This is a genomic window from Pseudomonas sp. W4I3 (assembly GCF_030816195.1).
GTDB lineage: Bacteria > Pseudomonadota > Gammaproteobacteria > Pseudomonadales > Pseudomonadaceae > Aquipseudomonas.
Window position 1 is genome coordinate 2,988,421 of sequence record NZ_JAUSXS010000001.1, and the last position, 115,343, is coordinate 3,103,763.

Genomic DNA, 115,343 nt, shown 5'->3' on the forward strand with positions numbered 1-115,343 from the left:
AACTTGATTGGCAGGCCCGCGAAGACGTTGCCCAGGCCCTCGACGGCCTGGCCGAGTCGTCACGGGCCCAGGGCTTTGTGCTGGAGCAGGCACCGCTGTTGAGCTTGACCGTGGTGCGCACCGGTGCGTCGAGCTATCACTTGATCTATACCAATCACCACATCCTGATGGACGGCTGGAGCGGTTCGCAGCTGTTCGGCGAGGTTCTGCAGCACTACGCGGGTGAGCCGTTGCCAGCGCCGACCGGGCGATATCGCGATTACATCGCCTGGCTGCAAGCTCAGGACAAGGCGGTCAGCCAGGCGTTCTGGAAAGACCAGTTGATCGGCTTGCAGGAGCCCACGCGCTTGGCCCGTAGCACGCAAGCCCAGCAGGACATGAGCCTGGCGGTCAATGGTGAACATCGCCTGAGCCTTGACGCAGCGCAAACCGGACGTCTCAAAACGTTCGCCCAGCGCAACAAGGTGACCCTCAATACCTTGGTGCAGGGCGCCTGGCTGTTGCTGCTGGCGCACCATACCGGGCAACCGACCGTAGCCTTCGGCGCGACGGTAGCAGGGCGTCCGGCGCAATTGCGCGGGATTGAGCAGCAGGTCGGTCTGTTCATCAACACCTTGCCGGTGGTGGCGACCCCGGATGCGCAGATGCCGGTCAGCCAGTGGTTACAGCAGATCCAGCAGCAGAACGTGAGCTTGCGCGAGCAGGAACACACACCGTTGTTCGAGATCCAGCGTTGGGCCGGCTTGGGCGGCGAGGCGCTGTTCGACAGCATCCTGGTGTTCGAAAATTACCCGGTGTCCGAGGCCTTGGAGCAGGGCGCCCCATCCGGGCTGCGCTTTGGCACGGTGCGCAGCCTGGAGCAGACGCACTACCCATTGACCGTGTTGTTGGCGATTGGCGACAACCTGGGCCTGGAGTTCAACTACGACCGCCAGGCCTTCAGCGCGGCCCACATCCAGCGCCTGGCCGAGCACTTCCAGCAACTGCTGATGGCATTGGCAGATGATGCCTCCCGGCGTCTCGGCGCTTTGCCGTCCATGGCCGCCGCCGAGCGCGAAACGGTGGTGCGGGCATGGAACGCTACGGCTGCGGCATATCCGCTGGATCAAGCGGTGCATCAGCTGATCGAGGCACAGGTGGAGCGCACGCCGCAGGCTGCGGCGCTGGTGTTTGCCGGGCAGACCTTGAGCTATGCCCAATTGAACGCCCGGGCCAACCGTCTCGCCCATCGCCTGATGGCCGCCGGTGTTGGCCCGGATGTACTGGTTGGGCTGGCGCTGGAGCGCTCGACCGAAATGGTCGTCGGTCTGCTGGCGGTGCTCAAGGCGGGCGGTGCCTATGTACCGCTGGACCCGGAATACCCGCGTGAGCGGCTGGCCTACATGCTGCAGGACAGCGGTGTGCAACTGCTGTTGACCCAGGCCCACTTGCAGGCACAACTGCCGCTGCCGGCAGGGGTGCAAAGCCTGGTGCTGGAGAGCGGCGATGCCTGGCTGGACGCTTTCAGCGACGGCAACCCGAACATCGCAATACACGGCGAAAACCTTGCCTATGTGATCTATACCTCCGGCTCTACCGGTCAGCCCAAGGGCGCTGGCAACCGCCATCTCGCGCTGACCAATCGGCTGTGCTGGATGCAGCAGGCGTATGGCCTCGGTGTTCATGACAGTGTGCTGCAGAAAACCCCGTTCAGCTTCGACGTGTCGGTGTGGGAGTTCTTCTGGCCGCTGATGACCGGCGCACGGCTGGTGGTGGCCGCACCGGGAGACCATCGTGACCCGGCCAGGCTGGTGAGCCTGATCAATACGCAGCACATCACCACGTTGCACTTCGTGCCGTCGATGCTGCAAGCCTTCCTGCAGGACGCGGACGTCGCCTCGTGCCACAGCCTGCAACACATTGTGTGCAGTGGCGAAGCGCTGCCCGCAGACGCCCAGCAGCAGGTCTTCGCCAAGTTGCCCCGCGCCGGTTTGTACAACCTGTATGGCCCGACCGAAGCGGCCATCGACGTGACCCACTGGAGCTGTGTCGAGGAAGGTCGCGACGCCGTACCGATTGGCCGGCCGATCGCCAACCTGGCGTGCTACGTGCTGGACGACAACCTGGAACCGGCACCCGTCGGTGTGTTGGGCGAGTTGTACCTGGGCGGTGCTGGCCTGGCGCGAGGGTATCACCGTCGCCCGGCGCTGACCGCCGAACGCTTCGTGATCGATCCGTTTGGCAGCGGCGCGCGCTTGTATCGCACCGGCGACCTGGCGCGCTACCGCGACGATGGCGTGATTGAATACGCCGGGCGCATCGACCATCAGGTAAAACTGCGGGGGCTGCGCATCGAACTGGGTGAAATCGAAGCGCGCCTGCTGGCGCTCGACAACGTCCGCGAAGCCGCGGTGCTGGCCGTCGACGGCACCCACTTGGTCGGTTACCTGGTGCTGCAAGCCGCCCACGGGGATTGGAAGGAACAGGTGGTTGCGCATCTGGCCGAGCAACTGCCGGACTACATGGTCCCGGCGCAGTGGGTCGTGCTGGCGCAGATGCCGCTGAGCCCGAACGGCAAGCTGGATCGCAAGGCATTGCCCAAGCCTGAGGCCCACAGCACCGAGCAGTACCAGGCGCCGCGTAGCGAGATCGAGCAGCAGGTCGCGGCGGTCTGGCGCGAGGTGCTGGATGTGGAGCGTGTGGGATTGCACGACAACTTCTTCGAACTGGGTGGCCATTCGTTGCGGGTACTGATGCTCAAGGAGCGTATCCGCAAGGTCAGCGGTGTGAATGTGTCGGTCAGCCAGTTGATGCTTAACCCGACCGTGGCGGGTCAGGTCAAGTGCTTGCAGGGGGATAGCCGAGCTTCGTTGATCGTCAAGCTCAACCAGCAGACGCAAGGCACGCCGTTGTTCATGTTCCACCCAAGCTTTGGGTCGGTGCATTGTTACACCGCGATTGCCTTGGCACTGCGCGAACAGCGCCCGGTATTCGGGGTGATGTGCCGTGCGTTGGCCGAAGAAGGCGCTGCGGTGCCGCAATGGCAAGTGATGGTCGAGGATTACACCGCACAACTGCTGATGGCCCAGCCCGAGGGCGCGTTCCGCCTGGCGGGTTGGTCATTGGGTGGCAACCTGGCGATGGAAGTGGCGCACGGCCTGGAGCAAGCGGGGCGTGCAGTGGAGTTTGTGGGGTGGATTGATGCCGCACCGCCGCAATGGGTCAAACCCTATTGGGATGCGGTGGATCCTGGGGATGGCCGCGAGGCTTCGGCCAACGAGCGCCGCGCTGCGCTGTTGGGCGTGATGTTCCCGCCGTTCGCCGAGGCGATACAGCTTGCCTGGGCCCAATGCCAACGCGACACCGAGGATGAAGCGCAACAATGGCAAGGCTTCGTGACCTGGGCTGAGCAGGCCTTGGGTGACACCTTTACCGCGATCAAGGAGCAATTGCTGCACGGTAACGACGCGCAGATCTCATGGGACGTCGATCGCGCGCTGAGCGAACGAATGGTGGCGGCCGACTTCAAACCGATCAAGGCGCCAGTCAGTTGCTGGTGGGCGTCCATGAGTCGGGCAGGGCGCTTAAAGGACCTGATCGAGCAGCAGATGGCGAGCGTGATCAGCCAGGGCCGCATCGAGCGCTCGGTGATGATCGAGACTGACCATGACGGCATTGTGGACAGCGCTGTGTTCATCAGCAGCTTGGTGGAGGCGATGGGGTAACCCATATCAAAAGTGAGAGGGGGCTTGCCCCCGATTGCGGTGTCACAGTCAACAGATGTACTGACTGACACACCGCCATCGGGGGCAAGCCCCCTCCCACATTTGGATCCCCATTACTTCATCGATTGGGGCGCTTATCGCAGTGCGATCAGAAGTCCCAGCGGGTGCTGACCATCACGTTGCGTGGCTCGCCGTAAGCGGCCGAGTTATAGAAACCGACGTTGGTGTAGTAGGACTTGTCGAAGATGTTGTTGAAATTGACCGTCGCCGACAGGTTCTTGGTGACCTGGTAACGGGTCATCAAGTCCACCAGCCAGTAGGATTCCTGGGTGATGTCCTGGTTGGTTTGGAGTGGCTGGTTCCAGATCTCGTTCCAACCCTTGGTCTGCCAACGTACGCCGCCGCCGACGGTGAACTTGTCCAGGTCACCCTTGAGCTTGTAGGTGGTGTTCAGGTTGACCTGATGTTCGGGCTCGAAGGTGGAAATTTTCTTGTCGTTATCATCACGCACGATTTTATGGGTGTAACCACCTTGCACTTGCCAGCCTGGGCTCAACTCACCGGAGATTTCCGCTTCGTAGCCCTTGGTCACGGCCTTGGAACCCTTGAACGCATAGTTTTGCGGGGTCGGCGTCTGGTTGTTGTACGCATCGTCCGAGATCGCACGGTTGGTCTCGTGCACCTCAAAGTAAGCGATGCTGGTGTTCAGGCGGCCGCCGAAGAACTCGCCCTTGAGGCCCAACTCGTAGTTTTGCCCTTCGTCCGGTTCCAGCAGTTTTTCGTTGCGGTCTTTATAGGTACTTTCCTGTGGCTGGAAAATATCGGTGTAGCTGGCATAGGCCGAGAAGTTTTCGTTGAGGTCGTAGATCACCCCGGCGTAGGGGATGAACCGGCCGGTTTCCTTATAGGAAGGGTTGTTGCCTGTAACGTGATAGTTGGCCACGCGCCCGCCGAGGATCACGTTGAGGTCATCCATCACGTTCAAGCGCGTGGTCACGTAGTAGCCTGTCTGGCGGATGGTGTCATCGATGTACTGCTGGGCCGGGCCGTAGATAGGCTTGGCGAGGTGGCCATTCCAGTTATAGAAATCGACTTTGTTGCCCCCTGGCCATTCCGGTGACCAGTAACCCTTGCCCTGCCAGCGCGAGGTACCGATCGAACCGCCCACCACCAGCTCGTGTTCGCGGCCGAACAGGCTGAAAGGCCCGGTGGCGTAGAGGTCGGCGGAGGTGCTTTTGGTTTCGCCGGTGTACTTCTGCCCATTGATTTCGGCGGTGCCGTCGGCGGCCGGCTGGACGAACTGAATCGAACCAAGGTCGGCGTGGTAGCCGTTGATCTTGTGGTCAAGCTGGAACTTGGTCACCCAGCCATCACCCAGGTCATGTTCGAGCATGGCGAACGCGGTACGGGTGTTCTGCTCCCAGGAGCTCCAGGTGGTGCCGTTGTTGTACGAGCGCGGCATTTTGTTGATGCTGCCGTTGGAGTTGACCAGCGGGAAGGAACCCGACCAGCTCGAACCCTGTGGAATGTTGTCCTGGTAGTCGAAGCCCACGGTCAGCATAGTGTCCGGGGACAGGTCGAACTCGGTAATGCCGTAGTAGGTTTCGGTCTTGCGCGAGTAATGGTCCATGAAGGACTTCTTGTCCTGGTACGCAGCGACCGCGCGCCCACGGATATTGCCGCTGTCGGTCAAGGGCCCGCTGACATCCACTTCGCTGCGGTAGTTGTCCCAGGAACCGGCGCCCAGTTGCACATGGCCTTTGAAGTCCGAGGTCGGCTTCTTGCGGATCAGGTTGATGGTCGCGCCCAGGGAGCCCGCCCCATTGAGCAGGCCGGTAGCGCCCTTGAGGACTTCGACACGGTCGTAGATCGCCATGTCGCTTAAGGTGTTGCCCGCCGAATAGCCGACGTTACGCACGGTGGACGGAATACCGTCGTACTGGAAGCTGTTGACCGAAAAACCACGGGAATAGTAGTTGGTACGGTCGCTGTCATAGGCCGACACCGTGATACCCGGCGTGTGGCGCATCACGTCATCCATGTTGTTGAGGCCGAAGTCCTCGATGTGCTGGCGGGTGACTACTGTGATCGACTGTGGGGTCTGCCGTGGCGTCAGGGTCAGGCGCGTGGCCGTGGCGATGGTGCCTGGGGTGTAGGAGCCCGAGCCTTCAGTCACGTTGCCCAGGTAGTTGGCGGTGACCTCGGTCGGACTCAGCTCCAGCCCGCCACCGGTACTGGCGGCTGCCACGGTAAGGGTATTGCCGTTGAGGCTGTAGGTGGTCTGGCTGCCGTTGAGCAATGCATCGATGGCCTGCTGCGGCTGCATCTTGCCGTTGACGGCGCGACTGTTCTTGCCCTGCACATCGCCCGGGCTGTACAGCACTTGCACGTTGGTCTGGCGACCAAATTCCTGCAGCGCGCTCCCCAGCGGCTGTGCAGGAATGTTCAACTCGATCTCCTGGGCTTGCACGTAGCCTGCAATCGGCAGCGACACTGCCAGCGCCAGGGCACTCGGAAGAAGGTTCATGTTCAGGGCCCTGCGCATGGATAACGCTTTGCTCAGGGGGCTGAGACCGAGTCGTGCTGGCATGGATGATTTCTCTTCTAGGTTTTAAGTGGGCAGCTTCAGTATCTATTGAGGGTAATTCTCATTACCACTAGTGAGACGTTCTTACCTTCAAAAACCGGAAAATAGAATTCACGCGTACTCCATTTCGTGCACCACCTGACCTGCGCGCAGCCGCACCAGTTGGTCGGCGATGTCGAAATAACGGTCGTCGTGGCTGATCACGATGATGGTCTTGCCCAGGCGCTTGAGGTCCGGCAGCAGCTCGGTGTAGAAAATCCGGCGGAAGGCCGGGTCCTGGTCGGCGGCCCATTCGTCGAACACCAGCACCGGGCGTTCTTCCAGCCAGGCATTGACCAGTGCCAGGCGCTTGCGCTGGCCGGTGGAGAGGTCGGTGGTGCTGAACACACCGTCCTTGACGCTGACCTTGTGCGCGATTTCCAGGCGTTCCAGGTACTGGGTGGCGCTGTCCAGGGACTGGGCGGCGCTGCCTTGCACCAGGTCGTCGAACAGGTAGTAGTCGGAAAACACCGTGGTGAACAGCTGGCGATAATCGTCGCGCTCAGGGTCGGTGACCGCTTCGCCGTTCAGGCGAATCTCGCCGGCCTGGGGCGAGTACAGGCCCAGCAGCAGTTTGATCAGGGTGGTCTTGCCGCTGCCGTTCTCCCCGACGATGAACACAATGTCGCCTTGCTTGATGCTCAGGTTGATCGGCCCCAGGTGGAACGGCTCGCTGCCCTCGACCGCGGGCGGGCTGTAGCTCACGCCGCGCAGTTCGAGGCTTGTGACCACAGGTTTCGGCGCTTCGCTGTCGTCCATCAACAGGTGCGGTTCGGGCGATGAGAAGCGCTCCGACAGCTCGCTGATGCGGCCAAAGGCAATCTTGGCCTTGCCCACCACCGGCAGGTAACCCAGCAGGTGCTCCAACGGGCCTTTCATGTACAGCAGCACCAGCACGAAGCCAGTGATCACGGTGGGGTCCGGGTTGGGGTTGTATGCCTGCATCGCCAGGGCCAGGCCAATGACCACAAAGAACAGCATCGAGCCAAACGTCTTGGCGAGGATGTAGATGTTGACCGAGCGCACCTGGATATCGCTGATGCGGTCGGCGGTTTCCTGGATGCGATGGGTGTTCATGCGAAACCGTCGCGGCCGGTGCATGCGCAGCTCCTTGGCGCCCGACGCGATCGCGTTGTAGTAACGCTGCAACTCATCCTCATGGCTGCGCGCCAGGTCGAAGCCCTGGATGCCTTTGCCGCCTGCGATGAATTGCACGGCGCTGCCGATGATGATCGCCACCACCATCATCAGGAACATCGGTACCGACAGGTAGGCCAGGTAGCCCAGGCAACCGAGGGTGACCGTGGCCGCGATGGCCAGGGGGGTGAACGCGAAGGAAAAGTCGCTGATGGTGTCGACGTCGTGGGTCAGCACCGGGATCAGGCGGTGGGAGCGATACCGCTCGATCTGCCCGATGGGCGCCGACAGCACCTTCTCGCCCAGATCCTTGCGCAGCGCGGCGATGATCCGTTGCCCGACGTAGTTGGTGCCGATGTCGGAAATGATCGAACTGACCAGCGCCACCACGCACAACGCGGCAAAGGTCAGGACCACGCCCTGGGTCATGCCGCTGGCCGAATGCAGTGCGTTGTTGATCGTGGCCAGCAGCAGGGTAATGGCCAGGCCGCCCACCATGCCGAGGGCGACGGAGACCGTCACAATGGTGCGAAAGGGCCGGAGCAGGGCAAGCAAGCCTTTGAAGGCGCCGCGTTTGGGGTCGGTCATAAATACATCCCGGAGAGTGAAAAGAGGGGCTGGGCACGCAGACCCTTACCCATGACAAACGAAGCATCGGCGCGACTATTTAGCGCGGTGCGCCCGGCGGTGCCGGCGCGGGATAAATCGCGCGTAGGTTGGTTCGTTCTTGTTGTGTAGGCGCACGGGTATTCACGCCGTGCGTATTCCTTCTGCGAGAGCGAACCAATGACGAAAAAGAACCTGGTGTATGTGTGGTCCCTGAGAAATGCCGCCGCCGACAAGGCCGGGCAGCCGGTGGCCTACAAGGACCATGAGCGCTACATGAAGTCGGTGCTGGAGTTTCTGGTGGGCTCGCTCAACGACACTGCGCTGGGCGATGCCTACAACCTGGTCGGGGTGGTGTATGACGACGATGAGCAAAACCCGCGGGATCAGGCGCTAGTCGCCGATTACGGTTTCGCTTACGTGCCTGGCCGCCAATGGCTGTACCCGGCGGACCTGCGCGTACAGGGCACGCTGGTCAATGACCTGTTGCTGAGCGTGCCATCGACCTATCGTCGCCTGCCACGGGGCAGCGCCGAACATGTCGCCGGCAAACAGGATTTCGAACGCCGCCTGCACGACACCCTGGTCGAGCTCAAAGCTGACATCGTGGTGCTCGATGGCTTGTTGGTGATCCTCGATGAACTGGTGCGCCCAGGCGCGCCGTTTGCGCGGCGCATCATGAACATCCATCCGGGTATCACCCGCATCGAATCGCCTTACGAACGCCGCGGCGCCTATGCCACCTGGAATGCGCTCTACGGTGCACGTGGGCAGACGGTGGTGGACTGGGCGACCAAGGCCACCACGCCGTCGGAGCCGCTGTACCTCACCGGCGCGTCGTTTCACTACGTGGACAACGGTATCGATTCCGGCGAAGTGTTCCACGACGTGTTGAAGACCGAGATTTCACCGCAGGACACGATCCTCGAACTGCGCTGGAACAACTTCAACAACAGCCTGTTCCCGGCGTTGCATGAAGGCCTGGAACTGTTGGCCCAAAAAGGCTGAATGCAGTTCCAATGTGGGAGGGGCAAGCCCCCTCCCACATTGGATTTGTGTGTGGCTTAGAGATCGCGCACTACCCGAAAGCCAATCCAGTCACCCCGCGTCTGCGGGTAGATGTTGTTGCGGTTGCCTGAACGGGAAAACACCGGTGCCTCGCCCCAGTCATTGCCGCGAATCTGGTAGGCCTCACAGTTGGGCTCCACCCAGGCGCTGCCGTCGGTCGGCGCGCCGATGTAGTTCGCGTGCTCGCAATCGGCAACCCGCTCGTACACGTTGCCATGCATGTCATACAGGCCAAAGGCGTTCGGCGGGTAGCTGCCCACCGGCGACGAATAGCTGTAGCCGTCCGCCGGGCCGTAGGTGTTGGCGTGTTCGGCAATGCTGTAGCCCTTGCCTTCGTCGAACGGGAAGGGGAATGGCCCGTTGGTGCCGGCGCGGGCCGCGTATTCACGTTGGGCCTCGCTGACCATGTGGTAGTTCTGCCCGGTCTTCTTCGACAGCCAGCTCACGTAGCGCTTGATGTCGTCCATGTCCATGCACACGGCTGGCTGGCGTGGCCCCTGGGGGTAGCGTGGCTTGCTGGCGATGCATTCGCGGCCGGGGCGGTCATCGCCGTTGGCGATGGTGACGCCGGTCTGGCGCACGTAGCTGTCCCACTCGCCGGCAGTGATGTGGAAACGGCTCATGGCGAAGGGCTTGGCGAAGGTCACTTCATGCATCGGGCCTTCGTCGGGCTCGCGGCCCACTTCGTCTTCCGGAGTGCCCATGGTGAAGGTGCCAGCGGGCAGCACCACCATTTCCGGGCAGTCCTTGCAGTCCTTGAAGACTTTGCCCGGTTGCGCTGCCGCCGCCTGGGCCAGGCCGGGGAGCAGGGCGCTGCACAGCGCGGTCAGCGCCAGGGCGGGCAGGGGTGTGAGTCGAAATGGCGTCATGTGAGCGTCTCGTTCAAAGAAAAAAGGGTTCACAACCGCGGGCTCAGCAGTGCCATGAAACGCTGGATTTCATCCGAGTTGTTGAGCAGGCCGGGGGAGGTACGGATCACCGGGCCGACATCGCGGTCCACCGCGTCGATCACCACACGGTTTTTCAGCAGGTGCGCCGCGACTGCGTCGCTGTCCTGGCCCTTGACCCGAAAGAAGGTAAAGCCCGCCGACAGTTCAGGGCTGCGCGGGGTGACCAGTTCTATCTGCGGATGCGCCAGCAATTGCTCTTTAAGTTCGCTATTGAGTGCATGGATACGCGCTTGCACCGGGGCCTTGCCCAATTGCAGGTGCAACTTGAACGCTTCGTCGGCGGCCCAGCGATGCTCGAAGGCGTGGTAGCCGCCGGGCGTCATGGTGGTGGCGAAATTCGTGTCTTCGGAGAAGGTCGGCACCATCGGCGTGACGTACTTGTTTTCGGCATCGCGTGCGCACACCAGGCCGGTACCGCGCGGCCCGAACATCCACTTGTGGGTGCCAGCAATGAAGAAGTCGCAGTGCATGTCCGTAAAGTCGAGGTTTTCCACGCCGAAGCCATGCACACCATCGACCACGTAGAGGATGCGGTCGTTGTCGTCGCGATGGCGGTTGTGTTCATCGACCAGTCGGCCTATTTCGCCGATGGGCAATTTGACGCCACTGCCCGACTGCACCCAGGTCATGCCCAGCACCCGTGTGTGGGGGCGGATATTGCGCTGGATGTTGCCGATAATTTCATCGGCCGACACGCGGCTGGCGCTCTCGAACAGGCGGATGCGGCGCACCTGGGTGCCTTCCCTGCGCACGCGAAAATCCAGCACGTTCTGCGTCGCGTAATGTTCGTGCTCGGTGGTGAGGATTTCCTGGTCGGCGCGCACCTTGATCCCACCGTAGATCATCGCCAGCCCCTCGGAGGTGCTGCCGGTCAGGGCGATCTGTGGCGGCGTGGCGTTCAGGTAGCGCCCGGCCCACTCGCGCACCTGGCCTTCACGTTTCCAGGTTTCCTGCAGGTCCCAGTCCATCGCCAGGCCGGGGTTGCGGTCGATCTGCGCGCGGTAGCGCTCAATGGCCTCGCGCACCGGCCTTGGGTGCGAGGCCACCAGGAAGTTGGAAAAATGCAGGTAATCCGGGTCCTGGTTGAACAGCTGTTTCAACCCTGCCCATGGGTCGTTCGGGGTGGCCGCCGACAATTGCGGTATCAGCGCGGCGCCCAGCGGCAGGCTGGCGGCGAAGACCCCGGCCTGCTTGAGGAATGTGCGGCGGTCGCTCATGGGTTTACTTCATGGTTGGCCAAGGGTCTGGCGGCTTTCTGCACCTGGTCCCACACCCGCATGAAGTTACCGCCCCACAGCTTGGCGATATCGGCTTCGGAGTAGCCGCGCTGAATCAGTTCGGCGGTGACATTGCGCACCTCGCTGACGTTCTCCCAACCCTGGAGACCGCCGCCGTCATTGAAGTCCGAGGCGATGCCGACGTGGTCGATGCCGATCTTGCGCACGGTGTAGTCGATGGCATCGCCCCAGTCCTTGAGGGTCGCCTTGGGTTCTTCTTCGAGAATCGCGTACAGCTCACTGGCGTACTGGCCGAAGCGTTGTTCGGACCACGCGGCAATGATCGCGTCGCCCGGCATCAAGGCCATCGCCAGGTTCGGCAGTGGCGGCAAGTCGAAGCGCGCGCGCAGGGCGTTGAGCTTGTCCTGGGTCGGCTGGCTCAGCGGGCGCAGGTAGGCAGGGAAGCCCACCACTTGCACCACGCCGCCACTGCGTTTGATCAGTTGCAGCTCCTTGTCACTGAGGTTGCGCGGGATGTCCACCGACGCCCGTGGTGCCGAGTGGGAGGCCACCATGGGCGTGCGGCTCAATTGCGCGACCTGTTCCAGCGCCTTGGTCGACATCTGCGACACGTCGATGATCACCCCGAGGTCGTTGAGGCGCGCCACCGCTTGCTGGCCAATGGGCGACAGGCCCTCGAGGGCATCGGTGGTGTCATTGAAGAACGGCAGCGGGCGCGATGAATCCGCCCAGGCGTTGTTGCCGATGTAGCTGAAGCCGAACATGCGCATGCCGCGTGCCGCCCACAGGTCCAGCTGATTCAGGTCGTCGCCCAGCGGGTAGGCGTTGAGCATGCTGATGAAAATCGCGAACTTGCCTTCGCCGTGGAGGCGGCGCATGTCGTCCGGGGTATAGGCGATGCCCACCTGGTTGGGAAAGTCGCGGACCATGCCGGAGATGATTGTGTAGCGCACCTCTTGCTCGTGGCGGGCCTCTTCGACGAAACCGTCGGTGGGTTTGTGCGGGGCGTTGGGGCCGTTCCAGATTTCCGGCCAGCCGAAGATAGTCAAGGCCGCGGCGGACAGGCGGCCACGCGACGCTTTGGCCAGGTCGAACTGGCCGCTGCCATCCTTGTCGGCTTCATTGCCGGCGGTGCCGAAATCCATGGGCACGGTGATATGGCTGTCGAACGACAACAGGCGGTCCTGCATGTCATTGGCTTGCTTGATCACCTCCAGCGGGTAGCCGGCGTTACCCTTAAACCAGTGATCCCAAACCAGAAAACCGGCCCCGGCAGCGACGGCCAGAGCCAGCGGCAGGCCAAGATACAGCGCCTTTTTCGAACGTGGTTTTGTCATTGCCATCTCAGTCAGTTGAGGCCCTTGCTATCAGGGAAGAACGAGCGATGGCCGGGGAAATTTAGCGGGCGGTGCAGGGCGGTTAAATTTCACCAGGCCGCAAACGTTCTAGCTCTGATTAAGCCGTTTCCTAAGGTAGACAATGACGATCTCTCGACGTGGGTTCATCGCAGGCCTGGCGCTGACCGGCGCGGCGGTGCCTGCGGCCTTTTATGCCCATCGCGAGCTGACACGGGAAGAGGAATTCCCGATCACCCCCGGCGAAGCCACGGTCGACCTGGCCGACACCCAGGGCCAGCACCTGGCCAATACCTTGCGCGGCGTGTGGAGCCTGCGCCTGGAAGGCCGCGATGCCGGCCTCAAGGGCCTGCCGTTGGAAGGTCTTGAGTTGCTGCTGGATATTGCCCCCCGGGGCCGTGGCCTGCGCGGTTACCTGGACACCGCCGAGAACCTGCGCGCCGACGGCGAGCCGCGCTACCGCGTATTGGGCGACTTGCTGACGGGCGAGGGCGCCTTGCTTTACTGGCGGCTGATCGACCGCGATTCGGCGGCGGGCATTGCGGCCTATGAATTCAAGATGAGCCTGGATGAAGTCTGGGCCGACTTCGGTAATGCCGGCAGCGCCACCCTCAGCGGGCAGATCCTCGATCTTGCGCGGCCCTTGGCATTGACCGAGCGCGACAACCGTTTTATCGCGCACAAACAGCTGTTCCCCGAAGCCCGCCAGCGTATCGGCCTTAACCCGACCCTGCTGGCGTGGCTGATTGCCCCCGAACACCGGCTGTTTCACCAACTGTGGCACGCCACGCGTGACCAATGGCACAAACTGTCCGAGGAAAAACGCAAGGCCCTGCGCGGGATTGGCTGGCAACCCGGGCCGCGTGGCCAGGAGCGTGATGCGCGGGGCAAGCGCAAGGACCGCAACGGCTCAGGCATCGACTTCTTCTTCATGCACCGTCATATGCTTGGCACTGCCCGTTCCCTGCAGGACTTGCCGTCATGGCCGCATTTCCCCGAGCCGCAACCGGCGCTGGAGCGCGATCGCCTGGGCTTTGTGCGTTACTTCGACAACCACGACGGCTTTGCGCTGCCGCCGTGCTGGTCGGCCCCGGATGACGCCGACTACACCCAGTGGGTCAGCGACATCAAGGCCGCCGAGACCTACCACAGCAATTTCCAGGTGTGGGAATCCCAGTACCGCGACCCACGCTACCTGGCGCGATTGACGCTGGGCCAGTTGGGCTCGGAGATGGAGCTGGGCCTGCACGACTGGCTGCACATGCGCTGGGCCTCTGTGCCGCGCGACCCGTCCAACGGCGCACCGGTGCCGTTTGCCCGCGACCCTGCGGATTTTGCGGCGCGCTGGTACGCACCGGAGAACGACTTTCTCGGCGATCCATTTTCATCCCATGTCAATCCGGTGTTCTGGCACTTTCATGGCTGGATCGATGACCGTATCGAAGACTGGTTTCGCGCCCACGAACGGTTCAATCCCGGCGAGGTGACCCGGCTCGAGGTCAACGGCGTGCCCTGGTTCGCGCCGGGGCGCTGGGTGGAAATCGGCGATCCCTGGCTGGGCCCGGACACCCACGGCTGCAGCACCACGCCGGGATTGCAGCAGGGACGCTCGATGGAAATGGACCCGGAAATCATGAAGCTCGCCCTGCGCATCACTTTCAACGACGATGAAGAACGGCTCAAAGGCCTGTTCAAGCGCGTGCCGCAACGACCCTGGTATGCGCGGCACCTCAAGGTCAACCGCAACGCGTAAGGATCGGCGCATTACCTGTGGCGAGGGAGCTTGCTCCCGCGAAGGCCTCCCAATCGACACAGAAGATGGGGGCAGCTTCAGGACTGCTGCGCAGCCCAGCGGGAGCAAGCTCCCTCGCCACAAAGTGAACGCTTTCACGCCTGTTCGTCGTCCCGCAACTGCCCACTCATCGCATCGCAACTGCGCGTCCAGTCGCTCATCCATTGCGGCATCGGTGGCGAAGTCTCATCCAGGCCCAGTGCTCGTACAAATTCCGCCGGGGGCAGGGTGCCCTTGGCGGAGCGAAACAGCCCGCGTATCACCACCACGCCGATAACCCGGCCATTGCTGACAAACCGGTGCTCCATCAGGCTCCACTTGTGGTCCCAGCCGAGCATGCGGGTGTGCACTTCGAATACTTCAAATAGCTTCAGTTCGCGGCGAAACTTGCCCCAGGTATCGCCCACGATCGGCACGGCTTTGTGGCGCAAGGCCACGCGAAACGCGCCCGTGCGCAGGACGAAATCCATGCGGGCCACGTCCGCCAGGGAAAAATACCGGCCATTGGTGACATGCCGGTTGAGGTCCAGGTCCAGCGGCCACACGCGCATGCGCACCACCGTGGTGGCCAAGCCATGGGCCGGTGTGCGCCAGGGGCGACGCAACAGCATACGTAACAGTCGAAACCATAAATTCATAGGGGTGCCACGCAGTTGATCGATGGCGGCACTGTACGGACGTGGAATCGGCTAAGGTAGGTGCGCAAATGACTTATTTCATGCGAAAAGCGCAAACAGGTTTCTTCAATGCACATTACCTTGCTTCTGGCTGACCAATGCTCCGCGGCCAACGCCACCCTGGCCATGGAAACGCTCAGCGCAGCCAACCTGTTCGCCGACAAGCCGCCTTTCGAAGTGGTGCTGGCTTCCCTGGACGGTCAGGCGGTGACGTCCTGGGGCGGGCAACGCCTGCAGGTACAGTGTTCCCTGGCCCAGGTCGTGCGCACCGACCTGGTGCTGATCCCCGGTTTCCTGTTTACCTTGAAACAAGCCCTGCCGACGTTTGCCGCTTACGGGCCGTGGCTGCGCAAGCAACACGGGCAGGGCGCGGTGCTGGCCTCGATGTGCACGGCGGCCTTCTTGCTGGCCGAGTCGGGTCTGTTGCACGGTGCGCGCGCCACCACCCATTGGGCATTTGCCGCGTTGTTCCGACGCCGCTATGCCCAGGTCAGTCTGGATGACGCACAGATTCTCTGCGAAGAAAACCGCTTGATCACCTGCGGCGGCGCGACGGCGGCGATGGACCTGATGCTGCACCTGATCCGCCGTTTCGGCTCACCGGAGCTGGCGCATACCTGCAGCAAATACTTGCTGATTGATAACGTGCGCACCGAGCAATCGGTGTATGCCCTGTGGTCGCTGCCCAAGAGTCACGGCGACGTCGAAATACTGCGGGTGCAGCATTGGCTGGAACAGCACTTCGCCCAGCCGCTGTTGATCGATGACGTGGCGCAGCGCTTCGGCTTTGGCGTGCGCAATTTCAAGCGCAGGTTCAAGGAAGCCACCGGCTATACGCCCATCGGCTACCTGCAAACCCTGCGCCTGGAGCGGGCCAAGCAGATGCTTGAATCGACCCGCATGACCCTCGACAGCATCACCTACGCCGTCGGCTATGAAGACAGCAACTCGTTTCGGCGCCTGTTCCAACAACGCGTGGGCATATTGCCCGCGGCGTATCGAAAGCGATTTCTCGGGGCGCAGCCTTGAACGAGGTAAATCGAAGACGAAAAAAAACCGGCTGATCAGGCCGGTTTGGGGTGCCCCTTCAACAGCAGGGGTTATACGTGGTTGCTCAGCAGACGATCCGAACCGCCTTCAGCCAGACCACGTTCCTGCAGGCGATCTGCACCGCCTTCGGCCAGGCCACGTTCCTGCAAGCGATCTGCACCGCCTTCAGCCAGGCCACGTTCCTGCAAGCGATCTGCACCGCCTTCAGCCAGGCCACGTTCCTGCAAGCGATCTGCACCGCCTTCAGCCAGGCCACGTTCCTGCAGGCGATCTGCACCGCCTTCAGCCAGGCCACGTTCCTGCAGACGGTCCGCACCGCCTTCGGCAATACGGGTTTCAATCAGGCGATCCGCGCCGCCTTCAGCGACTACCGGGTGAGCGAAAGCGTTTGCAGCAAGTACCGAGAAAGCGAGGCTAAGCAAGAGTTGGCGTTTCATGAGAGTGTGCTCCGAGTGTTTTAGTTGGGTGCCGTTTGGCATGGGTTTGATGTTACGCGCCGCATTTTTTAAGAGAACTTCATTGCGCTGATGGTGACTATCGATGCCAGCGATGATCCTGTGCGGACCCTCACTGCGAGCGTCATGGCATCTGCGGCAGGTCATTGGGGCGCAGGTCAAATACCAGCACCTCGGCGTCTTCGCCCTGGCTCAGGCGGATCTGGCGCTCGTCCCGCACCCGCACACCGTCGCCTTCCTGCAAACGCTGGCCATTGAGTTCGACGCTGCCACGCGCCACATGGACGTAGGCGTAGCGATCCGCCGGCAGGTCCAGTTGCGCGCTTTCGTCGGCGTTGAACAGCCCGGCATACACCCGCGCATCCTGGCGAACATTCAACGAACCGTCGGCACCGTCCGGCGAGATGATCAATTGCAGGCGCCCGCGTTTTTGCGCCTCGCTGAAGTGCTCCTGCTGATAGCGCGGCTTGGCCCCGGCTTCGTTGGGCACGATCCAGATCTGCAGGAAGTGCACGCCCAGACGCTGGCTGTGGTTGAACTCGCTATGGGCCACGCCGCTGCCGGCGCTCATCAGTTGCACATCGCCGGGGCGGATCACCGAGCCGGTGCCCAGGGTGTCCTTGTGTTCCAGGGCGCCTTCGAGCACATAGGAGAAAATCTCCATGTCGCGGTGCGGGTGCTGGCCGAAGCCTTTGCCGGCGGCGACGCGGTCATCGTTGATCACCAGCAGGTCGGAAAAACCCTGCTCCTTGGGGTTCCAGTAGTTGGCGAAGGAGAAGGTGTGGAATGACTTCAACCAACCGTGATTGGCGGCGCCGCGTTCGGAAGCTTTGCGAAGGGTCAGCATGGTCCAGTCCTCAAGTGAGCGCCGGCTGCGACATGCAGGGCGCTTGCGTTGAGAAGAAGGTTAATGGTTAGCCGTGAATTCATTAAGAAGATCAAATCTGAATAACTGTCGCCCGTAGGTTGACAGTAAAAGGCATGCCATAATGCCCGACGCATTCCTTCCCGATGGACGTTTCCCGCCTATGAAAACCGTGGCCATGGCGCTGTTTCCGGACTTCCTGCTGCTCGACATGGCCGGGCCGCTTGAAGTGTTTTCCATTGCCAACCGCTACCTCCCGGCGGCCGACCACTACCGCATCCTGACCATCGGCACTGAGCCGGGGCCGTTGCGTGCATCCAATGGCGTGATGGTCCAGACCGACCTGCTGCTGGACCAGGCGCACACGGCCTACGACCTGCTGCTGGTTCCGGGCGGGCCGGGTGCCTATAACGAATGCCATCCCGCGCTGTTGCCGTGGCTCAAGGCGACGGCGCCACTGGCCCGGCGTTTCGGTTCGATCTGCACCGGCGCTTTTGTGCTCGGGCATGCCGGTTTGCTGGACGGACATCGCGTGACCACCCATTGGCACTACACCGAACGTCTGATCAAGGCGTTCCCCAACGCCAGCGTCGAGACCGATCGCATCTACTTGCAGGACCGGCGCCTGATCACCTCGGGTGGCGTCACAGCCGGTATCGACCTGGCCCTGTCGGTGGTCGCCCAGGATCATGGCAAGCAAGTGGCGGTGGACGTGGCCAAGGTGCTGCTGGTGGTGATGAAACGTCAGGGTGGCCAGGCCCAGTTCAGCCCGATGACCGCCGCCGTGGCGCCCCAGGAAACGGCGATCACGCGGGTGCAGCACCAGGTGCTGGCCCATCTGGATCAACCCTTCACCATCGAATCCATGGCCGAGTTGGCCGGCATGAGTGCGCGCCACTTTGCGCGACTGTTCGCCAAGGAGGTGCAGATGACGCCGATGGCGTTCCTGCAAGGCGCGCGCATCGACCGTGCCCGGCAATTGCTGGAAACCACCGACCTGCCGCTCAAGACCGTGGCCTTCCACGCAGGCTTTGGCAGCGTGCGGCATATGCGCTTTCTGTTCAGTGAAAAACTCGGCCTGAACCCTACCCAATACCGACAACAGTTCAGTTAACGACAGAATGTCCGTCTGAGGCACCCGATTGTCCGTATCGCTCCCTGTGCCGGTATTGTCCTGTCATTGCGAGCTGGCAAGATAACGTCGAGCCCACGGAAAAGGAGCGCAGGCACTCAAGCACGGGTGTTTCAGCGCGGTTACGGACATGAATGATTCTGCGGCGGTGAGCTTTGGCCCCTACACTTTCCATCGGCACCAGCGCCTGGTCAGCAAATCAGGCTGGCCGGTGCCGCTGGGTGGGCGCGCGCTGGATATCCTCGCGGTGCTGCTGGAAGCGCCGGGGCAATTCATCAGCAAGTCGACCTTGATCGAGCGGATCTGGCCCAACAGCGTCGTCGAAGACAATAACCTGCGCGTGCACATTGCCGCGTTGCGGCGCGCCCTGGACGGGCAACGCTTGATCCTCAATCACCCGCAGCGTGGGTACTGCTTCGCCGTGCCCGAGCAAGGCGCGCTGGCAACGCGGCTGCCCGCGCACAACCTGGCTGCGCGGCTCAGCCCGGTGCTCGGTCGTGAAGAACTGATTGGCATGCTGATGCGGCGCATGGCTGGGCAACGGCTGCTGACCCTTACCGGCGTGGCCGGCATCGGCAAAAGTACCCTTGCCCTTGCGCTCGCCGAGCGCCTGTTGCCGCGCTATCGCGACGGCGTGTGGTGGGTCGACATGACCAGCCTGCGAAGTTTGAGCGACCTGCTCGGTCAGCTGGCCACGCTGTTGCAACTGGACCCCGTCGACAGCCTCGATGCGCTATGCCGCACGTTGGCCTCGCGCCAGTTGCTGCTGGTACTCGACGGGGCCGATCTGCTGCTCGGCGCCTGTCGCAAACTGCTGCGCGCCCTGCGTGAACGAGCGCCCGAGATCAGCGTGCTGATCAGCAGTCGCGAAGCCTTGCTGGCCCCTGGCGAATGGCTGGTACGCGTGCCGCGACTGGGGGTGCCGTCACCGTCGGTGTTGGCCGATGTCGAGCAGGCCATGGCCTGTCCCGCGGTCCAGCTGTTCGTCACACGGGTGCGCGCCAGCCAGCAAGGGTTTGCGTTGCGGCCCCAGGACCTGACGGCGTTGCGTGAAATCTGTCGGCGCCTGGACGGTATCCCCCTGGCCCTCGAACTGGCCGCCGCCCAGGTCGACGCGCTGGGCATCGGCGGCGTGCACCGGCAACTGCGCACCGGCTTGCAAGGGTTGACCCGCGGCCGCCGTACGGCAGTGGAACGCCACCGTTCATTGATCGCCGCTCTGGATTGGAGCTACACACGCCTGAGCCTGCCGGAGTGCTGGCTGTTCTTGCAGTTGAGCTTGTTCAAAACGGCGGTGACGATGCCCACCTTGAGCGAAATGGTCGCCGGTACCGAGCTGGAACACGCCGACCTGTCTTACCTGCTGGCGCGCCTGGTCAACACCTCGCTGCTGGCCGTCGAGCCCGGCCTGGGCCCGGTGCGCTACCGCCTGCTCAATTGCGTGCGCAGCTACGCCCTGGCGCAATTGCGCGACCCGCTTCAAGTAGAGCGTCTGCAGCAGGGCTACGAGCATTGCCTGGAGGGATTTTCAGGCCGGCCGTTTGTCCTGCAACTCGTCGAGCAGGCGGCGTGCGCGCAATAGATCGTGGGTGGCGAAACCTTCGGTGAACTGACCGTAGACTGTATCGAGCAACTCCCTGGCCGCCTGCGGGCGCCCGCGCTGCTGCCATAATTGCGCGAGGTCCACCGCACAGCGCAGCGCCCAGGCCAGCGCACCTTGCTGGTGCGCCAGGTCCAGGGCTTCGAGCAGCAGCGTTTCGGCAGCGGTTGCATCACCCGAGCGCAGCGCCTGCCCAGCGTACAGCCGCAGTATTTCGGGTGCGCACCACCCAGCCGCGCCACTGCGTGCCCGTTCCACACTCGCCTCACCGACCGGGCTCATGCCGAAGGTGAACAACGTATCTTCAATCAGCCCAAGGCCCTGTAAATCCCCGCTTCCCAGGATCCCGGCGTAATGCCCGGCCCAGGTCTGGAACAGTTGCACCGAATGCTTGTGCGACTGCTCCAGCAGCAGGCATTGCATGGCCTGTGCGTCGTCTTCGGCGCCGTTGTAGCGGGCGATCACCACACCGGCCAGGGCCAGGGTGTAGCAGATTGAGGTGCCGTGGTTGATCTGCAGCGCCAGTTCCAGCGCCTGGCTGGCGGTGCGCCAGGCGCGTTCGGCAAAGCCCTGCAACCAGAGGATGCGCGCCAGTACGGTCAGCGAGGCGACGCTCTGGTCGTATTGCACGCCGACACCATGGGCGAAGCGGTTGACGTGGCCGCTGTGGCTCATGCGCTGCAGCACCTGCTCGGCCTGCTGTCGGGCCAGCGCCTGATTGCCGGTGTAATGCTGGGCCAGGGCGCGCAAGCGTTGGGTACTCAGGTCCAGCAATGGCTCGGTGCGCGGGTCGAGGCGATCGAACTGCAGGCTCTGTTCCAGCGCTTGGCCATAGCGCCCGGCACACAGGTTCACCGCCATATGCCCGGAGATCGCGCGCAACTGGCCGGCCAAGTCCTGGCGCTCTTCGGCCAGGCGGGCGGCACCGACAAACGCGGCGATGGTCTGGGGCGCAGGGCCCACGGCGTGGTAGGAGAGGCTGCCCAACGCCAGTTGCAGTTGCAGGGTCAATTGGGTGCATGGCGCTTCGACCTGATCGATCAGCGCCAACGCCTGGTCCACATAACCGCCGTGCTCGCGCAGCAACGACAGTTCTTGCCACAGTGGCATTGCGCTGACCGTCAAGCGGATCGCCAGCAAGTGCCCCGCGTCGTCGGCAAAGCCCCAGTCGAGGGCGGCGCGTACATCTTCGCGCAGCGGTGCGTAGCGCTCGATCCAGGGCAGCGTGGCGATCAGTTCCCAATCGTCCTGGGCCTGTTCCATCAAGGCCAGGCAGCGTGCCGCGTGGCGCTCGCGCGTGGCTTGCAGCTCGCCCGCAAGGCTGAGCTTTTCCAGGGCATAGGTGCGGGTGATGTCGTGCAGGCGATAGACCATCTCGTCATCGCTGGCGTCCACATTCAGCAGCGACTTGGCCACCAGTTGCGTGATCGAGCCGAGCACTTCGGCCGGGGCGATGTGCTCACCGGCGATCACCGCCGCCGCGCTGACCAGGCTGAAGCCGCCACGAAACACCGCCAGCCGGCGCAGGCAGATCTTTTCGCATTCGGTGAGCAGGTCAAAGCTCCAGTCCAGCGTGGCCCGCAGGGTTTGCTGGCGGGGCAGGGCGCTGCGCCGACCGCGGGTCAGCAGGCGGAAGTTATCTTCCATTTGCACCAGCAGTCCCGGCAGGCCAAAGCGCTCGATCTGCGCGGCCACCAGCTCGATTGCCAGCGGAATGCCGTCCAGGCGCTGGCAGATGTCGATCGCCAGCGGCAGTTCGGCGTCGCTGAGGGCAAAGCTGTCCTGGTGGGACATGGCCCGCTCGATCAGCAGTTGCATGGCCGGGTAGCCCAGGGCCTGGGCGCGGTTGCCGGTGGCGGGCGGGCAGGTCAAGGGCTCCAGGCGTTGCACCGACTCACCTTCGGCGCGCAAGGCTTCGCGGCTGGTGGTGAGGATGTGCAGCTGCGGTGCATGGCGCAGCAGGGTTTCGCTGATCAGGGCGATGTCGTCGAGCAGGTGCTCGCAGTTGTCGATCACCAGCAGCATCTGGCGTGCCTGCAGGCTGCGGGCAAAGCTGGCCAGCGGCGCGTTTTCGCCGGGGGTCATGCCAAGCAGGGCGGCGAGGTTGGGCAGGATCATCGAGGCGGCACTGAGCGGCGCCAGGTCCAGCAGGTGGATACCGTCGCGGTAGTGCCCGATCAGCAACTCCGCCACGCGCAGGGCAACGGTGGTCTTGCCGATGCCACCGGCACCGGTCAGGGTGATGAAGCGTTGCTGCGGCAGTTGCTGCACCAGCGCGTCGATCAGCGCCTGGCGACCGATCATTCGCGTGCGCCGCAGTGGCAGGTTATGGCTCGGCCGTTGTGGAGCGCCGTCGGTGGGTAGCGTCATCGGTTCGATGCTCAGTGGCGCGACAAAACTGTAGCCGCGCTGGGCGACCGTGACGATATAGCGCTGCCCGGCCTGGCCGTCGCCCAGGGCCTTGCGCAACGCGGCCATGTGCACCCGCAAGTTGCCGTCTTCCACCACGCTTTTGGGCCACACCCGCGCGATCAGTTCCTGCTTGCTCACTACGTTGCCGGCGTGCTCGAGCAGGATCAGCAGAATATCCACCGCGCGCCGTCCCAGGCGCAGCGGGCGACCGGCTTCCAGCACCAGGCGCTCGCGCGGATGGATGCGGTAGGGGCCGAAGTGCACGGCCTGGTCGCTCAAATCATTCATGGCTGCGCAGGTTCAGGAATAAGGGTGTGCCAGCATATTCCAGGTGCGTCCAGACCACTAGGCTGCGATCACCTCAGGTTTGGCGCGCGAGTGGTGGTTTCGCCAGGTCATCGGGTTCACGCCCTCGCTGCGGGTAAACATATGGCAGAAGTGCGCCTGGTCGCAAAAGCCGCACTCCAGGCTGATCTGCGTGAGGCTCAGGGACGAGCTGGTGATCAGTTCCTTGGCGCGCAGGATGCGCTGCTGGCGAATCCATTCCTGAGGCGAAGCTCCGGTGGAACATTTGAACGCCCGGGAAAAATGGCTGCGCGACAGGGCGCAGGCCTGGGCCAGGTCGGCGATGCTCAGGCTTTCGCCGAGGTTGGCCAGGATCAATTGCTTGGCGATACGCTCGCGCCGAGGGCATAGGCCTCCGGTGGCGGATAAACGAGGGGCATATTGCGCGAGTCGGGCCATGACAAATATCCGCAGTCGATGGGAGCGTTCCCGGTGAATGGATGCAGTGTAGACGTCGCTTATCTTGTTGCCGGACCGTCTGGCTGACGAGTTAATCGTTGTTAATTTCGCCAGGTGCGGGCGCGGAAAAGACAGCACAGGTATGCAATTCCCTGCGTTGCGGGCATGCTTCCCTGACCCCCTGCATACCGTTTGGATACCGCCATGAACCGCAACGACCTGCGCCGCGTCGACATGAACCTGCTGGTGATTTTCGAAGCCCTGATGTTCGAGAAAAACCTGACCCGGGTCGCCGAGAAGCTTTTCATGGGCCAGCCGGCGGTGAGTGCGGCACTGGGCCGCCTGCGCGACCTGTTCGACGACCCGTTGCTGCTGCGCAACGGTCGCGGCATGGAACCCACGCCACGCGCGCTGGCGATACTCAAGGAGCTGCAACCGGCCATGGACACCATTTCAGGCGCCGTCAGCCGCGCCAAGGATTTCGACCCCTCCACCAGTTGCGCGGTGTTTCGCATCGGCCTGTCCGACGATGCGGAGTTCGGCCTGTTCCCGCCGTTGCTCAGCCGCCTGCGCGAAGAGGCGCCCGGCATTATCGTGGTGGTGCGCCGGGCCAACTTCCTGTTGATGTCGTCGCTGCTGGCCAGTGGCGAAATCTCGGTGGGGGTGAGTTACACCACTGAACTGCCGGCCAATGCCAAGCGTAAGAAGCTGCGCGATATTCCGTGCAAGGTACTGCGCGGTGATGATGGCGAGGAGCCACTGACGCTGGACGATTATTGCGCCAGGCCCCACGCGATGGTGTCGTTCTCCGGCGACTTGAGCGGCAACATTGACCTGGATCTGGCACGCATCGGCCGCTCGCGGCGGGTGGTGCTGGCGGTGCCGCAGTTCAGCGGCTTGCGAGCCCTGTTGGCGGGCACGCAGATCATCGCAACCGTGCCCGATTACGCCGCGTGCGCATTGACCGAGGGCACCCGCCTGCGCGCCGAAGACCCACCGTTTGCGATCGATGCGGCAGAGCTGTCGATGGTGTGGAGCGGGGTGCATGACAACGACCCGGCGGAGCGCTGGTTGCGGGGGCGGATTGCGGAGCATATGGCGGCGAACTGACTGCCAGGTCCAAATGGGGGAGGGCGCTTGTTGTAGGAGCGAGCTTGCTCGCGAAGAACTCAGGGCCCCCCGCGTTTATCCAGAATGAACACGTTGCCTGGGCGTTTTTCGCGAGCAAGCTCGCTCCTACATAAAAGCCAAACAGCACATACATCCAATTCGGCCCAGCCCCAACCCGCCAAACTCCTCCTATCGTTCAATGCCCCGGGGGAGACACCCAACATGGACCCAACAGCCAATACCAGCCCGGACGAAGTCGTCACCCTGGTCGTCAAACACCGGGTCAAGCCCGGCCATGAAACCGAGTACGAAGCCTGGCTACGGCGCATCGTGCGCATCGCCGGCGAACGCCCCGGCCACCTTGGCGTCGACGTGGTGCGCAGCCAGCAGGGCGGCATGGCGCTGTTCACCTGCGTCCTGCGCTACCGCTCCACCGAAGCCCTGGAGTTGTGGCTCGAATCGCCGCAACGCCAGGCCTTGATCGACGAAGCCGCGCCGATGCTGGCCGACGGCGACCAGACGGAAATCGGCGCCGCCAATGAATTCTGGTTCGCGCCCCAGGCCGACGGCGCCGCCAAGCCACCGCGCTGGAAGCAGGCGGTGGTCAGCCTGTTCGTGATCCTGCCGCAAACCTTGCTCCTGCCATTTATCTGGGGGCCGATCCTGCGGTTGCACCCGTTTCTGTCCAACTACGTGGTCTCCACCTTCCTGGTCACTTTGACCATCGTGCTGCTGGTGGTGTACGTGCTGATGCCGGCCGCCACCCGCCTGTTCGCTCCCTGGCTTGAAGCCTCTGTAAAGGAAACCCTATGAACGCCGACCTGATTTTGTTCAATGGCCAGTTCCACACCGTGGACCGGGAAAACCCACGCGCCAGCGCCGTTGCCATTCGTGACGGGCGCTTCGTCGCGGTAGGCACTGATGGCGAAGCCATGGCCCTGCGCGGCAGCGGCACCCGGGTCATCGACCTCAAGGGCCGGACCGTGATCCCCGGCCTCAACGACTCGCACCTGCACCTGATCCGCGGCGGGCTGAACTACAACCTCGAATTGCGCTGGGAAGGCGTGCCGTCCCTGGCCGATGCCTTGCGCATGCTCAAGGACCAGGCCGACCGCACCCCCACGCCACAATGGGTGCGCGTGGTGGGCGGCTGGAACGAATTCCAGTTTGCCGAAAAACGCATGCCGACCCTGGAAGAACTCAACCAGGCCGCCCCTGATACGCCGGTGTTCGTGCTGCACCTGTATGACCGCGCCTTGCTCAACCGTGCGGCGTTGCGCGTGGCCGGCTACACCAAGGACACGCCCAACCCGCCAGGTGGCGAGATCGTGCGCGACAGCAACGGCAACCCCACCGGCATGCTGGTGGCGCGGCCGAACGCGATGATCTTGTATTCGACCCTGGCCAAAGGTCCGAAACTGCCGCTGGAATACCAGGTCAACTCCACCCGCCAGTTCATGCGTGAACTCAATCGCCTGGGCCTGACCAGCGCCATCGATGCCGGCGGCGGTTTCCAGAACTATCCCGACGACTACGCGGTGATCGAGCAGTTGGCCAAGGATGAACAGTTGACGGTGCGCATCGCCTACAACCTGTTCACCCAGAAGCCCAAGGAAGAGCTCAGCGACTTCAAGAACTGGACCGGCAGCGTCACCCTGCATCAGGGCGATGACTACCTGCGCCACAACGGCGCCGGCGAGATGCTGGTGTTTTCGGCCGCCGACTTCGAAGACTTCCTCGAGCCGCGTCCCGACCTGCCGCTGACCATGGAACAGGAGCTGGAGCCGGTGGTACGCCACCTGGTGGAGCAGCGCTGGCCGTTCCGCCTGCACGCCACCTATGACGAGTCGATCTCGCGCATGCTGGATGTGTTCGAGAAGGTCAACCGCGACATCCCGTTCAACGGCCTGCCGTGGTTCTTCGACCATGCCGAAACCATCACCCCGAAAAACATCGAACGCGTGCGCGCCCTCGGCGGCGGCATTGCGATCCAGGACCGCATGGCGTTCCAGGGCGAATATTTTGTCGAGCGCTATGGTGCCAAGGCCGCTGAAGCCACGCCGCCGATCAAGCGCATGCTCGCCGAAGGCGTACCGGTCGGCGCGGGCACCGACGCCACGCGGGTCTCGAGCTACAACCCGTGGACGTCGCTGTACTGGATGGTCAGCGGCCGCACCGTGGGTGGCCTGGAACTGCACGCCGAGGGCCTGCCGCGCCTGACTGCGCTGGAACTGTTCACCCATGGCAGCGCCTGGTTCTCGTCCGAACAGGGCAAGAAGGGCCAGATCAAGGTCGGCCAGTTGGCGGACGTCGCGGCACTCTCGGCGGACTTTTTCAGTGTCGATGAAGAAGCCATCAAGTGGATCGAGTCGGTGCTCACCGTGGTCGGCGGCAAGGTGGTCTACGGCGCCGGCGATTTCGAAGATTTCGCACCGCCGCGTGTGCCGGTACTGCCGGACTGGTCGCCGGTGGTCAAGGTGCCGGGGCACTGGCGTCCGAACTCGCCCCTGCAAGCCCAGGTTCACCAGTGCAGCGGCCCGTGCGGCGTGCACTCCCACAGCCATGAGAAAGCGCGTCTTTCCAGCGTTCCGGTCAGCGACTTCCAGGGCTTCTGGGGTGCGTTTGGCTGCTCGTGCTTTGCCTTCTGATTCAACACCCACCAAGGAGTTAACCCATGACTTACAAGCGCTTGAACAAAGACGACGCCGTCGTACTGATGGTCGATCACCAGACCGGCCTGATCTCGTTGGTGCAGGATTTCTCCCCGAACGAATTCAAGAACAACGTGCTGGCCCTGGCCGACGTGGCCAAGTTCTTCAACCTGCCAACCATCCTCACCACCAGTTTTGAGGCCGGCCCCAACGGCCCGCTGGTTCCGGAACTCAAGGCCCTGTTCCCGGACGCGCCGTACATTGCCCGCCCTGGCCAGATCAACGCCTGGGACAACGAAGACTTCGTCAAGGCCGTCAAGGCGACCGGTCGCAAGCAGATCATCATTGCCGGTGTGGTGACGGATGTGTGCGTTGCCTTCCCAACCCTGTGCGCCCTGGCCGAAGGCTTCGAGGTGTTCGTGGTCACCGACGCCTCCGGTACCTTCAACGAAACCGTACAGCAAGCCGCGTGGGCGCGTATGACCGCCGCGGGCGCGCAACTGGTGAACTGGTTCTCGGTGGCCTGCGAGCTGCAGGTGGACTGGCGCAACGACATGGAAGGCCTGGCCAACCTGTTGTCGCCGCGCATCCCCAACTACCGCAACCTGATGAACAGCTACTCGGCGTTCACCGCCAAGTAACTCGTCTTCAAACCTGTCGGTAATTCCTGTGGGAGGGGGCTTGCCCCCGATAGCGGTGTATCAGTCAGCTTATTCAGAACTGACCCACCGCTATCGGGAGCAAGCCCCCTCCCACATTTGCCTGTGTTCACATTGGGTTTGTGGTGTTGCGACTATCCAGTTATAAAACAACCTAATGTCCACCGAGAAGCGACAATGAACCCCTTCGAAGACATGCGCCTGTTCTGCCAGGTCATGGAATCCGGCAGTTTCACCGCCGCCGCCGAGCAACTGGGCCTGTCCAAGCAGTTCGTCAGCCGCCGCCTGATCCAGCTGGAAGAGCGCCTCGGCGTGCGCCTGCTCAACCGCTCCACGCGGCGCCTGGATGTCACGCCGCTGGGCCAGAGCTACTACGAATCGGCCTTGCGCCTGCTCGGTGATGTCGAGCAAGTGGAGCAGGGCATCGCCGGGCAGAACAGCGAACCACGCGGCACCATTCGCCTCAGCGCGCCGTTGTCGTTTGCCATGGCGCATCTGGGCTGCCTGTTGCCGCTGTTCCTGCAGCGCTACCCCGAGGTGGCGGTGGAAGTCGACCTCAGCGACCGTCCGGTGGACCTGATCGGCGAAGGCTATGACCTGGTGCTGCGGATCGGCACCCTGGAAGATTCCACCCTGATCGCACGGCGCATCGCCAGCATCCCAAGGGTGTACTGCGCCAGCCCCGACTACCTGGCGCTGCGCGGCACCCCGCAAAAACCCGACGACCTCGCCGAGCACGATTGCCTGCCCTACGGCCATGGCCGTCACGTGCAATGGCGCTTCAAAGGCAAGCTGCAAGCGCTGAACGTGAGCGGGCGCATGCGCGTCAATAACGGCGACCTGCTGCGTGACACCGCGATTGCCGGCCTGGGCGTGACCTACTTGCCGACTTTTATCGTCGGCGACGCCTTGAAGGACGGCCGCCTAGTCAGCGTACTCGACGAATTCGCCCCCGAAGCCCTGACGCTCTCGGCGGTGTACCCCCAACACCGGCAGAGTTCGCGTCCGGTGCAGGCGCTGGTCGAGTTCCTGCGCGAACGCCTCGCTAGCGGCTGCTGAACAACTGCCGGATCAGGCTGGGCGTGCTGCCGGTCCAACGCTTGAACGCGCGCCGAAAGTTCGCGGCGTCGTTGAAGTTCAGGTAAGCGGCCACTTCGTCGTTACTGAACCCCTTGACCTGGTACAGGTGCAGCGCCATGTGCTTGCGCACCCGGTCCACCTGTTGCTGAAAACCGGTGTCATGCTTGTGCAGCTTGCGCTTGAGGGTCGCCGGGCTCATGGCGAAGGCCTGCGCGGCCTGTTCCAGGCTCGGTGGCTGGCGTACGTGTTCGCGCAGGTAGTCGTAGAGACCGTCGAGAAAGCTGGCGGCGAAGCCCAACTGGTCGATCTGTTCCCGGGCTTGCTGGCGTGCCACTTGCCCTGCCGTGGCCGAGGCGCCAGGCCAGGCGCGGGTGAGGTACTCACGGGGGAGGCACATCATGTCCAGCGGGCGTTCGAAGCGTGTTTGCTCGCCCAGGTGCACCCAGTACTGCTCGACATAACGCGGCTCGGCATGACTGAAACTGCACGCCCAGGGCAGGCGCTCGCCGCTGAGCCATTGGCTCATGGCAACCAGCGAGGTCATGCTCGCTTCCAGTAGAAAGCGCCAATGCTCGCCGGCACCGCAACTGTCGCGCCAGTACAGGTAGGCGTGATGTTCATCCAACTCCAGGTGCAGCGTAACCAGCGGGCTGAGCAGTACTTGTTGCTGGATAAGGACCTCCAGCGCCTGATGCAGATTCTGCGCATGCCCCAGGGCATGGCTGGCCGCGCCGTAGTAGCCGGGCAGCAGGCGTTGACCAAACAGGAAGCTGCTGTCGTCGGCGTCCAGCAGCTTGCGGCTGTTGCCGATCAAACCGAGGAACTGCTGCGGGCTCAAGCGTGCGTTGCCGGCCAGGATGTCTTCGTGAAACAGCCCGGTGCCGCGCAGCAGGCGATGGCTGTCGATGTCCCGGGACAAGGCCAGGTCGATCAGCGTGGCGGGTTGGTAATGGCCAGGAATGAAGCGGCTGTCGTTTTCATACCCGTTGGCTTTCACGGCCATCTCAGGCGCTTTTCGCAAGGGGTTGCTTGGCCCGCGCCAGCGCCAGGTTCAGGCGCTTGAGCAGGTCCTGAGGCGCCTCGTCCAGGGCCATTACCACCGCCGTAGTTGCCGCCAGTTGCAGGCGCTCGCCCTGCAGCCGGGTTTTGTGCGCCAGGCTCTGCACCGCCTGCTGCAACTCCAGCGCCAGCCCTTGAGCCTGGCGTTCGCCCGTGGTGGGCAGCAGCACCACAAAACGGTCACCGGCCAGGCGGCACAACAGGTCCTGGCGGCGCAGGTTGAGCAACAGCACATGGCTGACCGCCTGCAGCACCGCATCGCCCTCGGCATGCCCGTAGGCCTGGTTGATGGCGGCGAAGTTGTCCAGGTCCAGGGCCAGCAGTGACAGCGGTTGTTGCTGATCGCGGCTGTCGCAAAGGCTGTCGGCCAGTTGGCGTTTGAGGTAGTCGGCACCGGCCAGGGGCGTGAGTTTGTCGAACAGCCGATGCTCGCGGAACAGGCGCTCGCGCTTTTCCATCTGCGCGCTGATCGCCAGTTGCTCGCGGTGCCAGTGGTAGATGCCGATCGTCAGCAGGATCATGCCCACCGGCATCGGCCCCGACTCCAGCCAGTGGTCCCAGGTGATGCTGTCGGGCAGGCGGATGAACTCGTCGAGGCTGTCGATCCACCAGGAAAAGAAAATGCACGACAGGCCCAGTGCCAGGTAATGGGTGACCCGCCCGGCGGGTCGACTTTTCAGCACCAGGCCCAGCCAGATCAACGCAAGCAGCGCCGATCCGCCTTCGCCAACGATGTCCAGCCACTCCCACTCACTGACGCTTTTGAGCTCACCGCAGGCCAGGTGCAGGATCAGCCCGAGGTTGGCGGCGACCAGCAGCACGGCCAGTTTCCAGCGATGGGGTTTGAGCACGGAAAACATGGCTGCGCGTCCTTGGATGATTCAATCGTGGGCGCCAGCACAGCAGATGAATATGACGGCTGCGTGACAGCGGGAGAGGGTCGGATCAGCTCATGGCTGCGGGCGATAAATATCAAAATGTGGAGGGGGCCAGCCCCCGATAGCGGTCTATCAGTCAGCTTATTTGTAGCTGACCCACCGCTATCGGGAGCGAGCCCCCTCCCACATGAGACCTGCTGAGGTCATATCAGCTCATTCCACGCCCAGAAGTCTGCGAAAAGCCCAGGTTATGGGCTTCTCGACTCAACCCTGTCACAGAACCGTCATCCCCCATCCCTAGCTTGCCCTCCCAGTTGCCGGGCCTCTTGCCTGGCGCCAACGGATTTGGGGAGGGTTTCATGTACAAGCGCACCGGGCTCGTCAGCTTCACGCTTAGCGCCTTGGCCCTGGCGGTCGTCTGCGAACGGCTCAACGCCGCCGAAGCGGCGACCACCGAGCATGTCGAAGTGGTCGGGCAGGCCGCCGCCATCGGCAGCGCCCTCAAGGAGCAGCGCAGCTCCGACAGCATCAAGAGCGTGGTGCATGCCGACGGCGTGGCGCAGTTGCCCGATGAAAACGTCGCCGAGGCGGTGCAGCGCCTGCCGGGGATCAGCGTCGAGCGTGACCAGGGCGAAGGCCGCTTTGTCAGCGTGCGCGGCCTGGGCCCGGACCTCAACAGCGTGACCATCAACGGCACCCTGGTGCCCTCGCCCGAGAGCGAACGCCGCGCCGTGGCCCTCGACGTACTGCCTTCGGAACTGGTGCAGTCGTTGTCGGTGATCAAGACGCTCACCCCGGACATGGACGCCAACTCCCTCGGCGGCACCGTCGACGTTAAAAGCCTGTCGGCGTTCGACCACAAGGGCCTGTTCTATACCGGCAGCACCGAGGCCAGCTACGACAAAAACACCCGCCAGACCAGCCCGAAATTTTCCGGCGCCGCCAGCAACCGTTTCAGCCTGGGCGACGGTATCGACAACTTCGGCGTGGCCGCGGCCCTCAGTTGGCAGAAGCGTGATTTTGGCTCGGACAACGTCGAAACCGGCGGCGCCTGGGATTTCAACAACGGCGCCCGGCTCAACGAGTTCGAACAGCGCGACTACGACATCAGCCGCGAACGCGCCGGTGGCGGCCTGAACTTCGACTACAAGCCCGATGACCTCAGCAGCTACTACCTGCGCACCCTCTACAGCCGTTACAAGGACACCGAAACCCGCAACGCCGCCAGCCTTGAATTCGCCGACCCCCAGGCACCCGGCGAGTTAGGCGAGGCCGAGGGTAAGCGCAAGCTCAAGAACCGCGAGGAAACCCAGCAAATCCAGTCCTACGTATTCGGCGGCGAACGCATGCTTGGCCTCTGGACCTTGAGCGGCCAGGCCGGCTACAGCCGCTCCAGCGAAGACAGCCCGGCGCATATCGCCGGCGCCACCTTCGACGGCGGGGATTTCGCCGACAGCGGCTTCTACGACACGGCCAAGCCACGCCCGATCATCGGCAACGGTTTCTACGACGCCAGCAACTTCACCCTCGACAAAGTCGACTGGGAGAAACAGCACACCCAGGACACCGAGAAAAACCTGCGCCTGGACCTGGCCCGCGACTACGACCTGGGTGGCTACGCGTCCCAGTTCAAGTTCGGCGGCAAGGTCAGCCGACGCCACAAGGACAACGACCTGGAAGCCTGGGCCTACAAGGACCTGGATGAGCAGGGCTTCACTGACGAACAGCTCAACCTCACCCAGTTTCAGAAAGGCAACCTCGACTACCGCCTTGGCCGCTTCGGGCCGGGCATCAGCGCGGGCAATATTCGCCAACTGATCGGTGGCCTCAACCGCGACAACTTCTATGACCCGACCGAATCCCGGGTCAACGACTTCACCATTCGCGAAGACATCAACGCCGGCTACCTGATGAACACCGTCGATATCGACGACTGGCGCTTCATCGCCGGGATGCGCTACGAAGGCACCGAGTTCGAAGCCAAGGGCACCGGCGCCACGGACGGCCAGTTCAGCGCCACCGAGACCAAGCGTCGTTATCACCACTGGCTGCCGGGCGTGCATGCGCGTTACCAGATCGACAAGAACACCCAGGTGCGCGCCGCCTGGACCAAATCCGTGGTGCGTCCGACCTTCGGCCAATTGGCCCCCGGTTTTGTGATCGACGACGACGAAGCCACCTTCGGCAACCCGGACCTCAAGCCCCTGGAGTCGAGCAACCTGGACCTGGGCATCGAACACTTCATGGGCCGTGCCGGCACCGTGTCGGCGTTCGTGTTCTACAAGGACATCCAGAACTTCGTCTACAGCACCGACGTCGCCGGCACCGGCGCGTGGGCCAACTTCGCCGAGGCGCACACCTTCGCCAACGGCGACAGCGCCAAGCTGTATGGCCTGGAACTGGCCTATTCGCAAAAGTTCGACTGGCTGCCTGCGCCGTGGAACGGCCTGCTGATCGGCGCCAACAGCACCTTCAGCCGCTCAAGCGCGGATATCGAGGGCTTTGACGGCGCCAGCGGTCGTAACCGCAAGCGCAACATCAGCCTGCCCAACCAGTCGGACACCGTCGGCAACCTGATGCTGGGCTGGGAAGACGACAAGCTGAGCCTGCGCCTTTCGGCCAACTACAAGTCGGCCTACCTGTACGAGCTGGCCTCGATCAACGACAAGGCCCATGACCTGCACGTGGATGCCCAGACCTTCGTCGATTTCAGTGCGCGCTATTCGCTGACAAAGAACCTGCAAGTCAGTTTCGAGGCGCAGAACCTGACTGACGAGTCGTACTTCGTCTACACCGGCCACCGCAGCTACAACGGCCAGTACGAAGAGTACGGGCCCACCTACAAGCTGGGCCTGACCTTTACCCATTTTTGAATTCAACCCATTCCCAATGTGGGAGGGGGCTTGCCCCCGATAGCAGCGGGTCAGGCAAAGCTGCATCAACTGACACACCGTCATCGGGGGCGAGCCCCCTCCCACATTGGATCTTCACCGTATTCGAAGGATTTGCTTGTTCATGAGAATTTCCAGGCTGTACCTGCTGATCGCGCTGGTCACCAGCGCTAATGTGTTCGCCATTGACCTGCCGCTGACCCCTTGGGCGCCGGGCCTGAAAGCCGAAACCGTGGTCTTCCTGCCCAACGCCACTGAACGCCTCGCCGCGAGCACCCGCGATGGTCTGTTACTGCTTGACGAACACGGCGTCGAACTGGCCCGATTCAAGGGTGATTTCAGCAGCCTCGACACCCGCACCGTTGGCACTCAAACGCTGGTCGCCAGCCTCGACAACGACCGCCAGCAGGTGGCGCTGATCAACCTCGATGTCGCCCGCAAGACCTGGGGCACGTCGCTGTACTTGCCTGCCCGCGATTACCCGGTAAACGGTGTGTGCCTGTACCGCGATTCGGCGGCCAACCTGTTTGTGTTCTTGGTGGGCGAGGAGGGCAAGGGCGAGCAGTGGCTGGTGGGCAACGGCGCAACGCTGTTGGCCCAGGCGCAGCGGGTACGCGGCCTGCCGCTGCCGCCTTCGGCGCAGTTCTGCCAGGTGGACGATGCGGCCGAGCGCCTGGTGGTCAACGAAGAGAACGTTGGTTGGTGGGCCTACCCGGCGCACCCGGAAGCCGAGGTGAAACGCACACCCGTGGCGCTGTTCGACAGCCCCAAGCGCGAAGCCGGCGCCATGGCGCTGGTGCCGGGCGGGATGCTGGCGCTGGACCCGAAAACCGCAAAGGTGCATGTGTTCCAGCAAACCGGCGAGCGCTGGGCCGAGCAATCGAGCCTGACCTTGCCGGGTCTCAAGGAACCGGAGCAACTGTCGATCAATGGGCGGCAGCTGTTGGTACGCGATGACGACAGCGGCCAGCTCTATCAGGGCCAACTCGACTGGCAGGCCACGCCGGTGCCAACGGCCCCGGTGCTGCCCCAGGTCGCCGCGCTGCGCCAGACCGACCCGGTAAGCCGCCAGGGCGATGCGGCGGATGACCCCGCGATCTGGATTCATCCGCACACCCCGGCGAAAAGCCGGGTGCTGGGCACCAACAAGAAACAGGGCCTGCTGGCCTACGACCTCGACGGCAAGCTGCTGCAGGAGCTGGCCGTAGGGCGCCTGAACAACGTCGACATACGCCCCAACTTCAGGCTAGGAACGCAGACCGTCGACCTCGCCGTCGCCAGCAATCGCGATCGCAACAGCCTGAGCCTGTTCAGCATCGACCGCCAGAGCGGCGAGCTGCAGGAAGCCGGAGAAGTGCCGACGCCGCTCAAGGAAATCTACGGTATCTGCCTGTTCCAGCCCGCCAGCGGCGAAATCTATGCAATCGCCAATGGCAAGGACGGCACCTTCCTGCAATACCGCTTGAGTGCGCCAGATGGGCGTGTGCAGGGCGAGTTGGTGCGCCAGTTCAAGGTCGACAGCCAGCCGGAAGGCTGCGTGGCCGACGACCAACGCCAGCGCCTGTTTCTGGGAGAGGAAGACGTCGGCGTGTGGGCGGTGGATGCCCGCGCCGACCAACCGGCCACGCTGACCAGCGTGATCAAGGTGGGTGCCCAGTTGCATGCCGACGTTGAGGGCCTGGCGCTGTACCAGAGTCCGGCGCGGGATTACCTGGTGGTCTCAAGCCAGGGCAATGACAGCTACCTGGTGCTGGACGCCGAACCGCCGTTCGCCATGCGCGGCGCGTTTCGCGTCGGCTTGAACGCCGCTGCCGGCATCGATGGCGCCTCGGAAACCGATGGCCTCGAAGTCACCGCCATCAACCTCGGAGGGCCGTGGAGCCAGGGCATGCTGGTGGTGCAGGACGGGCGCAAGCGCATGCCCGAGCAAACCCAGAACTTCAAGTTCGTGCCCTGGGCCGAGGTGACCCGCGCCTTGGAATTGCCCTGAACGGTCATCACCCGGTCATCCGTTTTTAATCGAATAGGAGCTTCACCATGCACGCGACGATGGAACATATGACGATCTGGAGTTTGATCAGCGACGCCAGCCTGTTGGTCAAGGCGGTGATGGTCACGTTGTTGCTGGCCTCGTTGACCAGTTGGTACCTGATCATCCGGCGCGGCAGCGTGCTGCGGCGCCTGGAGCGACAGCTGCACGACTTCCTGGCGCGCTTTCGCGTTGCCACGGATTTGCAACCCTTGTACCGCCAGGCCGTGCAGGCGGGCGAGGGCGGTGTGGCGCCGATCTTTATTGCCGGCCTGCAGGAATACCAGCACCTGCACAACCATGACCCCGCCGTGCTCGAAGGCGTGGAGCGCGCCTTGCAGGTGGCGATCACCGAGCAGGAAATGGAGCTGGAAAAGGGCCTGCAATTTCTCGCGACGGTGGGCTCGGTCAGCCCCTATATCGGTCTGTTCGGCACGGTGTGGGGCATCATGAATTCCTTCCTCGGCTTGTCCCAGGTGCAGCAGGCCACGCTGTCGACGGTCGCGCCGGGCATCGCCGAAGCCTTGATTGCCACGGCCATCGGCCTGTTTGCGGCGATCCCGGCGGTGATTGCCTACAACCGCTTCGCCGTGCGCAGCCAGACCCTGCTCACCCGCTACTACGCCTTCGGCAACGAATTGCAAGTGCGCCTGCACCGCGCCCTGCGGGGTACCCCGATCAACCTGGCCGTGGCCGCCTGAAAGGAGCAAACCCATGCTGATCAGGCCGCAACGCAAGCACGGGCCCAAGGCCGAAATGAACGTGGTGCCTTACATCGACGTGATGCTGGTGCTGTTGGTGATCTTCATGGTCACCGCACCCATGCTCACCCAGGGCGTGAAGATCGAACTGCCCAAAGTCGCCGCCGAGGCGTTGGCTAGTGACACCCGCCAGCAGATCCTCACCTTGTCGGTGAAGGCGGACGGCGGCTACTACTGGAACCTGGGCGGCGAACTCGACACCCGCAACCAGACCGACAGCGCGGTGAGCCTGGAGGAAATGGGCGCCAAGGTCACGCAAGTGGTGGCGGCGCGCAGCGACACCCAGGTGTATATCCGCGCTGACGACAACGCCGGGTACGGCCGCGTAGTAGCGGCCATGGCGGTGCTGCAAAAGGGCGGGGTCAGCAACCTGGGGCTGGTGACCGAGGCCCCGCAATGACCGCGATGATCATGCACGGCCCGGCACGGGCACCAGACAGCGACGCGATGTGGCGCAACGGCCTGGCCGCCAGCCTGGCCGTGGCGCTGCATGTGGCGGTGGTGGCGGCCTTGATGCTGGGCTGGTCCACCGAAAAACCGCAGGTGGACGCGCCACGTGTGATGCACACGCAACTGGTGGTGATGCCCGCGCCGACGCCTGCGCCCGAGCCTGTAGCGCCCGTATTGCCTGAGCCTGTTGCGACGCCGGTGCCAGTACCGGTACCGGCCAAACCGACGGTCGACCCACAGGTCCAGGCACACAAACTGGAGAAAGCCGCCCTGGCGCGCAAACGGGTCGAAGAGAAAAAAGCCGAGCAGCAACAGCAACGCCTGGCCACCGAGCAGCGCAATCGAGAGCTGGAGCAGCAACGCCTGAACCAGCAGCGTGTGGCTTCCGAGAAAGCCCAGGCCGCCGTACCGGCAGCCACTCCGGCGTTCGACAGCCGTCAATACCAGCCGTTGAGCAAGGAAGCACCGGACTACCCGGAACGTGCGCTGGACAAGAACATCGAAGGCGACTGCTCGGTGGAGTACACCGTCAATACCCAGGGCCGCGTGGAAAATCCCAAGGTGCTGGACGGCTGCCACCCGTTGTTCATTCGGCCTTCATTGGCGGCGGCGAATACCTTTCGCTATCAACCCAGGATGGTCGACGGCCAGGCCGTGGCGGTACCGGCGGTGCGCAACACTTTCCACTACCGCATCAAATAATGGTTAACACCGAACCCATGTGGGAGGGGGCTTGCTCCCGATAGCTGTGTGTCAACCACTGCATCTTTGCCTGACCCACCGCTATCGGGAGCAAGCCCCCTCCCACATTTGAACCGCATCAGGCGTTAGCGGGATTCGCCAGTTCGATACCCGAAACATAGCGCTCCAGATTGGCCAGGAACGTATCGGCAATCTCCTCCTTGCTGTTGGTCGAAATCGCCGAGGTATGCGGCGACAACCGCACCCGCGGATGGCTGTACAGCGGATGCCCATCCGGCAACGGCTCCGGCTCGGTCACGTCCAGTGACGCCAGGCCGATCTGGCCGTTATCCAGTGCTTCCAACAATGCTTGCTGATCCAGCAACCCACCGCGCGCGATGTTGATCAGGTGCAGCCCCGGCTTGGCGCTGCCCAGCACGTCACGGTTGATGATGTGCCGCGTGGCTTCGGTCAGCGGTGCCGCCACCACCAGGTGGTCGGCACGGGCGAACAGGTCGTGGATGTCCTTGGCGGCGTCTACACCCACGCCAAACGGTGCCTGGCTCTGACGCAGTGCGACGACATGGATGCCCAGGGCCAGGGCTTTTTGCGCCAGGCTTTGACCAATCGCACCAAAACCCAGAATGCCCAGGGTGGTGCCCTTGAGCGGGCGCAACGCGGTGAACTGCCACTGCGAATCCTGCACCCAGATGTCCGGCAAATGCTTGGCCGCAGCAAAGATGGCCGCCAGGGCGAACTCGGCGAGGTTGTCGGCCGCGCTGCCCCGTGACGTGGTGACGGGCGGGCCGTTGAACAGCCAGCGCGGGTAAAAGTCGACGCCCGACGACACCAAGTGCACCCATTGCGCACCGTACGGCCAGCCGGGTGGCGGCGTGTTCGGTGCGGTGTAGCCACGCACGTTGATCGGGCGCAGCAGCAGGATGTTCGCCTGGGGCGGCAGGTCGCTCGGTACACCGGCCGGAACCCCGATCACCTGGGCGTGAGGGTGCCGCGTGGCGAGGCGTGCGCGGATCACGTCGTTGTAGTCTTCGTCCAACTGGCTGGCAATGATCAGCTGACTCATGTGCGTTCCTTCTGGCGTTGGGCGAACACTGCTTTACCGACGCCCTGCAGCACGGCGTCATTCTGTGGCGTGTGCACGCGACTGCACAGCACATCGCGGTAGTGCCGTTGCAGTGGGCTATGCCGTGACAGGCCAGGGTTGCCCGAGGCTTCGATGGCCAGCTCCACCGCACGGATGGCGTTGCCGGTCACCAGGTACTTCAACTGCGCCGCGTTGGCCGCCGGCGTGTGGCCTGCGGCGGCGGCATCGAGCAGGCTGCGGTTGGCAAACAACAGGGTGTCGATATGGCCGACGGTCTCTTGAAAACGCGGCAAGGTCGACAGCGCCGCGCCGAGATTCGATGGCTGGCGTTCCTCGAGCCAGTTCACCAGCCAGTCCCGCGCAGCCTGGGCCACCGCGTCGTACACCGAGGACAGCAGCACTGACATCCACAAAAAGCCCTCGCCATCCAACTCCGGCTGCGGCGTGCTCCAGGGGCTGACGCTGACGGCGTGGTCCAGCGGCACCAGCACGTTGTCGAGCACCACTTCATGGCTGCAGGTGGCGCGCATGCCCAGGTGATCCCAGGTGTCGATGATGCTCACGCCGGGGCTGTGCCTGGGCACCAGCCAGGCGCCCACCAGCGGGTCGGCGTCGTCACTGCGCGCCCATACGCTGAACCAGCTCAGGCCGTGGCTGCCGGTGGAGTAGATCTTGCGCCCGCTGATGCGCCAGCCTTCGGCAGTGCGTACGGCGGTTGTCGTCGGCAAGCCACCACGGGCCGGGGTGCCCAGGTCCGGCTCGACGCGCAGGGCATTGATCAGCGCGCCCTGGCGCACCGCGTCCTCGGCCACTTGCACGCGCAGGTGCTGGGGCCAGGTTTTGCTGTCTTGCAGACGGGTGTGTTGCAGGTACTGCATCACCAGGATCAGCGCGGTGGACGGCTCGCCCTTGGCAATTGCGCTGATGGCTTTGCGCGCCTGGGCCAGGCTGGCACCGCCGCCGCCAAGGGCCCTTGGCACGGTGAGGGCGATCAGACCGTGGGCTTGCAACCGCTTGAAATTATCGTGGGGAAAGACGCCGCTTTCATCGTACAGGTGAGCGGTACTGGCCAGCTCGGCGCTGAGGCGTTCGAGCGTCGTGTCGAAATCGACCGCGTCCACAGCACGTAAGGACAATTGAGTCATGAGGATGTACTCGGTCAAAAATGTGGGAGGGGGCAAGCCCCCTCCCACAGGGGATGGTGATCAGGCCAGGGCTTTCTCGGGGACTTCAGCCACGCTGTAGCGGTTGGCCGGCACCTCCAGTCCGAGGTTGTCGCGCAACGTCTGGCCGCTGTACTCGGTACGGAACAACCCGCGCTGCTGCAGCACCGGCACCACCAGCTCGGTGAAGTACTGCAAGCCATCGGGCAGCACCGAGTTGATGATGAAACCATCGCTGGCGCCTGCTTCGAACCAGCGCTGGATCGCATCGGCGACCTGCTCCGGCGTGCCGACGAAGTCGCGCTTGGGCCGCGAGAACCGCAGCGCCACTTCGCGCAGGGTCAGGCCTTCGTCCCGGGCCAATTGCTTGATGCGCTCGGAGCCGCCTTTCTGGCTGTTGGCGCCCAGGTCGCCCAGTTCGGGGAAGGGCGCGTCGAGGGGGTACTGGCTGAAATCATGGTCATTGAACGGACGGCCGAGGGCGACAATCGCATCTTCCACGGTGACCAGCTCCACCGCCTGCTGGTAACGGCTTTCCACCTCGGCGGCGTCGCGCCCGACAATCGGGCGGATACCCGGCAGGATCGACAGGTTGCCGGGGTCACGCCCAAAGCCCTTGGCACGGCGTTTCAAGTCGGCCGTATAGGCTATGCCTTCCTCGATTGTTTCCACGTGCACAAAGATGGCGTCGGCATGTTGCGCGGCAAAGTTGCGCCCGTCTTCCGAGGTGCCGGCCTGGAAGATCACCGGCTGGCCCTGGCGCGAACGCGCGATATTCAGCGGGCCCTTGACCGAGAAGAACTCGCCCTTGTGGTTGAGCGCATGCAGCTTGTGCGGGGTGAAGAACTCGCCGCTGTGCTTGTCATAGGCGAAGGCGTCGTCTTCCCAGGAGTCCCACAGGCCCTTGACCACATTCAGGTGTTCCTTGGCGATGCGGTAGCGCACGGCGTGAGGCGGGTGTTCGGCTTTGCCGAAATTATCGGCGGTGCCGCTCAGCCACGAGGTGACCACGTTCCAGCCGGCGCGACCACCGCTGATATGGTCCAGCGAGGCGAACTGGCGCGCCACCTGGTAAGGCTCGGTGTAGCTGACGGTCACCGTGGCGACCAGGCCGATGTGCGTGGTCAGCGCGGCCAGCGCCGAAAGGATCGTCAGCGGTTCGAAACGGTTGAGGTAATGCGGGCTGGACTTGGCGTGGATATGCAGGCTGTCGGCAATGAACACGAAGTCGAACCGCGCGGCTTCGGCCAGTTCGGTCTGCTGCTTGTAGAAGCTGAAGTTGGTGCTGGCGTTGGGCTGCGCCTGCGGGTGGCGCCATTCGCCCCAGCCGTGGCCGACACCGTGAACCATGGCACCGAGTTTCAATTGACGTGGCTTGCTCATGTTCTGCTCCTTAGCGCGATGCTTGGGAATTGGGGGCACGCTGGGCGTTGAAGCGCGCGTCGAAGCCTTGCGACACGTCGATGTGTCGGCTCAACAGGCCTTCCTTTTGGTAAGTGTCGGCGGTGGCCTGCAGGCCGCTGATCACCGTGTCGTCAATCAGCACCGGGGACAGGCGAGTGTCCTTGGCCACTTCGATGTGCACGGCCAACGGCAGGCCGGTGATTTTGGCCTGGGCGGCGGCGTATTCCTCGGGATGCGCGTTGGCCCAGGCGTAGGCGCGGTCCACGCGGGCGACAAAGTCGTCCAGTTGCACACGCTTGTCGGCGATGGCCTGGCTGGTGGCGGCGAAGTACAGGTGATTGCTCAGCAGGTTTTTGCCGCTGACCAGCACACGGGCGTTGCTTTGGGAGGTGACCACGGTGGTGTACGGGTCCCAGGTCGCCCAGGCATCGGCGGTGCCATTGTCCAGTACCAGTCGGGATTCGGCGGGCAGCAGGAAGATGAACTGCACGTCCTGCGAGGTCAGGCCTGCGCTGGCCAGGGCTTTGATCGCCAGGTAATGCCCGATGGAGCCGCGCCCGGTGACGATTTTCTTGCCCTTGAGGTCGGCTGCGGTCTTGATCGGCGAATCCTGGGGCACCAGCAGCGCGGTGGTGTTGCGCCCTTCGGCGTGGATGATGCTGATCACTTTGAGCGACGCACCGGCGCCGAGCGCAAACACATACGGCGCATCGCCCAGCGCGCCGACATCCACCGCGCCGGCATTCAGCGCTTCGCCCAGCGGCGAGGCCGAGGGGAATTCCGACCACTTGATTTCGTACGGCACGTTTTGGGTTTCGCCAGAGGCTTCCAGCAGCGCTTTGATTGTCGACTTCTGGTTGGCCACGCGCAGGGGTTGCAGGTCGGCGGCGTGGGCGTTGCCGAGCAGGCCGAGGGCGAGGGCACCGCCCAGCAAAAGGCGCTTGAATGGGATAGTAAACAGCATGGGACAGACTCCAGGCGTTGGATAAAGGAAGGTACCTCCGCCTGGAGAAGGGGTCGGATTTCCGGGAACGGTGCAGCGGTGGATCAGATCACGTAGAAACCGTGGGTGGCGTCGCGCGCCAGTTGTTCGACCAGGCCGTATTCCCAGTCCAGGTAGGCCTGCATGGCTTCCCGTGGGTTATCGGTGCCTTCATAGGGGCGGCGGTAGCGGTCGATGCGCGGTGAGGCCAGGTGCGTTTCGCCTTCTTCCAGCGGCAGTTGCGCGGCGATCCAAGCGGCGGTGCCACCTTGCAGCAGGAACACTTGGCTACCGGTCAGGGCTTCGACTTCGGCCACCGCCAGGCGCGCCAGTTGGCTGCTGCCGCAGGTCAATACGTAGCGCTGTGCGCGGGGCACCTTGGCCAGCGCCTCGGGCAGTTGCGCGCGCAACACCCACCAGGCACCGGGGATATGGCGTTTCACGTAATTGGCGCTGGCGGTGAAGTCCAGCACCACCGTGTCGCCATGCTCGAGCCAGTCGGCGAGGGTGTGCGGGCTGATCAGTTCGGCCTGGGGCGGCGGGGGCACCGGCGCGACCCAGGCACCCTGTTCACTGAAGTGCGCGGGTTGCAACTCGTCGAGCACATAGACGTCCCAACCCAGCTGGGCAAGCCAGGACGCCGACATGTTCGCGCGCACGCCGTCATCGTCCAGCAGTACCAGACGTGCACCGCGCACGCTGGCGACGTGGTCGGTTTCCTGCACCAGCTGCCCGCCCGGTGTGGAGCGGGCGCCGGGCAGATGGCCGGCCTCGAATTCTTCCGGGGTGCGCACGTCGAACAGGTATGTGGTGCGGGCCGCGTCCTGCTGCCAGCGTTGCAGATCGGCCAGGCTGGCACGGCCGACGCGGGCCTTGTCGGCCACGCCGCGTGCGGCCTGGGCGGCGGTTAGGCGATGTTCCTCGCTGGTCGGCGCAAAACGGCGCGCCTGACCATGGGCGAGTGTTTGCCCGGCCAGGGTCCAGCCGATGGTGCCGTTGCGCAGTGCCGACACCGGGTTGGCCACGCCAGCGTTGATCAGCGACTGGGTGCCGATAATGCTGCGGGTGCGCCCGGCGCAGTTGACGATAATGCGCGTGGCCGGGTCCGGGGCCAGTTCACGGGCGCGCAGCACCAGTTCGGCGCCTGGCACGCTGATGCCGGTGGGGATGCTCATGGTCTGGTATTCATCGAAGCGCCGGGCGTCGAGCACCACCACATCGGCCTGGTTGTCGAGCAGCGCCTGGACCTCTTCGGCGGCCAGGGACGGCGTGTGGCGCTGGCTTTCCACCAGTTCGCCGAAGGCCTTGCTCGGCACGTTGACGTCGATAAACAGCTCGCCACCGGCCTGGCGCCAGCCCTCAAGCCCGCCTTCCAGCAGGCTGACTTGGGTGTAGCCCAGCGCAACCAGGCGCTCGGCGGCGCGCTCGGCCAGCCCTTCACCGTTGTCGTACAGCGTGACCTGGGTGTCCCGGCGTGGGATGCGCGAATACACCTCCAGTTCCAGCTTGGACAGGGCAATGTTCGCGGCAAACAGCGGGTGGGCTTCGGCAAACGGCGCTTCCTCGCGCACGTCTACCAGGGCGACCTCCTCACGGTCCAACAGGGCCTGGCGAATCTGGGCGAAGCTGCGGGTCGATACGGTGCTCATAGGGCAGGGCTCTTTTCTTTGGACAGGTCCCAGATATTGGGGAGGTAGGCGTTGGAATAACCGGAGATAAACAGTTTCTCGCTGCCGTCGGGCTGATACACCGCTCGGCGCACCGCGCCAATGTTGGCGCCGTACACATGAATGCTGATGGACACCTGGTCGGCGTGGGCATTGCTCACCTGATGGATATCACCGATCTTCGGCGACACTGCTTCGACCTGGCCCGGCAGCAATTGCACCGGCTTGCCCTCGGCAATCAGCGCGCCATCGGGCGCCCGGGCAAACCCCTGGGAAAATTCTGCACCGCGCAACATGCCGATCAGGCCCCACACGCGGTGGTCATGAATCGGCGTGCGTTGCCCCGGCCCCCACACAAAGCTGACGATGCTGAAGCGCTGGCGCGAATCGGCATGCAGCAGAAATTGCTGGTAACGCTCGGGGTCAGGTTGAGCGAAGTCGTCGGGAAGCCAGTCATCGTGGCTGACCAGTTGCGCCAGCAGCTTGCCGCCACGGTGCAGCAGGTCGCCCTCGCGCGGGTTGCCGTCGATCAGCTCAGCCAAGGCGCCGATGAAGGCGCGCAGTCTCTCGGGGTGTGGAACCTGGCTCATGAACATTCCATTGGCGGTTTTGATGGCCTTATAAAAGCATAATGTTCATGGTTAATATGCTATTTTTTAATGATTAGCTTATAGCTCAAGGTAATTTAGAACCGCCTTGTATAGCGTTAGACGTTATCGATCACAGCGCGGGCTATCCAGACCGGATTGCGCGAACTATGCTTCGCGCACATCTTAATGACTGATCTCTATGTGCGGCCCAAATGAAAATTGACGATATCGATGCCTTTGTCGAAGTGATTCGTTGCCAGTCCATCAGCCATGCCGCCGAGTCGTTGCAACTGACCCAGCCGGCCATCACCCGCCGCGTGCAGAACTTCGAGCAGGCACTGGGGGTGGAGCTGTTCGACCGCAACACCAAACCCCTCAAGCCAACCCTGATCGGCACCCGTGTGTATGAGCAATGCCGGCTGATCCTGCGCGAGATGGACGCGCTGCGCGAATTGGTCGCCACCGATGCACCGCCCACGGGCGTGCTGCGCCTGGGCGTGCCGCAGACCATCGGCGATGTGGTGCTGCTGGATGCGCTCAAGCAGCTGCGCACCGACTACGCCGACCTGCGCGCCCAAGTGGCCACCGGTTGGGGCAGCCAGCTGGTGGGCAAGATCGAGCGCGGCGAGCTGGATGCGGCGGTGGCGTTGTTCCCGGCGGGCAAGATTTTTCCGGACAACATCGTCGGTGAGTCCATCGGCAAGATGGAGCTGGTGGTGGTGTGCGCCAAGGCGCAACTGCCGAAAAAGCCGTGCAAGCTGGCCGACGTGTACCAGGGTGGCTGGATCCTCAACCCGGACGGGTGTGGCTTTCGGGCTGGTTTGCAGCGCACCTTGTCCGACCAGGGCCTGGCCTTGCGGGTCAACCTGGAAACCTTCGGCACCGAGTTGCAATTGGGGTTGGTGGCCGATGGGCTGGGCCTTGGCCTGGTGCCGCGCCCGCTGCTCGAGCGCAGTGCCCATCGAGAGCAACTGGCGGTGGTGCCGCTGAAGGACTTCAAGCCGGTGATGGATCTGTGGCTGATCTATCCGCATTTCCTTGGCAACCTGCAAGGGCCGGTGGATGCGTTTGGCCGATGGGTGGCGAATTCCCTGCACAAGATCCGCAACGCTGCCTGAATCCTTGTGGGAGGGGGCTTGCTCCCGATAGCGCAATTTCAGTCAAAGCTGATTTGACTGATCTACCGCTATCGGGAGCAAGCCCCCTCCCACATTTGTAATGTGTTGTTATCAGGGATTTATAAAAATTAATAATAATTAGCTTAGATTAAAATGTGATTTTTATTATTTCTGAGCATCCCCTAGGCTGGCCTGCAAGTCCTTAAGGCCATCCAGGAAGTTTTGCCATGAGCAGCGTCACCTCGCTACCGAGCGTTTCCAGTACCGTCCGCCAACGCGTCACGCCAGAGGAGTGGGAGGTGCGCGTCAAACTGGCCGCCGCCTATCGGCTGGCGGCCTTGTACAAGTGGACCGACCATATCTATACGCACTTCTCCGCCCGTGTACCGGGCCCGGAGGAACACTTCCTGATCAACGCGTTCGGCCTGTTGTTCGATGAAATCAGTGCGTCCAACCTGGTCAAGGTCGACCTCGACGGCACCCTGGTCGACGACCCCACTGGCCTGGGCATCAACTACGCCGGCTACGTGATCCACAGCGCCATCCACGGCGCGCGCCACGACCTGCAAGCGGTGCTGCACACCCATACCCGCGACGGTATTGCGGTCTCCGCGCAAAAGGACGGGTTACTGCCCATTTCCCAACACTCCATCGCGTTCTCCGGTCGCGTGGCGTATCACGGCTACGAAGGCGTGGCTCTGGACCTGGACGAACGCGAACGGCTGGTGGCGGACCTGGGCGACAAGAGCGTGATGATCTTGCGCAACCACGGGCTGCTGACCGCAGGCATCAGCGTGGAGCACGCATTCCAGCAGCTGCAGGGTTTGGAGCGGGCGTGCAATATCCAGATTGCGGCGCAGGCGGCGGGGAATGCGGAGCTGGTGTTTCCACCGGCTGAAGTGGTGGCCAGGGTTGAGGAGCAGGCCAAGGTATTCAGCAGCGGCGACGGGCCTGGGGTGGCGCGGCATTGGAATGCGTTGATTCGGCAGCTGGAGCGTACCGATACCGACTACAAGAACTGAGTCATTGCAGGTTCAGATGCAGCAGGGAGCAAGCCCCCTGCGCATCGAAGCCGGTTATTGGGCCAGGTTGTGCTGGATTTGCTGCTTGGCCAAGGTCACCACGTTGTCCACGGTGAACCCGAACTTTTCCTGCAACTTCGCCAGCGGCGCCGAGGCGCCAAAGCTGTTCATCACCACTTTGGCGCCGCTCTGCCCGACGTAGCGGTCCCAGCCCAGTGGGCCAGCCTGTTCCACCACCACCCGTGCTTTCACCGCTGGCGGCAACACGCTGTCGCGGTAGGCCTGGTCCTGGTCTTCAAACAATTCCCAGCTGGGCATCGACACCACGTGCGCGGCAACCCCTTCGCTGGTGAGTTGTTCATAGGCCTCGACCGCCAGGCTGACTTCGCTGCCCGTGGCGATCAGGATGACCTCAGGTTTATCCGCGCCGGCCAGCACGTACGCGCCTTTGGCCGCACCGGAGGCGGGCGCATACCGGTTACGGTCCAGCGTCGGCAGCGGCTGGCGCGACAGCACCACACAGCTTGGCCGATGGGTTTGCGCCAGCGCCACCTTCCACAACTGCGCCGTTTCATTCGCGTCGCCTGGGCGCAGCGTCAACACGCCTGGGGTGGCGCGCAGTTGGGTCAGGTGCTCGATGGGTTGATGCGTGGGGCCGTCTTCGCCCACACCGATGGAGTCGTGGGTGAACACGAAGATCACCGGCAACTCCATGATCGCCGCCAGACGAATCGGCGGTTTCATGTAATCGCTGAACACCAGGAACGTCGAGGTGTACGGCCGCAGGTAGGACAGCGCCATGCCGTTGGCAATCGCGCCCATGGCGTGCTCGCGGATGCCGAAGTGCAGGTTGCGCCCGCTGTAGTCGTCGGCACTGAAACGGCCGGCGCCGTCGAAGGTGAGGTTGGTCTTGGTCGAGGGCGACAAATCCGCCGAGCCGCCCAGCAACCAGGGGATCTGCTGGGCGAAGGCATTCAGCACCTGGCCGCCTGATGCGCGGCTGGCGACACCCTTGGCATCGGCCGCAAAATCGGGCAGGTCAGCCTGCCAGTGTTCGGGCATTTCGCCGGCGCGCATGCGTTGCAGTTCATCGGCGCGTTGCGGGTCCAGAGACGACAAGGTCTGGTTCCACTGCGCGAACAGCGGCTCGGCACGCTCGTGCAGGGCGTCGCGCAATGCCGTGCGCGCCTCGTCGGGCACCAAGAAGCTTGAGTCCTGCGGCCAGCCATATGCGGCTTTGGTCAGGCGGATTTCCTCGTCGCCCAACGGCTCGCCATGGGCGGCGGCGGTGTTGTGTTTGTGCGGCGAGCCGTAGCCGATCACGCTGTCGACCACAATCAGGGTGGGTGCGCCGGTATTGGCCTTGAACGTTTCAAACGCCACGCACAGTGCCTGCAGGTCATTGGCATCGGTGACGTGCACGGTGTGCCAGCCGTAGGCCTGGAAGCGCTTGATCACATCTTCACTGAAGGCCAGCTCGGTGTGGCCCTCGATGCTGATGGTATTGTTGTCGTAGATCCAGCACAGGTTATCCAGGCGCAAATGCCCGGCCATCGACGCCGCTTCACCGCTGATGCCTTCCATCATGTCGCCATCACCGCACAGGGTGTAGACGTCGTAGTCGAACAGCACCTGGCCGTCACGATTGAAACGCTCGCCCAGCCACCGGCTGGCCATGGCCATGCCCACGCTGTTGGCGCAGCCCTGGCCCAAAGGACCGGTGGTGGTTTCCACGCCGGTGGTCATGCGGTACTCGGGGTGCCCCGGGGTTTTGGAACTCATCTGGCGGAACTGCTTGATGTCGTCCAGGCTGACCGCCGGCTGCCCGGAACGCTTGCCGTGGGCGTCGATCTCCACCACACCGGCCAGGTGCAACAGCGAATACAGCAGCATCGACGCATGCCCCACCGACAACACAAAGCGGTCGCGGTTGGGCCAATCGGGGTGCTCCGGGTGGTAGCGCAGAAAGCGACTCCACAGCGTATAGCCCACCGGCGCCAGGCCCATGGGCGTGCCGGGGTGGCCCGAATTGGCCTTCTGCACGGCATCCATGGCCAGCGTGCGGATTGTGTTGATGCATTGGGTGTCGGCGGCTGTGGCGGTGTGATTCATGAAACCGGTCTCCCTCGAGTGGCGATCTACAGTGGAGGGCAGGGGGCCGCAAAGGTTTGATCCTATCGCCGGGGTTGCGACGAACGGGGCGTATTGACCTCGGACATGACAAGACCCTTGGGAATGGGCTAGTTTCAAGGGGTAGGCCCATTGATCAACTAGTGGAGGTACGCCATGCCAGTGAAACACGACCTGTATCAGGACTTGGGGATGAGCAAGGAAGTTGTTCACGAACGCAGGGCGAGTGACAAGCGTCTGCACTCGCTGCTCACTCAATACGACGCCGCCGATGGCGAGGTGCTGAAGGCGGAGTCGGCCAGTGCCAGCGATGACGAAGTGGAAAAGCTGAAGAAGAAACGGCTGTTGATCAAAGACGAGATTGTCGCGAAGTTGACTTAAGCGAAATTCCAACCCGTGGCGAGGGAGCAAGCTTCCTCGCCACACTCCGTTTGTTTCAGTCGAATGTGCACATTTGTTCAGAATTGTTTGAGGGACAAGCTCAAGCTCACTCCTTATGATGCGCCCCGTCCACCCGGCTCTGGGGCTTTTTGCGGCGCAAGGATTGCGTTGTTGAGCCGGGCGGACATCCGTTTTTATACCAGCAGCGTCCTCATGCACTCATCCATCGAACGCTGCTGCGTCTCGCCATACAGCTGCAACTCATCGATTGTCTCGCGGCCCAGCGCCTGCTCGAATTCGGCACGGTTCGAATTGGCCGCGTAGTGACTCTGCGCGGCATCCCCCAGGTTCGACTGAAAGATTCCCGCCGCGCTCACCGGCAGGAAGTCCTCGTACACCAGCGGTTCTACTTGCACGTGCCCCGCGCTGATCAGTTCCTCCAATGTGCGCGGTTGGTCGGCCTTGCCGCGGGCCGCCAGGCCTATCTCGCTGGGGAAGTAGCGGAAGTACGCCAAGCTTTGCTCGCGCATTTGCGCGTGGTCGTCCGGGAATGCCTGGAAGTGTTGCGCCATCAATTGCTCATAACGCGCGGCGTTGGATTCGTTGGGGAAGGCGCCGAGTTCATCGCGGGCGGTATTCAGCAATTGGTCGTACAGGGCGCGTCCCTTGGGCGTGAGCGCGACGCCGCGCTGTTCGATTTCGCCGAAGCGTGCGCTGTGGCTGCCCTGGGCATCGGTAAACGCAATGGGTTCGTCAAGGGCCTTGAAGCTGGTCTGGCGCAGCAGGATCGGGCAGTTACGCCGAGGTGGGCCTTCGATCACGGCCTTGGGGGTGATGCCGTTGTCGGGCATCGCGGCCTGCACCCGGTCGATGTCCAGGGTGCGCGGGGTGAGGTGGTTGATGTGCGGGCCCTTGAAGGCCACCACGTCGGCGATCAGGCGATGTTGGTCGCTGAGTTGCCGATACTGCGCAGCCGTGACGGTGGCGGTGTGGTGCCAGCGAAAGGTCTCCAGCGCCTGTCGGATAAATGCCTCGGCGTCGTCGGCATCAAGGCCGCCGTCTCGTTCGGCCTGTTCGATCAGCGCCAGGGCGCCGGGGGTGAAGATCGAGCGCTTGGCCAGGGCGGTTTCGGCGAAGCTGCGCAGCGCGGGGCTTTCGATCAGTTCCAGGCGCAGCAGCGAGGTGAACACGCGAAACGGGCTGGTTTGCAGCGACTGTTCGTGGACGGCGCGAAAGGCGGTGGAGTGCACCGGCACGCCGGCCGGTGTCAGGTCGTAATAGCCCACCGGTTGCATGCCCATCACCGCGAACAGGCGGCAGATGGTCGCCAGCTCCGCGGCGCTGCCCAGGCGGATCGCACCGTGACGCTCCATGTCCAGGCGCTGGATTTCGCCGGTACGGTGCAGGTGCTCGGCCAGGCCTTGGTTGCTCTCCAGCACCCGTGCGTTGGTTTGGGCCACCAGCGCCATCAGCGCGCCGTACAACGGCACTTCATCCCTGTACATATCGGACATCGCCCGGGAAAAGCCCTTACGGATCTCGTCGGGGCTGACATGTGCGGTACCTGGCATAGAAAAATTCCTGAAGGCTAAGGCGAGGGGCTTGGCTTTCTGCGGATTCTGTTGGGGCACAACGGTGCGTGCAAACGAAGTTTCCTCTGGACTTCATTCTGCAAACGAATGAGGTGACAAAAATATGACAACGCTCAGCCTCGGCGAAATTTCATTTTTCAGCGGTTTTCCTAACTAATTCTTCACGGAGTTCGCCGGGGGCGGCATGAAACAATCGTCACGTTTGTAGGGATGAAAACGCCGTTTTGCACACAACACTCATAAAAAAATGTTCAGGGGCCGTCGTTAATGAAAATTTCTACACTGGCGTTATCCATCACCGCCGCCGTGCTTGCACAGCAGGCGTGCGCTGATGACTTCGGGCTCGGCGCCTTGGGCACGGGCAACGGTCACAGCGGCTTTGTCGAAGACAGCCATGCGTCCGTCAGCTCGCGCAGCATGTATTACAGCGCAGACAACCGTTCGGGCAGCAATAACGATCTGCGCGAAGCCGCGACAGCGCTGCGCCTGGATTACAAATCCGGTTATACCCAGGGCACCCTTGGCGTCGGGTTTGACGTGATGGCCTTCGGAGCCCTGCGCCTGGATGGCGGCGACGGTCACACCGCGGGCCCCGGCTTGTCCGGCAATGGCAACAGCTTCTTCCCGACCAAAAACAACGGCACCGAGCCCGCCGATTCCTTCGGCCGCGCCGCGGGCAATGTTAAATTCCGTATTTCCCAGACCGAGTTGCACGTTGGCGGCGGCCTGGCTCCGGTCCTGCCGATCCTGGTCTCGAACGACAGCCGCGTGGCGCCGCAGACCTTCGATGGCGGCATCCTCACGTCCAGCGACATTCCCAACGTTACCTTCACGGGCGGTGAACTGAACCGCGCCGAAGGCCGCGCCTCCAGCAACTCGACAGGCTTGAGCGTGGCCGGCGGCACGCGTGACAGCGACAGCTTCAAGTTCGGCGGGGTGGATTACAAACCCTTCGGCTCTTCCGACAACGCCGTCGCGAAAAACCTGACATTGCAGTACTACTACGCGCAATTGCAGGACTTCTACAAACAGAACTACTTCGGCCTTGTGCATGTGCTGCCACTGGGCAACGATCAGTCGTTCAAGACCGACCTGCGCTATTTCGACAGCAGCAGCGATGGCAAGAATGGTGAGAGCGGTTACCAGTTCAATAACAATGGTGGCTACGCCAGGCACGCCAATGAAGTGGACAACAAAACCTACAGTGCCGCCTTCACCTACCAATTGGGCGGCAGCAGCTTGATGCTCGGCCATATCGGCGTGGGTGACGACGGCGGCTTTGTGTGGGTCAACCAGGGCAGCCTGGCCGACCCCCACGCCCAGGGCGCTGGTGGCAGCGACTTCTACCTGTTTACCGATGCGGTGGTGGGCCAGTTTTCCCGCGCGGGCGAGCAGGTCAACTTCGGCCAGTATGCGTATGATTTCAAGGCTTACGTGCCGGGCCTGAAAGCCTCTGTTGCCTACTTGAACGGCAGCGATATCAAGGCCAAGGTGGCCGGTGGCCCTGACCAGAAAGAAAACGAAACCGATTTTCGCCTGGATTACGTCGTGCAAGCCGGCCCTCTGAAAGGCTTCGGTACCACCTTTCGCACCGGCACCTACCACGGTAAAAACACCGGCACCGCCGACCAGGACCAAACCCGCCTGATCTTCAACTACACCTACGCGCTGTTCTAAGTCTTCATGTGCACCCGGGCGTCATTGGGCTCTACACTGCTGCTCACTCGGCAGGCGATGGAGGACTCAATGACGGCCACACCCATACACCCAATGCTCGACACCCTCGAAGGCCAGCGCCTGACGGCGCAGGATGCAGAGTGCTGGCGCGAGTGGGGGCCCTACCTGAGTGAACGCCAATGGGGCACCGTGCGCGAGGACTACAGCGCCGACGGCGATGCCTGGGCCTATTTCCCACATGAACATGCACGCAGCCGCGCCTACCGTTGGGGCGAGGATGGCCTGGCCGGTTTCAGCGACAAGGCGCAACGCTGGTGCCTGGGCCTGGCGCTGTGGAACGAGCGCGATGCGATCCTCAAGGAACGTCTTTTCGGCCTCGACAACGCCGAGGGCAACCATGGCGAGGACGTCAAGGAACTGTACTTTTTCGTCGATGGCGTGCCGAGCCATGCCTACATGCGCATGCTCTACAAATATCCCCATGCAGCGTTTCCCTACGCCGACCTGATCGCCGAAAACGCCCGTCGCGGGCTGGCTGATACCGAATATGAAATCCTCGATACCGGTGTGTTCGACGACAACCGCTACTGCGACGTCAGCGTCGAGTACGCCAAGCACCAACCCGACGATATCTTCATGCGCATCACCGTGCACAACCGCTCGGAGCAACCCACGCGCCTGCAGGTGTTGCCCCAGCTGTGGGCACGCAATGACTGGAGCTGGACGTTCGACGCACCCAAGCCTGATTTGACCCTGGACGGTGACCGCGTGCGCGCCCGTCATCATGAGTTGGGCGATCGCCACCTCAGCGCCTGGGGCCAGGACGGCGTGGAATGGTTGTTTTGTGAAAACCAGACCAACTTTCCCCGGCTGGGTGGGCCATCGGCGCCGGGGCCGTTCAAGGACGGTATCAACGATTATGTGGTGAACGGCATTCAAGGCGCTGTTCGCCGGGACGCGGGAACCAAGGTCGCAGCGCGGTTCTGCCTGGAGCTGGCGGGTGATGAGCGCAAAATCCTGTACCTGCGTTTCGCCCCCGTGGACGCGCCCGAGGTCAACGCGCGCAAGCTGTTTGAGCAGCGCCGCCAGGAGACCGACGAGTTCTATGCGGCCTTGCAGGAGGGGATCGCCGACGCCGATGCCCGCAACGTACAACGCCAGGCCCTGGCCGGGTTGTTGTGGTCCAAGCAGTTGTATTATTTCGATGTCAACCAGTGGCTGGACGGCGACCCGGCCCAGCCCGCGCCGCCGCCCGAGCGCCTGCATCTGCGCAATAGCCATTGGCGGCACCTGTCCAATTTCGACATCCTGTCCATGCCCGACACATGGGAGTATCCCTGGTACGCCTCGTGGGACCAGGGCTTTCAAGCGGTGGCCCTGGCGCTGATCGATCCGGGCTACGCCAAGCAACAGCTGTTGTTGCTGGTGAAGGACCGTTTCATGCACCCCAACGGCCAATTGCCGGCCTATGAGTGGCGCTTCGACGATGCCAACCCGCCCGTTCACGCCTGGGCCAGCTGGCGCGTCTACCAGCAGGACAAGGCGTTGACGGGGGGTGGGTGACATGGACTTTCTGGAGCGGATTTTCCACAAACTGCTGCTGAATTTTTCCTGGTGGGTCAACCGTAAGGATGCCGAGGGCCGCAACCTGTTTCAGGGCGGTTTTCTGGGGCTGGACAATATCGCTCTGTTCGACCGCTCGGCGCCGCTGCCGCCGGGTTATCAACTGGACCAGGCCGACGGTACGGCGTGGGTGGCCGCCTATGCACTGGACCTGATGCGCATCGCCCTGGAGCTGGCCAAGCGCAATGGTGTGTACGTGGATATCGCGGTGAAGTTTTTCGAGCACTTCCTGTACATCGCCGGCGCCATCAACCGCGTCGACGACAGCGCCGAAGGGCTGTGGGATGAGCAGGATCTGTTCTTCTACGACGTGCTGCATCGCCCCGATGGCGAGAGCGAGCCGGTGCGCCTGCGTTCCATCGTCGGGCTGATGCCGCTGTTTGCGGTGCTGGTGCTGGAGCAGCGTGAGCATGAAGGCCTGGAAGGCTTGCGCGAGCGACTGTTGGGCTTCATGCATCATCGGCCGGACCTGGCCAGGCTGGTATCGCGCTGGAACGAACCGGGGCAGGGCAATCGACTGTTGCTGGCGTTGCTGCGCGGCGAGCGCACCAAGGACTTGCTGCGGCGCATGCTCGACGAGGATGAGTTTCTGTCGGCGTTTGGCGTGCGCTCCTTGTCCAAGGCCTTCGCCGAGCAGCCCCTGGCACTGAAGATGAATGGCAACACCCTGTGCGCCAGTTACCAGCCCGGCGAATCCGATTCGCGCCTGTACGGCGGCAACTCCAACTGGCGCGGGCCGTTGTGGATGCCGGTCAACTACATGCTGATCGAGTCGCTGCGCGAATTTCATCGCTATTACGCGGATAACTTTTCAGTGGAGTACCCCAAGGGCAGTGGTTACCTGTCCTCCCTGGAGGAAGTGGCCGACAGCCTCAGCGAGCGTCTGACCGGGTTGTTTCTGAGGGACGAGAACGGCCTGCGCCCGTCAATGGCGGGGTATGCGCAGCTGGAAGCGGACCCGCTCAGCCGTGACCTGGTGTTGTTCCATGAGTATTTCCATGGAGAAACCGGGAGGGGGTTGGGGGCATCGCACCAGACGGGGTGGAGTGCGTTGGTGGCGTTGTTGCTGCAACCTAAAAACTAAATGTGGGAGGGGGCAAGCCCCCTCCCACACTGGATCTTTATCTGACTCAGGATTGCCCTTGAATCAGGAAGGAAACAGCTCGCTCAGCTTCATCGCCAGCATCATGTCGCCTTCGGTGCGCAGTTTGCCGCCCATGAACGCCTGCATGCCGTCGGTGGAACCGTCGACGATGCCTTCCAGGGTTTCGCTGTCCATGACCAGGGTCACTTGGGCGTCCGGGTTTTCGCCTTCCTGCAGTTCGCAGGTCTTGTCTTTGACCACCAGCGAAAAGTTCTTGGTGTCGTCGATACGGAAACCGAATACCAGGTCCAGGCCTTCAGCGGCGCTTGGGTTGAATTTGGCTTTCATTGCTTCTACGGCTTTAGCTACGTCAGTCATGGTTTCGATCCTTTAGGGTAGAGTCCAGTGACCTTGGGGTCACGGTTGGCCGCAGTTCATCGGAAGGTGATGAACTGCGGCGCCTTCAACAGCTGCAAGTGGGTATGAGTGTTGAAGGAAGCCAGCGCCACCTCGCGACCACGGAATTTCAGCTGGTTGAGCGAGGTGTTAACAATTTGCCAGTTCAGTTCGAACGCCTGGGCCACCGGCATTCGGGTAATCAGGTGGAGCAGGGCGGTGATGGTGCCGCCGGAGGTAAATACCGCGATCTTGTGCCCGTTGTCGGCTGCCTCGAGGATGCGCTGCAAGCCGCCGTTGACGCGCTCGACAAACCCCTGCCAGCTTTCCAGCCCCGGAGGGTCGTAGCTGCCGGCCAGCCAGCGCTCGATGATCAGGGCGAAGATTCGCTGGAATTCGCTGCGGTTCTGCGCGCCATTGCGCAGGATGTGTACGGCGTCGGGTTCAGCGCCGAGCAGATCGGGGAGCAGGCCGCGAATGATTGCCTCGCCGTCGAATTCGTTGAATGCGCTGTCGATTTCCAGGGGCGGAACCGGCAGGCCGAGGGTGCGGTATTGATCGAACGCGGCGGTGGCGGTGTGCTGCTGGCGGCGTAGATCACCCGACAGGCAACGATCGAACTTAAGCCCCAGGTCTGCCAAGTGGCGACCGAGTACCCGGGCTTGTTCCACACCGACGGGCGACAGGACGTCATAGTCGTCTGCACCGAAGGAGGCCTGGCCATGTCGAATCAGATAGATGCTGCCCACGTCCGTTTTCCCGGTACGTTGAAAGTCTGGCGAGGTTATGAGGATGCCTGCGAGCTGTCAATGAAAAAACATACGCTTGTTTTAAAAGCCCGTTAGAGGTGCGCTGCTGGCGGTTTGGGCACTGGTCCACAGGCAGTAGCGCCGGTATGCTGGGCCATCCGCGCCTGGCGCAGTGCATTCTTAAGGAGACATATGGATTTTTTGGCCGAATATGCGAGCTTTCTGGCGAAGACCGTCACCCTGGTGGTCGCTATTCTGGTGGTGCTGATCAGCTTCGCGGCCCTGCGCAGCAAAGGGCGTCGCAAATCCGCCGGCCAGTTGCAGGTCAGCAAGCTGAACGACTTCTACAAGGGCTTGCGCGAGCGCCTGGAGTCGAGCCTGCTCGACAAGGACCAGCTCAAGGCCCTGCGCAAATCCGAAGGCAAGGCTGAAAAGAAGCAGGGCAAGAAGAAGCCCGAGGCCAAGCCACGGGTGTTCGTGCTGGATTTCGACGGTGACATCAAGGCCTCGGCCACTGAAAGCCTGCGCCATGAAATCACCGCACTGCTGAGCCTGGCCACGCCCAAGGACGAAGTGGTACTGCGCCTCGAAAGCGGCGGCGGCATGGTGCATAGCTACGGCCTGGCTTCATCGCAGCTGGCGCGTATCCGCCAGGCGGGCGTGCCGTTGACCGTGTGCATCGACAAGGTTGCCGCCAGCGGCGGCTACATGATGGCGTGCATCGGCGAGAAGATCATCAGCGCCCCGTTCGCTATCCTCGGTTCCATCGGCGTGGTTGCGCAGCTGCCTAACGTCAACCGTCTGTTGAAAAAGCACGATATCGACTTCGAAGTGCTGACCGCCGGCGAGTACAAACGCACGCTGACGGTGTTTGGCGAAAACACCGAGAAGGGTCGCGAGAAGTTTCAGGAAGACCTGGACATCACTCACCAGCTGTTCAAGAACTTCGTCTCGCGTTATCGCCCGCAGCTGGCGATCGACGAGGTCGCGACCGGAGAAGTGTGGCTGGGTGTTGCCGCCCTCGACAAGCAATTGGTCGACGAGCTGCAGACCAGCGATGAATACCTGGCCACCAAAGCCAAGACCGCCGAGGTGTTCCACCTGCACTATGTCGAGCGTAAGAGCCTGCAGGAACGCGTAGGGCTGGCGGCCAGTGGTTCGGTGGATCGGGTGTTGCTGACTTGGTGGAGTCGTTTGACCCAACAACGCTTCTGGTAACCCATGTGGGAGGGGGCATGCCCGAATGTAGGAGCGAGCTTGCTCGCGAAAAACGTCCAGGCAACGCGTTCATTCTGGATAAACGCGGAGGCCCTGAGTTCTTCGCGAGCAAGCTCGCTCCTACAAAAAGCCCTCTCCTAAAGTTGAAGCCGGTCAGGTCAAGCGTGGCTGAACGGAATCTGCCAGCCGTGTGAGGATCAGGCAGCACGACACCGCTCCCGCATCCAGCACCCCGAGCGAGCGCTCACCCAAACGGCTGGCCCTGCCGATCTTGGCCACCAGGTCTTTGGTCGAATCTCGGCCTTGGGAAGCAGCGCTTTTCATTGCCTGCAGCGCATCGTTGAACGAAGCCCCGTCGGCATGCGCCCGCTCAAAGGCTTCCACTGCCGGAATGAGGGTGTCCATCAGACACTTGTCGCCCACACCCGCTTCGGTAATGTCCTGCAACGAGGTCAGGCCGCCGCGCAGCAAGCGCGCGAAGGTGGCGGCGTCGATGGCTTCGCTGCCGCGCACTTCATCGGCCATGCCGATAAACAGGCTGCCATACAACGGGCCCATCGAGCCGCCTATCCCTTCCATCAGGCTCAGGGTCAGTTCATCCAGGGCTTGTGCCAGGCTCAGTTGGCGGCCTTCGAGCGCGCGCCCGCAATGGGCGAAGCCCTTGGCCATGTTGATGCCGTGGTCCCCGTCGCCAATTGCGCCGTCGATTTCGCTGAGGTATTCACGGTTGGCCACGATTACGCTGACCAGGTCGGCGACGATGGCGCTGCCGTCGTGGGTAGAAAAATGCTCACTCATGGTTCACTCCGCCTGGGTCATGCCGATGGAACGGCAGGGTTGGTCGATCAGTGTTTTCAATTCCGCGTCCAGGCCAAGCAGGGTCAGGGTCACCCCCATCATTTCCAGGGAGGTGAAGTAGTTGCCGACGTAGCAACGGTGAATGTTCAAACCCTTGGCCTTGAGCTGGCTTTCCACCTCGGCGTAGAACACGTACAGCTCCATCACCGGTGTGGCGCCGAGGCCGGAGACCAGCACTACCACGCTGTCATCCTGGCTGAAATCGCGGTCTGCAAGGATAGGCGAGAGCATGCGCTCGGCCATCGCCGCAGCGGACTCGATAGGGACCACTTCGATGCCCGGTTCGCCATGGTGGCCGATACCCAGTTCCATCTGGCCGTCGGGGATCTGGAAGTTTGGCTTGCCCACGGCGGCGATGGTGCAAGGCGTGAGACCGATGCCAATCGAGCGACAGTTATCGACGGCTTTTTGCGCGACGCGAATCACCCCGTCCAGGTCGTAATGCTGGGCAGCGGCGGCGCCGCCGATCTTCCACATGAAGATTTCCCCGGCCACCCCGCGACGCTTGGCGATCTCCGCCCTGGGGGCGGAGGCGACGTCATCATTGGCGACCACGGTGCGGATACGCATGTCTTTGCTGGCGGCCATTTTCATCGCCAGCTTCACATTCATGTTGTCACCGGCGTAGTTGCCGTACAGGCAGGCCACGCCCGCGCCCTGGTCGGCGGCGCGGAAGGCATCGAAAAAGCTTTTGGCGGTGGGCGAGGAGAAAATCTCGCCGACCGCCACCGCGTCCACCAGGCCCGGGCCAACGTAACCAAGAAACGCTGGCTCGTGCCCGGAACCACCGCCGGTGACGATGCCCACACGACCCTTGGCCGAAGGTTTAGCCTTGACGATAACCCGAGGGTTGGTTTCGTACTGGCGCAGTTCGGGGTGCGCGACGAGGATGCCGCGCAGCATGTCTTCGACCACTTGGTCCGGATCGTTGATGACTCGATTCATAACGCGGGTTCCTGTTTTTATGGGTTCACCACTATCCAGTGTGGGAGGGGCGGTGCGACGATTCGACTTGCTCCCGATAGTGGTGTGTCAGCTAGCTGATTCAGCACTGGCGCAGCGCCATCGGGGGCAAGCCCCCTCCCACATTGGGAAGCTGTGGTGTGCTTATGGCTTGAGTACAACCTTCAGCGATTTTTCGCCACGCTCCATCACCGCAAACGCCTCCTTGAAATCCGCCAGGGCAAAGGTGTGGGTCACCACATCGCGCATATCGATCTTGCGGTTGCCGATAAAATCGATGGCGCGCGGGTACATGTATGGCCCCAGGTGCGAGCCGAGGATGTCGAGTTCCTTGCGGTCGCCGATGATCGACCAATCCACCGTGGCCTCATCATTGAACACGCTGAATTCAACGAAACGCCCCAGCTTGCGCAGCATCGCCAGGCCCTGGTTCACCGCCTTGTGGTGCCCGGTGGCTTCGATATAGATGTCGCAGCCGTAGCCGTCGGTGATCTCGCGGATTTTCGCCAGCACGTCGACCTCCGCCGGGTTCCATACTTCGTCGGCGCCCATGCGCAGGGCCAGGGCGGCGCGCTCTGGCTTCATGTCCAGCACGATGAGCCTTTTCGGGTTGCGCAACCGCACCGCGCCGATGATGCCCAGGCCCAGGGTGCCGGCGCCGGCGACCACCACAATGTCGTCGTGGTCGACGTTGGCGCGTTCTGCCGCGTGCAGCGAGCAGGCCAGGGGTTCGATCAGGATCGCTTCATCCGGGGCGATGGATTCCGGCACTTTATGGACGATGCCTTCTTTGGTGAAGATCATGTACTGGGCCATGGCGCCTTGCACATTGTTTTGGAAGCCATACAGGTCGTGCTTCTGGCACATCCAGTATTGGCCGTGGTTGCAGAACCGGCAGCCCCAGCACGGCACGATCTGCTCGGAAATCACCCGGTCACCCACCGCCACGCCGCGTTTTTCCGCGCCAGGGCCAAGGGCAACCACGCGGCACACGAACTCATGGCCCGGAATCATCGGCGGCTTTACGTAGCGCGGTTGTTCGGCATCGCCCCAGAATGACGGCGCACCGCGATAGGTCTTGATGTCACCCATGCAGATGCCGCACAGCTCGACCTTGGTGAGGATCTCATCCGGCCCCGGTGTGGGAACGTCTACGGTTTCCAGGCGATAGTCTTCCGGGCCATGGCACACCACGGCCTGCATGGTTTTCGGAATGACTGGCGCCAGCTGTTCAGCGCTGCGTTCGGTAACGGTGGACATGACAAAACCTCACGACATAAAGATGGATTACTGAATGCTGTAGCCGCCGTCGATCACCATGTTCGCGCCGGTGATCATTTGTGCGGCATCGCTGAGCAGGTACAACGCCAGCCCGGCGATCTCCTCGGGCTGGGCAAAGCGCCCCGCCGGAATCTGCAACTTGGCCCGCTCGCCCACGTCTCCAGCCCAGGCTTTCTTGCCCAGGGCGGTCTCGACGATGGTCGGGGAGATGGCGTTGACGTTGATCTGCGGCGCCCATTCCATGGCCAGTACCTTGGTCATGCCGACGATGGCGGCCTTGCTTGCGCAGTAGGCGACGTGGCGGTCCAGGCCGATTACCGCGGCCTGGGAGGCGAGGTTGACGATGCGCCCGCTGCCCTGGGTCAACATGTGTCGGGCGCAGGCCTGAGCCACGAAAAAGCTGGCCTTGAGGTTGATATCCAGCGTGGTGTCCCAGGCGCTTTCGCTGACCTCGACGGCCTTGTCCAGCAACACCACGCCGGCGCTGTTGACCAGGTAATCCAGGCGCTGGAACTGCTCGAATACCTGATCGATGGTGGTGTGTATCTGGCCGATCTGGCCGAGGTCGACAGCAATGCCCAGGTGCCCGTCGCCCAGGCCGGCGGCTATTTCAACCACTGCCGGGTCGCGGTCGAGTAACGCCACGCGCGCGCCGCGCTCCACCAGCAAGGTGGCGCAGGCCAGGCCGATGCCGGCGGCGCCACCGGTGATCACGGCGCAGCGGCCGCTCAGGTCGAAGGCTTGGTTCCAGAAACCAGACATGTATGACTCCTCTTTCAATCACAATGGAGATCCCAATGTGGGAGGGGGCAAGCCGCCTCCCACACTTGACTGCATTTGAAGTCAATAACTACTTGCCGCCGCTGACCTGCTTGTACAGCGCATCGGCATTCGCATTGGTCACCGGAACCCAGGGCAGGATGTAGTTCTTGGCGGTGCCATCACCCCATTTCACGTCCTTGCCATAACGCTCCCAGATCACTGATTGCGGCGTGTAGTCCTTGCCCGCCAAAGCGCGCAACGCCACGTCCAGCGCGCCCTGGGACTGCGCCTGGGCGTCCTGGAGGAACGTGGTGACTTCATCTTTTTTCGCCGCCTGAATCGCGTCCGGCATGCCGTCGATGGAGGTGACCGGGACGTCCTTGGACGTCAGTCCATGGGACTTCAACGCCTGCACCGCACCGAGGGCCATGTCGTCGTTCTGGGCGATCACGCCATTGATGCCTTTGGGATGGGCGTTCAGCCAGTCTTCGGTGAGGGTCAGCGCCTGGGCGCGGTCCCAGTTGGCGGTTTTCTTCTCGATGATTTTGATGTCCGGGTGCTTGCCCAGCACCTCCAGCTCGCCTTTTTCCCGGTCGATCTGCGCCGACTGGCCAATCGGGCCCTGGATGATCACCACGTTGCCCTTGCCGTTGAGCTTGTCGACCATGGCCTGGGCCTGCAGGCGGCCGCCCTCCACATCATCGTTACCCACATACGGCACATTGGCATCGGCTACTTTCGTATTGGAGGCGATGACCACCACGTCGTTGCTCATGGCGGCTTTCACCGTGCCGACGCCGGCCTTGGTATCGATGGGCACGAACAGAATGGCGTCGTAGCGCTGGGTCACCATGTTTTCGATCTGGTTGTTCTGCGTCAGCGCGTCGTAGTTGCCGTCGAACACGGTCAATTGCACGGTGCCGTCCTTGACCGCAGGGTGCTCCTTGAGCTCGCGGACCCAGTTCTGCATGAACTGGCCCTTGAGGCCGTAGACGGCAGCGCCGATCTTGTAGGTCTTGCCATCGGCGGCCAGGGCGATACTGCTGGCCAGCAGGGTAAAGGTCGCCGCGGCGGCCAAGGTGGTACCCAGTTTCATAAGTAGAACTCCGGTTATTGTTGTGGGTCGTTCTCTAGCGTTTTTTCTTGCGCCACACATCGATCAGTACTGCGAACACGATGATCAGGCCCTTGGCGACCTGCTGGTAATAGGAAGAAACACCAAGCAGGTTCAGCCCGTTGTTGATCACGCCAATCAACAGCGCGCCAAACAGGGTGCCGACGATGCTGCCGGTGCCGCCGGACAAACTGGTGCCGCCGATCACCACCGCGGCAATCGCATCGAGCTCATAGGAAACCCCGGCCTGGGGCAGGGCGGAGGTGGTGCGCGCTGACAGCACCACGCCGGCCAGTCCGGCCAGCAGGCCCGACACCACATACACCGAGAACATCACCTTGCGCACGCCTATCCCTGAGGTGCGCGCGCTCTTTTCATTGCCGCCCACCGCGTACACATAGCGCCCATAGGTGGTGTAGCGCAGCACCATCCAGAAGATCAGCGCGACGACGGCGAAGATAATGATCGGCACGCCAATCGGGCCGATCTTGCCGATGCCCAGCGCCAGGTAGGCGTCGGGCAGGTCGGTGATCGGGCTGCCGTCGTTGAGGATGAAGGTCATGCCGCGCGCAATGCTGAGCATGCCGAGGGTCGCCACGAACGGCGGGATCGACAGGTTGGCCACCATGAAACCGTTGACCACGCCGAGCATCGCCCCGGCGAACATCCCCGCGCTGACCGCCGCCAGCAAGCCGTAGCCCTGGGTCGCGACCATGGCGCTGCACAGTCCGGCAAACGCCAGGATCGAGCCTACCGAGAGGTCGATGCCCTTGGTCAGGATTACGTAGGTCATGCCCACGGCAAGAATGCCGTTGATGGAGGTCTGGCGCAGGATGTCCATCCAGTTGCGCCAGGTCATGAAGTATTCGCTGGAAAACGCCATCACCACGCACAGCAGGATAAACACCAGTGCCAGGCCGAAGCGGTCGAGGGACAGGCGCAAGGTGTTGCGCGGTGCGGCGGAAACGGGCGCAACGTCAGTTTTGGCATTCATGAGGCAAGACTCAACAAGGCTTCCTGGGAAAGGGCGGTGTCGCTGCTGATGGTCACCAGGCGACCGCCCTTGAATACGGCGATGCGATCGCTCAAATGCAGCAGTTCCGGGGCTTCCGACGACACCACGATGGCGGCGCCACCGGCGCGCACGAACTGGTCGAGCAGGTGGTAGATCTCTTGCTTGGCGCCTTCGTCGATGCCTCGGGTCGGTTCATCGCAGAGCAGGCACACCGGCTCGGTGGACAGGCATTTGGCGAGCACCACTTTTTGCTGATTGCCGCCGCTCATGGAGGCCACCGGCAAGTCCAGCGAGCTGGTCTTGATCTGCAGGCGCTTGACCATGTCTTCGGCCAGTTGGGCTTCCTTGCGTGCGTTGATCAGCGACCAGCTCGACAAGCGTTTGTAGGCCGACAGCGCGATGTTGGACACAATGCTGCCGGTGAGCACCAGGCCACTGTCCTTGCGGTCTTCGGTGACCAGCGACATGCCGGCATTGATGGTCGCCTTGGGCAGCCCGATGGGCATGGGCTTGCCTTGCAGCGTGACGCTGCCGGAGTCGGGCTCGGTCAGGCCATAGATGCAGTTGAGAAATTCGCTGCGCCCCGAGCCCATCAGGCCATAGATGCCCAGGATTTCGCCCTGGCGCAGTTGCAGGCTGATGTCGTGAAACTCGCCGTGGCGGCTGAGGTTGTCGACTTGCAGGCAGGTGGTGGCGGCGCATTCGCGGCCGACCTTGTGGTCGATGCGCGTCAGCTCCTGGCCGACGATGCCGCGCACCAGGTGGTTGCGGTCGATATCGGCCATGCGCCCACTTTCGACAAAGGCGCCGTCGCGAAAGATGCTGTAGTCGTCGGCAATCTGCGCCAGTTCGCTCAAACGGTGGGACACATACACGATGCCGGCGCCGCGTGCGGTGAGGCGGCGAATGGCTTTGAACAGGGTCTGTGCCTCGTGCTCGCCGATGGCCGAGGTCGGTTCGTCCATGATCATCACCTGGCAGTCATGGCTGAACGCCTTGGCGATTTCCACCAGTTGGATCTGCGCCACGCTCAAGCGGTGCATGGGGCGGGTGGGGTCGACGTCGAACTCCAGGCCTTCGAGCAGCTCGCGGGTGCGGCGGTTGAGGGCTTTGCTGTCGACAATACAACCGGCGCGGCGCGGTTCGCGGCCCAGCCAGATGTTCTCGGCGACGGTCATGTAGGGAATCGGTTCGAGCTCCTGGGTGATCATCGCGATCCCCGCCGCCAAGGCTTCGCTCGGGCGGTTGAACTGCACGGGGGCACCGTTGAGCAGAATGCTGCCGGCATCGCGCGGGGTAATGCCCATCAGGATGCTCAGGAAGGTCGACTTGCCTGCGCCATTGCCGCCGCACAGGGCGTGTACGCTGCCGGCCCGCAAGCAAAGGCGTCCGTCACGCAGGGCAGGTACCCCGGCGTAAGCCTTGGCGACATGTTCAGCCTGGAGCAGTAATGGCGTAGCCATCGGCGTGTCCTCGTGCTGTGAATTCTTATTAGGTCGCACAGTCATGTTTTGCTGTGAACATATGTGTATCAAATGAAATTCTGATCAGTCAATGCCTTTCACTTAAAAGTGCAGATTCTCATGTTTTTCACTCCATTCAGCTTTTAAAGCGCTATTGACTGCAAGGTCAGCAAAAACAAGCTTGACAGAATGGGCTGTCTGCCCGCGAAATGCCTGATAGAAATTTCACTGGCTGATCATATGATCGGTCAAATGCTTATTCACGGCAGCGGAGCCAGACGCCATGAACACACCTTTCCCGGTGGCTATCGGATGCGACGAAGCGGGTTTTGAGCTCAAGGAGCTGTTGAAACGGCATATCGAGGCGCTGGGTTACCCGGTGACCGACTTCGGTACGCATTCCACCGCACCGGTGCTTTACCCGGACATTGCCCTGGCCGTGGCCAATGCCATCAGCGCCGGGCAGCAGCGCCTCGGCGTGCTGGTGTGCGGCACCGGGATCGGCATGGCGATTTCGGCGAATAAAGTGCTGGGTATTCGTGCCGCCCAGGCCCATGACACCTACTCGGCGGAGCGCGCGCGCAAAAGCAACGATGCGCAGATTTTGTCCATCGGTGCGCGCGTCATTGGCGCTGAACTGGCCAAGAGCATCGTCACCGCGTTCCTGGCGTCTGAGTTCGAGGTTGCGCGTTCGGGGGCCAAGGTCGAGCGCATCAATGCGATCGAGCGTGATGGGCATCAGTAGTGGACGGCACGGGGCAAGAGTCGGGAGAATGCGCCTTTGACGCCGAAACGGAAGCCCGTCCCCATGAGTGACAGTACCCAGCGCATGGCCAGCGATATCGATCAGATGACCGAAGTGGCGATGCTCTATTACCTTGAGAACGTCACTCAGGAGGCCATCGCCAAGCGCTTCGACCTGTCGCGGGCCAAGGTCAGCCGTTTGCTCAAGCGTGCGCGCGATGAAGGCATTGTCGAGGTGCGCGTGTTGCAGCACCCGGCGATGAACAACGAGCTGGAGCGGGCGCTGGTCGAGCGCTTCAAGCTTGATCGCGCCCTGATTGCGGTTGACCACAGCGACCCGGACACCCAGCGCTCGGCTGTCGCCAGCCTGGTGGCCAACTACCTGAATAAAACCCTGGGTGACGGCATGATCGTCGCGGTGGGCATGGGCCGTAACGTCGGCGCCGTGGCCGATAATGTATTTCTGCCGGTGACGCGCAACTGCACATTTGTCTGCGCCATCGGCGGTTCGCTCAAGGCGGGCGAGTACATGAACCCCGACCATATCTGCCGGCGCCTGGCCCTGCGCTTTGGTGGCGAAAGCGAAAGCCTGTACGCCCCGGCACTGGTAGCCAACCCCGAATTGCGCGGCGTGCTGATCAATAACGACACGGTCCGCTCCACCCTGGACCGTGCGCGCCGCGCCGATATTGCGCTGATCGGCATCGGCGACATGAGCGAAAACAGCAACATGGTGCGCATGGGCTGGTTCTCGCCGCAGGAAATCGCCCAGGCACGCTTGTCCGGCACGGTGGGCGACATGATGGGCTATGACTTTATCGACATTCACGGCCAGCCGGCGGTCAACGCCATTCAAGGGCGGGTCATCGGGCTGACGGTGCAGGAGCTGTTTCGCATCCCGGACGTGGTGGCGATTGCCAGTGAGAACACCAAGGCGGCGGCGACCCTGGGCGCGTTGCGCTCCGGGGTGATCAATACCCTGGCAACGACCGTGACCAACGCCCACACTATCCTCGCGCTGGACGATGCCACCCGAAAACCCTGACACGCCAGCGGTCAAAATGTGGGAGGGGGCTTGCCCCCGATAGCGGTGTATCAACTTGCATGTTTATAGCTGGAAGACCGCCATCGGGGGCAAGCTCCCTCCCACATGGGGTTGGTGTAGGTTCTGAGGACAGGTTTTGTAATAGTTTTGCATTGTAGGAAATTCGTATTCTCGCTGTAGGATTCAAGTCCTTTTGTTACCTCAGGACTTGCATGAACACCCTCTCGGAGCCTCCCGGTCGTCTTTCCCCAAGACACCCGCTGTCACTGTCTTCGCCCAACCCCTCCCTGTTGCATCGACTAACCTTGTCCCGGTCCAATGACCGCGCTTCGTCGTGCCCGGCATTCTTGAACACAGAGACTCTATAAATGGAATGGTTAGCGGATCCAACGGCCTGGCTCGGCCTTGCGACCTTGATTGTGCTGGAACTGGTACTGGGTATCGACAACCTGGTGTTTATCGCGATCCTGGCGGACAAGTTGCCGCCGGAGCAGCGCGACCGTGCGCGGTTGATCGGTTTGTCCCTGGCCTTGCTGATGCGCCTGGGCCTGCTGGCGAGTATTTCGTGGTTGGTGACACTGACTCAGCCGTTATTCGAGGTGTTGGACAAGAGCTTCTCCGGCCGAGACCTGATCATGCTGTTCGGTGGTGTGTTCCTGTTGTTCAAGGCCACCATGGAATTGCACGAGCGCCTTGAGGGTCATGTCGCTCAGCACAAGGGCAGCGTGACGTATGCGATGTTCTGGCCGATCGTGGCGCAGATCGTGGTGCTCGATGCGGTGTTCTCCCTCGATGCGGTGATTACCGCCGTGGGCATGGTCGATGAGCTGGCGGTGATGATGATCGCGGTGATCGTGTCCATCGGCCTGATGATCGTGGCGAGCAAGCCGTTGACCCGTTTCGTCAACGCGCACCCGACGGTGATCATGCTGTGCCTGGGCTTTTTGATGATGATCGGCTTCGCGCTGACGGCCGAGGGCCTGGGCTTTCATATTCCCAAAGGCTACCTGTACGCAGCGATCGGCTTCTCGATTCTGATCGAAGTGTTCAACCAGATTGCCCGCTCGCGGCGCAAGAAGTCGGCGCAAGGCGTATTGCCGGTACGTGAGCGTACGGCCCACGCGGTGATGCGTCTGCTCGGCGGTCGCAGCCTGGCGGTGGAGGAGGTGGGTGAAGAAGTGGCTGATCTGCTGGGTGAATCGGACGCTGCGCAGGGTCCGCTGTTCGACCGGCGCGAGCGCGTGATGATCAGTGGTGTGCTGCAGTTGGCTGAACGACCGATTCGCACCTTGATGACGCCACGGGCCAAGGTCGACTGCATTGACCTGGCGGACGGCGCCGAGAGTATCCGCCTGAAGTTGATGCATTCGTCTTACTCGCGGCTGCCGTTGATCCGCAATGGCGCAGTCGATGAGCCCCTGGGCTTTGTGCACAAAAAGGAATTGCTCAAGGAATACCTGGCCGGCAACGAGCCGAACCTGGAACACCTGGCGCGCCGCGCCATCAACCTGCTGGAGAGCTTTTCGATCCTCAACGCTTTGGAGCAGATGCGCCAGGAGTCCACGCACATTGCGTTCGTGATCAACGAATTCGGCGACTTCATGGGGGTGCTGAGCATGACCGACATCCTGGAATCCATTGCCGGTGAATTGCCGGACGCCAGCGAAATCGAGGGGCCGGATATCGTCGAGGAGGCGGACGGCTTTCGCGCCAGTGGCGCCTTGAACCTGAGCCAGGTCGGCCAGCGCACCGGCTTCAAGGTGGCCGCTACCGAGGACTATCAAACGCTGGCTGGCCTGCTGATGAGCCTGCTCGATCGTTTGCCTGTGGTGGGCGATAGCCTGGAACATGAGGGCTGGCAACTAACGGTGGCGGCGGTTGAAGAACGACGGGTGACGCAGGTGCTGTTGCGGCCTTGCTCCGGTCATAAAGGCTGAACAGTGCTTCGACAAACGCCTGCTGTTGCTCCACTGCGCCGAACCCTTTGTGCAGTTCGACCTGGTTGCCGCGCTCGTAGACCAGCAGCGTTGGGGTGCCCGTTACGTCAGGGTGCCTCGGGGTGTGCGCGCAATCGAGCACCATGCTCACGATCCATGGATGTTGCCAGGCAACCTTTTCGAATAAGGGCACTGCGCTGGCGCAGGCGGGGCAGTGCTCTGAAACGAACAGCATGAAGACGGGGCGCGGTGTGTTCAGCACGCGCTGGAAGTCCTTGGCGCTGGAAATTGTTCGCGTGGCTGCGCCCATGGTGATCTCCTGCCGGTAGCGTGGGTGTGTGCCAACGCTAAGCCGGTGCATCACCCGCGTCTACTGTCAACTCTCACAGGTCCGGCTGCTGCTCCAGCCGTTCCCTAGCCTTGCGCGCCTGGCCTGCGCATTTTCGGTATTCCTCATTGTCACGCGACGCTTTGGCTTCCCGATAGTCATGGTGATTCTGGCTGGTGTAGTTGGTGTCGAAGGCTTCCTTGAGTTTCTGCAGTTCGTCCTTGCAGTCGCGGCGGTCGTTGCTGGCGAAGGCATTACCGGCAATCAGCGTGCCGATGATCAACAGGCTAAGGCTGAGTTTCATCAGGGCAGGGTCCTTGTAGGAGCGAGGCGGGCGGCTAGCCCTTGCTCGCGAAAAACGTCAACGATAACGCGGGCAGCCTGTGCTTCAACCGGTGGCTGGGCGTTCTACGCGAGCAAGGGCTAGCCGCCCGCCTCGCTCCTACAGGCTAGCCCATCGCGTTGAATCTGCCATCTGCCCGGTGTTGGTGCGCAGTAACACCGTTTGAGGCCTAGCGTAGCAGTCTGCCTATCGGTGATGGCGCAGCGCCTTGACCGTGTTGATGACTATCTCCCTGATACCCAAAGCATTTTCCTACAGCATATTTTTCTGCCGGCACCTATGGCACACTTTCTGCTGTCTATTCCGTTGTTACATACTAAGTTCCGGTATAGCGGAATACACAACCCCTGGAGTGCTTGTCATGCATCACCGACCTTCCGTGTTCAAAGCGTGTGTTTTTCTCTTCGCCGCATCGGCTACCGTCGCCAGCCTCGCGCAGGCGGCGGACAGCAAACTCGATGATGTGCTCAAGCGTGGGCACCTCATCGTGGGTACAGGCAGTACCAATGCGCCGTGGCACTTCCAGGGAGCGGATGGCAAGTTGCAGGGGTTTGATATCGACATCGGCCGCATCGTGGCCAAGGGTTTGTTCAACGACCCGAGCAAGGTCGAGTTCGTGGTGCAGTCTTCCGACGCGCGTATTCCCAACCTGCTGACCGACAAGGTCGACATGAGTTGTCAGTTCATCACCGTCACCGCCAGCCGTGCGCAGCAAGTGGCCTTCACCTTGCCGTATTACCGCGAAGGCGTGGGTCTGTTGCTGCCGAACACCAGCAAGTACAAGGAAATCGAAGACCTGCAGGCGGCCGGTGATGGCGTTACCGTCGCGGTGCTGCAGAACGTGTATGCCGAAGAACTGGTGCACCAGGCGCTGCCCAAGGCCAAGGTCGACCAGTACGACAGCGTCGACCTGATGTACCAGGCCGTGAACTCCGGTCGCGCCGATGCCGCCGCCACCGATCAGTCTTCGGTCAAATACCTGATGGTGCAGAACCCCGGCCGCTACCGCAGCCCGACCTACGCCTGGAGCCCGCAAACCTACGCGTGCGCGGTCAAGCGCGGCGACCAGGACTGGCTGAACTTCGTCAATACCGCCCTGCATGAAGCCATGACCGGCGTCGAATTCCCCACCTACAAGGCGTCGTTCAAGCAATGGTTCGGCGTTGACCTGCCAGAACCGGCGATTGGTTTTCCTGTGGAATTCAAGTGACCCGCACCAATCGGGGCGCGCTTGACGGCGCCCCATTCAGGTACTGCCGACCATGAACTATCAGTTGAACTTTGCCGCCGTGTGGCGTGATTTCGACACCTTGCTCGCCGGGCTCGGCCTGGGCCTGCAGTTGGCCTTGCTGTCGATCGCCATCGGCTGCGTGATCGGCCTGCTGATGGCGTTTGCCATGCTGTCCAGGCACCGCGCGTTGCGGGTGCTCGCTTCGGTGTATGTGACGGTGATCCGCAATACGCCGATCCTGGTGCTGATCCTGTTGATCTACTTTGCCTTGCCGTCACTGGGCATCCGCCTGGATAAAATCCCCTCGTTCATCATCACCTTGTCGCTGTACGCCGGGGCCTATCTGACCGAAGTGTTCCGTGCCGGGCTGTTGAATATTCCCAAGGGCTTGCGCGAAGCCGGGTTGGCGATTGGCCTGGGCGAGTGGCGCATCCGCGCTTACATCACGGTGCCGGTTATGCTGCGCAACGTGTTGCCAGCGCTGTCGAACAACTTTATCTCGCTGTTCAAGGACACCTCCCTGGCCGCTGCGATTGCGGTACCGGAGCTGACCTACTACGCCCGCAAGATCAACGTCGAAAGCTACCGGGTGATTGAAACCTGGCTGGTGACGACCGCGCTCTACGTGGCCGCCTGTTACCTCATTGCCATGCTGCTCCGTTACCTGGAACAGCGTCTGGCGATCCGTCGTTAAGGAGGGTTCCCCATGTACGAATCGCCTAGCTGGCTGCATGAATTGTGGGTCGCCCGGGAGACGCTGTGGGCGGGGTTTCAGACCAGTATCTATTGCTCGGCGCTGGCCATTATCTTCGGCACCCTGATCGGTATCTTCGCCGGGTTGGTGCTGACGTACGGCAAGTTCTGGATGCGTGCGCCGTTTCGTCTGTATGTCGACCTGATTCGTGGCACCCCGGTATTTGTGCTGGTGTTGGCCTGTTTCTACATGCTGCCGGCGCTCGGTTGGCAGATCAGCGCGTTCCAGGCCGGCGCGGTCGGGCTCACGCTGTTCTGTGGCTCCCACGTCGCGGAAATCGTGCGCGGTGCGCTGCAGGCCATCCCTCGTGGACAACTGGAAGCGGGCAAGGCGATTGGCCTGACGTTCTACCAGTCCCTGGGCTACGTGCTGTTGCCTCAGGCGCTGCGGCAGATCCTGCCGACCTGGGTCAATTCCTCCACGGAAATCGTCAAAGCCTCGACCTTGCTCTCGGTGATCGGCGTGGCCGAGTTGCTGCTGAGCACCCAGCAGGTCATTGCACGCACCTTCATGACCCTGGAGTTCTACCTGTTCGCAGGCTTTATGTTCTTTGTCATCAACTACGCCATCGAATTGTTCGGGCGCTACATTGAAAAGCGGGTGGCCTTGCCATGAACCAACCTCAAACACTCCAACCGCTGCTGAACATTCGCGGCCTGCGCAAGCAATACGGGGACGTGGAAGTGCTCAAGGGTGTCGACTTGAGCATGCAACGCGGCAACGTGGTGACCTTGATCGGCTCCAGCGGCTCGGGTAAGACCACGCTGTTGCGTTGCGTCAACCTGCTGGAAGAATTCCAGGGCGGGCAGATCACCCTCGATGGCGAGTCCATCGGCTACAGCGACGTGTCCGGCAAGCGCGTGCGTCACCCCGAGCGGGTGATCGCCCAGCACCGCGCCATGACCGGCATGGCGTTCCAGCAGTTCAACCTGTTCCCGCATTTGACGGCCCTGCAGAACGTCACCCTGGGCTTGTTGAAAGTTAAGAAAATGCCTAAGGACGAGGCCGTGTCGCTCGCGGAAAAATGGCTCGACCGTGTGGGACTTCTGGAACGTCGCAATCATTTTCCCGGTCAGCTATCCGGCGGCCAGCAACAGCGCGTGGCGATTGCGCGGGCGATTGCGATGAATCCCAGCCTGATGCTCTTCGACGAAGTCACCTCGGCCCTCGACCCCGAGTTGGTGGGTGAAGTGCTCAGCGTGATCAAGGGGCTGGCGGAGGAGGGCATGACCATGTTGCTGGTCACTCACGAAATGCGCTTTGCCTATGAAGTCTCGGACCAGATCGTGTTCATGAACCAGGGCCGCATCGAAGAGCAGGGTTCGGCTAAAGACATTTTCGAGCGGCCGCAATCGCCGCGTCTGGCGGAATTTCTCAAGAACATTCGTTTTTAATCAGGAGCTATTTTTATGAGCATTACTCGTTACGGTACCGGCAGCACCGCCGGCGGCGGCCAACCACGGCCTTTCGCGCGCGCCGTAGAGGCCGATGGCTGGCTGTATGTGTCGGGCCAGGTGCCGGCGGTGGACGGTGAGATCATCAACGGCGGCATCATCGAGCAAACCCGCCAGACCCTGCGTAACGTGGTGGCGATTCTCGAAGAGGCCGGCTACGAATTGAAAGACGTGGTGCGCGTCGGCGTGTGGCTGGAAGATCCACGGGATTTCTGGAGTTTCAACAAAGTGTTTGGCGAATACTTCACCCCGGAACACGCCCCGGCGCGTGCGTGCGTGCAGGCCAACATGATGGTCGATTGCAAGGTTGAGATCGATTGCGTGGCTTACAAGAAAAAGGGCTAAATTGCCCGGATCTTGAGCACGCTGTAGATCAATGTGGGAGGGGGCTTGCCCCCGATAGCGGTGTATAAGTAACAGATGTGTCCACTGGCACACCGCCATCGGGAGCAAGCCCCCTCCCACAAGTGATCTCTGCCACACCCTAGCACTTTGACGGGACTTGACACTGCCATGACCGAAGACACCATCAAACGCCGCGCCAAAGGCCTGGACCGTGCGTTCGATATCCTCGATTTTCTCAAGGAAATCGGCCAGCCGCTGCGCCCGAATGATATCGCCAGTGGCATCGGCAGCCCCAAGTCCACGGTCTACGAACTGGTCGCCTCGCTGCTCGAGCGCCGTATCCTGGAAACCGTGGGCAAGGACGGCCACGTCTACCTCGGACGCCAGCTGTATTTCCTCGGCCAGGCGCACCTGCGTCACTTCGACCTGACCCGCGAGGCCGACCACGCCTTGCAGGAAATCGTCAGCCAGACCCACGAAACCGCGCAGATGTGCCTGCTCAACGGGCGCAAATACACGGTGGCGCTGATGCGCGAAGGCGAGCGGCATTTCCGCATTTCCTCGGACATCGGCGAAAACGCGCCAATCCCCTGGACCGCCTCCGGGCGCCTGTTGCTCGGGCATTTGAGCGACCGGCAAATCACCGACCTGATCGACCCCGACGATTTCATCCTGCCCGATGGCCAGCGCCTGCCGCTGGAAACCTTTCTGGCACAGATCCGCCAGGCCACCCTCGACGGGTTCTTTTCCTTCGACAGCGTGGCCGACACCTTCACCCATTGCTTTGCTGCCCCGGTGCGCGACGCGCAGGGCGTCAGCATTGCGACGCTGTGCATCGTTGCCCCGCGGGCCGATGCGAGCAAAAACTATAACGACTATCGCCGGGTGCTGATCGACAGCGCCAACAACCTGGCCCGGCGTATCAACGAATAGGAATTTTCCATGTCTGCCTTCAATGCCGTTGAAAAAGGCGCCGCTGCGGTTGGCGCTCATCTGGTCCGCGACGTCAGCCTGCCGGCCCTGGTGCTGCACCGCGAAGCCCTGGAACACAACATCCGCTGGATGCAGGCGTTCGTCAGCGACAGCGGCGCGCAGTTGGCGCCCCACGGCAAGACCAGCATGATGCCGGCGTTGTTCCAGCGTCAGCTCACCCAGGGCGCCTGGGGCATCACCCTGGCCACCGCGGTGCAGACCCGCGCCGCCTACGCCGGTGGGGTGCGCCGTGTGCTGATGGCCAACCAACTGGTGGGCGCGCCGAACATGGCGCTGATCGCCGACCTGCTGGTCGACCCGGATTTCGATTTTCACTGCATGGTCGACCACCCGGACAACGTCGCCGACCTGGCGCCTGTTCTTCGCTGCCCGTGGCCTGCGTCTGAACGTGATGATCGAGTACGGCGTGGTCGGCGGTCGTTGTGGCTGTCGCAGTGAGCAAGAGGTACGCGAGCTGGCAGAAGCGATCAAGGCCCAGCCGGCCCTGGCCCTTACCGGTATCGAAGGCTACGAAGGCGTGATCCACGGCGATCAGGCGATCAGCGGCATTCGTGCGTTCGCGGCCAGCCTGGTGCGCCTGGCGGTGGACCTGCAAGACCAGGCTTATTTCGACCTGCCCAAGCCGATCGTGACCGCCTCCGGTTCGGCCTGGTATGACCTGATCGCCGAGTCGTTCGAGGCGCAGAATGCCGCCGGTCGCTTCCTCAGCGTGTTGCGCCCCGGCAGCTACGTGGCCCACGACCATGGCATCTATAAAGAGGCGCAATGTTGCGTGCTCGACCGTCGCAGCGACCTCCAAGAAGGCTTGCGCCCGGCCCTGGAAGTCTGGGCCCATGTGCAATCGATGCCTGAACCGGGCTTTGCGGTGATCGCCCTGGGCAAGCGCGACGTGGCCTACGACGCCGGCTTGCCGGTGCCACTCAAGCGCTACAGGGCCGGCGTGGTGCCGGCCGAAGGCGATGATGTCAGCGCGTGCAAGGTCACTGCGGTAATGGACCAGCATGCGTTCATGAGCGTGGCGCCGGGGGTTGAACTGCGCATCGGTGACATCATTTCGTTCGGCACCTCGCACCCGTGCCTGACCTTCGACAAGTGGCAGGTGGGGTGCCTGGTGGATGAACAATTGCAGGTGATCGAGTCCCTGCGTACCTGCTTCTAGATCGAGTCGCGCTATCGGGGGCAAGCCCCCTCCCACATTTGGCATGCATTCCCCTGTGGGAGGGGGCTTGCTCCCGATGAGTCCATCAGCCCCACCGAGACAGCAGCCATGAACACCCAACCCCGCATCGCCCTCATCGGCGAATGCATGATCGAACTGCAACACCGCGCCGATGGCAGCCTGCACCAGAGCTTCGGCGGCGATACCCTGAATACGGCCGTGTACCTGCGCCGCGAGCTGGGCGACGTCGGCACCGTCGACTATGTCACGGCTTTGGGCGATGACAGTTTCAGCGATGCCATGTGCCAACAGTGGGCCGACGAAGGCCTGGGACTGGGCATGGTGCAACGTTTGCCCGGACGCCTGCCGGGTTTGTACTGCATTCAGACCGACGCCAACGGCGAGCGCAAATTTCTCTATTGGCGCAACGAAGCCGCCGTGCGCGACTGTTTCACCACGCCGGCTGCCGAGCCGATCCTGGCCGCTTTGCCGGGCTATGACCTGGTGTATTTCAGCGGTATTACCCTGGCGGTACTGGGCGAAATCGGTCGCGAGCGCTTGCTGCAAACCCTGGTGCAGACCCGCCTGCGCGGCGGTAAAGTGGTGTTTGACAATAATTACCGGCCGCGGCTGTGGGCTAGTGTAAGGGCGGCGCGGGCGGCCTATCACAAGGTGTTGGCCGCGGTGGATATCGCCTTGCTCACCGAAGATGACGAGCGCGCATTGTTTGGCTATGAAGACAGCGAGCAGGTGTTTGCGGCGTACCCGCAGATCGAAGAAGTAGTGCTCAAGCGAGGCGCGGATGCGTGCTTGATTCGCTGCGCCGGCGAGCGCTTCGCCGTGCCGGCGTTAAAGGTGGAGAAGGTGGTGGACACCACAGCGGCAGGGGATTCGTTCAGTGCGGCGTATTTGGCCAATCGACTCAAGGGTGGCTCGCCAACGCGTGCGGCCAGCGCGGGGCACCAATTGGCGAGCCAAGTCATTCAGGCACCGGGCGCACTGTTACCCCGCACCGTGGAATAAGCCATCGAGCGGGTCGTTAGTTTGCTTCCAGGACCAGAACGCCAAGAAATACTGGGTGTTCACCCGTTAGTCGACATTCCAGGACTGTGCAGCACCAATTTCTACACCGGCTCTTTGGAAGAACGGGCAGTAATGTTCCGACACCAAGAGTACCTTCGCGACGTAATCGTTATCGAACACGACATTTTTTATGAGATTTTCGGCTTGCAGTCCAAATAGCACTTCATAGTAATCTGGCCTTTCGCGACTCAAGACATCGTTGAATAACTGTGGGCTGGTCAAGCTGAAAAACTCTTCTGCATACGTGTCATGCTCAGTGGCCGTAGGGTTGCGAATTTTTGGCGTCAGGAAAAAATCTTTCTTATTGTCAAGACGCGTGGCCATTTCCTCCACGACTTTTGTTAATACGGGGTTATCGGGATGGCTGGCGAATATGCTGTTGTTGTAACCCGAAAATTTTGCCGGTTCATATTCAATCACCGGCCCCAGTAATACATCGTTTGGCGCTGCGCGGAAGTCCATGCCTGCTATGCTGTTTACGAAGTGATCGTCCATGTCCATGTAAATGCCACCGTAATGGTTGACCAAGTGATAGCGAAGCATGTCGGCGGCCGCTGCATAGTTATGCCCAGCGCCGTTCAGTGCATGTGTGTAGTGTGGATAAATCGGGCCGCTTTTGAAGCGTTCGAAAAAATCCATCTCACGTAAGTTTGAAATGATCAGCGAAGGTCTTATGTGTTTGAGTTTTTCCTGGAGGGTAGTAAACAATTCATCACTGATGTCCGTATGCAAGGTTGTGATATGGCCTTCGCTGCGAGCGATGTTAGTAGTGATGTTGGCGATGAGGTCGTCGTCGGGCAGTGACGGGCCTACCCAGATATGGTGAATGCTTTTAGGAATGGGTTGAGCATGTGTGGGCACCACTGGCAGCTTAGGGAATTCAAACGTGATGAACTCGCGGGGTGCCGGTATCGTATCCTTGACCACGTTCCACTCAGCCAGCGTGCCGCTCTTCCAGTATCCGTTGGCTGCGCACCATGCAACATGGGTTTGTGCGAGACCCCATTCAGCGGGTCGCCATAACCGATGTTGAACGTCATAAAGAACGGGCATCACATAACCGGCGCCCGTGGGTACGAGCCCTAATCTTATGTGATCAACCTTTGGAATGCTGACCGTGTGAACAGGCGCATAGGGTTGCAGAGGCCCCACGGGGCGGGTGCAAAATTGAGCAGCGCTTAGCATACAATCATCCATTTTTTCGTGGGGGCGTCGAACCTGACAAAGGGGCCGTCAATGTCCTCTTTGCGAATATGATAAAACTCTTCTTTAGGGCGTTTTCTAACTTCGTAGATATTGTTTTGCAAACGTATATATTCTCTGCCCTCCTTGATGAATATTTCATTTCTGAACACGGCGTCTGACAGGTCTATCCCCGACGTATACAGCCTTCGTTGCAATTGAACATTCAATTGATTAGGCCCGAATGCCGACGCCCCTTTAAAAAAGCGGATGTTGTCACTGGTCAGGATTTTATTGAGTGAATTCAATGGCGTTGGAGGGCGCCAGAGGTGTTGAAGCGGCGGTAAGTGACTGAGTTTCACAAGGGTTGAGAGGTGCGCCGTACCCCCCAGTTCTTGCCTCACAAATCGGAGCAGAAACGAAGCTGCCAGCACGCCTTTATGCCCTCCTTGAAACAGCAGTTTGAGTGCTCCCAGTGGATTGGCGGACTCGGCAGCGTGAAGAAAGGCGCGAGGAAGGGCCGATTGCAGTGGCTTGATGACTTTGGCTGCTGCCAATGCTGCTGTTGAAAGGCTCAACGATCTGGCCGTAATGAGAACACGGCCCAATTGTGTGGATACGCGCAAGGCCTTAATCGCGACGCCAGCAAAAGGAAGCAATAGGCTCAGCGCCTCTACCGCGCTGAAAATAATGGTGCCGGCTGTTAGCTTTCCCGACACGATATCCTGATACAACGCGTACCCAGGGAAAACGAAGCGCGCTTTGGTCACGGCTTGTTCATAAAGACGTTCCTTGTGACGTTCATAAGGTGTCGGGCTGCGCAAGGTGGGATAGGCGAGGTCAACGATTTTACTGAACACCGAATCGACCATTTTCTGGCAGGTGAACTTGATTTTTTCGTCTCTGGACATGCCCTGTGTTTGGCGGCGGACGGTATAAAAACTGACGGTCAACTTGGGCGCGCTGAACGTGTCATCACGCTGGCCCCTGAGGTAACTACCCTCGTTCAACGGGCCGACGTTGAGATAGGGCGACTCGTGCCAGAGTTCATCGCGTGAATCGGGGGAGAACTGAATATTGATCCGGGTGGCGGTTTTTCCTGTTAGTCGAAGGGGGCTAACGGTGCCAGAGGGGCAGAAAATTTCGTAAGCATATTGCACGTCATCGCTTTCTTTATATAAGGCAATCAAGCCGAAATTGCCGACTTCCCAGTTATGTTTGTCATCTTCGAAGGCAACGGTGATAAATTTATACGCGTCGAGTATTCGCCTTCGATCACTGCTGGGTAAGGCGTGCATGCTCAGGCACATGCGCGAAACCATACCGGCGAGAAACTCGCGCTTGTAGGTGTTGAACCGGTTGTCGAACAGTGTCTGGATGGAACAACCACGGTAGAGCGAAGGGCCCAGGCCTATTTCCTCTTCGGTGAAAGACTGACCGAACGTACAAGACATGTACTTTTGCAGAGCGGTCATTTTCATGGCCCTGCCTATACCGATATCCGCAACGCTTGAGGGGTGGGTGTGGAAGTATTTCTTTAATTCAGCCTCAGTAAACGGTGTGACGTGCTCAGGGTCTTTGTCGGGAAACGATTGTTTAAAGTATGTCGCTGCGATTTCTTTACGTTGTGGGGGTATTTGAGCCAGTTGGGTAAAGGCCTGCGCCTCGAGATTCTGTTGCTGTTTTATATAGGCTGCGGCCTTAAGGCTGTCATCGTGCAGTGCGTGCGCGATATCCGTTTGCGGGATAACGCCCTGGCACATGGCAAAATGCAAGGTCGGCAGTTGCTTCAACAATGCGATCGCTATTTTTTTATTTTCACTTAACCCACTGTATTGGAAGTCCGCGTAATACGTAGCGATCTCTTCATAGGTTTTGCCCAGGGCGGAGCACGGTTGCACGGCCTCCAGGCACCCCACCGCATGGCGTAAGTGAACGCCCTCAAGCGCCTGTCCATACAATATCGAGCCCTGCACACCTTCGATCAATAGCTCCGGCACATAACGCGCGCTGAGCAGGATAAAAGCCAGGCGCAGGCTCGCGGGCTCTTTGCTGTGCGCAAATGTGCGCTGGAGGTGTTCTTTCAGCGCTCGTCGTACCTGGCCAACAGGCGCCTCACCCAGGCTCACGCTGTTGAGGTTCAGCCCGCCGATGTAACCAGGTCTTTGCTCCGTCGGGGGGTACAGATAGTCAGTGATAACCGACACGGCAAGTGCCCGTCGTGCCGTCGGCTGATCCTTGCGGATGGAACCGGATGCGGCGTCCGCCAGGACTTTTCCCAGTGCATGGAGATTGGGCAGGTCCAGTAAAAGTTCGTGGAACAGCGCATCGCTTCGTTTGTAGTGGCTTGGGCGTAATTGAGCGGACTCGTCCTCCGCCAGCAAGGTCAGGTTCAGGTACTCGCCCAGCTTTTTCAGATTGGGACGGCTGGTCCCCCCTCCGATTTCACGGTGCAGGTTATCAACCAGTGCCGGCGATTGCGCTTGGGCGGCGCCCAGTTCTTCGGCTGAATAATACGGATAGATCAGTTCAGACGGCGGCGGCTTGGTTCCCAGTAGCGCCAAGCAGGCGCTGTCGACCAGTGGTTTGGCACGCGCACTGGTCAAGCTGCGACTGTGCGCCTGCAACAGATAATAGTATTTGTATCTGTAACTGTCGGGGGTTTGCCATTCAAAGGGCACGCGTTGGAGACGGTGCGCCATGATCTTGTGCAGTACTTGTGCGCTGAACTGCGCGGTGACTGGCATTTCCGGCGGGAAATACGCGACGACATGGCGCAAAGTGTTTTTGACCGCCTCGACGATGCTTGCAGTCGTCAGCGCCTGCAGCGCAAACCGGCGATAACTTTCGTCAGTGAGTGTCGGGCTGTCGAGTGCTGGCAAGGTCAGTGCTGGGGGGCTCAGATGGGCGCTGGAAAGTGCTTCTTGAAGGGGGCTGGTGGCGAATGCCCAGGCATGGGAAAGCGTGTGGTCGGGCAGGTTCTTGATAACGGATGAATGCCGAAGACTTTGCAGTCGAGCGTGTTTTTCGCCCATCCCAAAGTTAAGGTTTTCGTCAAGGAAGTGACTGAATTGGTCGAGCCCTTTGGGTAGGTGGGTCACTTGAGCATGCGTAAAGTCCAGCGCGATATTTGACCGCTGCTGGGAGAGCAAGCCTTCAATCAGTGATGTGATGATGTCGGCGGTGACTTCGTTTTTTTTGACGTACAACTGCGTTGGGTGTGTGGCGTAAATAGCGATGATGGTCATCGCATCAGCTTTGCTCACGTGCTGGAACAACAGATGGCGGCTGTCGGTATCAGCCAGCCTTGCCAACAGATGCTCTGCGTAGGCTTCCCAGTGTTCGAATACATTGATGCCCAACCCCAGTTCATAAGTGACGATTGAACGCTGTGAGGAAGGCGGGAGTTCTGTGGTTTCTATTAAGAAGCCACCACCATTGATCGGGAACTCGCGCGAGGTAGCAATATCGACGAACGCACACCTGTAGGTCTTGACCGACGCACCGTTGTTTCGAAGATTCAGCTCGGCACTTGTTCGGTGGCTAAGTACCGCATTGATTACGGCGTGGGATGTGGCGTCGAGGGTGGTATCCGCCACCCGCAGGCGTGCTTCTGTTTCCAGATAGTGTCGAACTTGATCGGCCCATATTTTTTTTGCACCGCTGTCCGCTGAGGGGGCTCGCCAATAGCGTTCCAGGTCTGCCTGGTAAAGAGGTAGAAGCCTGTCAATGCGCTCAAGGAATTGATCAAGTGCCGACAGCGGCACGGGAAGAAGTGAGTGTCGGCGGGCATGGTGGTAGCTAATCGCAGTGGGCTTTAGCACATCGTCTCGGCTGACGTGTGCGGCCTCGTTATCATTGCGGTTTGCGCGGTCTTCAAAAAGCGTGAGTTTTAATGATGTCCAATGCTGGTGCGGCTTTTCCCCTGTGGTCAGGTAGTCTTTGAGCAGCACGGCGACAGTGTGTTCATAGGTGAGGACGGCAGCGGGTGGATGAGTCTGGTTGTCCTCGACTGGGCTGTCCGTGTAGCCATGCACCGTGACTCCGTAGATGGGAGCAAGCGTGGAGGTCGGCATGGCGTTGTCAATAAATCGGGTGATTTCTTGATGTAGGCGCTCAGAAAAACGCGTTTGATTCTTCAGAATGTCCAGGGGGTCGTTGCTGCTTAGCCCCAGTGCGTTGAATTCGAGCTTTTGAAAGGCGCGAAGTTGGCAGACATCAAGAACATTCGCTATCAGCCGGATGACGTTATTGTCCAGAGGATAGCGATCATGTTTTAGCGCGTCGTTGTTCGCAAAAGCGTTTTTAAACTGTTGCCGAGCGGCGGGGTCCAGCACAACAGCCGGGTAACTCAGCGTGGGCAGTTCGGCGCGCCAGATCGCCGATGAGAGCTTATAGAGAAACGCCAAGGCCAACGTAAACGATAGGTTTTCCGTGGGTATACCGGCAGCCAAGGCGAGTCTGTTTCGAACCGCCGGAAACCTGCAAAGGGCCGGTAAAAACGCCTCATTGCCCCAGTCCACATCGTTGTAAAAACGGTTGGCGTTCAACGCCTCGACCGTGGGAGCGTCGAGCACCTGGTTGAACACTTGGCGAGCTTGATCGCTGGGTAATTCGGCTGCTTCGAGCACTCTGAGGTTATACAGGGCGTTCGCAATACTCAGTTGCTGGATAACTTCTTGTTCCATAAAGGCGTTCCATGGCCGTCGGTTGAGCGACCATCGTGACGTTTATGAATAGGCAAGGGGATTATCTATGTAGCGCTTGAAAGGGAAGGCGGGCGTAATGCCTTGTCCCTGCGGTACTGCTACTGGCTGGGTCAGTCCCGGTAAAACACCTGCACCAAGTGATAGCCGAACTTGCTCTTGATCGGCCCGTGAATCACCTTCACCGGCTTCTTGAAGATCACCGCATCAATAGCACCGACCATCTGCCCCGGCCGCACTTCACCCAGGTCTCCACCGCGTTTGCCCGACGGGCAGGTGGAGTACTTCTTGGCCAGCACATCAAAGGCTTCGCCTTTGGCAATGCGCTGTTTGAGCTGTTCGGCTTCTTCACTGGTTTTCACCAGGATATGACGGGCTTGGGCTTTCATTCATCTCTACCAGGTGTGCGACGGCGCGCGATTATGCCTGAACTCAGGCATCGACGCCGATCATGCTGCGGATTTTGGTCGCCAGCAGGTCAATCGAAAACGGCTTGGCCACCATGTCCATGCCGTGTTCCAGGAAACCCTGGCGCTCAGCGGCTTTTTCGGCGTAACCGGTCATGAACAGCACGCGCAATCCCGGTCGATGCTGGCGGGCGATTTCTGCCAGTTGCCGACCGTTCATGCCTGGCAGGCCGACGTCGGTGACCAGCAGGTCCACGCGCAAGTCCGATTCCAGCAACGGCAGCGCCGTGCGCGCATCCGCCGCCTGGTGCGCGGTATAGCCCAGCTCGTCGAGCACATTGACCACCAGCATGCGCACCGCCGGGTCGTCCTCGACCACCACCACCGCTTCGCCGGCCAGGGCCACCGGCGCCTCGGTCAGGCTGACGGGCTGGCTGCTTTCCAGCGCGGTGCCATGCAGGCGCGGCAGGTACAGGCGCACGCAGGTGCCCTGGCCCGGTTCGCTCTGGATGGTCACATGGCCACCGGATTGCTGGGCAAAGCCGTAGATCATCGACAAGCCCAGGCCGGTGCCCTGGCCGATGGGTTTGGTGGTGAAGAACGGGTCGAAGGCCTTGGCCAGGATTTTCGGCGCCATGCCGCTGCCGTTGTCGTGCACGCCGAGCATCACGTAATCGCCGGCCGTGACCGGCTCGAGGGTCGTGATGTCGGTGCCGTCCAGGTAGCTGTTGGCCGTTTCGATCAGCAGTTCGCCGCCATCGGGCATGGCGTCGCGGGCATTGATCACCAGGTTGAGCAGGGCGTTTTCCAGCTGGCTGGCGTCGGTGTTCACCGGCCAGATGTCTTTGCCCAGCTGCACCTTGAGCGCGATGTGCGCGCCCTTGGTGCGGCGGAACAGATCTTCCAGGGACGCCACCAACTGGTTGGGGTCGGTGGGGCGGCGGTCCAGCGACTGGCGCCGCGAGAACGCCAGCAGCCGGTGGGTGAGGGCGGCGGCGCGGTGGGCAGAGGCCACAGCGGCATCGGCAAAACGTCCAATGTCTTCGCTGCGGCCGTCGGCAATGTACCGCTGCATCAGGTCGAGGCTGCCGATGATGCCGGTGAGCATATTGTTGAAGTCGTGGGCGATACCGCCCGTGAGCTGGCCCACCGCTTCCATTTTTTGCGCATGACGCAAGGCGTCTTCGGCGCGCTCGCGTTCGTACATCTCGTTTTGCAGGCGCTGGTTGGCCTCGGCCAGCGCCTGGGTACGCTGGGCCACGCGTTCTTCGAGGTTCTCGTTGAGATGGCGCAGGGCTTCTTCGGTGAGTTTGCGTTCGGTCTCGTCGATCACAAAAATGTAGAAACCGTTCACCGAGCCGTCGTTGCTGAAGCGCGGCAGGTACTTCATCAGCGCATGGCGCGCTCGCCCGTCACGATGCGGCGTGACGGTCATGAAGCTGCACGCCTTGCCGTTGAGCGCGGCGGCGATCTTGTCTTCGCGCCCGGCGTACACGTCGTCGCCCAGCACTTCACGGATGGTCTTGCCGTACAGCTCCTGGGGCGTCATGCCGTACCAATCGAGGTAGGCGCTGTTGTTCAGGCGAAAGCGCTGGTCGTGGTCAACGTAGCCGATCAGTACCGGCATGGCGTTGATGATCAATTGCAGCTCGGTCTGGCTTTGACGCAGCGCCTGCTCGGTGTGCTTGCGCTCGGTGAGGTCCAGCGCGGCGCCGAGGAAGCGTGCCGGGCGGCCTTGCGCATCCTTGTAGCAGCGGCCACGGGCAAACACCCAGCGCACCTGGCCGTCGGCTTGCAGCAGGCGGTATTCCTCGGCGTATTCGGTGCCGAAGGTGATGCAATGCTTGATGCTGCGCGTGACCATGCCACGGTCTTCGGGATGTACGCCGAGCAGGTAGGCGCTGATGGGCAGCAGTCCGGCTTGAGTCGGGTCGACGCCATGCAAGAAAGCGAAGTGTGCGTCGGCGATAAATCGGTCTTCGCCGATGTCCCAATCCCAGGTGCCCACCGCGTCGGTCGCCGCCAGGGCAAGCTGCAGACGCTGCTCGGTGCTGTGCTGGGCCTTGAGGCTGTCTTCGGAGCGCTGTTGCAGTTCGAGGGCTTTGCTGCGTCGCTCGTTGGTTTCGATGGCGGTGACCAGGATCCCGGCCACGCGGCCGCTTTCATCGCGCACCGGGCTGTAGGTCAGGTCGAGCCAGATTTCAGTGTCGCGGTGGTTGCGCTGCAGCACGAAACGCTGCTCGCTGAAGGTGCGCACCTGGCCGCCGAGCACCGCGTCGTAGATCGGCGCAGCGAAGTTTTGCAGTTCCGGCCACGTCGCGTGGACCGGCTGGCCCAGTGCATCGGGGTGCTTGTTGCCGGCCAGCACGGCGAAACCGTCGTTGTAGAGCTGGGTGAGCTGCTCGCCCCAGAGCAGCAGCATCGGCATGGGCGAGTGCGCCACGATATCCACGGCGGTGCGCAGACTTTGCGGCCAGTCATTGGCCTCACCGAGGGGGCTTTGCGCCCAGTCCAGCCGCTCGATCATTGCCGCGGCTTCGCTACCGGTGGATGTTCCATTCATAAAAAGCCCTACGCATCACGCTTTGAAAAAAAATGACAACACCCATTATCCCAAGACAGGGCAACGGGTGGCTACCTCGAAAAATAGCATGCATTTTCAAGTTTTCTTCAAAACGGCGCCTCAGGGCTGAAAGCTTTCATCAGTCACGCCAGCTCGGGGCGGTTGCGAAATTGCTCAAGCGCCTGGGGATTGGCCAGCGCATCGGTGTTTTTCACCGGTTCCCCATGCACCACGTTGCGCACCGCCAATTCGACGATCTTGCCGCTGATGGTGCGCGGGATATCGCTGACCGCAACGATCTTCGCCGGCACATGGCGCGGCGTGGTGTTGGCGCGGATCACCTGGCGGATCTGCTGCTGCAGCGCCTCATCCAGCTCGACGCCGTCCTCAAGGCGCACAAACAGCACCACCCGCACATCGTCCTGCCAGCGCTGGCCGATGGCGAGGTTTTCCAGCACCTGCGGGACTTTTTCCACCTGGCGATAGATTTCGGCGGTGCCGATGCGTACGCCGCCAGGGTTGAGCACCGCATCGGAACGGCCATGGATCAGCAGGCTGCCGTTGGGGCGCTGTTCGGCGTAGTCGCCCTGGGCCCACACGCCGGGAAACTGGCAGAAATAGGAGGCGCGCAACTTCTGTTGTTGTGGGTCGTTCCACAACCCGATGGGCATGGCGGGAAAATGCCGGGTGCACACCAGCTCGCCTTTTTCACCGATCAGTGGGCGGCCCTGGTCGTCCCACACTTCGATGGCCATGGCCAGGCTCTTGCACTGCATTTCGCCACGGCGCACCGGCAGCACCGGGTTGCCGATCACGAAGCAGGAGACGATATCGGTGCCGCCGGACATCGACGACAGGCACAGCTGGGCCTTGATCTCGCGGTACACGTAGTCGTAGCTCTGGGGCGACAGCGGCGACCCGGTGGAAATCAAGCCTTTGAGGCTGCGCAGATCATGGGTGAGGCGCGGTTGCAGCCCGGCTTTTTCCAGGGTGGCGAGGAACTTGGGGCTGGTGCCGAACACGCTGATGCGTTCGGCGTCGATCAGGTCGATCAAGCGCTGCGGCCCGGGATGAAACGGCGACCCGTCGTACAGCACAGCCGTGGCGCCCAGGGCCAGCACCGACACCAGCCAGTTCCACATCATCCAGCCGCAGGTGGTGTAGTAAAACAGGCAGTCCTCACGGGACAAGTCGGCATGCAGGCCGTGTTCCTTGAGGTGGGTGAGCAGTACGCCGCCAGTGCCGTGGATGATGCACTTGGGCACGCCGGTGGTGCCACTGGAATAGAGGATATACAGCGGGTGATCGAACGGCACCGCGACGAATTCGGGTGTGCCGCCGGGTTGGTAGAAGTCGTTCCACAGTGCTACCCGTGCCTGGGTTCGATAATCCTCGACCTGAGCCTGAGGACGGGCGTAGGGCACGATGATCAGCTGTTCCAGGGACGGCAGCCGCTCGATGATTTCATTGAGTTTGGCGCTTTGGTCGATGGTCTTGCCGGCGTAGCGATAACCGGCGCAGGTGATCAGCACCTTGGGTTCGATCTGGCCGAAACGGTCGATCACGCCCTGGGTGCCGAAGTCCGGGGAAGAGCACGACCAGATCGCACCGAGGCTGGTGGTGGCGAGCATGCCGACCAGGGTTTGCCAAGTGTTGGGCATGCACGCCGCGACCCGGTCACCTGTGCCGACGCCGGCCGCGCGCAGGCTTCGCTGCAGGCCGGCGACGTGCTCGGCCAATTGCGCGTAGCTCAGTTGTTCACGTTGGCCGTCTTCGCTGATGGCAACCACCGCCGGGTGCGCGTCGCGACGGCGCAGCAAGTGCTCGGCGAAGTTCAGGGTGGCGCCGGGAAACCACTGGGCGCTGGGCATTTCGCCGGTTTCGATCAACGTAGCGCTGGGCGGGCTGCGAAATTGCACGTCGAAGAACGCCACGATGGCCTGCCAGAAGTCGGCGCGCTGGTCGATGCTCCATTGGTGCAGGGCAGGGTAGTCGCGCAGCTGCAGGTGGTGGCGGGCATTGATGTAGCGGCGGAACTGGTCCATCCGCGTGCTGGCGATGCGTTCCGGGGAGGGTTGCCAGAGGATGTCGGACATGAGCAAGGTCTCTTCCTATACAAGTCTTGCAAACAATGGAGTTCCCATGTGGGAGGGGGCTTGCTCCCGATGGCAGTGTTTCAGTTTGCACATTCATTGACTGACCCACCGCTATCGGGAGCAAGCCCCCTCCCACATTTTGATCTCCAGTGTTGGGGAGTTATTGCGCCAGCCAGCCACCGTCGATATTCCACGCCGCGCCCCGTACCTGGCTGCCGGCCTCGCTGCATAAAAACAGCACCAGCTCACCCAGCTGCGGTGGCGTCACGAATTCCAGCGACGGCTGTTTCTCCGCCAGCAGATCATGCTGCGCCTGTTGCGGGTCCACCCCGCTGGCCGCGCGATCATCGATCTGCTTCTGCACCAGCGGCGTCAGCACCCAGCCCGGGCAGATGGCGTTGCACGTCACGTTGCTGGTCGCGGTTTCCAGGCCCACCACCTTGGTCAGGCCGATCACCCCGTGCTTGGCCGCCACATAGGCCGCCTTGCCCACCGAACCGACCTGGCCGTGCACCGAGGCGATATTGACGATGCGCCCCCAGCCCTTGGCCTTCATACCCGGCAGGCTCAAGCGCGTGCTGTGGAACACCGACGACAGGTTGATGGCGATGATCGAGTCCCAGCGCTCCACCGGAAAATCCTCCACCGCCGCCACGTGCTGGATGCCGGCGTTATTGACCAGAATGTCCACGCCGCCGAACTCGCGCTCGGCATAGGCCAGCATCTCGGCGATCTGCGCCGGGTCGCTGACGTCTGCCGGGTGGTGCCCGACCTTGCCGCCAAACGCCTGCACCTGGGCGATCACCGCGCTGGCATCGCCGAAGCCGTTGAGGATCAGGTTGGCGCCGGCCTTGGCCAGGCTCAGGGCAATGCCCAGGCCGATGCCGCTGGTGGAACCAGTGACCAGGGCGGTCTTGCCGTTCAATGTCGTCATGAAAAACCTCACACTATGCCGGTGGCGTAGAAAGTACCGATCACCACGAACACCGCGAGGGTCTTGATGATCGTGATGCCGAAAATGTCCTTGTAGGCTTCGCGGTGGGTCAGCCCGGTCACCGCCAGCAGCGTGATCACCGCGCCGTTGTGCGGCAGGGTGTCCATGCCGCCGCTGGCCATGGCCGCAACTCGGTGCAGCACTTCAAGGGGGATATTGGCCGCATGGGCCGCTGAAATAAAGCTCTCGGACATCGCGGCCAGGGCGATGCTCATGCCGCCGGACGCGGAGCCGGTGATGCCCGCCAGCAAGGTCACGGTAATGGCCTCGTTGACCAGCGGGTTGGGAATGCCCTTGAGCCAGTCCGCCAATACCAGGAACCCCGGCAACGAGGCGATCACAGCACCAAAACCGTATTCGGAGGCGGTGTTCATCGCCGCCAGCAGCGCGCCGCTCACCGCACTCTTGCTGCCTTCGGCCAGTTTGCTTTTAATCGCCGAAAAACCGCACACCAATACCACGATGATCCCCACCAGCAACGCCGCCTGCACCGCCCAGATCGCGGTGAGCTTGGCAATGTCGGTCGTCACCGGAGCGCTCATGCCCGGCAGGCTGAGGCTGTGGGTCTTGCCGTACCACTGCGGGATCCAGTGGGTGAACAGCAGGTTCATCACCCCCACCAGAATCAGCGGCGACAGCGCGACCCATGGGTTGGGCAGGCTGAGGTTGTCGGCCGTCTCCGGCTCGTTGCGCAGCTCGGTGCCATAGCCTTCACCCGCGCGCTGGGCCTTGTTGCGCTGGCGCGACAGGTAGAGCATGCCGGCACAGAACACGAAGATCGTGCCGATCAGCCCCAACCACGGCGCCGCCCAGGCGGTGGTGTTGAAGAAGGTGCTGGGGATGATGTTCTGAATCTGCGGCGTGCCGGGCAGGGCGTCCATGGTGAACGAGAACGCACCGAGGGCGATGGTCGCCGGGATCAGGCGCTTGGGAATATTGCTCTGGCGGAACATCTCCGCGGCAAACGGGTACACCGCAAACACCACCACAAACAGCGACACGCCACCGTAAGTGAGCAGGGCGCAGACCAGCACGATCACCAGCATCGCCTGGCGCGTACCGAGCAAACGAATCGCGGCGGCGACAATCGAGCGCGAGAACCCCGACAGCTCGATCAGCTTGCCGAACACCGCACCGAGCAGGAACACCGGGAAATACAGCTTGATGAAACCAACCATTTTCTCCATGAACACCCCGGTAAAGGCCGGTGCGACAGCGGAAGGGTCAGTCAGCAGAACAGCGCCGAGGGCGGCGATCGGGGCAAACAAGATAACGCTATAGCCACGGTAGGCAGCCAGCATCAGCAGCGCCAGGGCTGCCAGGGCAATGATCACACTCATGGTGTGTCTCCATCGGATTGTTATTTTTGTGGGGGTAGCAGTTAAGCGGTGCTATAGCGAGATGTGTGCCAGTTACTTAACGTATTGAAATCAAAAGATATTTATTCTTTTGGTTCAGTGAATTTCCGAGTTTGTCTCAATTTTGAGACCAGCGCGGAACAAATGTGGGAGGGGGCTTGCCCCCGATGGCCATAGGTATCTACACAACTTTGTAGCAGCCTACGGTAACCACGATGCGAAGCGAGCCGCTCTTGATCTTGATCTTAGGCGCCCCGTTAAACCACGCTGGCCGGAATTCGATAGTGATTTGGAGGGTAAACCGGCAGTGGATGCCGGTTTAGCCGCCCCGCGCCATGGATGGCGCGTGGCGGCGGCCCTCCAAATCAATGTCGGATTACGGGCACACCGAGCGTGAGCGAGGTGCCGAGTGGTGGGGCAGGAGCCCTTTTGGTTACTTTTGGGGCTCTTTTCCAAAAGTGACCCGCCGTAAGGGCGGAACCCTAAGCCGCCGTTACCGCAGCAACGGATATGTACTCGCTCTGATCCAACATCATTGTCGGCTTTCAGGCCGCCATCGGGGGCAAGCCCCCTCCCACATTGGAACGCTGGGCGTCAGTTAGAGAGGCTTCGGCTGCTGAGCCGTCACAGGCTTAGGGCCGCGCGAAGTTGTGTAGATACCTATGCCCCGATGGCGGTGGGTCAGCAGGTAAAAATATTGACTGGACTATTGCTATCGGGGGCAAGCCCCCTCCCACAGTGTCTGTCTTGAAATAGAGATTTGATTCTCATATTGGAGACTGATCAATCCCCAACGCCACCATCTTCTTGTACAACGTCGACCGTCCCAGCCCCAGCCGCTGCGCCGCTTCCACCACATTGCCCCCGCAGGCTTGCAGCGCCGCACCAATCACCTGTCGATCAAAACGCTCCCTGGCAGCGCTGAACGTTTCTGCCTCTACCAACATCACCGTACTGCGCTCAACTGGTGTAAAGGTGCCAATCGCCGCCCGAATTTCCCCGGCATTCAGCACCAAGTCATCACTCAACAACGCCGCCCGCTCTAGCACATTGCGCAGCTCACGGATATTCCCCGGCCACGCATGCTGCGCCAACAGCGCCAGCGCTTCGCGGTCCAATTCATGCTGGCTGCGCAGTTCCTCGAGGATCGCTTCGCTCAGCGCCGGAATATCCTCCAGCCGCTCACGCAGCGGCGGCACCTGGATCGGTAATACGTTCAGGCGGTAGTACAAGTCCGCACGGAACTCGCCACGCTTGATCGCCGCTTCCAGGTCCATGGACGTCGCTGCGATGACCCGGACATCGCTGTGCAGCATTTCGTTGGAGCCCACCGGCTCGAATTCCTTCTCCTGCAACACCCGCAGCAGCTTGCTCTGCAGTGGTAGCGGCATATCGCCAATTTCATCAAGGAACAGCGTGCCGCCTTGGGCAATCTGGAATTTGCCCGGACGGCCCTTGCGATCCGCGCCGGTAAAGGCGCCCGGGGCGGTGCCGAAGAATTCGGCTTCGAGCAGGTCGTGGGGAATCGCTGCGCTGTTGATGCTGACAAAGGCTTTGTGCGCACGCGGCGACGCGCCGTGAATGGCCTGGGCGAGCAATTCCTTGCCGGTGCCGGTTTCGCCGAGCAGCAACACCGGCGATTCGGCGCTCGCACTGCGCCGCGCACGGCGTTTGACTTCAAGGCTGGCGGCGCTGGTGCCGATAAAGTGCGCGAAGTTGTATTTGCTCTGCCGCGAGCGCAACAGCGAGCGGGTGGACGCCAGTTCCTGCTGCAGGCTCAGGTAGCGCTCGATCAGCGGCGACAGGTTGCGCAGCTCGTCGAACAACGCGAAGCCGATCGCACCGATCACCGCGCCCGCATCGTCGTGGATCGGCAGGCGCATCACCACCAGCGGGCCCTTGGGCGTGTCCTGGATGTCCAGCAGTATCGGCCGGTCGTTGCGCACCACCTGGCGTAACAGGCTGTTGGAAATCACCTGCTCACAGGGTTGGCCGATGGCCTGCTCGGCGCTCTTGAGGCCGAAACGCTTGGCGTAGCGCTCGTTCATCCAGACGATATTGGCATCACGGTCGACAATTACCGTGCCTTCGCTGGACTGCTCAATGATCTCGAACAGCGACTGAATGGCCAGGCCGCGAACGTGTGGGTAGTCCTTGAGGCTGGTACTCATGCGTGCAGAATCCTGTAGGCGCGAGCGTGCTCGCGAAGGTCGTCAACGATAATGCGGTGCATCTGGAGGCACGCGCCTACAAGGGGATATGCGCCGCTGCCAGAAGCTCCTTGGTGTAGGGATGCTGCGGCGCTTCGAACACAGCATGGCTGGGGCCGCGCTCTACCACTTTGCCGTCCTTGACCACGATCATATCGTGGGCCATCGCCCGCACCACCGCCAGGTCATGGCTGATGAACAGGTAGGTCAGGCCGTATTTCTCCTGCAGTTCGCGCAACAAGGCCACCACTTGTTTTTGCACCGTACGGTCCAGCGCGGAGGTCGGTTCATCCAGCAGCATCAACGCCGGCTTGAGCACCAGCGCCCGCGCAATCGCAATGCGCTGGCGCTGGCCGCCGGAAAATTCGTGGGGGTAACGGTGCCGGCTGGCGGGGTCAAGGCCGACATCCTTGAGCACCTGGATGACCTGCGCTTCGCGTTCGTCAAGGCTGCACGGCGCGTGAACCTCCAGGCCCTCGCTGATGATCTGCTGCACCGACATGCGTGGGCTGAGGCTGCCATACGGGTCCTGAAACACCACCTGCATTTGCTTGCGCCACGGACGCATTTGCCGGTGGTTGAGCGGGTCGAGGGCTTCACCCTGAAAGCGAATACTGCCAGTGGAGTCGAGCAAGCGCAGGATCGCCTGGCCCAGGGTCGACTTGCCCGAGCCGGACTCGCCGACAATCCCCAGGGTCTTGCCGCGTTGCACGCTGAGGCTGATACCGTCCACCGCCTGCAGGTAGCGCTTGCGCCGCAACAGCCCGCCGCCAAGGGCAAACTGCACGCTCAGGTCGTCCACCTGCAACACCGTCTCGCGCTCGTCGCCGCACAACACTTCAGCCGAGGGCTCGGCGTCCAGCAGCAGGCGGCTGTAGGGATGCTGCGGTGCGGTGAACAAGGTCTGGCAGTCGGCCTGCTCGACAATCTCGCCGGCGCGCATCACGCACACCCGCTGGGCAATGCTGCGCACCAGATTGAGGTCGTGGCTGATCAGCAGCAGTGACATGCCCAGGCGTTGCTGCAAAGACTTGAGCAGCAGCAGGATCTTGCGCTGCACAGTCACGTCCAGCGCGGTGGTGGGTTCGTCGGCGATCAGCAGCTCCGGCTCGCAGGCCAGGGCCATGGCGATCATCACCCGTTGGCGCTGGCCACCGGAGAGTTGGTGCGGATAGGCCTTGAGCCGCTCCTGGGGTTTCTGAATACCCACCAGGTCGAGCAGTTCGAGGATCCGCGCCTGCGCCGCCTTGCCGCCCAGGCCCTTGTGCAGCAGCAGGGTTTCGCCGATCTGTTTTTCGATGGTGTGCAGCGGGTTCAGCGAGGTCATCGGCTCCTGGAAGATCATCGCGATGCGATTGCCGCGCAGCTTTTGCAGAGCAGCAGGCGAGGCGCCCATCAGTTCCTGGCCGCGATACTTCACCGAGCCTGTGCTGTGCGTGCCGGCTTCGGGCAGCAGTTGCAGGATCGAATGGGCGGTCACTGACTTGCCCGAGCCCGACTCGCCCACCAATGCCAGGCATTCGCCGTGGCGCACGTCCAGGTTCACATTGCGCACCACGGTGTGGCCGCTGAAGGCCACGCTGAGGTCACGGATTTCGATCAGGTTCATACGCAGTCACTCATGAGCGAGGGTCGAAGGCATCGCGCAACGCCTCGCCGATAAACACCAGCAGCGACAGAATCAGTGCCAGGGTGAAAAACGCCGTCAGGCCCAGCCAGGGCGCTTGCAGGTTCTGTTTACCCTGGGCGATCAACTCGCCCAGCGAAGCACTGCCGGCCGGCATGCCGAAGCCGAGGAAATCCAGGGCGCTCAAGGTCGAAATCGCCCCGGTCAGGATAAACGGCAAATAGCTCAGGGTGGCAGTCATCGCATTGGGCAGGATATGCCGGCCAATGATCGTGCCGTCCCCCAGGCCCAGGGCGCGCGCGGCCTTGACATACTCCAGGTTGCGCCCGCGCAGAAACTCGGCGCGCACCACGTCCACCAGCGCCAGCCAGGAAAACAGCGCCATGATGCCCAGCAACCACCAGAAATTGGGCTCGACGAAGCCCGACAGGATAATCAGCAGGTACAGCACCGGCAGCCCGGACCACACCTCCAGGATGCGTTGCCCCAGCAAGTCCACCCAGCCGCCGTAGTAACCCTGTAACGCCCCGGCGGCGATGCCGATGGCGGCGCTGATCGCGGTCAGCGCCAGGGCAAACAGGATCGACACCCGCGCGCCGAAGATCACCCGCGCCAACACATCCCGCGACTGGTCATCGGTGCCCAGCCAGTTCACCGTCGACGGCGGGCTGGGGGCAGGGCGGGTCAGCTCGTAATTGGGCGTGTCGTCGCTGAACGGGACCGGTGGAAACAGCATCCAGCCGCCGTCCTGCTTGATCAGCTGCTGCACGTAATCGCTGCGGTAATCGGCCTGGAACGGCAATTGCCCGCCGAACTGCTGTTCGGTGTAGCGCTTGAACACCGGGAAATACAGCTCGTTCTTGAAGCTGAGCACCAGGGGCTTGTCGTTGGCGATCAATTCGCCACCCAGGGTCAGGATAAACAAGCCAATGAATAGCCAGAGAGACCACCAGCCACGACGGTTTTTCTTGAAGCGCTCGAAACGCCGACGCGCCACCGGAGACAGGTTGAGCATCAGGCGTTCCTCGCGGCGAAGTCGATACGCGGGTCCACCAGGGTGTAACACAGGTCACCGATGAGTTTTATCAAGAGCCCGAACAGGGTGAAGATGAACAGCGAACCAAACACCACCGGGTAGTCCCGCGACACCGCCGCCTCATAACTCATGCGGCCCAGGCCATCGAGGGAAAAGATCACTTCGATCAGCAGGGAACCGGCGAAGAACACGCTGATGAACGCCTGGGGAATCCCGGAAATCACCAGCAGCATCGCGTTGCGAAACACATGGCCGTAGAGCACGCGGCGTTCGCTCAAGCCCTTGGCGCGCGCGGTGACCACGTACTGCCGGGTGATTTCGTTGAGGAACGAGTTTTTGGTGAGGATGGTCAGCGTGGCGAAACCACCGATCACCAGCGACGTGACCGGCAATACAAGGTGCCAGAAGTAATCGGCGATCTTGCCCACGGTGCTCAGCTCTTCGAAATTCTCCGACACCAATCCGCGCACCGGGAACCAGTTCAGCGACGTGCCGCCGGCAAACACCACGATGAGGAACATCGCAAACAGGAACGCTGGCATGGCATAGCCGATCACGATGGCGGTGCTGCTCCACACATCAAAGCTGCTGCCATGGCGCACGGCCTTGCGGATGCCCAAGGGGATCGACACCAGGTAAGTGATGAGGGTGGCCCACAGGCCAAGGGAAATGGTGACCGGCATCTTTTCCAGGATCAGGTCGATCACCGTCGAACCGCGAAAGAAGCTGTTGCCGAAGTCCAGTTGGGCGTAGCTCTTGAGCATCAGCCACAGGCGTTCCGGCGCAGGCTTGTCGAAGCCGTATTGCTTTTCGATGTCCTTGATCAGTTTCGGGTCCAGGCCGCGGCTGGCCCGCGAGCCGCTGATGGCTTCGCCTGAGCCACCGCCGACACCGCCGACACCGCCGCCGCCGATGCCTTGCAGGTGGGCAATGGCTTGTTCGACCGGCCCGCCCGGGGCGGCCTGCACGATCACGAAATTCACCAGCAGGATGATGACCAGCGTCGGGATGATCAGCAGCAGGCGCCGCACGATATAGGCAAACATCAGTGCGCACCCCCGCGTTTTTCCAGCTCGGCTCGCATCTGCGCGTTGGTCAGTGGCGTCGGGCTGACTTCCCACCAGGTTTCCAGGGCTTCATCGTTTTTCGCCTCGATGGCCGGGCGGCCGAAGCGGTTCCACCACGCGGCGGACGTGCCGGGCGGGTAGTAGTTGGGAATCCACAAGTAGTTCCATTGCAGCACGCGGTCCAGCGCGTGGGCATAGGTGAGCATCTGCGCCTGGGTATCGGCCTTGACCAGGCCCTTGATCAGGCGGTCGACGGCTGGGTCCTGGAGTGCCATGTAGTTGTTGGCGCCCGGATCGAACGCGGCGGCGGAGCCGAAGAAATTGTACAGCTCCATGCCCGGCGAGGTGGTCACCGGAAACCCGGTGACGATCATGTCGTAGTCACGTGCCATCAAGCGGTTGACGTACTGGGAGGAGTCGATACGGCGGATATTCAAGGTGATGCCGATTTGCGCCAGGTTGCGTTTGTACGGCAGCAGTAGACGTTCCACGCCCGCCTGGGCATTGAGGAATGTAAACGTCAGCGGCTCGCCCTCGGCGTTGACCAGTTGGTCGCCTTCAGGCTTCCAGCCGGCTTGCTCCAGCAGGGCCAGGGCCTGCAACTGCTTGTCGCGGATCATGCCGCTGCCATCGGTGACGGGCGCCTTGAACACCTGGGTAAATACTTCATCGGGAATCTGCCCGCGCAGGGGCTCCAGGATCGCCAGTTCTTCCTGGGTCGGTAGCTGGGTGGCGGCGAGCGGGCTGTTGGAGAAAAAGCTCTGCTGGCGGATGTAGAGGTTGCGCATCATCTGCCGGTTGGCCCATTCGAAATCCCACAGCATGGCCAGGGCCTGGCGCACCCTGCGGTCCTTGAACATCGGCTTTTGCACGTTGAACACATAGCCCTGGGCCGGTTGCGGCATTTCCTTGGCCAGATGCGCGCGTTGCAGGCGCCCATCGTCAAGGGCCGGGCCGTTATAGCCGATGGAATACCCCGTGGCGGAAAACTCCCGGTTGAAATCGTAGGCGCCGCCACGCAGCACTTGGCGCGCCACTTCGGTGTCGCCGAAATACTCCAGGCTCAGGTGATCGAAGTTGTACAGGCCCCGGCTGACCGGCAAGTCCTTACCCCACCAATCGGGGTCGCGGGTAAAGGTGATGGTATTGCCCGAGTCGATCTTGCTGACCTTGTACGGGCCGCTGCCGAGTGGGGCTTCATAGCCGCCGCCGTTGGCGAAATCGCGGGTCTTCCACCAGTGCTCGGGAAACACTGGCAGCGTGGCGATATCCAGGGGCAGGGTACGGTTTTCATTGCTGGAGAAGTCGAAGCGCACCTGGCGCTCGCTTTCCACTTCGACGTGCTTGACGTCGGCGAACAGCGTCCGAAAGCGCAGGCTGCCTTGGGTCATCAACAGATCGAAGCTGTAACGCACGTCTTCGGCGGTGATGGGCTTGCCATCGGCAAACCGCGCCTTGGGGTTGAGGTAGAAACGCAACGACAGACCGTCGTCGGCGCGCTCCATCTTTTGCGCGACCAGGCCGTAGACTGTATAGGGCTCATCCAGGGAGCGCTGGGCCAGTGGCGCATAGAGCCAGCCATCGACCTGGGAGACACCGATGCCTTTATCGATATACGGCAATACATGGTCAAAGCGCCCGATTTCCAGGGCGGAGCGGCGCAGGCTGCCACCTTTGGGGGCATTGGGGTTGGCATAGTCGAAATGGCTGAAGCCATCGGCGTACTTGGCCGGCTCGCCGTACACCGTGAGGGATGCTTGTGGCGCCGCGATCACGGCGCTGCTGGTCATGAGCAAGACCAGGGTGATACGGAGCAGTTTTGGAAAAGCCAATCGCATTATCAGCCTTGAGCGCGGATGAACAAAGAATAGAGAGCGGTACGTTAACGGCTTAAGTGTCGTCAGTCATCACATGCACAACGGCCCGCCAGATGGCGGGCCGTTGTTTACAGCGTCATCGCAGACAGGATCAGTCCTGGCGGCTGGTGACTTCCAGCAGGTGATAACCGAACTGGGTTTTCACCGGGCCTTGTACGGTATTGACCGGGGCGCTGAACACGACGGTGTCGAATTCCTTGACCATCTGGCCTGGACCGAACGAACCCAGGTCACCGCCTTGACGGCTGGACGGGCAGCTGGAGTTGGCTTTGGCGATTTCTGCGAAATCAGCGCCGCCTTCGATCTGAGCCTTGAGTTCGTTGCACTTGTCTTCAGTGGAAACGAGGATGTGGCGGGCGGTGGCTTTGGCCATGGGGAATAACTCCTTGAGTGAAAAAACGGTGAGCCTACCGGATTCAGGCGGTTATTTCCCGGCAAAGTTCCCGCTGGTTGCCTGAGCGGGTCGGGAACCGCCTGGCACACGGGGTTCAGGCCAGAACGATGTAGTCGTTTTGCTGGACAATCGCGGCGTGCGGGCCTTGCACGAGATGGATATAGCGACCGTCCACCAGGTCGATGGGCAGGCAATCGTCAATGTCCATGACTGCGTCGGTATGCCCCTGGGTCCAGTGGCGCAACAACTGCTGCTTGCCCTTGCTCATCGCTTCCCGTTTGTCGCGCGCGACCAGCAACAGGTAATGATGGGCTTCGCCGAAGCGGTTGGTCTCGTAGCCGCCGAGGTTGATGAAATACAAGTGAGGCGCATCGCCGCGTGGTGCCAATGGGCTGAGTTCGACCTTCCAGCCGTCGACGCCATCGACCGCCATCCACGAATCGATGTGCACGCCCTTGGGGCTGCCGAACCAGGCTTCGCGCAATTGCGGGTAGGTGGCCTGCAGCGTGTCCGCCACAGCAAACGCCACATCATGTACTTCGATCCGGGCCCTGGGGTGCTTGCCCCCGAGCATCACGACAAACAGCATTGCGGGTGATTCCTGGCGATTGATCAAAGGCCAACCATACTGCGATTGAACCCTTTTGTCCGGTCAATGCCACACTGTTAATCCGCGAACTGATCAGGAGGTTGTCATGCGTACTATCGATCTGGCCGGCGTTCCCGTGCCTGTCATCGGCCAGGGAACCTGGCGCATGGGCGAAGACCCGAACCAGCGCCGCGCTGAAGTGGGCGCATTGCAACTGGGTATCGACGAGGGCCTGACCCTGATCGACACTGCCGAAATGTATGGCGAGGGCGGTGCAGAGGAGGTGGTCGGTGAGGCCATCAAGGGCAGGCGCGACCGGGTGTTCCTGGTGAGCAAGGTCTACCCGCACAATGCCAGCAGCCAGGGCGTGCCCCGCGCTTGCGAAGCGAGCCTTCAGCGCCTGGGCACCGACTATATTGATCTGTATCTGCTGCACTGGCGCGGTCAGTACCCCCTTGCCGAAACCGTCGAAGCGTTTGAGCGGTTGCGCGAAGCGGGCAAGATCGGCCGTTGGGGCGTCTCCAACTTTGATGTGGCAGACCTGCAGGAGCTGGCGTCCCCTGCCTGTGCGACTAACCAGGTGCTCTACAACATTGAAGAGCGGGGTATCGAATTCGACCTGCTGCCATGGTGGCAACAGCACCATTTGCCATTGATGGCGTACTGTCCCATTGCCCAGGGCGGCGAGCTGCTCGCGAGTCCGACCCTCAAGCAGATCGCCCATCGTCATGAGGCCACCCCCGCGCAGGTCTCCCTCGCCTGGGTCCTGCGACAACAAGGCGTGATCGCCATCCCCAAGGCAGTAACGCCCGAACACATACGGCAAAATGCCGCTGCTGCGAAGCTGGTACTGGACGAGCATGACCTGGACGCGATCGACCGCGTATTTGGCGCGCCCAAACGTAAACACCCGCTGGCGATGGTGTAGCGCCAACAGGAACGGTGCCGTCCCTGGACCGTTCCCGCCCGCGCCGCGGTTAGCCGGCTACCGGACTGCGCCAGTCGTCCGAGCCGGAAGTGCCGGCCACTTCATGCGTCCAGACGATCTTGCGATAGGTGAAATGCACGTCCTCCAGGTGGGTGAAATGAGCATTGTCCGGATCCTGGCAGTTGGGCATCCGCGACTGAATGTCCACAATCGTCGCGCCTTCCAGTTCAATGGTGAAGTAATGCTCCTGAGTGCCTGCCGAAGAAGTACGGAACCATTCCAGCCGGCATGACACCTCTTCCCCCGAAGTCAGCGCGCTGAAAAGCAGCGGCGAGGACTTGTCGAAAACCTTGCTGATCATCAGCGGTTTATGCACGCGCTGGCCGGTAGGCTGACCCGATTGCGGATCGCGGGGAATGATCACCTGGTGCGCAAACGCCTGCACCAGGATCTGGTCCTCATGGCCTTCCTGATAAATGTTTCCTACCGAGTCCTGAGTAAATGTACCTGCGGTGATCAAGCCTTGTTTGACACCGGTGACGGAGAGGTACGCGGGTGTTGGCATGACGGGTTTCCTTGTCTGATTGAGTAGGTGCTGCCGAACGGCGAGGTTACCGGTCGGGCAAATGCCTATAACAAAAAGCGTGCCTGAAAGTGCGTGGGCCAATGAAATAAGGGCAGGGGATACTAACACCTTGAAAGTGCTTGGAAGTTGCGCGTGTTTTTGCAGGATTTTAGTATCTGAAGTTGCGCGCAAGTGTGCATTTAATTGCTCACAATTAACAATGAGTGGTTAGGCGCAGATGGAGGTGATTGAGGGTTATTTGATTTTTTTGAGTGCGCAACTAACTGCGCAGGCCTTGATTTTGGGGGCTTGTAGGAAATTCCTTAATTGCGCGGCTATCGCTTGCTGATTGTTTTTCTGATGGCTAAGGTTCGGTCACTTCGTTGCGTATTGAACGAGCGTTAATCGGCAACCTGCTCCGTACTTTACGGCGCTTAGTTTGCCTGCCCAGCCTTCATAGTTGTGTGCGGTCCATAAATGGTTCATTCAGAAAAGCTCAGCAATTATTACCGCGAACTTGCGCGAACACCTTGTTCGCCAGGCAGTTTCGCCGGCAATGACGTGCGCTTTTCGAGCGAGTTTGAAAGCGTAGAAGCCGAGATTGCCAAGACACACTCACTGCATGGCGTGAGCCCCCCGGATTGGCAGCTAGTCTGCGACATCAGCGAGCGCCTGTTGCGTGAGCAATCCAAGGATCTGCGCGTGGCTGTGTGGCTCACCTGGGCGCTGCACCAGCGTGATTCATTTGCCGGCTTACTGGCCGGGCTCGTGTTGCTGGTTTATCTCTGCGAGCATCATTGGGCGGTGGTCTATCCCGCCAAGCTGCGCACACGTGCTGCCGCATTGGGTTGGCTGACGACTCGCCTCGACCCGCTCTTCTCGCAAAACCTCTCGGTGGTCGACCAACTGCCTGTGTTCCAGGCACTGCAGGCAAACCTGGTGCGCCTTGATGAGCGCTTGAACGAGCATCTTGGCAGTGACGCTCCGTTGTTATTGCCGGTCCGGCGGCAACTGGCGGAGCGTCTGGCGCGTGCTGCGCAAGGCGGCAAGGAGCCAGGAGGCGTTGCGGGTGTGATTGCTCAGGTCAAGCAGGCAACCACGCAGTTGCTCAAGCCCGAGGCGCCGATCAGCAACGAAAAAGATGCGCAAAAAGTACTGCGGGCCTTGCAGGAGCAGGCCCGCACGTTGTGTGCCTGGTGGTTGCGCCAGAATGCCACCGACCTGCGGGCCCTGCGTTTGGGACGCACCCTGGCCTGGCTGAGCCTGGTCAATTATCCGGATGCCAGCAGTGAGGGCGTAACGGCATTGCCACCGCTGGCTCCCGACAAGCTCAAACGTTACCAGGAGCGTCTCGACCACGGCCATCATGCCGAGCTGTTGCTGGAACTCGAGGTCAGCCTGGGAGGCGCATTGTTCTGGTTCGATGGGCTGCGCATGGTCTGGGAATGCCTTGAAGCCTTGCACGCAAACCTGGCCATGACCGAACTGGAAACCGCCTTCGCCCTGTTATTGCAACGTTTGCCGAATTTGCCTGAATTGCGCTTCGCCGACGGTACACCGTTTGCGGGCCCGCAGACCCGTGAGTGGATCACGCACCACGTGGCTCGCCACCTGCACAAAGCCGAACCTTTCAGTACTGCCGCCGATGTCAGCGGCGAGCCCTGGGAAACCGCGTTGCAGGCGGTCATGCCCAGCTTGCGCAAGGAGGGGCTCAAGGCGGCGGTCGGCGTACTCAAGCAGGGTTTGCACAGCGCCTGCAGTGAACGCGCGCGCTTCCATTGGCGGCTGGCACTGGCCAGGTTGTGCATACGGGCGGGCAAGCCTGACTTGGCCAGGATCCAGCTGGAGCAGCTGGACCTCGAATTACAGCGCGAGGGCCTGGACCGCTGGGAGCCGGAGCTGGCCCTGCACGTCGGTCGGCTCCTGTATCGCTGCTATGACCTGTTGCCACAAAGCCACGCCGTGCGCGAAAGCAAGGACGCCACGCACCGCCGGTTGTGCCATTTCGATCTGCAAGCAGTGCTCGAATAACCATCATCAAAAAGGAGAAACACCGTGGCCAAAGACGGTTCGGTGGCACCCAAGGAACGTATCAATATCACTTTCAAACCCGCGATCGGCGGTGCACAGGAGGAAGTCGAACTGCCGTTGAAGCTGCTGGTGCTGGGGGATTTCTCGCAACGCGAGGACCCGCGCAAGCTAGAGGACCGCAAGCCTATTGGGATCGATAGGAACAGCCTCGACGAGGTGTTGGCCAAACAGGCCCTGAACCTGACCTTGAGCGTGCCCAATCGCCTTCAGGAGGACGCTGACGTTGAAGAGCTGGCGGTCCAGGTCCGCATCAACGCGATGAAAGACTTCAATCCCGCGAACCTCGTTGAGCAAATACCACAGCTGCAAAAGCTGATGGTGCTGCGCGAGGCATTGGTGGCGCTCAAGGGGCCGCTGGGCAACACCCCGAGCTTTCGTAAAGCCATTGAGCAGGCACTGACCGATGACGACTCCCGTGCGCGGGTACTGGCCGAGTTGGGGTTGAGCGGCGCCGATGCCGAACCTATTCAGTAAAAGGACACTGACACCATGACAGCTACCCAGTACAACCCACAGTCCCAGTCAAAAGCCACCGACGAGGGCAGCATTCTCGACAACATCATTGCCCAGACGTTACTGAGTGCCGATGACGAGGCGTACAGCATCGCCAAGCGCGGGGTGTCGGCGTTTATCCAAGAACTGGTCAAGCCTCACAACCGTGAAGAGCCAGTCAAGAAGCGTCTGGTCGACCGGATGATCGCCGAAATCGATGCCAAGCTCAGCCAACAGATGGACGAGATCCTGCACCACCCCGACTTCCAGGCACTGGAGTCGGCGTGGCGAGGGCTGCAACTGCTGGTCGAGCGCACCGATTTTCGCGAGAACATCAAGATAGAGCTGCTCAATGTTTCACGGCAAGACCTGCTGGACGATTTCGAGGATTCCCCGGAAGTCACCCAGTCGGGGCTCTACAAGCATATCTACAGTGCCGAATACGGCCAGTTTGGCGGTCAGCCGGTCGGGGCGATCATCGCCAACTACTTCCTGTCACCCAGCGCGCCAGATGTGAAACTCATGCAATACGTGTCCAGCGTTGCCGGTATGGCTCACGCACCGTTCATCGCTGCCGCCGGGCCAGGTTTCTTTGGCCTGGAAAGCTTCACGGGTCTACCTGACCTCAAGGACCTCAGGGATCATTTCGAAGGTCCGCAGTTTGCCAAATGGCAGAGCTTTCGCCAGAGCGAAGACGCCCGCTACATCGGCCTCACCGTGCCGCGTTTTCTGCTGCGCACGCCTTACGATCCCCTTGAGAGCCCGGTAAAAACCTTTGCCTACCAGGAAAATGTGGTCAACAGCCACGAGCACTACCTGTGGGGCAATACGGCCTACGCCTTCGCCACTCGCCTGACCGACAGTTTCGCGCGCTTTCGCTGGTGCCCGAACATCATCGGCCCCCAGAGCGGCGGGGCGGTCGAGGACCTGCCGTTGCATCACTTTCAGAGCATGGGCGAGATAGAAACCAAGATTCCGACCGAGGTACTGGTGTCAGACCGGCGCGAATACGAGTTGTCGCAGGAAGGGTTCATTGCGCTGACCATGCGCAAGGGCAGTGACAACGCGGCCTTCTTTTCCGCCAGCTCCGTGCAGAAGCCCAAGACGTTCGGCATCAGCGAAGAGGGCAGGGCCGCCGAGCTGAACTACCGGCTCGGCACCCAGTTGCCGTACATGATGGTGGTCAATCGGCTGGCTCACTACCTCAAGGTTCTGCAGCGTGAACAACTGGGCTCGTGGAAGGAGCGGACTGACCTGGAGTTGGAACTCAACAAGTGGATTCGCCAATACGTGGCGGATCAGGAAAACCCCAGCGCCGAAGTTCGCGGTCGCCGCCCACTGCGCGCAGCGCGAATTGTCGTCAGCGATGTCGAGGGTGAGCCAGGCTGGTACCGCGTCAGTTTGAGCGTACGGCCGCATTTCAAGTACATGGGGGCGGACTTCACTTTGTCCCTTGTTGGCAAGCTCGACAAAGAATGAGCCGAGGCCAGGGGATGCGCCACCCCAGCAGCCTTTTCGAGCGCCTTGAGTCCGATACGTCCCCCAGCGTGTGCCGCGTGACGTCCGTCGCCGCGCATTTGACGAAAATGCTCAGCACCCGTGCAGGCAGCGTGCAGACGCTGCCGGATTACGGCTTGCCCGATCTCAATGATATGCGGCTCAGCCTGCATGAATGCCTGACCCAGTCGCGCCTGCTGATCGAGCGCTTCATCCAGGCTTATGAGCCACGGCTGGTGAATGTGCGCGTCAGGGTGCTACCCCGTGTCCATGAAACCTTGGCGTTGGCGTTCGCCATTGAGGCTGGGCTGCTCATCGACGGTGGCATACAACCGGTCGTGTTCCATGCGCGCCTGGCGCAAGCAGGTCAGGTAGAGGTTCGCGCAGATGGCCCTTAATCGCTATTTTCAACGCGAACTCAGTGACCTGCGGCAACTCGGGCGGCGCTTTTCCGAACGAAACCCGGCCCTGGCACCGTTTCTTGCCGAGACCGGTCAGGACCCGGATGTGGAACGTTTGCTGGAGGGCTTTGCGTTTCTGACCGCGCGCCTGCGCCAGAAGCTCGATGACGAGCTGCCAGAGTTGACGCATTCTTTGATGCACCTGCTATGGCCCAATTACATGCGGCCAATGCCGGCTTTCAGCATCCTGCAGTTCGACCCGTTGAAATACGCCGGCCCCAGCGTTCGCGTGGCACGCGATACCGCCGTGGAAAGCGTGCTCATTCAAGGCGATCGTTGCCGGTTCAGAACGTGCTATGCCACTGATGTCATGCCCTTGCAACTTCGCAGCCTGGATTACACCTGCCAGAGCGATGTGGACTGGTTGGACCTGCGCCTGACCCTGAGCGCGGAGGGAAACTTCAGTGCGCTGGCATTCGGCTCGTTGCGACTGCACCTGGCCGGGGATCACTACGTAAGCCAAGGTCTGTACCTCAACTTGCTGCGACACCTGGACGGCATCCATGTGCAGCTACTGGACCAGAGCGGTTTGCCGGTCAACGGGGTCGATGGTCGACCTGCGACGGTACGCCTCGGCGCCAGTCAGGTTCAGCCGGTGGGGTTTGCACCGGAACACGCGCTGATTCCGTACCCGCAAAATACCTTCGATGGATATCGCCACCTGCAGGAATATTTCACGTTTCCCGAGAAGTACCTGTTTGTCGATGTACAAGGGTTGGAAGCCCTGCATCGGTTGCCGCAGGAGGTCCTCGATCAGGCACATGGCATGGTGTTGCGCTTCGAGCTGCGCGCCCAGGGCCGTGCACCTCAGCGGCCCACCCTGGACAACGTCAAGCTGTACTGCACGCCTATCGTCAACCTGTTCAGTCACGATGCAATACCCATTCGGCTGGATGGAAAGCAGGACGAATACCTGCTGTTGCCGGGGGAATATGCTGCGGCCAATGCCAATGTGTTTTCGGTTGAGCGCGTTACGGGATGGCGCCCCGGTGGCTTGGGGTATCAAACGTACGTGCCCTTTGAGTCGTTCGAGCATGACAGCGGCCTGGCGACGTCGGGGGCACACCCCAGCTTCAGCATCCGCCAGCGCCCTTCGGCACAGCACGACGGGCTGGATACCTGGATAGGATTTAGCGATCGGCGCGAACCGGGCCCGGAGACCCTGTCGATCGAGCTGACCTGTACCAATGCCGGCTTGCCGCAACAGTTGCGGGCAGGTGAGATCAACCAGCCCAGCGAGCACACGCCTGAATCATTGACGTTTCGCAACATCACCGCGCCAACCGCCAGTTTTGCGCCGCCACTTGAGCAGGATTTTCTGTGGAAACTCATCAGCAACATGTCGCTCAACTATCTGTCGTTGACCGATATCAACGCACTGAAAGTCATTCTCGAGACCTACGACCTGCCGCGCTATCACGATCGACAGGCGCTGAAAATCAGCCAGAAAAAGCTGGGCGCGTTGCGCGCCATTCAGCACGAAGCGGTTGACCGGCTGCACCGCGGCCTGCCGATTCGCGGACTGCGGGTGGACCTTACGGTGGATCCTCTGGGCTTTGCAGGTCAAGGCGATCTGTTCGTGTTCGCCTCGGTGCTCAATCAGTTTTTTGCACTCTATGCCAGCCTCAATTCGTACCTCGAGTTGCGAGTTATCAGCACACAAGGAGACGTGTATCTATGGCCGTTCCGGATGGGGCAGCAACCCCTGCTTTGACTCAGCTTTGCCGTGCCATCCGCGAATACACGCTGTTCCAGGCGGTGGTGCAGGTGATTGCACGCTTACGTGAAGCGCATCCACAGCTGGACGAGGATGCGTTGTATGACCGGCTCGAATTCCAGGCCAACCCCGGCCTGGGGTTTGCCGGACACGATATCGACCGTATGGAGTTTTTCATGGACCAGGGGAGTTTGCGGGCACGTTTGCGCATCAATGTGCTGGGCTTGTTCGGCGCGGGGTCACCATTGCCCGCGTTCTATGCCGAGCAGGCGGTTGCAGAGCGCGCAGGTGGCAACCCTTCGCGGGACTTCCTCGATATGTTCCATCACCGACTGCACCGTCTGCTGCTGCCGATCTGGCGCAAATACCGTTACCGGGCGTGCTTTCAACCGGGCGCCAGTGATGGGTTTTCGCAGCATATGTTTGCCCTGGTCGGCCTCGGCAGCCATGCCATACGGGCCGCCTCGGGTCTCGATTGCAAGCGCTTGCTGCCTTACCTCGGGTTGTTGAGCCTGCGAGCGCACTCGGCCGCGTTGATAGAGACCGTCCTGAGGTATTACTTCAAGCATGCCCCGGTGTTCATCGAGCAGTGGGTCGAGCGCACAGTGGACGTAGAGCATTCGCAGCGCAATGACCTGGGCCATGCCAACTGCGCGCTTGGCCAGGACCTGGTGTTGGGGCATCGGGTCGCTGACCGCAGCGGCAAGTTCAGGGTGCATATCACAGGTTTGGCGTGGCACCACTTTCACGCCTTTCTGCCCATGGGAGCGGCTTATGTCCCTGCCTGTTCGCTGGTGCGCTTGGCTGCGCCGGACGCATTGCAATTTGACCTGCGTCTGGTGCTGGCCCCCGGCGAAATCCGGCCACTGCACATCGGCGAAAACAATGCGTGCCGCCTGGGTTGGACCAGTTGGCTGGAGCATGAGCGAGCGGATGGCGCAATCACGCTTGCCAGCCATTTTCATTAAGGATTGATGAGCATGATTAATGTGGACCTGCAAAAACTGATCCGTACATTGACGCCCCAGACCCGCGAGGACCTGACGCGTTCGGCCGAGCGCTGCATGGCACGTGGCGGCCATGAGGTATTGGTGGAGGATCTGCTCCTGGCCTTGCTCGAGCATCCCGCTGGGCTGATCACCAAGGCGTTGGAAGACGCCAACGTTTCCACAGGCGAACTGCAAGCCGCCTTGCAGCCCAGGATTGAGCAGAGCGCAACCCGCAACCCGGTGTTCGCCCAGACTCTGGTGCTGTGGTTACAACACGCCGTGATGGTTGCGCACGTAGAGTTGGGCCAACGTTCTGTCGATCACGGTGCTCTGTTGCTGGCACTTTTACAGCATCCGCTGGAGCACGCGGGCAGTCGCTATCATGCCGTGCTCAGCCGCCTGGATACCGGCAGGGTGCGTGACTTCCTGACGAGTCGGCCTTCTGAGCATCAGCCGATTGCTACAGAGTCGCTGTTGCAGCGTTTTACCCAGGACCTCACCCAGCAGGCCCGTGAGGGCCGGATAGACCCGGTGCTGTGCCGTGAGCGTGAAGTGCGCCAGCTGATCGATATTCTGGTGCGGCGGCGCAAGAACAATCCGATTCTGGTGGGGGAGGCTGGGGTAGGGAAGACCGCGATCGTGGAAGGGCTGGCGTTGCAGATCGTGGCGTTGCAGGTGCCCGAGGTCCTTAAGGCTGTTCGCGTGCTGACCCTCGATATGGGCTTGCTGCAAGCAGGCGCCGGCCTCAAGGGTGAATTCGAGCGGCGCCTAAAAGGTGTGATCGATGAAGTGAGCGCCTCACCCGAGCCGGTAATCCTGTTTATCGACGAAGCCCATACCTTGGTTGGCGCTGGCGGCCAGCCGGGTGGGCTGGACGCGGCCAACCTGCTCAAGCCGGCGTTGGCGCGCGGCGCGCTGCGTACGATCGCCGCGACTACCTGGTCGGAATACAAGCAGTACATCGAAAAAGATCCGGCATTGGCGCGGCGATTCCAGCCGGTAAAGGTCGGCGAGCCCAGTGTCGAGCAGGCTGTGTCGATTCTGCGGGGGCTGGTGCCTGTCTACGAAGCGAGTCATGGCGTGTATGTCCGCGATGATGCGGTGGTGGCGGCGGCCCGCATGAGCGCGCGCTATCTGGTGGGTCGGCAATTGCCGGACAAGGCGGTGGACGTGCTGGACACTGCGTGTGCCAGTGCTCGCACGCGTCAGGCAATGCCGCCCGAGTCATTGCAGGCGCTACGCGTCGAACTGATCGAGGGCCAACGGCAGGCGCGGGCGCTGAGTCGAGACGCCGAGAGCGGGTTGCCGGTGGATGCGCAAGCCTTGCAGGCGTTGAAACTGCGCCTGGAAACCCTCGAGCCCGAGCGCCAGCTACTCGAGCAGCAGTGGCTCGAGCACGGCGGGCAAACGTCGCTCGAACCTGAGGTTTGCCCGCGTGGCGTAGCCCATGTCATCAGCGCCTGGACCGGGATTCCCGCCGAGCAGTTGGCCTTTGAACCGAATGAAAAAGTGCTGGGTTTTGCCGAGGCTTTGCGCGCCCGCGTGCTTGGGCAGGAACACGCGGTACAGGCTCTGGACCGTGCCTTGCGCGCGGTCGCCGCCGGGCTGAACAAGGTCGACGCACCGGTCGGGGTGTTTCTGCTGGTGGGGCCAAGCGGTGTCGGCAAGACAGAAACGGCATTGGCCCTGGCGGATCTGTTGTACGGCGGGGAAAGGTTTGTCACCACGATCAACATGTCGGAATACCAGGAGAAGCACGCGCTCTCCCGATTGATCGGCGCGCCACCGGGCTATGTCGGTTATGGCGAGGGCGGGGTACTGACCGAGGCCGTGCGCCAGCGTCCTTATTCAGTTGTGCTGCTCGACGAGGTGGAGAAAGCCGACCCTGAGGTGTTGAACCTGTTTTACCAAGTCTTTGACAAAGGGCGCGCCAATGATGGCGAAGGGCGCGAAATCGACTTTCGCAACACCGTGCTGCTGCTGACTTCCAACCTCGCAAGCGACTGTATCAACGCGCTTTGCGCAGACGGTCAACGACCGCAACCCCAGGTACTGCAAGACGCCATTTATCCGGTGCTGCGTGCGCACTTCAAGCCCGCATTGCTCGCCCGTATGCGCGTCGTACCGTATTACCCGATCGCAGAGAACGTGCTGCGCGACGTGGCCGAACTCAAGCTCGCGAACCTTGGGCAACGGCTGCAATCACGCAAACTGGCGTTCACCTATACGCCTGAACTGGTTACTCACATAACCGAGCGTTGCGCTGACGCTGACAGCGGTGCGCGGTATATCGACCAGTGGCTCGAGCGGCATTTATTGCCGCAGATGGTGGACGGTCTGCTGGGCGCCATGGCCGTGGATGCGCCAGTTTGCCTGGTGCATGCCCGAGTGGATGGCAACGGCCTGCCTGTCTGTGAGTTCAGCCAATGAGCGACAACAACCTGGACCAACTGCCCGACCCGCTTGCCCATGCCAACGCCTTGATCGGCTGTTTTACGCGTATAGGCCTGGACAACGACGACGCTTCACTGCCGGGCGCATGCGTCGCGGCAGCGGCACAACTGAGCCACTGTGAACTCTGCCAGTTGTACCGGCTTGATGAGGTGACTGGGCGGCTTGTTCTGATCGCCCAGCACCTGAGCGCGACGCTCTCGCTGGCGGATACCCCTTCAAGGCTCGATCTGCGACACGTGCCTTTGCTGCGTGACACCGTGGGCCAAGGCGTTGCCGTCAGTGTGGATGATGTGCAGAACAGCGCGTGCAACACGGCTTTTCTGCCGGCGCTCGCGTCACCCTGGCGCGCCCTATTGAGCGTGCCGCTGTTCAGTCGCCTCAATACGGTCACGGGCGTGTTGCTCTGCGCTGCTCAACGCCCGGTAGCGTTGCGAGGCTACGCTACGTCGCTGGGCCAGTTCGGCAGCTTCGCCTTGCACCAATTGGCGCTGTTGCGCAGCCTGCGGTGTTTGCCGGCTGTTGCACCGCAAGGGCGCGCAGTGTCGGCGGGCACGTATGGCCTGATAGGCAGCAGCACAGCGATGGCGCAAACCTGCCAATTGATCAGCAAGGTGTTGCATACCCCTTATACCGTCCTGCTGCGCGGCGAAACCGGTACCGGCAAGGAAGTGGTGGCTCGCGCCATCCACCTGGCAGGGCCGCGTGCGGACAAGGCTTTTGTGGTGCAGAACTGTGCTGCGTTCCCGGAAGGCTTGTTGGAAAGCGAGCTGTTTGGTTACCGAAAAGGCGCCTTTACCGGTGCGGAGCGCAACTACGCAGGGCTGTTTGACGCCGCGCACGGGGGCACGCTGCTGCTTGATGAAATCGGCGATATGCCGCTGTCCCTGCAAGCCAAGTTGCTGCGGGTCCTGCAGGAAGGGGAAGTTCGCCCATTGGGCGCCAGTGCTGCGCACAAGGTTGACGTACGCATCATCGCGGCGACGCACCGTGACCTGGCCGCCATGGTCGCCGAAGGCAGCTTTCGCGAAGACCTTTATTACCGGCTTGCCCAATTTCCCATCCAGCTACCGGCCTTGCGTGAGCGAGATGGGGATGTGCTGCAACTGGCACGGCATTTCGCCGACAAGGCGTGCGCAAGCCTTGGGAGGACACCTGTGCAATGGTCGAATATCGCCCTCGATCAACTGTCGAGTCATCCCTTTCCCGGCAACGTGCGTGAACTCAAGTGTCTGGTGGAGCGCGCCGTGCTGCTGTGCGACGACAACGTGATTCTGCCCACGCACCTGTCGCTGCCCCAGGCGCCGGTCGCGACCCGCTGTAGATGACGTAACGCTACGCCAGCGCATGGAGCGGGTAGAGCGCGTGTTTTTGCTCGACTGCCTGCACAAGAATCGCGGCAACCGAACCCGCACGGCGCGCGAGCTGGGCGTCGCACGGCGCACGCTGTTGTATCGGCTTGCCCGCTTGAACATTCCCTGCGGTGATGCCAGTGGGGAGCGTTGAGCCGTGTGCCGTAGGTTTGTCGAAATCATCGCCGCCGCCACCGATAGCGGACGGCGGGCTTTTTCACCGAGGAGAGACCTGATGCCTGATCGTCCATGGCGCGTCGCCGTGCTTGTGCTGCTTTTGCTCGGCGGTTGTCATGCCAACTATGTATTCGATGATGCCCAGTACCGTCCGTTGGGTGAGCCGCAGGCGGTGACCCGTGGTCGATGAAAAGAGGGAGCCTGACCATGCAGCTTGTGTTTGAGGTATGTGAGGCCGCAGGCGGTAACCCTGCGTCCATGGTGCGCAAGATCTTCGACGGGGTGGGGCGGTGTGATTGGCCGTGGCTCCGGCTGTGAGTGGGTCATCCACGATCCGAGCCGCTTGCTCTCCGGTCACCATGGTTTGGTGGGTTACCGGGAAGGTCGTTACTTCCTCACGGATATCAGCAGCAACGGTATCCGTATGGCCGGCAGTCGCGAACGCCTGCCCAAAGGGCAGGCGCAATTGATCGAGGAGGGTGACGTGTTCGAACTCGGAGCACTGTCGATACGCGCGCGGTTGATAGAGCCGATTCAACCTTCCTGTGAGCAGCCGATAATCACGGGCGTACCGATTCCCGATGATGCGTTCCTGGCGCTGGACCCGTTGCAGGCACTGGACCTCGAACAGCAGCGGCTTAGCGCCTCCGATGAGCTGGAGGCGTTGAGTGCTGGCACTGGCGTGGGCGAGTTCGGCACGTGGGCCGACCGGCATGCCGCCGACCGCGAACATGTGGCGATCCCGCGTCGGGTTGGATCGCTCAAGGCGCTTCCCGAGGTTGATCCTGCCGTCATGGCGCCGGGGTCCGGCGACATCTTCTGGACGGAGTTTGCCGCGGCGTTGGGGCTTGACCTGCGCCGGCTTGACGATGTGGCTCGAAAGGCGCTGGCGATCGAGGTGGCGCGCCTTTTTCGGCTGGAGGCTGAACGGTTGCAGCACGGCCGCGCCTACGAAGAACAGGTGCGTCTGATCTCGACCTTGCACAGCGATTATTCAGGATGATGTTCATGTATCGAGTCACCCTTATGCCTCTGTTGCTCCTGCTTGGCCTGTTGGCGGGTTGCAGCGCCGTGTCACCTTTGTCGACATTGACCAAACTGGACCTGGTACTGACCGCCAGTGATCAGGTCAACCCAGACGTTCATGGTCGACCCTCTCCGGTCGTGTTGCATCTGATTGAGCTGCGTCATGGCGTGGCGTTTGAGAATGCCGACTTTTTCAGCCTGTACGACCACGCCGAGCAGGTGTTGCCAAAAGACTGGGTGAGCAGCGAGGAAATCGAAATGCGCCCGGGTGATCGGCGGGCGCTCAAGTTGAGTGTCGGGCCGAAAAGTCATTTTGTGGGTGTGTTGGCGGCGTATCGAGACTTGCCGCACGCTCAATGGCGTCAGCTCGTTCCGCTCGCCGCTCAACAAGTGAACCGTGTCGAGCTGGTGCTGGATCAACACGGCATCCGGCTTGCCGACCCGCGTTCCGACAAAGAGGTGCAGTGATATGCACGCCCATAAAGTCATTTGGCAGGAAGGCATGCTATTGCGGCCACAGCACCTGCAGCACAACGACCGTCATTACCAGCAGCAGCTTAACCAGACGCGTTTGCTGAGCCCTGACGCCTGGGGGTTCCTCACGCTGGAACTCGATGTGCAGTACCTCAATCTCGGCAAATTGGTGGTTACTCAAGCCAGCGGTGTGTTGCCGGACGGTAGCCTGTTCGAACATGGCGCCGCCATGGAACCGCTGGTATTGCAGGTGCCAGCCAATGCGGGGGAACAGGCTGTTTACCTGGGTCTGCTGCTGGCGACAGGCAATCAGATTGAAACCCGCCAACCGGAGCAGGACGATGTGCTGGCACGCTACCTCACCTGTGAGGTGGAGGTCGGGGATTCTAACGCCGGGACCGACTCTCGTTGCCTCATTCACTGCGCGCGGCCTGACATGCGCCTGTTGTTGGGTGAGCAGCACAGAGAGCAGGGCTTTGTCAGACTCAAGGTTGCCCAGGTACTGGAATCGACCGAAGCTGGGGGCGTGCGCCTGGATGCGGGGTTCGTCCCGACATTCATTTTCATGCAGGACCGTGGGTATGTAGCGTCTTGCCTCAAGGAGGTGATCGGCTTGCTTGCGTCGCGAGGCGATGCCATTGCGGCGCGCATCCGCGGCGAGAGCACCGCCGCCGGCACGCAGGTTGGCGATTTTCTGATGCTGCAAGTGATCAATCGTAGCGAGCTGGAGTTGCGTCACTGCTTGAGCCAGGTTCAGGTTCGTCCTGAAGCCGTATTTCGTGTTCTGTTGGCGCTACTCGGTGAGTTATCAACCTTCGCCAGCGACAGCAAGCGCGCGGCGCTGGATGTGCATTACCGGCACGTCGACCAGGGGGCTAGTTTTCGGGGGCTGATGGAAGCCGTCCGCGCCGTGCTGTCGGTCGTACTCGAACAACACTCTATCGAGTTGACGTTGCAACAACGTCAGTACGGCGTATTGGTTTGCCCGGTAAGCGATCTGAAATTGCTGGGTACCGCGACGTTTATCCTGGCGGCCACGTCGCAGTCTGATTCGGAGGAATTACGCCAACGCCTGCCAGCGCATCTGAAAGTCGGCCCCGTTGAGCGCATACGGGAGCTGGTCAATCTGCACTTGGCGGGTATCAAGGTCAAACCACTGCCCGTGGCACCGCGCCAGATCCCGTTCCATGCCGCAAAGACCTACTTCATGCTCGATATGAGTGCCCGCGATATCGCGCAACTGGAGCAATCGGGTGGGTTCGCCTTCCATGTGGGGGGCGAATTTTCCGGGCTTGAGCTTACCTTCTGGGCCATCAGGAATTGACCGCTATGGACAGTGAATACCCGCAGGATGAAAAAACCGTCCTGCTCGACCGCGACGGTCATGGGCCCGCACAAGGGCCACTCACGCAGTTCCCGTCGCCGCCGCGCTATGAACAGTTGCAGGACCGGATGATCTACGCGAGCCATGTACTGGGCGCACACAGCTTCACGACGTCGCTCAACCCGCTCGTGGTCGCGGCTTGGGAAATATTGTCGCAAGTGGTCCAGCTCAAGGGCTGCACCGGTCGAGAAAACCTCACTGCGATCAGTGACCGATTGTCATCGGCGGTGACGCAATTCGAAACCCGTGCCTTGCAGGGCGGCGTCGAAAACACCCAGGTCATGTCTGCGCGCTACGTGCTGTGCAGCGTGATCGACGAAGCCGTCGTGACCACAGCGTGGGGGGCTCGAAGCGACTGGCCGAAGATGAGCTTGCTGAGCCGCTTTCACCACGAGACGTTCGGCGGCGAGAAGGTCTTCCAGTTGCTGGAGCGCCTGGCGCGCGACCCGGTAAAACACGTGGCGATGCTGGAACTGATGTACCTGTGCCTGGCCCTGGGGTTCGAAGGTAAATACCGGGTAATGGAGCGGGGCGTGTTACAGCTCGAGGCCGTTCGTGATGGCCTGTATCGGCAGATCCGGCATGTACGTGGCAACCCGTCGGCGGCGCCTGTTCTTCCGGCAGGGAAGGCGCACGCACGCCGTAGGCGCATACGCGTTATTCCTGCCCGCTGGTTTGTCGCCTTCACGCTGTGCTGTTTGCTCGCAATGTACGCGGGGTTCGCCTGGGTGTTGGAACGAGAAAGGGCGAGTGCACTGCAAAACCTTCCATTTTCGGCGTCGGATCCTACTCAGACGCCCATGTAAACGCAGGGAGCAATGAATGAACGCATTCTTCAAGGGCGTGGGCGCCGTGCTGGGCAAAGTTTGGGTGTGGAGCCTGACGCTGGTGCTTTCCTGCGCTGCACTGGTGTGGTGGGTCGGACCGCTGTTGGCGGTGGCCGACCACCGATTCTGGCAGGGCGCGAGTGCCCGCCTGTTCAGCATCAGCGTTTTGTTTCTGCTGTGGGGGCTGGCAATGGTCTTGGCAGGCGGGCGCCGCGCTGCTGGACGCGAAAGGCCAGGACCGCGAACGGAGCATCCGCCTGTGAAGGCGTTGGAGGACGAGCGCAAGCACGTGCTTGGCCGTTTCAAGGAGGCCCGGCAGTGGTTGAACACATCGCCTCGCTACGGGGAGCGTAACGCGCGTTGGCGCCAGGAC

General features: G+C 61.7%; 90 protein-coding genes and 4 pseudogenes (2 of these 94 only partly in view). 48 read left to right on the plus strand and 46 right to left on the minus strand.

Annotated elements, in window-relative coordinates:
• A protein-coding gene (locus QF045_RS13795; protein WP_306492671.1) for a non-ribosomal peptide synthetase crosses the window boundary here: on the plus strand, positions 1-3,704 show its final stretch. Its footprint begins 8,152 nt before the window's first position; 3,704 of the gene's 11,856 nt are visible here — the last part of the coding sequence; its start codon lies off the left edge, out of view; its stop codon occupies positions 3,702-3,704.
• Between the two features lie 148 nt (positions 3,705-3,852).
• On the opposite strand, the gene QF045_RS13800 is transcribed toward QF045_RS13795, so the two are convergent.
• Both QF045_RS13800 and QF045_RS13805 read right to left on the minus strand, forming a co-directional pair.
• Complete coding sequence (locus tag QF045_RS13800; RefSeq protein ID WP_306492672.1) at positions 3,853-6,294, minus strand: TonB-dependent siderophore receptor; 2,442 nt, start codon at positions 6,292-6,294, stop codon at positions 3,853-3,855.
• Between the two features lie 108 nt (positions 6,295-6,402).
• Entirely contained in the window at positions 6,403-8,055 is a 1,653-nt protein-coding gene (locus tag QF045_RS13805) for a cyclic peptide export ABC transporter (protein ID WP_306492673.1), read from the minus strand.
• 198 nt (positions 8,056-8,253) lie between these two features.
• Between QF045_RS13805 and QF045_RS13810 the strand changes: the two genes are divergently transcribed.
• Positions 8,254-9,081, plus strand: coding sequence for a N(5)-hydroxyornithine transformylase PvdF (locus QF045_RS13810; protein WP_306492674.1), 828 nt, complete (start codon positions 8,254-8,256; stop codon positions 9,079-9,081).
• 56 nt (positions 9,082-9,137) lie between these two features.
• Here the strand turns inward: QF045_RS13810 and QF045_RS13815 are convergent, their stop codons facing one another.
• From QF045_RS13815 to pvdM, 3 genes are read right to left on the minus strand one after another with little or no spacing between them, the layout of a single operon-like run.
• Complete coding sequence (locus tag QF045_RS13815; protein ID WP_306492675.1) at positions 9,138-10,010, minus strand: formylglycine-generating enzyme family protein; 873 nt, start codon at positions 10,008-10,010, stop codon at positions 9,138-9,140.
• Between the two features lie 29 nt (positions 10,011-10,039).
• Positions 10,040-11,308 carry an aminotransferase class V-fold PLP-dependent enzyme gene (locus QF045_RS13820; protein ID WP_306492676.1) on the minus strand — a complete coding sequence of 423 codons (1,269 nt, stop codon included), beginning with the start codon at positions 11,306-11,308 and terminating at the stop codon, positions 10,040-10,042.
• Positions 11,305-12,666 (minus strand): pyoverdine-tailoring dipeptidase-like protein PvdM, encoded by a 1,362-nt coding sequence (gene pvdM, locus QF045_RS13825; protein ID WP_306492677.1) that lies wholly within the window; start codon positions 12,664-12,666, stop codon positions 11,305-11,307. The genes QF045_RS13820 and pvdM overlap by 4 nt, the downstream gene beginning before the upstream one ends.
• A 142-nt stretch (positions 12,667-12,808) precedes the next feature.
• Between pvdM and QF045_RS13830 the strand changes: the two genes are divergently transcribed.
• Positions 12,809-14,437: a PvdJ/PvdD/PvdP-like protein gene (locus QF045_RS13830; protein WP_306492678.1), complete on the plus strand. Its 1,629-nt coding sequence runs from the start codon at positions 12,809-12,811 to the stop codon at positions 14,435-14,437.
• A gap of 134 nt (positions 14,438-14,571) precedes the next feature.
• On the opposite strand, the gene QF045_RS13835 is transcribed toward QF045_RS13830, so the two are convergent.
• Positions 14,572-15,114: a thioesterase family protein gene (locus QF045_RS13835; protein WP_306492679.1), complete on the minus strand. Its 543-nt coding sequence runs from the start codon at positions 15,112-15,114 to the stop codon at positions 14,572-14,574.
• A gap of 108 nt (positions 15,115-15,222) precedes the next feature.
• On the opposite strand from QF045_RS13835, the gene QF045_RS13840 reads away from it, so the two are divergent.
• A complete protein-coding gene (locus tag QF045_RS13840) occupies positions 15,223-16,182 on the plus strand; it encodes a GlxA family transcriptional regulator (RefSeq protein WP_306492680.1) in 960 nt (319 codons plus the stop codon).
• Between the two features lie 71 nt (positions 16,183-16,253).
• On the opposite strand, the gene QF045_RS13845 is transcribed toward QF045_RS13840, so the two are convergent.
• Positions 16,254-16,640 (minus strand): hypothetical protein, encoded by a 387-nt coding sequence (locus tag QF045_RS13845; RefSeq protein ID WP_306492681.1) that lies wholly within the window; start codon positions 16,638-16,640, stop codon positions 16,254-16,256.
• 142 nt (positions 16,641-16,782) lie between these two features.
• Positions 16,783-17,505, minus strand: a complete 723-nt coding sequence (locus tag QF045_RS13850; protein ID WP_306492682.1) for a pirin family protein — start codon at positions 17,503-17,505, stop codon at positions 16,783-16,785.
• Between the two features lie 181 nt (positions 17,506-17,686).
• Here QF045_RS13850 and QF045_RS13855 point away from each other — a divergent pair, with 181 nt between their 5' ends.
• Together QF045_RS13855 and QF045_RS13860 are read left to right on the plus strand one after the other, a co-directional pair.
• Positions 17,687-18,637, plus strand: coding sequence for a GlxA family transcriptional regulator (locus QF045_RS13855; protein WP_306494893.1), 951 nt, complete (start codon positions 17,687-17,689; stop codon positions 18,635-18,637).
• 148 nt (positions 18,638-18,785) lie between these two features.
• On the plus strand, positions 18,786-20,237 hold the full coding sequence (locus tag QF045_RS13860) for a winged helix-turn-helix domain-containing protein (protein WP_306492683.1): 1,452 nt from the start codon (positions 18,786-18,788) through the stop codon (positions 20,235-20,237).
• Here QF045_RS13860 and QF045_RS13865 read toward each other — a convergent pair.
• Both QF045_RS13865 and QF045_RS13870 read right to left on the minus strand, forming a co-directional pair.
• Complete coding sequence (locus tag QF045_RS13865) at positions 20,184-22,955, minus strand: winged helix-turn-helix domain-containing protein (protein ID WP_306492684.1); 2,772 nt, start codon at positions 22,953-22,955, stop codon at positions 20,184-20,186. The two genes, QF045_RS13860 and QF045_RS13865, sit on opposite strands and share 54 nt — an antisense overlap.
• 57 nt (positions 22,956-23,012) lie before the next feature.
• Positions 23,013-23,411 carry a helix-turn-helix domain-containing protein gene (locus QF045_RS13870; RefSeq protein ID WP_306492685.1) on the minus strand — a complete coding sequence of 133 codons (399 nt, stop codon included), beginning with the start codon at positions 23,409-23,411 and terminating at the stop codon, positions 23,013-23,015.
• A gap of 204 nt (positions 23,412-23,615) precedes the next feature.
• Here QF045_RS13870 and QF045_RS13875 point away from each other — a divergent pair, with 204 nt between their 5' ends.
• The 5 genes from QF045_RS13875 to QF045_RS13895 all read left to right on the plus strand — a co-directional run bounded on the left by QF045_RS13875 (position 23,616) and on the right by QF045_RS13895 (position 28,890).
• Positions 23,616-24,521, plus strand: a complete 906-nt coding sequence (locus tag QF045_RS13875) for a LysR family transcriptional regulator (RefSeq protein ID WP_306492686.1) — start codon at positions 23,616-23,618, stop codon at positions 24,519-24,521.
• A 222-nt stretch (positions 24,522-24,743) separates the two neighbouring features.
• Positions 24,744-25,334, plus strand: coding sequence for an antibiotic biosynthesis monooxygenase (locus QF045_RS13880; protein WP_306492687.1), 591 nt, complete (start codon positions 24,744-24,746; stop codon positions 25,332-25,334).
• Entirely contained in the window at positions 25,331-27,169 is a 1,839-nt protein-coding gene (locus QF045_RS13885; RefSeq protein ID WP_306492688.1) for an amidohydrolase, read from the plus strand. The genes QF045_RS13880 and QF045_RS13885 overlap by 4 nt, the downstream gene beginning before the upstream one ends.
• A 26-nt stretch (positions 27,170-27,195) precedes the next feature.
• The gene (gene ycaC / locus QF045_RS13890) at positions 27,196-27,813 is read left to right on the plus strand and encodes an isochorismate family cysteine hydrolase YcaC (RefSeq protein WP_306492689.1); all 618 of its coding nucleotides are present in this window, start codon (positions 27,196-27,198) and stop codon (positions 27,811-27,813) included.
• 195 nt (positions 27,814-28,008) lie between these two features.
• Positions 28,009-28,890: a LysR family transcriptional regulator gene (locus QF045_RS13895; RefSeq protein WP_306492690.1), complete on the plus strand. Its 882-nt coding sequence runs from the start codon at positions 28,009-28,011 to the stop codon at positions 28,888-28,890.
• Here QF045_RS13895 and QF045_RS13900 read toward each other — a convergent pair.
• Positions 28,877-29,914 carry an AraC family transcriptional regulator gene (locus QF045_RS13900; protein WP_306492691.1) on the minus strand — a complete coding sequence of 346 codons (1,038 nt, stop codon included), beginning with the start codon at positions 29,912-29,914 and terminating at the stop codon, positions 28,877-28,879. The two genes, QF045_RS13895 and QF045_RS13900, sit on opposite strands and share 14 nt — an antisense overlap.
• A 1-nt stretch (position 29,915) precedes the next feature.
• On the minus strand, positions 29,916-30,830 hold the full coding sequence (locus QF045_RS13905; RefSeq protein ID WP_306492692.1) for a GGDEF domain-containing protein: 915 nt from the start codon (positions 30,828-30,830) through the stop codon (positions 29,916-29,918).
• A 377-nt stretch (positions 30,831-31,207) separates the two neighbouring features.
• On the opposite strand from QF045_RS13905, the gene QF045_RS13910 reads away from it, so the two are divergent.
• The 5 genes from QF045_RS13910 (at position 31,208) to QF045_RS13930 (ending at position 37,681) form a co-directional block, all read left to right on the plus strand.
• Positions 31,208-33,721 (plus strand): TonB-dependent receptor, encoded by a 2,514-nt coding sequence (locus QF045_RS13910; RefSeq protein WP_306492693.1) that lies wholly within the window; start codon positions 31,208-31,210, stop codon positions 33,719-33,721.
• A 142-nt stretch (positions 33,722-33,863) separates the two neighbouring features.
• Positions 33,864-35,729 carry a phytase gene (locus QF045_RS13915; protein ID WP_306492694.1) on the plus strand — a complete coding sequence of 622 codons (1,866 nt, stop codon included), beginning with the start codon at positions 33,864-33,866 and terminating at the stop codon, positions 35,727-35,729.
• A gap of 47 nt (positions 35,730-35,776) precedes the next feature.
• A complete protein-coding gene (tolQ, locus tag QF045_RS13920) occupies positions 35,777-36,469 on the plus strand; it encodes a protein TolQ (RefSeq protein ID WP_306492695.1) in 693 nt (230 codons plus the stop codon).
• 13 nt (positions 36,470-36,482) lie between these two features.
• On the plus strand, positions 36,483-36,929 hold the full coding sequence (gene tolR, locus QF045_RS13925) for a protein TolR (RefSeq protein ID WP_306492696.1): 447 nt from the start codon (positions 36,483-36,485) through the stop codon (positions 36,927-36,929).
• Complete coding sequence (locus tag QF045_RS13930; protein ID WP_306492697.1) at positions 36,926-37,681, plus strand: energy transducer TonB; 756 nt, start codon at positions 36,926-36,928, stop codon at positions 37,679-37,681. The genes tolR and QF045_RS13930 overlap by 4 nt, the downstream gene beginning before the upstream one ends.
• A 118-nt stretch (positions 37,682-37,799) precedes the next feature.
• On the opposite strand, the gene QF045_RS13935 is transcribed toward QF045_RS13930, so the two are convergent.
• From QF045_RS13935 to QF045_RS13960, 6 genes are all read right to left on the minus strand, one after another.
• Complete coding sequence (locus tag QF045_RS13935) at positions 37,800-38,744, minus strand: D-isomer specific 2-hydroxyacid dehydrogenase family protein (protein WP_306492698.1); 945 nt, start codon at positions 38,742-38,744, stop codon at positions 37,800-37,802.
• On the minus strand, positions 38,741-39,910 hold the full coding sequence (locus QF045_RS13940; RefSeq protein ID WP_306492699.1) for an acyl-CoA dehydrogenase family protein: 1,170 nt from the start codon (positions 39,908-39,910) through the stop codon (positions 38,741-38,743). Before QF045_RS13940 ends, QF045_RS13935 begins: the two co-directional genes overlap by 4 nt.
• A gap of 60 nt (positions 39,911-39,970) precedes the next feature.
• Positions 39,971-41,311 carry an LLM class flavin-dependent oxidoreductase gene (locus tag QF045_RS13945; protein WP_306492700.1) on the minus strand — a complete coding sequence of 447 codons (1,341 nt, stop codon included), beginning with the start codon at positions 41,309-41,311 and terminating at the stop codon, positions 39,971-39,973.
• Positions 41,312-41,321: 10 nt separating this feature from the next.
• Positions 41,322-42,296 (minus strand): ABC transporter substrate-binding protein, encoded by a 975-nt coding sequence (locus QF045_RS13950; protein ID WP_306492701.1) that lies wholly within the window; start codon positions 42,294-42,296, stop codon positions 41,322-41,324.
• Between the two features lie 83 nt (positions 42,297-42,379).
• Positions 42,380-43,963, minus strand: a complete 1,584-nt coding sequence (locus QF045_RS13955) for a rhodanese homology domain-containing protein (protein ID WP_306492702.1) — start codon at positions 43,961-43,963, stop codon at positions 42,380-42,382.
• Positions 43,960-44,571: a cysteine dioxygenase gene (locus QF045_RS13960; RefSeq protein WP_306492703.1), complete on the minus strand. Its 612-nt coding sequence runs from the start codon at positions 44,569-44,571 to the stop codon at positions 43,960-43,962. Before QF045_RS13960 ends, QF045_RS13955 begins: the two co-directional genes overlap by 4 nt.
• 212 nt (positions 44,572-44,783) lie before the next feature.
• Between QF045_RS13960 and QF045_RS13965 the strand changes: the two genes are divergently transcribed.
• Positions 44,784-45,689 (plus strand): LysR family transcriptional regulator, encoded by a 906-nt coding sequence (locus tag QF045_RS13965; RefSeq protein WP_306492704.1) that lies wholly within the window; start codon positions 44,784-44,786, stop codon positions 45,687-45,689.
• Positions 45,690-45,916: 227 nt separating this feature from the next.
• Positions 45,917-46,711: a class II aldolase/adducin family protein gene (locus tag QF045_RS13970; protein WP_306492705.1), complete on the plus strand. Its 795-nt coding sequence runs from the start codon at positions 45,917-45,919 to the stop codon at positions 46,709-46,711.
• A 54-nt stretch (positions 46,712-46,765) separates the two neighbouring features.
• On the opposite strand, the gene tkt is transcribed toward QF045_RS13970, so the two are convergent.
• Positions 46,766-48,823: a transketolase gene (tkt, locus tag QF045_RS13975; protein ID WP_306492706.1), complete on the minus strand. Its 2,058-nt coding sequence runs from the start codon at positions 48,821-48,823 to the stop codon at positions 46,766-46,768.
• Between the two features lie 174 nt (positions 48,824-48,997).
• Here tkt and QF045_RS13980 point away from each other — a divergent pair, with 174 nt between their 5' ends.
• Positions 48,998-49,222, plus strand: coding sequence for a DUF465 domain-containing protein (locus QF045_RS13980; RefSeq protein WP_306492707.1), 225 nt, complete (start codon positions 48,998-49,000; stop codon positions 49,220-49,222).
• Positions 49,223-49,416: 194 nt separating this feature from the next.
• On the opposite strand, the gene QF045_RS13985 is transcribed toward QF045_RS13980, so the two are convergent.
• On the minus strand, positions 49,417-50,793 hold the full coding sequence (locus tag QF045_RS13985; protein ID WP_306492708.1) for a VOC family protein: 1,377 nt from the start codon (positions 50,791-50,793) through the stop codon (positions 49,417-49,419).
• A 288-nt stretch (positions 50,794-51,081) separates the two neighbouring features.
• Between QF045_RS13985 and QF045_RS13990 the strand changes: the two genes are divergently transcribed.
• Both QF045_RS13990 and QF045_RS13995 read left to right on the plus strand, forming a co-directional pair.
• Positions 51,082-52,491 (plus strand): OprD family outer membrane porin, encoded by a 1,410-nt coding sequence (locus tag QF045_RS13990; protein ID WP_124386283.1) that lies wholly within the window; start codon positions 51,082-51,084, stop codon positions 52,489-52,491.
• Positions 52,492-52,548: 57 nt separating this feature from the next.
• Positions 52,549-55,198: pseudogene (locus tag QF045_RS13995) on the plus strand (glucosidase).
• 63 nt (positions 55,199-55,261) lie between these two features.
• Here the strand turns inward: QF045_RS13995 and QF045_RS14000 are convergent.
• Together QF045_RS14000 and QF045_RS14005 are read right to left on the minus strand one after the other, a co-directional pair.
• Positions 55,262-55,576 (minus strand): SCP2 sterol-binding domain-containing protein, encoded by a 315-nt coding sequence (locus QF045_RS14000; protein WP_005788868.1) that lies wholly within the window; start codon positions 55,574-55,576, stop codon positions 55,262-55,264.
• Positions 55,577-55,632: 56 nt separating this feature from the next.
• On the minus strand, positions 55,633-56,343 hold the full coding sequence (locus QF045_RS14005) for a histidine phosphatase family protein (RefSeq protein WP_306492709.1): 711 nt from the start codon (positions 56,341-56,343) through the stop codon (positions 55,633-55,635).
• Between the two features lie 192 nt (positions 56,344-56,535).
• On the opposite strand from QF045_RS14005, the gene sohB reads away from it, so the two are divergent.
• Positions 56,536-57,561: a protease SohB gene (gene sohB, locus QF045_RS14010; protein WP_306492710.1), complete on the plus strand. Its 1,026-nt coding sequence runs from the start codon at positions 56,536-56,538 to the stop codon at positions 57,559-57,561.
• 153 nt (positions 57,562-57,714) lie between these two features.
• Here the strand turns inward: sohB and dhaL are convergent, their stop codons facing one another.
• From dhaL to QF045_RS14045, 7 genes are all read right to left on the minus strand, one after another.
• Positions 57,715-58,359, minus strand: a complete 645-nt coding sequence (gene dhaL / locus QF045_RS14015) for a dihydroxyacetone kinase subunit DhaL (RefSeq protein ID WP_306492711.1) — start codon at positions 58,357-58,359, stop codon at positions 57,715-57,717.
• Between the two features lie 3 nt (positions 58,360-58,362).
• Complete coding sequence (locus QF045_RS14020) at positions 58,363-59,364, minus strand: dihydroxyacetone kinase subunit DhaK (RefSeq protein WP_306492712.1); 1,002 nt, start codon at positions 59,362-59,364, stop codon at positions 58,363-58,365.
• A gap of 162 nt (positions 59,365-59,526) precedes the next feature.
• The gene (locus tag QF045_RS14025; protein WP_306492713.1) at positions 59,527-60,642 is read right to left on the minus strand and encodes an alcohol dehydrogenase catalytic domain-containing protein; all 1,116 of its coding nucleotides are present in this window, start codon (positions 60,640-60,642) and stop codon (positions 59,527-59,529) included.
• 27 nt (positions 60,643-60,669) lie between these two features.
• Complete coding sequence (locus tag QF045_RS14030) at positions 60,670-61,425, minus strand: SDR family oxidoreductase (RefSeq protein ID WP_306492714.1); 756 nt, start codon at positions 61,423-61,425, stop codon at positions 60,670-60,672.
• Between the two features lie 88 nt (positions 61,426-61,513).
• Positions 61,514-62,521: a substrate-binding domain-containing protein gene (locus QF045_RS14035; protein WP_306492715.1), complete on the minus strand. Its 1,008-nt coding sequence runs from the start codon at positions 62,519-62,521 to the stop codon at positions 61,514-61,516.
• A gap of 34 nt (positions 62,522-62,555) precedes the next feature.
• Entirely contained in the window at positions 62,556-63,533 is a 978-nt protein-coding gene (locus QF045_RS14040) for an ABC transporter permease (protein WP_306492716.1), read from the minus strand.
• The gene (locus tag QF045_RS14045) at positions 63,530-65,017 is read right to left on the minus strand and encodes a sugar ABC transporter ATP-binding protein (RefSeq protein WP_306492717.1); all 1,488 of its coding nucleotides are present in this window, start codon (positions 65,015-65,017) and stop codon (positions 63,530-63,532) included. Before QF045_RS14045 ends, QF045_RS14040 begins: the two co-directional genes overlap by 4 nt.
• 283 nt (positions 65,018-65,300) lie before the next feature.
• On the opposite strand from QF045_RS14045, the gene rpiB reads away from it, so the two are divergent.
• From rpiB to QF045_RS14060, 3 genes are all read left to right on the plus strand, one after another.
• Entirely contained in the window at positions 65,301-65,762 is a 462-nt protein-coding gene (rpiB, locus tag QF045_RS14050; RefSeq protein WP_306492718.1) for a ribose 5-phosphate isomerase B, read from the plus strand.
• A 63-nt stretch (positions 65,763-65,825) separates the two neighbouring features.
• Positions 65,826-66,806: a sugar-binding transcriptional regulator gene (locus tag QF045_RS14055; protein WP_057703573.1), complete on the plus strand. Its 981-nt coding sequence runs from the start codon at positions 65,826-65,828 to the stop codon at positions 66,804-66,806.
• Positions 66,807-67,174: 368 nt separating this feature from the next.
• On the plus strand, positions 67,175-68,743 hold the full coding sequence (locus tag QF045_RS14060; protein ID WP_306492719.1) for a TerC family protein: 1,569 nt from the start codon (positions 67,175-67,177) through the stop codon (positions 68,741-68,743).
• A 46-nt stretch (positions 68,744-68,789) separates the two neighbouring features.
• On the opposite strand, the pseudogene QF045_RS14065 reads toward QF045_RS14060, so the two are convergent.
• Together QF045_RS14065 and QF045_RS14070 are read right to left on the minus strand one after the other, a co-directional pair.
• Positions 68,790-69,104, minus strand: a pseudogene (locus tag QF045_RS14065) (thioredoxin family protein); the annotation flags it as partial.
• Between the two features lie 22 nt (positions 69,105-69,126).
• Complete coding sequence (locus tag QF045_RS14070) at positions 69,127-69,375, minus strand: hypothetical protein (RefSeq protein ID WP_306492720.1); 249 nt, start codon at positions 69,373-69,375, stop codon at positions 69,127-69,129.
• Between the two features lie 400 nt (positions 69,376-69,775).
• On the opposite strand from QF045_RS14070, the gene QF045_RS14075 reads away from it, so the two are divergent.
• The 8 genes and pseudogenes from QF045_RS14075 (at position 69,776) to QF045_RS14110 (ending at position 76,373) form a co-directional block, all read left to right on the plus strand.
• Positions 69,776-70,624: a transporter substrate-binding domain-containing protein gene (locus tag QF045_RS14075; RefSeq protein WP_306492721.1), complete on the plus strand. Its 849-nt coding sequence runs from the start codon at positions 69,776-69,778 to the stop codon at positions 70,622-70,624.
• Between the two features lie 52 nt (positions 70,625-70,676).
• Entirely contained in the window at positions 70,677-71,339 is a 663-nt protein-coding gene (locus QF045_RS14080; RefSeq protein WP_306492722.1) for an amino acid ABC transporter permease, read from the plus strand.
• A gap of 12 nt (positions 71,340-71,351) precedes the next feature.
• The gene (locus QF045_RS14085) at positions 71,352-72,014 is read left to right on the plus strand and encodes an amino acid ABC transporter permease (RefSeq protein ID WP_124386301.1); all 663 of its coding nucleotides are present in this window, start codon (positions 71,352-71,354) and stop codon (positions 72,012-72,014) included.
• A complete protein-coding gene (locus QF045_RS14090; protein ID WP_306492723.1) occupies positions 72,011-72,793 on the plus strand; it encodes an amino acid ABC transporter ATP-binding protein in 783 nt (260 codons plus the stop codon). Before QF045_RS14085 ends, QF045_RS14090 begins: the two co-directional genes overlap by 4 nt.
• A 15-nt stretch (positions 72,794-72,808) precedes the next feature.
• On the plus strand, positions 72,809-73,198 hold the full coding sequence (locus QF045_RS14095; protein ID WP_106580125.1) for a RidA family protein: 390 nt from the start codon (positions 72,809-72,811) through the stop codon (positions 73,196-73,198).
• 168 nt (positions 73,199-73,366) lie between these two features.
• Complete coding sequence (locus tag QF045_RS14100; RefSeq protein WP_306492724.1) at positions 73,367-74,131, plus strand: IclR family transcriptional regulator; 765 nt, start codon at positions 73,367-73,369, stop codon at positions 74,129-74,131.
• 9 nt (positions 74,132-74,140) lie between these two features.
• A pseudogene (locus QF045_RS14105) lies at positions 74,141-75,350 on the plus strand (amino acid deaminase).
• Between the two features lie 108 nt (positions 75,351-75,458).
• Positions 75,459-76,373 (plus strand): sugar kinase, encoded by a 915-nt coding sequence (locus QF045_RS14110; protein WP_306492725.1) that lies wholly within the window; start codon positions 75,459-75,461, stop codon positions 76,371-76,373.
• Between the two features lie 66 nt (positions 76,374-76,439).
• Here the strand turns inward: QF045_RS14110 and QF045_RS14115 are convergent, their stop codons facing one another.
• The 14 genes from QF045_RS14115 to QF045_RS14180 form a co-directional block, all read right to left on the minus strand.
• Positions 76,440-77,618, minus strand: coding sequence for a glycosyltransferase family 32 protein (locus QF045_RS14115; RefSeq protein ID WP_306492726.1), 1,179 nt, complete (start codon positions 77,616-77,618; stop codon positions 76,440-76,442).
• Complete coding sequence (locus tag QF045_RS14120) at positions 77,612-82,303, minus strand: hypothetical protein (RefSeq protein WP_306492727.1); 4,692 nt, start codon at positions 82,301-82,303, stop codon at positions 77,612-77,614. Before QF045_RS14120 ends, QF045_RS14115 begins: the two co-directional genes overlap by 7 nt.
• A gap of 131 nt (positions 82,304-82,434) precedes the next feature.
• A complete protein-coding gene (locus QF045_RS14125; RefSeq protein WP_122541448.1) occupies positions 82,435-82,710 on the minus strand; it encodes a peptidylprolyl isomerase in 276 nt (91 codons plus the stop codon).
• A gap of 43 nt (positions 82,711-82,753) precedes the next feature.
• The gene (locus tag QF045_RS14130) at positions 82,754-85,291 is read right to left on the minus strand and encodes a PAS domain-containing protein (RefSeq protein ID WP_306492728.1); all 2,538 of its coding nucleotides are present in this window, start codon (positions 85,289-85,291) and stop codon (positions 82,754-82,756) included.
• Between the two features lie 143 nt (positions 85,292-85,434).
• Positions 85,435-87,387 carry an acetoacetate--CoA ligase gene (locus QF045_RS14135; protein ID WP_306492729.1) on the minus strand — a complete coding sequence of 651 codons (1,953 nt, stop codon included), beginning with the start codon at positions 87,385-87,387 and terminating at the stop codon, positions 85,435-85,437.
• 160 nt (positions 87,388-87,547) lie between these two features.
• Entirely contained in the window at positions 87,548-88,321 is a 774-nt protein-coding gene (locus QF045_RS14140) for a 3-hydroxybutyrate dehydrogenase (RefSeq protein ID WP_306492730.1), read from the minus strand.
• 8 nt (positions 88,322-88,329) lie between these two features.
• On the minus strand, positions 88,330-89,721 hold the full coding sequence (locus tag QF045_RS14145) for a GntP family permease (RefSeq protein WP_306492731.1): 1,392 nt from the start codon (positions 89,719-89,721) through the stop codon (positions 88,330-88,332).
• 785 nt (positions 89,722-90,506) lie between these two features.
• Entirely contained in the window at positions 90,507-91,910 is a 1,404-nt protein-coding gene (locus QF045_RS14150) for a sigma-54-dependent Fis family transcriptional regulator (RefSeq protein WP_306492732.1), read from the minus strand.
• 76 nt (positions 91,911-91,986) lie between these two features.
• Positions 91,987-93,558 carry an ABC transporter ATP-binding protein gene (locus tag QF045_RS14155; protein WP_306492733.1) on the minus strand — a complete coding sequence of 524 codons (1,572 nt, stop codon included), beginning with the start codon at positions 93,556-93,558 and terminating at the stop codon, positions 91,987-91,989.
• 10 nt (positions 93,559-93,568) lie between these two features.
• Positions 93,569-94,591 (minus strand): ABC transporter permease, encoded by a 1,023-nt coding sequence (locus QF045_RS14160; protein ID WP_306492734.1) that lies wholly within the window; start codon positions 94,589-94,591, stop codon positions 93,569-93,571.
• The gene (locus tag QF045_RS14165; RefSeq protein ID WP_306492735.1) at positions 94,591-95,658 is read right to left on the minus strand and encodes a microcin C ABC transporter permease YejB; all 1,068 of its coding nucleotides are present in this window, start codon (positions 95,656-95,658) and stop codon (positions 94,591-94,593) included. Before QF045_RS14165 ends, QF045_RS14160 begins: the two co-directional genes overlap by 1 nt.
• Complete coding sequence (locus tag QF045_RS14170; protein WP_306492736.1) at positions 95,658-97,517, minus strand: extracellular solute-binding protein; 1,860 nt, start codon at positions 97,515-97,517, stop codon at positions 95,658-95,660. Before QF045_RS14170 ends, QF045_RS14165 begins: the two co-directional genes overlap by 1 nt.
• Before the next feature lie 130 nt (positions 97,518-97,647).
• Positions 97,648-97,929 (minus strand): peptidylprolyl isomerase, encoded by a 282-nt coding sequence (locus tag QF045_RS14175; protein ID WP_005788801.1) that lies wholly within the window; start codon positions 97,927-97,929, stop codon positions 97,648-97,650.
• A 115-nt stretch (positions 97,930-98,044) separates the two neighbouring features.
• Entirely contained in the window at positions 98,045-98,539 is a 495-nt protein-coding gene (locus tag QF045_RS14180; protein ID WP_306492737.1) for a DUF1543 domain-containing protein, read from the minus strand.
• A 106-nt stretch (positions 98,540-98,645) separates the two neighbouring features.
• On the opposite strand from QF045_RS14180, the gene QF045_RS14185 reads away from it, so the two are divergent.
• Positions 98,646-99,467, plus strand: a complete 822-nt coding sequence (locus QF045_RS14185; RefSeq protein ID WP_306492738.1) for an aldo/keto reductase — start codon at positions 98,646-98,648, stop codon at positions 99,465-99,467.
• Between the two features lie 49 nt (positions 99,468-99,516).
• Here QF045_RS14185 and QF045_RS14190 read toward each other — a convergent pair whose 3' ends face one another.
• Positions 99,517-100,032 (minus strand): Hcp family type VI secretion system effector, encoded by a 516-nt coding sequence (locus QF045_RS14190; RefSeq protein WP_306492739.1) that lies wholly within the window; start codon positions 100,030-100,032, stop codon positions 99,517-99,519.
• 477 nt (positions 100,033-100,509) lie between these two features.
• Between QF045_RS14190 and tssA the strand changes: the two genes are divergently transcribed.
• From tssA to tssM, 14 genes and pseudogenes are all read left to right on the plus strand, one after another.
• Positions 100,510-102,063 (plus strand): type VI secretion system protein TssA, encoded by a 1,554-nt coding sequence (tssA, locus tag QF045_RS14195; RefSeq protein WP_306492740.1) that lies wholly within the window; start codon positions 100,510-100,512, stop codon positions 102,061-102,063.
• Positions 102,064-102,087: 24 nt separating this feature from the next.
• Positions 102,088-102,597 (plus strand): type VI secretion system contractile sheath small subunit, encoded by a 510-nt coding sequence (gene tssB, locus QF045_RS14200; RefSeq protein ID WP_306492741.1) that lies wholly within the window; start codon positions 102,088-102,090, stop codon positions 102,595-102,597.
• Positions 102,598-102,612: 15 nt separating this feature from the next.
• On the plus strand, positions 102,613-104,094 hold the full coding sequence (tssC, locus tag QF045_RS14205; RefSeq protein WP_306492742.1) for a type VI secretion system contractile sheath large subunit: 1,482 nt from the start codon (positions 102,613-102,615) through the stop codon (positions 104,092-104,094).
• 14 nt (positions 104,095-104,108) lie between these two features.
• Positions 104,109-104,510, plus strand: a complete 402-nt coding sequence (gene tssE, locus QF045_RS14210) for a type VI secretion system baseplate subunit TssE (RefSeq protein WP_306492743.1) — start codon at positions 104,109-104,111, stop codon at positions 104,508-104,510.
• The gene (tssF, locus tag QF045_RS14215; protein WP_306492744.1) at positions 104,500-106,287 is read left to right on the plus strand and encodes a type VI secretion system baseplate subunit TssF; all 1,788 of its coding nucleotides are present in this window, start codon (positions 104,500-104,502) and stop codon (positions 106,285-106,287) included. Before tssE ends, tssF begins: the two co-directional genes overlap by 11 nt.
• Positions 106,251-107,258, plus strand: coding sequence for a type VI secretion system baseplate subunit TssG (tssG, locus tag QF045_RS14220; RefSeq protein WP_306492745.1), 1,008 nt, complete (start codon positions 106,251-106,253; stop codon positions 107,256-107,258). Before tssF ends, tssG begins: the two co-directional genes overlap by 37 nt.
• Positions 107,259-107,264: 6 nt before the next feature.
• Positions 107,265-109,709, plus strand: coding sequence for an AAA family ATPase (locus QF045_RS14225; RefSeq protein ID WP_306492746.1), 2,445 nt, complete (start codon positions 107,265-107,267; stop codon positions 109,707-109,709).
• Positions 109,706-111,236, plus strand: a pseudogene (locus QF045_RS14230) (sigma-54 interaction domain-containing protein). The gene QF045_RS14225 and the pseudogene QF045_RS14230 overlap by 4 nt, the downstream one beginning before the upstream one ends.
• Before the next feature lie 81 nt (positions 111,237-111,317).
• The gene (locus QF045_RS14235) at positions 111,318-111,449 is read left to right on the plus strand and encodes a type VI secretion protein (RefSeq protein ID WP_306492747.1); all 132 of its coding nucleotides are present in this window, start codon (positions 111,318-111,320) and stop codon (positions 111,447-111,449) included.
• 102 nt (positions 111,450-111,551) lie between these two features.
• Positions 111,552-112,262, plus strand: coding sequence for an FHA domain-containing protein (locus QF045_RS14240; protein WP_306492748.1), 711 nt, complete (start codon positions 111,552-111,554; stop codon positions 112,260-112,262).
• A 5-nt stretch (positions 112,263-112,267) separates the two neighbouring features.
• A complete protein-coding gene (gene tssJ / locus QF045_RS14245; RefSeq protein WP_306492749.1) occupies positions 112,268-112,753 on the plus strand; it encodes a type VI secretion system lipoprotein TssJ in 486 nt (161 codons plus the stop codon).
• Position 112,754: 1 nt separating this feature from the next.
• Positions 112,755-114,083: a type VI secretion system baseplate subunit TssK gene (gene tssK, locus QF045_RS14250; protein ID WP_306492750.1), complete on the plus strand. Its 1,329-nt coding sequence runs from the start codon at positions 112,755-112,757 to the stop codon at positions 114,081-114,083.
• Positions 114,084-114,088: 5 nt separating this feature from the next.
• Entirely contained in the window at positions 114,089-114,949 is an 861-nt protein-coding gene (icmH, locus tag QF045_RS14255) for a type IVB secretion system protein IcmH/DotU (RefSeq protein ID WP_306492751.1), read from the plus strand.
• 16 nt (positions 114,950-114,965) lie between these two features.
• Positions 114,966-115,343, plus strand: partial view of a type VI secretion system membrane subunit TssM gene (gene tssM / locus QF045_RS14260; protein ID WP_306492752.1) — the beginning only. It continues 2,979 nt past the right edge of the window; 378 of the gene's 3,357 nt are visible here — the first part of the coding sequence; its start codon is at positions 114,966-114,968; its stop codon lies beyond the right edge, outside the window.

Bases quoted from the DNA above. Each gene is read 5' to 3' on its own strand.
- QF045_RS14000 (WP_005788868.1), bottom strand. From the start codon at position 55,576: ATGACTGACGTAGCTAAAGCCGTAGAAGCAATGAAAGCCAAATTCAAC.
- QF045_RS13935 (WP_306492698.1), bottom strand. From the start codon at position 38,744: ATGAGTCAGCTGATCATTGCCAGCCAGTTGGACGAAGACTACAACGAC.
- QF045_RS13860 (WP_306492683.1), top strand. From the start codon at position 18,786: ATGAATGATTCTGCGGCGGTGAGCTTTGGCCCCTACACTTTCCATCGG.
- tssG (WP_306492745.1), top strand. From the start codon at position 106,251: ATGGCCGTTCCGGATGGGGCAGCAACCCCTGCTTTGACTCAGCTTTGC.
- QF045_RS14020 (WP_306492712.1), bottom strand. From the start codon at position 59,364: ATGAATCGAGTCATCAACGATCCGGACCAAGTGGTCGAAGACATGCTG.
- tssC (WP_306492742.1), top strand. From the start codon at position 102,613: ATGACAGCTACCCAGTACAACCCACAGTCCCAGTCAAAAGCCACCGAC.
- QF045_RS14135 (WP_306492729.1), bottom strand. From the start codon at position 87,387: ATGTCCGACATCCTCTGGCAACCCTCCCCGGAACGCATCGCCAGCACG.
- tssA (WP_306492740.1), top strand. From the start codon at position 100,510: ATGGTTCATTCAGAAAAGCTCAGCAATTATTACCGCGAACTTGCGCGA.
- QF045_RS13985 (WP_306492708.1), bottom strand. From the start codon at position 50,793: ATGCCAGGTACCGCACATGTCAGCCCCGACGAGATCCGTAAGGGCTTT.
- QF045_RS14055 (WP_057703573.1), top strand. From the start codon at position 65,826: ATGAGTGACAGTACCCAGCGCATGGCCAGCGATATCGATCAGATGACC.
- QF045_RS13840 (WP_306492680.1), top strand. From the start codon at position 15,223: ATGCACATTACCTTGCTTCTGGCTGACCAATGCTCCGCGGCCAACGCC.
- tssJ (WP_306492749.1), top strand. From the start codon at position 112,268: ATGTATCGAGTCACCCTTATGCCTCTGTTGCTCCTGCTTGGCCTGTTG.
- QF045_RS13820 (WP_306492676.1), bottom strand. From the start codon at position 11,308: ATGAGCGACCGCCGCACATTCCTCAAGCAGGCCGGGGTCTTCGCCGCC.
- QF045_RS13990 (WP_124386283.1), top strand. From the start codon at position 51,082: ATGAAAATTTCTACACTGGCGTTATCCATCACCGCCGCCGTGCTTGCA.
- QF045_RS14165 (WP_306492735.1), bottom strand. From the start codon at position 95,658: ATGTTTGCCTATATCGTGCGGCGCCTGCTGCTGATCATCCCGACGCTG.
- tolR (WP_306492696.1), top strand. From the start codon at position 36,483: ATGCTGATCAGGCCGCAACGCAAGCACGGGCCCAAGGCCGAAATGAAC.
- QF045_RS13835 (WP_306492679.1), bottom strand. From the start codon at position 15,114: ATGAATTTATGGTTTCGACTGTTACGTATGCTGTTGCGTCGCCCCTGG.
- QF045_RS13960 (WP_306492703.1), bottom strand. From the start codon at position 44,571: ATGAGCCAGGTTCCACACCCCGAGAGACTGCGCGCCTTCATCGGCGCC.
- QF045_RS14150 (WP_306492732.1), bottom strand. From the start codon at position 91,910: ATGAGTACCAGCCTCAAGGACTACCCACACGTTCGCGGCCTGGCCATT.
- QF045_RS14180 (WP_306492737.1), bottom strand. From the start codon at position 98,539: ATGCTGTTTGTCGTGATGCTCGGGGGCAAGCACCCCAGGGCCCGGATC.
- QF045_RS13830 (WP_306492678.1), top strand. From the start codon at position 12,809: ATGACGATCTCTCGACGTGGGTTCATCGCAGGCCTGGCGCTGACCGGC.
- QF045_RS14080 (WP_306492722.1), top strand. From the start codon at position 70,677: ATGAACTATCAGTTGAACTTTGCCGCCGTGTGGCGTGATTTCGACACC.
- QF045_RS14125 (WP_122541448.1), bottom strand. From the start codon at position 82,710: ATGAAAGCCCAAGCCCGTCATATCCTGGTGAAAACCAGTGAAGAAGCC.
- tkt (WP_306492706.1), bottom strand. From the start codon at position 48,823: ATGAATCACACCGCCACAGCCGCCGACACCCAATGCATCAACACAATC.
- QF045_RS13910 (WP_306492693.1), top strand. From the start codon at position 31,208: ATGTACAAGCGCACCGGGCTCGTCAGCTTCACGCTTAGCGCCTTGGCC.
- tssK (WP_306492750.1), top strand. From the start codon at position 112,755: ATGCACGCCCATAAAGTCATTTGGCAGGAAGGCATGCTATTGCGGCCA.
- QF045_RS13970 (WP_306492705.1), top strand. From the start codon at position 45,917: ATGAGCAGCGTCACCTCGCTACCGAGCGTTTCCAGTACCGTCCGCCAA.
- QF045_RS14060 (WP_306492719.1), top strand. From the start codon at position 67,175: ATGGAATGGTTAGCGGATCCAACGGCCTGGCTCGGCCTTGCGACCTTG.
- QF045_RS14155 (WP_306492733.1), bottom strand. From the start codon at position 93,558: ATGAACCTGATCGAAATCCGTGACCTCAGCGTGGCCTTCAGCGGCCAC.
- QF045_RS13880 (WP_306492687.1), top strand. From the start codon at position 24,744: ATGGACCCAACAGCCAATACCAGCCCGGACGAAGTCGTCACCCTGGTC.
- QF045_RS13945 (WP_306492700.1), bottom strand. From the start codon at position 41,311: ATGAGCAAGCCACGTCAATTGAAACTCGGTGCCATGGTTCACGGTGTC.
- QF045_RS14100 (WP_306492724.1), top strand. From the start codon at position 73,367: ATGACCGAAGACACCATCAAACGCCGCGCCAAAGGCCTGGACCGTGCG.
- QF045_RS13950 (WP_306492701.1), bottom strand. From the start codon at position 42,296: ATGCTGTTTACTATCCCATTCAAGCGCCTTTTGCTGGGCGGTGCCCTC.
- icmH (WP_306492751.1), top strand. From the start codon at position 114,089: ATGGACAGTGAATACCCGCAGGATGAAAAAACCGTCCTGCTCGACCGC.
- QF045_RS13980 (WP_306492707.1), top strand. From the start codon at position 48,998: ATGCCAGTGAAACACGACCTGTATCAGGACTTGGGGATGAGCAAGGAA.
- QF045_RS13885 (WP_306492688.1), top strand. From the start codon at position 25,331: ATGAACGCCGACCTGATTTTGTTCAATGGCCAGTTCCACACCGTGGAC.
- QF045_RS14175 (WP_005788801.1), bottom strand. From the start codon at position 97,929: ATGGCCAAAGCCACCGCCCGCCACATCCTCGTTTCCACTGAAGACAAG.
- QF045_RS14120 (WP_306492727.1), bottom strand. From the start codon at position 82,303: ATGGAACAAGAAGTTATCCAGCAACTGAGTATTGCGAACGCCCTGTAT.
- QF045_RS14070 (WP_306492720.1), bottom strand. From the start codon at position 69,375: ATGAAACTCAGCCTTAGCCTGTTGATCATCGGCACGCTGATTGCCGGT.
- QF045_RS14145 (WP_306492731.1), bottom strand. From the start codon at position 89,721: ATGAGTGTGATCATTGCCCTGGCAGCCCTGGCGCTGCTGATGCTGGCT.
- QF045_RS14095 (WP_106580125.1), top strand. From the start codon at position 72,809: ATGAGCATTACTCGTTACGGTACCGGCAGCACCGCCGGCGGCGGCCAA.
- QF045_RS13845 (WP_306492681.1), bottom strand. From the start codon at position 16,640: ATGAAACGCCAACTCTTGCTTAGCCTCGCTTTCTCGGTACTTGCTGCA.
- QF045_RS13810 (WP_306492674.1), top strand. From the start codon at position 8,254: ATGACGAAAAAGAACCTGGTGTATGTGTGGTCCCTGAGAAATGCCGCC.
- tolQ (WP_306492695.1), top strand. From the start codon at position 35,777: ATGCACGCGACGATGGAACATATGACGATCTGGAGTTTGATCAGCGAC.
- QF045_RS14130 (WP_306492728.1), bottom strand. From the start codon at position 85,291: ATGAATGGAACATCCACCGGTAGCGAAGCCGCGGCAATGATCGAGCGG.
- QF045_RS14190 (WP_306492739.1), bottom strand. From the start codon at position 100,032: ATGCCAACACCCGCGTACCTCTCCGTCACCGGTGTCAAACAAGGCTTG.
- dhaL (WP_306492711.1), bottom strand. From the start codon at position 58,359: ATGAGTGAGCATTTTTCTACCCACGACGGCAGCGCCATCGTCGCCGAC.
- QF045_RS13905 (WP_306492692.1), bottom strand. From the start codon at position 30,830: ATGTTTTCCGTGCTCAAACCCCATCGCTGGAAACTGGCCGTGCTGCTG.
- tssF (WP_306492744.1), top strand. From the start codon at position 104,500: ATGGCCCTTAATCGCTATTTTCAACGCGAACTCAGTGACCTGCGGCAA.
- QF045_RS14185 (WP_306492738.1), top strand. From the start codon at position 98,646: ATGCGTACTATCGATCTGGCCGGCGTTCCCGTGCCTGTCATCGGCCAG.
- QF045_RS14115 (WP_306492726.1), bottom strand. From the start codon at position 77,618: ATGCTAAGCGCTGCTCAATTTTGCACCCGCCCCGTGGGGCCTCTGCAA.
- rpiB (WP_306492718.1), top strand. From the start codon at position 65,301: ATGAACACACCTTTCCCGGTGGCTATCGGATGCGACGAAGCGGGTTTT.
- QF045_RS14040 (WP_306492716.1), bottom strand. From the start codon at position 63,533: ATGAATGCCAAAACTGACGTTGCGCCCGTTTCCGCCGCACCGCGCAAC.
- QF045_RS14160 (WP_306492734.1), bottom strand. From the start codon at position 94,591: ATGCTCAACCTGTCTCCGGTGGCGCGTCGGCGTTTCGAGCGCTTCAAG.
- QF045_RS14085 (WP_124386301.1), top strand. From the start codon at position 71,352: ATGTACGAATCGCCTAGCTGGCTGCATGAATTGTGGGTCGCCCGGGAG.
- ycaC (WP_306492689.1), top strand. From the start codon at position 27,196: ATGACTTACAAGCGCTTGAACAAAGACGACGCCGTCGTACTGATGGTC.
- QF045_RS13915 (WP_306492694.1), top strand. From the start codon at position 33,864: ATGAGAATTTCCAGGCTGTACCTGCTGATCGCGCTGGTCACCAGCGCT.
- QF045_RS13850 (WP_306492682.1), bottom strand. From the start codon at position 17,505: ATGCTGACCCTTCGCAAAGCTTCCGAACGCGGCGCCGCCAATCACGGT.
- QF045_RS14090 (WP_306492723.1), top strand. From the start codon at position 72,011: ATGAACCAACCTCAAACACTCCAACCGCTGCTGAACATTCGCGGCCTG.
- QF045_RS14045 (WP_306492717.1), bottom strand. From the start codon at position 65,017: ATGGCTACGCCATTACTGCTCCAGGCTGAACATGTCGCCAAGGCTTAC.
- QF045_RS14235 (WP_306492747.1), top strand. From the start codon at position 111,318: ATGCCTGATCGTCCATGGCGCGTCGCCGTGCTTGTGCTGCTTTTGCTC.
- pvdM (WP_306492677.1), bottom strand. From the start codon at position 12,666: ATGACAAAACCACGTTCGAAAAAGGCGCTGTATCTTGGCCTGCCGCTG.
- QF045_RS13940 (WP_306492699.1), bottom strand. From the start codon at position 39,910: ATGACTCAATTGTCCTTACGTGCTGTGGACGCGGTCGATTTCGACACG.
- tssE (WP_306492743.1), top strand. From the start codon at position 104,109: ATGCGCCACCCCAGCAGCCTTTTCGAGCGCCTTGAGTCCGATACGTCC.
- QF045_RS14025 (WP_306492713.1), bottom strand. From the start codon at position 60,642: ATGTCCACCGTTACCGAACGCAGCGCTGAACAGCTGGCGCCAGTCATT.
- QF045_RS13815 (WP_306492675.1), bottom strand. From the start codon at position 10,010: ATGACGCCATTTCGACTCACACCCCTGCCCGCCCTGGCGCTGACCGCG.
- QF045_RS14035 (WP_306492715.1), bottom strand. From the start codon at position 62,521: ATGAAACTGGGTACCACCTTGGCCGCCGCGGCGACCTTTACCCTGCTG.
- QF045_RS13965 (WP_306492704.1), top strand. From the start codon at position 44,784: ATGAAAATTGACGATATCGATGCCTTTGTCGAAGTGATTCGTTGCCAG.
- QF045_RS14030 (WP_306492714.1), bottom strand. From the start codon at position 61,425: ATGTCTGGTTTCTGGAACCAAGCCTTCGACCTGAGCGGCCGCTGCGCC.
- QF045_RS13895 (WP_306492690.1), top strand. From the start codon at position 28,009: ATGAACCCCTTCGAAGACATGCGCCTGTTCTGCCAGGTCATGGAATCC.
- QF045_RS14075 (WP_306492721.1), top strand. From the start codon at position 69,776: ATGCATCACCGACCTTCCGTGTTCAAAGCGTGTGTTTTTCTCTTCGCC.
- QF045_RS13805 (WP_306492673.1), bottom strand. From the start codon at position 8,055: ATGACCGACCCCAAACGCGGCGCCTTCAAAGGCTTGCTTGCCCTGCTC.
- QF045_RS14110 (WP_306492725.1), top strand. From the start codon at position 75,459: ATGAACACCCAACCCCGCATCGCCCTCATCGGCGAATGCATGATCGAA.
- QF045_RS13800 (WP_306492672.1), bottom strand. From the start codon at position 6,294: ATGCCAGCACGACTCGGTCTCAGCCCCCTGAGCAAAGCGTTATCCATG.
- QF045_RS14140 (WP_306492730.1), bottom strand. From the start codon at position 88,321: ATGACGACATTGAACGGCAAGACCGCCCTGGTCACTGGTTCCACCAGC.
- sohB (WP_306492710.1), top strand. From the start codon at position 56,536: ATGGATTTTTTGGCCGAATATGCGAGCTTTCTGGCGAAGACCGTCACC.
- QF045_RS13900 (WP_306492691.1), bottom strand. From the start codon at position 29,914: ATGGCCGTGAAAGCCAACGGGTATGAAAACGACAGCCGCTTCATTCCT.
- QF045_RS13875 (WP_306492686.1), top strand. From the start codon at position 23,616: ATGAACCGCAACGACCTGCGCCGCGTCGACATGAACCTGCTGGTGATT.
- QF045_RS13955 (WP_306492702.1), bottom strand. From the start codon at position 43,963: ATGAGCACCGTATCGACCCGCAGCTTCGCCCAGATTCGCCAGGCCCTG.
- QF045_RS14170 (WP_306492736.1), bottom strand. From the start codon at position 97,517: ATGCGATTGGCTTTTCCAAAACTGCTCCGTATCACCCTGGTCTTGCTC.
- QF045_RS14225 (WP_306492746.1), top strand. From the start codon at position 107,265: ATGAGCATGATTAATGTGGACCTGCAAAAACTGATCCGTACATTGACG.
- QF045_RS13870 (WP_306492685.1), bottom strand. From the start codon at position 23,411: ATGGCCCGACTCGCGCAATATGCCCCTCGTTTATCCGCCACCGGAGGC.
- QF045_RS13855 (WP_306494893.1), top strand. From the start codon at position 17,687: ATGAAAACCGTGGCCATGGCGCTGTTTCCGGACTTCCTGCTGCTCGAC.
- QF045_RS13865 (WP_306492684.1), bottom strand. From the start codon at position 22,955: ATGAATGATTTGAGCGACCAGGCCGTGCACTTCGGCCCCTACCGCATC.
- QF045_RS13930 (WP_306492697.1), top strand. From the start codon at position 36,926: ATGACCGCGATGATCATGCACGGCCCGGCACGGGCACCAGACAGCGAC.